General features: G+C 52.7%; 85 protein-coding genes, 2 tRNA genes and 2 pseudogenes (2 of these 89 running past the window's edge). 38 read left to right on the forward strand and 51 right to left on the reverse strand.

Annotated features, from left to right (window positions below):
• The 3 genes and pseudogenes from SCARR_RS25885 to SCARR_RS25895 all read left to right on the forward strand — a co-directional run.
• Positions 1-1501, forward strand: the 3' portion of a protein-coding gene (locus tag SCARR_RS25885; protein WP_222846472.1) for an alpha-L-fucosidase. The gene continues 8 nt to the left of window position 1, outside the view; the window shows 1501 of its 1509 coding nt (coding positions 9-1509); its start codon lies beyond the left edge, outside the window; its stop codon occupies positions 1499-1501.
• Positions 1502-1534: 33 nt separating this feature from the next.
• Positions 1535-2695, forward strand: coding sequence for an endo-1,4-beta-xylanase (locus SCARR_RS25890; RefSeq protein ID WP_136065288.1), 1161 nt, complete (start codon positions 1535-1537; stop codon positions 2693-2695).
• A 48-nt stretch (positions 2696-2743) separates the two neighbouring features.
• Positions 2744-2977: pseudogene (locus SCARR_RS25895) on the forward strand (MFS transporter); the annotation flags it as partial.
• A gap of 988 nt (positions 2978-3965) precedes the next feature.
• Here the strand turns inward: SCARR_RS25895 and SCARR_RS28435 are convergent.
• The 3 genes from SCARR_RS28435 to tnpB (SCARR_RS25905) all read right to left on the reverse strand — a co-directional run bounded on the left by SCARR_RS28435 (position 3966) and on the right by tnpB (SCARR_RS25905) (position 4844).
• Positions 3966-4124 carry a hypothetical protein gene (locus tag SCARR_RS28435; RefSeq protein ID WP_168433624.1) on the reverse strand — a complete coding sequence of 53 codons (159 nt, stop codon included), beginning with the start codon at positions 4122-4124 and terminating at the stop codon, positions 3966-3968.
• Positions 4125-4236: 112 nt separating this feature from the next.
• Positions 4237-4527 carry a hypothetical protein gene (locus SCARR_RS25900; RefSeq protein WP_136065290.1) on the reverse strand — a complete coding sequence of 97 codons (291 nt, stop codon included), beginning with the start codon at positions 4525-4527 and terminating at the stop codon, positions 4237-4239.
• A 17-nt stretch (positions 4528-4544) separates the two neighbouring features.
• A complete protein-coding gene (tnpB, locus tag SCARR_RS25905) occupies positions 4545-4844 on the reverse strand; it encodes an IS66 family insertion sequence element accessory protein TnpB (protein WP_168433625.1) in 300 nt (99 codons plus the stop codon).
• 93 nt (positions 4845-4937) lie between these two features.
• On the opposite strand from tnpB (SCARR_RS25905), the gene SCARR_RS29170 reads away from it, so the two are divergent.
• Both SCARR_RS29170 and SCARR_RS25915 read left to right on the forward strand, forming a co-directional pair.
• Complete coding sequence (locus SCARR_RS29170; protein ID WP_168433626.1) at positions 4938-5234, forward strand: IS66 family transposase; 297 nt, start codon at positions 4938-4940, stop codon at positions 5232-5234.
• 326 nt (positions 5235-5560) lie between these two features.
• Positions 5561-7216, forward strand: a complete 1656-nt coding sequence (locus SCARR_RS25915; RefSeq protein WP_222846255.1) for an IS1634 family transposase — start codon at positions 5561-5563, stop codon at positions 7214-7216.
• A 58-nt stretch (positions 7217-7274) separates the two neighbouring features.
• Here the strand turns inward: SCARR_RS25915 and SCARR_RS25920 are convergent, their stop codons facing one another.
• Both SCARR_RS25920 and SCARR_RS25925 read right to left on the reverse strand, forming a co-directional pair.
• Entirely contained in the window at positions 7275-7865 is a 591-nt protein-coding gene (locus tag SCARR_RS25920) for a hypothetical protein (protein WP_136065296.1), read from the reverse strand.
• A gap of 77 nt (positions 7866-7942) precedes the next feature.
• Positions 7943-11119, reverse strand: coding sequence for a hypothetical protein (locus SCARR_RS25925; protein WP_136065298.1), 3177 nt, complete (start codon positions 11117-11119; stop codon positions 7943-7945).
• Positions 11120-11279: 160 nt separating this feature from the next.
• Between SCARR_RS25925 and SCARR_RS25930 the strand changes: the two genes are divergently transcribed.
• Positions 11280-11903, forward strand: coding sequence for an RNA polymerase sigma factor (locus tag SCARR_RS25930; protein WP_222846474.1), 624 nt, complete (start codon positions 11280-11282; stop codon positions 11901-11903).
• 60 nt (positions 11904-11963) lie between these two features.
• Here the strand turns inward: SCARR_RS25930 and SCARR_RS25935 are convergent, their stop codons facing one another.
• The 4 genes from SCARR_RS25935 to SCARR_RS25950 all read right to left on the reverse strand — a co-directional run bounded on the left by SCARR_RS25935 (position 11964) and on the right by SCARR_RS25950 (position 23861).
• Positions 11964-14030, reverse strand: a complete 2067-nt coding sequence (locus SCARR_RS25935) for a serine/threonine protein kinase (RefSeq protein ID WP_136065300.1) — start codon at positions 14028-14030, stop codon at positions 11964-11966.
• Positions 14031-14088: 58 nt separating this feature from the next.
• Entirely contained in the window at positions 14089-15420 is a 1332-nt protein-coding gene (locus SCARR_RS25940) for an outer membrane protein assembly factor BamB family protein (protein WP_168433627.1), read from the reverse strand.
• 129 nt (positions 15421-15549) lie between these two features.
• Complete coding sequence (locus SCARR_RS25945; protein ID WP_136065304.1) at positions 15550-20256, reverse strand: CBM96 family carbohydrate-binding protein; 4707 nt, start codon at positions 20254-20256, stop codon at positions 15550-15552.
• A gap of 14 nt (positions 20257-20270) precedes the next feature.
• On the reverse strand, positions 20271-23861 hold the full coding sequence (locus SCARR_RS25950; protein WP_136065306.1) for a CBM96 family carbohydrate-binding protein: 3591 nt from the start codon (positions 23859-23861) through the stop codon (positions 20271-20273).
• Between the two features lie 163 nt (positions 23862-24024).
• Between SCARR_RS25950 and SCARR_RS25955 the strand changes: the two genes are divergently transcribed.
• The 17 genes from SCARR_RS25955 to SCARR_RS28440 all read left to right on the forward strand — a co-directional run bounded on the left by SCARR_RS25955 (position 24025) and on the right by SCARR_RS28440 (position 40383).
• Positions 24025-25617, forward strand: coding sequence for a sulfatase family protein (locus SCARR_RS25955; protein WP_136065308.1), 1593 nt, complete (start codon positions 24025-24027; stop codon positions 25615-25617).
• Between the two features lie 311 nt (positions 25618-25928).
• A complete protein-coding gene (locus tag SCARR_RS25960; RefSeq protein ID WP_168433628.1) occupies positions 25929-28070 on the forward strand; it encodes a right-handed parallel beta-helix repeat-containing protein in 2142 nt (713 codons plus the stop codon).
• Between the two features lie 137 nt (positions 28071-28207).
• Entirely contained in the window at positions 28208-29710 is a 1503-nt protein-coding gene (locus SCARR_RS25965) for an alpha-L-fucosidase (protein ID WP_136065312.1), read from the forward strand.
• Positions 29711-29796: 86 nt separating this feature from the next.
• Positions 29797-31263, forward strand: a complete 1467-nt coding sequence (locus SCARR_RS25970; protein ID WP_136065314.1) for a sulfatase-like hydrolase/transferase — start codon at positions 29797-29799, stop codon at positions 31261-31263.
• A 397-nt stretch (positions 31264-31660) separates the two neighbouring features.
• A complete protein-coding gene (locus tag SCARR_RS25975) occupies positions 31661-31852 on the forward strand; it encodes a hypothetical protein (protein ID WP_136065316.1) in 192 nt (63 codons plus the stop codon).
• A 60-nt stretch (positions 31853-31912) separates the two neighbouring features.
• Positions 31913-32212: a helix-turn-helix domain-containing protein gene (locus tag SCARR_RS29640; RefSeq protein ID WP_136065318.1), complete on the forward strand. Its 300-nt coding sequence runs from the start codon at positions 31913-31915 to the stop codon at positions 32210-32212.
• 68 nt (positions 32213-32280) lie between these two features.
• Positions 32281-32973 (forward strand): transposase, encoded by a 693-nt coding sequence (locus SCARR_RS25985; RefSeq protein ID WP_136065320.1) that lies wholly within the window; start codon positions 32281-32283, stop codon positions 32971-32973.
• A 69-nt stretch (positions 32974-33042) separates the two neighbouring features.
• Positions 33043-34163, forward strand: a protein-coding gene (locus tag SCARR_RS25990; protein WP_407984904.1) for an IS3 family transposase whose coding sequence is annotated in 2 segments (ribosomal slippage) — positions 33043-33306 and positions 33309-34163 — 1119 coding nt in all. Because the reading frame shifts where the segments join, the coding sequence is not laid out codon by codon here.
• A 168-nt stretch (positions 34164-34331) separates the two neighbouring features.
• Entirely contained in the window at positions 34332-35201 is an 870-nt protein-coding gene (locus SCARR_RS25995) for a transposase (protein WP_136065322.1), read from the forward strand.
• 191 nt (positions 35202-35392) lie between these two features.
• Entirely contained in the window at positions 35393-36781 is a 1389-nt protein-coding gene (locus SCARR_RS26000) for a tyrosine-type recombinase/integrase (protein ID WP_136065324.1), read from the forward strand.
• Positions 36778-37356 carry a ribonuclease HepT family protein gene (locus SCARR_RS26005; RefSeq protein ID WP_136065326.1) on the forward strand — a complete coding sequence of 193 codons (579 nt, stop codon included), beginning with the start codon at positions 36778-36780 and terminating at the stop codon, positions 37354-37356. Before SCARR_RS26000 ends, SCARR_RS26005 begins: the two co-directional genes overlap by 4 nt.
• Before the next feature lie 60 nt (positions 37357-37416).
• A complete protein-coding gene (locus SCARR_RS26010) occupies positions 37417-38142 on the forward strand; it encodes a P-loop NTPase family protein (protein ID WP_136065328.1) in 726 nt (241 codons plus the stop codon).
• A 28-nt stretch (positions 38143-38170) separates the two neighbouring features.
• Positions 38171-38737: a hypothetical protein gene (locus SCARR_RS26015; protein WP_136065330.1), complete on the forward strand. Its 567-nt coding sequence runs from the start codon at positions 38171-38173 to the stop codon at positions 38735-38737.
• A 122-nt stretch (positions 38738-38859) separates the two neighbouring features.
• Positions 38860-39066: a hypothetical protein gene (locus SCARR_RS26020; RefSeq protein ID WP_136065332.1), complete on the forward strand. Its 207-nt coding sequence runs from the start codon at positions 38860-38862 to the stop codon at positions 39064-39066.
• A complete protein-coding gene (locus SCARR_RS26025) occupies positions 39063-39320 on the forward strand; it encodes a hypothetical protein (protein ID WP_136065334.1) in 258 nt (85 codons plus the stop codon). Before SCARR_RS26020 ends, SCARR_RS26025 begins: the two co-directional genes overlap by 4 nt.
• Positions 39321-39445: 125 nt before the next feature.
• Complete coding sequence (locus tag SCARR_RS26030; RefSeq protein WP_136065336.1) at positions 39446-40213, forward strand: hypothetical protein; 768 nt, start codon at positions 39446-39448, stop codon at positions 40211-40213.
• A 23-nt stretch (positions 40214-40236) separates the two neighbouring features.
• Positions 40237-40383 carry a hypothetical protein gene (locus tag SCARR_RS28440; protein WP_168433629.1) on the forward strand — a complete coding sequence of 49 codons (147 nt, stop codon included), beginning with the start codon at positions 40237-40239 and terminating at the stop codon, positions 40381-40383.
• A 316-nt stretch (positions 40384-40699) separates the two neighbouring features.
• Here SCARR_RS28440 and SCARR_RS26035 read toward each other — a convergent pair.
• Positions 40700-40776: transfer RNA gene (locus SCARR_RS26035), tRNA-Arg, on the reverse strand.
• 134 nt (positions 40777-40910) lie between these two features.
• Positions 40911-42320, reverse strand: a complete 1410-nt coding sequence (locus SCARR_RS26040) for a sulfatase family protein (RefSeq protein ID WP_136065338.1) — start codon at positions 42318-42320, stop codon at positions 40911-40913.
• Between the two features lie 336 nt (positions 42321-42656).
• Between SCARR_RS26040 and SCARR_RS26045 the strand changes: the two genes are divergently transcribed.
• Positions 42657-42968, forward strand: coding sequence for a hypothetical protein (locus SCARR_RS26045; RefSeq protein WP_136065340.1), 312 nt, complete (start codon positions 42657-42659; stop codon positions 42966-42968).
• A gap of 90 nt (positions 42969-43058) precedes the next feature.
• On the opposite strand, the gene SCARR_RS26050 is transcribed toward SCARR_RS26045, so the two are convergent.
• The 7 genes and pseudogenes from SCARR_RS26050 to SCARR_RS26080 form a co-directional block, all read right to left on the reverse strand.
• Positions 43059-44372, reverse strand: coding sequence for a D-tagatose-bisphosphate aldolase, class II, non-catalytic subunit (locus SCARR_RS26050; RefSeq protein WP_136065342.1), 1314 nt, complete (start codon positions 44370-44372; stop codon positions 43059-43061).
• 66 nt (positions 44373-44438) lie between these two features.
• Positions 44439-45473, reverse strand: coding sequence for a galactitol-1-phosphate 5-dehydrogenase (locus SCARR_RS26055; RefSeq protein ID WP_136065344.1), 1035 nt, complete (start codon positions 45471-45473; stop codon positions 44439-44441).
• A 6-nt stretch (positions 45474-45479) separates the two neighbouring features.
• Positions 45480-47003, reverse strand: a complete 1524-nt coding sequence (locus SCARR_RS26060; RefSeq protein ID WP_136065346.1) for a xylulokinase — start codon at positions 47001-47003, stop codon at positions 45480-45482.
• Between the two features lie 101 nt (positions 47004-47104).
• Positions 47105-47725 (reverse strand): histidine phosphatase family protein, encoded by a 621-nt coding sequence (locus tag SCARR_RS26065; protein ID WP_136065348.1) that lies wholly within the window; start codon positions 47723-47725, stop codon positions 47105-47107.
• An 85-nt stretch (positions 47726-47810) separates the two neighbouring features.
• Positions 47811-48245 carry an L-fucose mutarotase gene (gene fucU, locus SCARR_RS26070; protein WP_136065350.1) on the reverse strand — a complete coding sequence of 145 codons (435 nt, stop codon included), beginning with the start codon at positions 48243-48245 and terminating at the stop codon, positions 47811-47813.
• A 1509-nt stretch (positions 48246-49754) separates the two neighbouring features.
• Positions 49755-50270 (reverse strand): annotated as a pseudogene (locus tag SCARR_RS29425) (MFS transporter); the annotation flags it as partial.
• A 118-nt stretch (positions 50271-50388) separates the two neighbouring features.
• Positions 50389-51438 carry an aldo/keto reductase family protein gene (locus SCARR_RS26080; protein WP_222846477.1) on the reverse strand — a complete coding sequence of 350 codons (1050 nt, stop codon included), beginning with the start codon at positions 51436-51438 and terminating at the stop codon, positions 50389-50391.
• 201 nt (positions 51439-51639) lie between these two features.
• Between SCARR_RS26080 and SCARR_RS26085 the strand changes: the two genes are divergently transcribed.
• The gene (locus SCARR_RS26085; protein ID WP_136065352.1) at positions 51640-52512 is read left to right on the forward strand and encodes an AraC family transcriptional regulator; all 873 of its coding nucleotides are present in this window, start codon (positions 51640-51642) and stop codon (positions 52510-52512) included.
• Positions 52513-52517: 5 nt separating this feature from the next.
• Here SCARR_RS26085 and SCARR_RS26090 read toward each other — a convergent pair whose 3' ends face one another.
• Positions 52518-53756 carry a glucose-1-phosphate adenylyltransferase gene (locus SCARR_RS26090; RefSeq protein ID WP_136065354.1) on the reverse strand — a complete coding sequence of 413 codons (1239 nt, stop codon included), beginning with the start codon at positions 53754-53756 and terminating at the stop codon, positions 52518-52520.
• A gap of 177 nt (positions 53757-53933) precedes the next feature.
• On the opposite strand from SCARR_RS26090, the gene SCARR_RS26095 reads away from it, so the two are divergent.
• Both SCARR_RS26095 and SCARR_RS26100 read left to right on the forward strand, forming a co-directional pair.
• Positions 53934-54009 (forward strand) — tRNA-Lys (locus SCARR_RS26095).
• A 189-nt stretch (positions 54010-54198) separates the two neighbouring features.
• A complete protein-coding gene (locus SCARR_RS26100) occupies positions 54199-54918 on the forward strand; it encodes a hypothetical protein (protein ID WP_136065356.1) in 720 nt (239 codons plus the stop codon).
• Between the two features lie 9 nt (positions 54919-54927).
• On the opposite strand, the gene SCARR_RS29645 is transcribed toward SCARR_RS26100, so the two are convergent.
• Together SCARR_RS29645 and SCARR_RS26110 are read right to left on the reverse strand one after the other, a co-directional pair.
• Positions 54928-55128 (reverse strand): DUF2905 family protein, encoded by a 201-nt coding sequence (locus SCARR_RS29645; protein WP_136065358.1) that lies wholly within the window; start codon positions 55126-55128, stop codon positions 54928-54930.
• A 231-nt stretch (positions 55129-55359) separates the two neighbouring features.
• Positions 55360-56085 carry a VWA domain-containing protein gene (locus SCARR_RS26110; protein WP_136065360.1) on the reverse strand — a complete coding sequence of 242 codons (726 nt, stop codon included), beginning with the start codon at positions 56083-56085 and terminating at the stop codon, positions 55360-55362.
• A 418-nt stretch (positions 56086-56503) separates the two neighbouring features.
• Between SCARR_RS26110 and SCARR_RS28445 the strand changes: the two genes are divergently transcribed.
• Positions 56504-56659: a hypothetical protein gene (locus SCARR_RS28445; protein WP_168433630.1), complete on the forward strand. Its 156-nt coding sequence runs from the start codon at positions 56504-56506 to the stop codon at positions 56657-56659.
• An 817-nt stretch (positions 56660-57476) separates the two neighbouring features.
• On the opposite strand, the gene SCARR_RS26115 is transcribed toward SCARR_RS28445, so the two are convergent.
• The 6 genes from SCARR_RS26115 to SCARR_RS26140 all read right to left on the reverse strand — a co-directional run bounded on the left by SCARR_RS26115 (position 57477) and on the right by SCARR_RS26140 (position 63294).
• Positions 57477-58931: a rhamnulokinase gene (locus tag SCARR_RS26115; RefSeq protein WP_136065362.1), complete on the reverse strand. Its 1455-nt coding sequence runs from the start codon at positions 58929-58931 to the stop codon at positions 57477-57479.
• 4 nt (positions 58932-58935) lie between these two features.
• Positions 58936-59988: a class II aldolase/adducin family protein gene (locus SCARR_RS26120; protein WP_136065364.1), complete on the reverse strand. Its 1053-nt coding sequence runs from the start codon at positions 59986-59988 to the stop codon at positions 58936-58938.
• 58 nt (positions 59989-60046) lie between these two features.
• The gene (gene rhaM / locus SCARR_RS26125) at positions 60047-60361 is read right to left on the reverse strand and encodes an L-rhamnose mutarotase (protein ID WP_136065366.1); all 315 of its coding nucleotides are present in this window, start codon (positions 60359-60361) and stop codon (positions 60047-60049) included.
• Positions 60358-60540 carry a hypothetical protein gene (locus SCARR_RS26130; RefSeq protein ID WP_136065368.1) on the reverse strand — a complete coding sequence of 61 codons (183 nt, stop codon included), beginning with the start codon at positions 60538-60540 and terminating at the stop codon, positions 60358-60360. The genes rhaM and SCARR_RS26130 overlap by 4 nt, the downstream gene beginning before the upstream one ends.
• Entirely contained in the window at positions 60540-61946 is a 1407-nt protein-coding gene (locus tag SCARR_RS26135; protein ID WP_136065370.1) for a purine-cytosine permease family protein, read from the reverse strand. Before SCARR_RS26135 ends, SCARR_RS26130 begins: the two co-directional genes overlap by 1 nt.
• 88 nt (positions 61947-62034) lie before the next feature.
• Positions 62035-63294 carry an L-rhamnose isomerase gene (locus SCARR_RS26140; protein WP_136065372.1) on the reverse strand — a complete coding sequence of 420 codons (1260 nt, stop codon included), beginning with the start codon at positions 63292-63294 and terminating at the stop codon, positions 62035-62037.
• 112 nt (positions 63295-63406) lie between these two features.
• On the opposite strand from SCARR_RS26140, the gene SCARR_RS26145 reads away from it, so the two are divergent.
• From SCARR_RS26145 to SCARR_RS26175, 7 genes are all read left to right on the forward strand, one after another.
• Entirely contained in the window at positions 63407-64357 is a 951-nt protein-coding gene (locus tag SCARR_RS26145) for a helix-turn-helix domain-containing protein (protein WP_168433631.1), read from the forward strand.
• 437 nt (positions 64358-64794) lie between these two features.
• Positions 64795-67860 carry a glycosyl hydrolase gene (locus tag SCARR_RS26150; RefSeq protein ID WP_136065376.1) on the forward strand — a complete coding sequence of 1022 codons (3066 nt, stop codon included), beginning with the start codon at positions 64795-64797 and terminating at the stop codon, positions 67858-67860.
• A 172-nt stretch (positions 67861-68032) separates the two neighbouring features.
• A complete protein-coding gene (locus tag SCARR_RS26155) occupies positions 68033-70771 on the forward strand; it encodes a family 78 glycoside hydrolase catalytic domain (protein ID WP_168433632.1) in 2739 nt (912 codons plus the stop codon).
• A gap of 77 nt (positions 70772-70848) precedes the next feature.
• Complete coding sequence (locus SCARR_RS26160) at positions 70849-71298, forward strand: hypothetical protein (protein WP_136065380.1); 450 nt, start codon at positions 70849-70851, stop codon at positions 71296-71298.
• 166 nt (positions 71299-71464) lie between these two features.
• Entirely contained in the window at positions 71465-72709 is a 1245-nt protein-coding gene (locus SCARR_RS26165; RefSeq protein ID WP_222846478.1) for a glucuronyl esterase domain-containing protein, read from the forward strand.
• Between the two features lie 456 nt (positions 72710-73165).
• On the forward strand, positions 73166-73789 hold the full coding sequence (locus SCARR_RS26170) for a 3-keto-disaccharide hydrolase (protein WP_136065382.1): 624 nt from the start codon (positions 73166-73168) through the stop codon (positions 73787-73789).
• A 125-nt stretch (positions 73790-73914) separates the two neighbouring features.
• A complete protein-coding gene (locus SCARR_RS26175) occupies positions 73915-76425 on the forward strand; it encodes a glycosyl hydrolase family 28-related protein (protein ID WP_168433633.1) in 2511 nt (836 codons plus the stop codon).
• Between the two features lie 326 nt (positions 76426-76751).
• Here the strand turns inward: SCARR_RS26175 and SCARR_RS28450 are convergent, their stop codons facing one another.
• From SCARR_RS28450 to SCARR_RS26270, 20 genes are all read right to left on the reverse strand, one after another.
• Positions 76752-76913, reverse strand: a complete 162-nt coding sequence (locus SCARR_RS28450; protein ID WP_168433634.1) for a hypothetical protein — start codon at positions 76911-76913, stop codon at positions 76752-76754.
• 64 nt (positions 76914-76977) lie between these two features.
• Positions 76978-78534: a sulfatase family protein gene (locus tag SCARR_RS26180; RefSeq protein WP_136065386.1), complete on the reverse strand. Its 1557-nt coding sequence runs from the start codon at positions 78532-78534 to the stop codon at positions 76978-76980.
• A gap of 15 nt (positions 78535-78549) precedes the next feature.
• Positions 78550-78840: a hypothetical protein gene (locus tag SCARR_RS26185; protein ID WP_136065388.1), complete on the reverse strand. Its 291-nt coding sequence runs from the start codon at positions 78838-78840 to the stop codon at positions 78550-78552.
• A complete protein-coding gene (locus tag SCARR_RS26190) occupies positions 78837-80465 on the reverse strand; it encodes a sulfatase family protein (protein ID WP_136065390.1) in 1629 nt (542 codons plus the stop codon). Before SCARR_RS26190 ends, SCARR_RS26185 begins: the two co-directional genes overlap by 4 nt.
• Before the next feature lie 23 nt (positions 80466-80488).
• On the reverse strand, positions 80489-81958 hold the full coding sequence (locus SCARR_RS26195) for a sulfatase (protein ID WP_168433635.1): 1470 nt from the start codon (positions 81956-81958) through the stop codon (positions 80489-80491).
• 26 nt (positions 81959-81984) lie between these two features.
• Positions 81985-83385 carry a Gfo/Idh/MocA family protein gene (locus SCARR_RS26200; RefSeq protein ID WP_136065394.1) on the reverse strand — a complete coding sequence of 467 codons (1401 nt, stop codon included), beginning with the start codon at positions 83383-83385 and terminating at the stop codon, positions 81985-81987.
• Between the two features lie 207 nt (positions 83386-83592).
• Positions 83593-83766, reverse strand: a complete 174-nt coding sequence (locus SCARR_RS29430) for a LuxR C-terminal-related transcriptional regulator (protein ID WP_136065791.1) — start codon at positions 83764-83766, stop codon at positions 83593-83595.
• Between the two features lie 48 nt (positions 83767-83814).
• Positions 83815-86139, reverse strand: coding sequence for a GH92 family glycosyl hydrolase (locus SCARR_RS26210; RefSeq protein WP_136065396.1), 2325 nt, complete (start codon positions 86137-86139; stop codon positions 83815-83817).
• Positions 86140-86256: 117 nt separating this feature from the next.
• Entirely contained in the window at positions 86257-87387 is a 1131-nt protein-coding gene (locus tag SCARR_RS26215) for an ROK family protein (RefSeq protein WP_136065398.1), read from the reverse strand.
• 32 nt (positions 87388-87419) lie between these two features.
• Entirely contained in the window at positions 87420-88571 is a 1152-nt protein-coding gene (locus SCARR_RS26220) for an MFS transporter (protein WP_136065400.1), read from the reverse strand.
• Between the two features lie 102 nt (positions 88572-88673).
• Entirely contained in the window at positions 88674-90929 is a 2256-nt protein-coding gene (locus SCARR_RS26225) for a GH92 family glycosyl hydrolase (RefSeq protein ID WP_136065402.1), read from the reverse strand.
• A gap of 386 nt (positions 90930-91315) precedes the next feature.
• Entirely contained in the window at positions 91316-92803 is a 1488-nt protein-coding gene (locus SCARR_RS26230; protein ID WP_136065404.1) for a BNR-4 repeat-containing protein, read from the reverse strand.
• 198 nt (positions 92804-93001) lie between these two features.
• The gene (locus tag SCARR_RS26235; protein WP_136065406.1) at positions 93002-95062 is read right to left on the reverse strand and encodes a hypothetical protein; all 2061 of its coding nucleotides are present in this window, start codon (positions 95060-95062) and stop codon (positions 93002-93004) included.
• 612 nt (positions 95063-95674) lie between these two features.
• Positions 95675-96775 carry an aldose epimerase family protein gene (locus SCARR_RS26240; protein WP_136065408.1) on the reverse strand — a complete coding sequence of 367 codons (1101 nt, stop codon included), beginning with the start codon at positions 96773-96775 and terminating at the stop codon, positions 95675-95677.
• 15 nt (positions 96776-96790) lie between these two features.
• A complete protein-coding gene (locus SCARR_RS26245; RefSeq protein ID WP_136065410.1) occupies positions 96791-98284 on the reverse strand; it encodes a sulfatase in 1494 nt (497 codons plus the stop codon).
• 149 nt (positions 98285-98433) lie between these two features.
• Positions 98434-99078 (reverse strand): response regulator, encoded by a 645-nt coding sequence (locus tag SCARR_RS26250; RefSeq protein WP_136065412.1) that lies wholly within the window; start codon positions 99076-99078, stop codon positions 98434-98436.
• Positions 99078-101942 (reverse strand): ligand-binding sensor domain-containing protein, encoded by a 2865-nt coding sequence (locus SCARR_RS26255; RefSeq protein WP_136065414.1) that lies wholly within the window; start codon positions 101940-101942, stop codon positions 99078-99080. Before SCARR_RS26255 ends, SCARR_RS26250 begins: the two co-directional genes overlap by 1 nt.
• A gap of 93 nt (positions 101943-102035) precedes the next feature.
• On the reverse strand, positions 102036-102215 hold the full coding sequence (locus SCARR_RS26260) for a hypothetical protein (protein ID WP_136065416.1): 180 nt from the start codon (positions 102213-102215) through the stop codon (positions 102036-102038).
• Positions 102216-102303: 88 nt separating this feature from the next.
• On the reverse strand, positions 102304-103671 hold the full coding sequence (locus SCARR_RS26265) for a sulfatase family protein (RefSeq protein ID WP_136065418.1): 1368 nt from the start codon (positions 103669-103671) through the stop codon (positions 102304-102306).
• A 3-nt stretch (positions 103672-103674) separates the two neighbouring features.
• Positions 103675-105069, reverse strand: a complete 1395-nt coding sequence (locus SCARR_RS26270; protein WP_136065420.1) for a sulfatase family protein — start codon at positions 105067-105069, stop codon at positions 103675-103677.
• Positions 105070-105510: 441 nt separating this feature from the next.
• Between SCARR_RS26270 and SCARR_RS26275 the strand changes: the two genes are divergently transcribed.
• Positions 105511-108996 (forward strand): BNR-4 repeat-containing protein, encoded by a 3486-nt coding sequence (locus tag SCARR_RS26275; protein WP_136065422.1) that lies wholly within the window; start codon positions 105511-105513, stop codon positions 108994-108996.
• Between the two features lie 239 nt (positions 108997-109235).
• On the forward strand, positions 109236-109454 hold the full coding sequence (locus tag SCARR_RS29435; protein ID WP_136065424.1) for a transposase: 219 nt from the start codon (positions 109236-109238) through the stop codon (positions 109452-109454).
• Positions 109455-109460: 6 nt separating this feature from the next.
• On the opposite strand, the gene tnpC is transcribed toward SCARR_RS29435, so the two are convergent.
• From tnpC to tnpA, 3 genes are all read right to left on the reverse strand, one after another.
• Positions 109461-110984 carry an IS66 family transposase gene (gene tnpC / locus SCARR_RS26285; RefSeq protein WP_168432867.1) on the reverse strand — a complete coding sequence of 508 codons (1524 nt, stop codon included), beginning with the start codon at positions 110982-110984 and terminating at the stop codon, positions 109461-109463.
• 64 nt (positions 110985-111048) lie between these two features.
• Complete coding sequence (gene tnpB, locus SCARR_RS26290) at positions 111049-111396, reverse strand: IS66 family insertion sequence element accessory protein TnpB (RefSeq protein ID WP_136059629.1); 348 nt, start codon at positions 111394-111396, stop codon at positions 111049-111051.
• Positions 111384-111713 (reverse strand): IS66 family insertion sequence element accessory protein TnpA, encoded by a 330-nt coding sequence (tnpA, locus tag SCARR_RS26295; RefSeq protein WP_136059628.1) that lies wholly within the window; start codon positions 111711-111713, stop codon positions 111384-111386. The genes tnpB (SCARR_RS26290) and tnpA overlap by 13 nt, the downstream gene beginning before the upstream one ends.
• A 103-nt stretch (positions 111714-111816) precedes the next feature.
• Here tnpA and SCARR_RS26300 point away from each other — a divergent pair, with 103 nt between their 5' ends.
• A complete protein-coding gene (locus SCARR_RS26300; RefSeq protein ID WP_136065426.1) occupies positions 111817-112623 on the forward strand; it encodes a hypothetical protein in 807 nt (268 codons plus the stop codon).
• Positions 112624-112632: 9 nt separating this feature from the next.
• On the opposite strand, the gene SCARR_RS26305 is transcribed toward SCARR_RS26300, so the two are convergent.
• A protein-coding gene (locus SCARR_RS26305) for a sulfatase-like hydrolase/transferase (RefSeq protein WP_168433636.1) crosses the window boundary here: on the reverse strand, positions 112633-115343 show its 3' portion. It continues 82 nt past the right edge of the window; 2711 of the gene's 2793 nt are visible here — the last part of the coding sequence; its start codon lies beyond the right edge, outside the window; the stop codon is at positions 112633-112635.

Genomic DNA, 115343 nt, shown 5'->3' on the forward strand with positions numbered 1-115343 from the left:
GATATTAAAGTGTGTTGGGTTTGTTTTACTGACCGTCATGACGGCCGGAACGACGCAGGCGGCGGCAGAGAGATATGAGCCGACCGAAAAATCGCTGGAGCGGCACAACGCGGTGCCGGAGTGGCTGAAGGATGCCAAGCTGGGAATCTATTTCCACTGGGGCGTCTATTCGGTGCCAGCCTTTCATGATGAATGGTATCCGCGCAACATGCATCTGGAGTCCAAAAAAGATTACAAACATCATCGGGAAACCTACGGCGATCCAGCGGATTTCGGCTATCACAACTTTGTTCCGTTTTTTAAAGCCGAGCATTTTGATCCGGAGGAGTGGGCCGACCTTTTCCAGAAGGCCGGCGCGCGGTTTGCCGGCCCGGTGGCGGAGCATCATGACGGCTTCTCCATGTGGGCGAGCAAGGTGACCCCATGGAATGCAATGGATAAGGGGCCGAAGCGCGACATTCTCGGCGAGCTTTTCCAGTCGTTGGAAAAACGGAATATGAAGACGATTGCCACCTTCCATCATTCCCGCAATCTGCAGCGGTATGCCAAGACGGCGGAAAAGGAGTTCGAAAAGAAACATCCGTTTGCCAACAGTCATTTCCCGTACAAGAAGGGGTGGCCGACCGCTTCGGATGACAAAGAACTGAAGTATATGTATGGCAACATGCCGGAAGCGCAGTGGAACGAAGAAGTCTGGCTGGGAAAACTCAAGGAAGTGATTGATAACTATAAGCCGGATATCATCTGGTTCGATACCTGGCTGGATAGTGTTCCGCTAGACTACCGCTATAAGTTTTCCGCCTACTACCTAAATGCGGCAGCATCCTGGAACAAGGATGTCGCCATCCTCAGAAAACAGGAAGATCTTCCGCTCAGCTTTTCACTTAACGACCGTGAAAAATCGCGTGAACCCAAAGCGCTTCCGCAGCTTTGGATGACGGACGATACGATCAGTACCGGAAGCTGGTGCTATACCGAAGATCTGGAGATCAAGCCGCTCTATAAAGTGGTTCACGCCCTCATTGATACCGTCAGTAAAAACGGGGTGATGCTGTTAAATGTTTCGCCGAAGGCTGATGGCACCATTCCGGATGTACAGCGTAATTCGTTGCTGTCTTTGGGAGCATGGCTGGAAGAAAACGGTGAGGCGATCTACAGTACTCGTCCCTGGATTGAAGCGGCAGAAGGTCCTACGGCCGAGCCGGGCGGCGGGTACAAAGATCATAAAAAATTCCTGGCCTTGGAATATTCCGCCAAGGATATCCGCTATACGGCTTCCAAGGATGGAAAAACCGTGTATGCATTCACTATGGGCATCCCGAAAAAAGGCGACTCAACGGTGTTGAAAACCTTTGCCGAAAAGAAGGTGGCCGTTAAGACCGTCACGTTGTTGAACGGCGGGCAGGTGCATTGGAACATGAGGGCGGAGGGGCTGAAAATCGAGCTGCCGAAGGCTTTGGAAGAGGCGATGGCCGTGATCTTTAAGATCACGTTGAAATAGCCTCCTGAATACAAAAAGAGTACGGACAGAAAAATGAGACATCCATGGAATAAAATTCGACCCTGCATCATTACAATCGCGATCGTGCTGTCGCTATCGACGAGCATGGCCGCTTCTCTCCAGGATATGGGGATGGCTGAACTGGCGGAGCTGTCGCGTCCGGGGTTTATGATTGGCGCGCATCTGAAGGAAAACCAGATCAGCGGCAAAGCCTCTGAAGTTATCTTGAAGAACTACAATCAGGTGTCCGTGGGGATCTACCAGAAAAGAACCCAGTCTGAATCACGCGAGGGGTGGGACTTTTCGCGGGCGGACCCGGTCATTGAATTTGCCGAACGGAATAATCTGACGGTCTATGCGCATCCCATGTTCGGGTCGGACGGCTATCTCTCTGAATGGTTGCGGGAGGGCCGTTTCAGCGATGAGGAGCTGCTGGAAATCATCGAGGAGCGCATCAAAATCATTCTGACCCGCTATCGCGGAAAGATCGATATCCTGGATGTCTACAACGAGGGTTTGCATCGGGACCGGCCCGGGTGGCGCGAGGAGGAAAATATGTTCCTCCGTTTGGGCTGGCGTGAGAATGAGATTGGCAGGTGGCCCATTATGCTGGAAAAGATGCTGATCTGGTGCCGCCAGTATGGCGGAGAAGAACTCAAGCTCATCTACAACGACAATCGCAATGCCCTGCCGGACATGCCGCAGACCGAGGAGTGCATCACCCTTTACCGGGCCTTGAAGCAGGCCGGTATCCCGATCGACGGCATCGGTATCCAGTGTCATACCAAGATTACGACGGATGGAATCCACCGACCCAACGGCCACGAAAAGGACAAGGGATCGCGCTTCGACGGCGAAGCGTTTGCCCGGAATCTGCGGGCGTTCGGTGACGCGGGAATCGAGGTCTATATTTCGGAGAGCGATGTCCATCTGTACGGAAAGATTGATAAGAAAAAGCTGAACCTACAGGCCGAGGCCTATCGTGCGATGCTGAAGGCCTGCATCGAAGAGCCGGCCTGCAAGGCTTTCAAGACCTGGGGCTTCACCGATGCCAGCTGCTGGAAGCCCATGAGCAAACAAAATCCATCCTACAAATATGAGCCTTGTCCGCTGGTGTTTGATCATAACCTGAAGCCTAAGCCAGCCTACGAGGCGATGAAGTCGCTGCTGATTGAACGGATTGGGGAGAAGTAAGGTCGCGCGGAAACAATTTTTAACCAGTAGAAAAATGAGAGGCAAAAGATGAGCAAAGATACGACGAATATGGGGTTTGTGATTTTGATCAGTGTGGTCGCCACAATTGGCGGCTTCCTGTTCGGGTTCGATAGCGGGGTGATCAATGGCACGGTCGATGGATTGCAGACCGCGTTCAACTCCGACAGTATGGGTACCGGCTTTAACGTGGCCTCCATGTTGCTCGGGTGTGCCGTCGGCGCATTTTTTGCCGGGACGCTGGCGGACAAGCTGGGTCGCCGCACGTGGTCGGTACGAAAACTAATCTGCGGCGGAAGCGACTGTAAACATTGACCGAAATGGAAGAAAATGGGTGAAAAGATATCCGAGCAGAGTGAGTGAAGGTTTAGAAACAGCCGATGAGTACCCGAAAAACAGCCGAATTTATGCAGTCAGGGCGTGACGAAACATCCGTTCAATGCGAACGAGGGTGTGTGCTCTGATGGTACTGGCGGAGGTACAGCTACGCAGCTTTGCGGTAGTAAACGCGATGACTCCGTCGAGGCGTTCTTCGCGTTTGAAGAACAAATGCAGGTGAGAGCAAACTTCGAACCACTTTAGATGCTGGATCATTGGAGTGCCATGCCATGGAAGATGTTGTAATATATGTGTATGTGGTCGTTCATGAGCAGTTTAGGATCATGCTAAGTCGTGCGTTAGGGTTCGGCAGGGAAGCAACCAATCATCCGCATCCTCCGACCTGTCTCTGGGCGAAGTGCTGCTCAAGGCAGCGTCGCTTCAGCAGATTGTTGCTGCTGCTGGAAAACCTCCTATAACCAGCTCGAGAACTGCTTCTGCACACTTTGCACGGCTACGGAGCTTATCCATAGGAAACCTATTTATTTCCAAATATGTGAGGTATAAAAAGTAAGTTTCTTATGGCGCGGTATTACAACCGTGCAACGTGTGCACAGCCCGGAAATCTAAGGGGATAAAATGAGTGTTTCTATATGCCCGGTGTTAACTGTTGACCCTGAATCACCTGGAGATAAACTAATGCTATAAGGTTTGGGTATGTACGACCGGACACATTGGTTCCGCTCTCTAACTCGTCGTTGGAATGGGAGCATGTGCGCCGAGGTATCTGGGTATTGGCGGCTCCTCCGCGATATTTGATAGATCAGGGGGAGTCGCTCTTTTTTCCGCCCGCATATAGCATAGGTAAAAATAATCAATACCGCCCCGGCGGTTATGCCAGAGCGGGTTGAAGAACCTAGATGAACATCATTCACTACTTATATCCCTTCCCGCAGCAGAAGATGCAGACGATGTTGGTGCCGGCGTGGAAGCCGGTGCCTTTGCAGTGCGTGCAGCGCATCTTGAACATCGTGCCAGCACTGCAAGCGAGTGTGGCGATCAGCAGCAGTCGGGTGATGGTTTTTCGATTCATGGTTATTCTCCTTATGGGTTTTAAAAACAGTTTCTATTCGCAGATCTTTTGAGCAAAGCTGGATATGGGGGGAGCGAAGCGCTCCATACCAACCCGGCACGAGGCCGGGCGGTCAGTTACTGAGCTGGCGGGATATGCCGATCAACTCGGAGATGCTCTTTTCGCGCATCTGCTTCTCTATCTTTCGCCGAAGTATTTCCTCCACGGTTGCCTTGGTGGCCACCCCGGAGCCGGCCACCACCGCCACTACTCCGGCGGTGGTCAGCGCGAATCCAGCTAGGGCTATCCCGGCGCCGGCGACGAGCGTCAATAGTCCGGCAGAGATCCACTTCTCTGCCTCGGACTTCTCGACGTACACCACGGACAACATACCTGTAGCGATCAGTATTCCGCCGATGGCCATCACCCCCTGACCTAACGTCACCAGCCCCGGGCCGAGCATAATGCCGCCGACTCCGGCTTCAGCGACATCTTGCTTTTCGCCACAGCCTTCGGCCAACTAAACGTTCCCTGCTCCAGCCGCTTCACCGATACCCAGCACCCTGTCCCGTCGAAACAGAGCACCTTGATCCGGTTGCGCGAGCGATTCGAAAAAACAAACAGCGCCCCGTCCTCCGGGATGTCGCCGAGTTCGTTGCGCGCAACCGCATACAAGCCGTTGAAGCTCTTGCGCAAATCCACCGGCTCAACCGCCAGCACCACCTTCAGATTTTGATTCATATGAAACATCATCGACTCCTTGGTTAATTGAAGTCGCCGATATTATCTCATAGCGGAATTTTGGATAGGGGGACGAATCTCGGTCGCTTACGATTGATCCCCGGTGCCCGCGAATACAACGAGATTTTCACCTTTATTGATTTCGGCGGCCCGCCAACCAACAACCATGCCGAACGCGCACTGCGCCCCCTGGTCATATTCAGGAAGACTTCCATGGGAACGCGCAGCGCGGCCGGGTCCGAAAACATCGGCGTCTTCGCCAGCCTGGCCCAAACCGCCAAGCTTCAGGACGCGTCCGTCATAGAGCTGTTCAGCGCACTGCTCACCGGCACGCCCAACCAAACGCAGACTGTTCTTTTCGATGGTTCAGGCGAAACGCAAATCAGCTAAACTGTCACCTTTTATTAACTTTTTAATGGAGGGAAGCATGGAAAACAAGAAGAAATTCAAGCCGGATCCAGATCTTAAGCCGAACTTCTGAGGAAATACGGCTCCTTCTGCGATGCAATCCTCTCGCACTCAATGAGTTAAACAAAAAGAATGTCCAAGTTTTTCAAAATCTGTACCCATGTAAACATAAACTTAGTGCTTGCATGTTTCGCTATGTCGCATATTGTGCGGCCATGTATATAGAACGAGTGCCCAATCGAAACTCTCCGCCCGCCGTCCTCTTGCGGGAGTCGTGGCGGGAAAATGGAAAAGTCCGAAAAAAAACAGTGGCTAATCTGAGCGGATTGCCCGATGAACTCGTCGAGGCGCTTCGGGCGGCCCTCAAGGGCGAATCGATCCCGGCATCGGAAGGGATTGCATCTCTTGAAAAAGCCATATCCATTCATGACGCCCGCCAGCACGGCCATGTTGCAGCCATCCATTCTGTGCTGAAAAAGTCGGGGCTGCTGGGCATGATCGACTCAAAACGTTCCCGTGAAAGGGATGTGGTTGCGGCGATGATTATTGATCGCATTATCAGCGGGGATTCCAAGCTCGCAACGGTTCGCCATTGCGACCCCCAGACCGCTTCAACCTCTCTGGGCGAGCTACTCTCCCTTGAGGATTTGCATGAAAACGAGTGCTATGCGGCAATGGATTGGCTGCTGGAACGACAGGATAAAATCCAAAAGAAACTTGCGAAAAAGCATCTTGCCGACGGCGCCCCCGTACTGTTCGATCTTTCATCCTCCTATTTCGAGGGGCAATGCTGCGAGCTGGCCCAATTCGGGTATTCCCGCGATCATCGGGGGGATCGCAAGCAAGTGAACTACGGAATCTACTGCAACACCGCTGGTACGCCCGTCGGCGTCGAAGTCCTGGCCGGGAACGAAAGCGACCGCATTGCCTTTCCCATAGCGGTGGAACGGGTGCGAAAGGATTTCAACCACAAGAATGTCATCTTCATTGGCGACCGCGGAATGATCAGCGGAAAAGCCATCGACGAATACCTTCGCGACGAAGAAGGCGCGGACTGGATCACGGCGCTCAATGCCGCCTCCATTGCAAAGCTTGAACGGTGCGGGAGCATCCAGCTCACGTTCTTCGACGAATGCGACCTCGCGAGCATAACCCACCCCGACTACCCGGACGAACGCCTCGTCGTCTGCCGCAACCCCGACCTCGCCAAACGCCGCTCAAAAAGGCGCGAAGCCCTTTTGCAAGCCACCGAAAAACTTCTCGCCGAAATCATCAAAAAGGTCGAACGCAAAAACAAACCCCTGCGCGGCAAGGATGCGATCGGGGTGGAGGTCGGCAAAATCATCAACAAGAAAAAGATGGCGAAACACTTCAACCTCACCATCGAGGACGACACCTTCGCCTTTGACCGCAACGAAGAAAAGATCCGTTCCGAATCCGCCACCGACGGCCTCTATGTCATCCGCAGCAGCGTCGACAAAACCCGTATGACCGACCAGGAACTCGTGGCCAACTATAAAAACCTCGAAATGGTCGAACGCGCCTTCCGCTCCCTCAAATCCATCGACCTAAACGTCCGCCCCATCTATCACCGCCTTGACAACCGAGTCCGCGCGCACATCTTCATCTGCATGCTCGCCTACCACATCGAGCACCAAATGCGCAGCCAGCTAGCGCCCCTGCTTTTCGCCGACGAACAAAAAGAAACCGCGGCCGAACGCGATAGCGTCGTCGACCCCGTCAAACGCTCCGACTCCGCCAAGAAAAAAGACCAAACCCGCCGCACCCCGGACGGGCAGCATCCCATATCGAGCTTTCGCGACATTCTCAACACCCTATCCGCCATCACCCGCTCGCGGGTCAAAGTGGAAGGCCATAAAAAAGGAGACTTCAAAACCACCTCAACCCCGACTCCCTACCAGCAAAAAATACTAGAATGGCTTGGAGCAACGCGAGGAATGTAGCCAGCAGCAAGAAAAGCGTATTTGTGCAACCGACTCACAGTCGGTTAGATACGCATATTCATGCCGAGAAGTTCGGGTTAAACGTAATCTTTCCAACAATGAATTGCACTACGTCTTTCCCTGTCAATGCGAGGGAAGTCCCTACAATCCGGTTACCGGTATCATCCCAGACTGCAGCCTGCAAGTTGGCATCATCGCTGTTCACGAATCCAAAACCGGCGTTTCCGTCAAGCGTGACGTCCGGTATGCTGCCATCTTCGGCCAACGGGCTTCCCGCAATCGCAAAGCCCTCATTCTGCCCCGGACGTAGCAACACGCTGAACCAGAGTTCGGGCGTGGCATCCAGATCGGCAGTCAGCGTGCGGGCCAGATATTCTGTTCCACCCGTACTGACTCGATCCAGACGATTACCGGAAACCTCCAGGGCTCCCCAGCTGTCGCCGCCTTCCAAAATCTGGAAGTTGGAATCCCCGTCGACCGGTTGACTGCTCGTCCAAGCATCACTGAACCCCGTTCCACCGTTCAGTCCACCGACCTGACCGATCCCAGTCGAGGCTGCGTAGTCAAACCCCTCGTAAGCCAGCAATGCAGCCTGCGTGGTCCCGCATACAACCGCGACCGTTGCCGCAGCTATAAATTTTTTATTCATTTTTCTCCTTTTGCTGTTTTTACTTATGCACCGGGAACCGAAATTCCCGATGCACTACATCTTTATTTAAACAACCGTCAGTCTTTTTGCACCTGCAGGCGGATAAACTCGGCCGATACCTCCGTATCTGTACGATTAGTGACCGACTTGTAGCTATCGACCGTTTCGGAGTCGCCTACGAAACTAATTCCGGCGACATTCCAGTTCGTGTAGACGAGGTTATCGCCCGCTTCGACCGTATAGGTCAAGGTGTCGTCATCCGTGCGCTCGGTATGCACATAGTAGAGCCAGTTGCTTCCACCATCCACGTCTGTGAACGAGTCAGGAAGGATCGAGGTATCAGGATCCGTCGGATCGCCGTTGAGAGCATATTCGATCAGGTTGTTGACGCCATCGCTATCGGGATCGGATTCCAGGGCGGTGTCGAAGAAGCCAGTGAACCCGGCAGCCCATCCATCGTATCCGGTCAGCACGGCATCACCGGTGCGAACCAGCTCGACATTATCGACGATCATGTCGGGTCCTTCGCGATGGTGGAACAGGATCACGACGTCCTGATCATCCAACACCTGCATATCGGTCAACGAAACCGCTTCACCGGACACGTTGTTTGAATAGTCCACCTTGCCGAGCAGGGCAAACGCTGCAGAGCCGTCGGCGACCAAGTAGGGATTGTCACCGGGCGTATGCTTGATGCGCACCTGGTTAACATCGCCGGTCAGATCCTGAGAAAGGGCATAGACCTCAACACTGGCCACCGATGTATTGGTTTGGAACGTATCCACAACGTCCAGGTCCAGCGTTAGGCTGTAAACACCGGAGGTCAGCGCGATGGTATCCTGCACCCCCACGTCATCATATCCGGACTCACCGCGGCGAAGAACAAGCAAGGAAGCTTTGATTGTTCCCGCGCCGGTGATGGTTCTGAACTTCTGGTTTTCCCAGATAACATTCGAACCGCGCCAGGTGTTGGCGATTGAAACCCCATTGCTGTCCGTTCCCGCGTTTGTGTCGGTCTGATCCCACAGGATGATGGCATTTGTTGCGCCCGCATCGTTGAAGTCGGCCGCCAGCACGGCATTGGGCGAATTGGGGGTGTCCGTGTTGGGATCGAATTCGCCGACGCGCGTCAGGGTCAACTCATAGATATAGGGTTCGGCATTGCCGCCCGATTGAATCAGGAATACGGCGTCCTCCCCGTCCTGGATGTTCAGGTAGACGGAGCCGGTGGTGCGCGCAATGAGATTGGAGCCGATCAGCTTCCCATTCGGATGAACCCGGTAGTATGCCGAACCAACGTTTTCCGGCTCAACGTATACCGGATTGTCAGTACCCAGATCGAATTCAACATAGTTCACCATGCTGTTGGTATCGTAGGCATCTTGCCCAATCAATGCATAGGCCCCGAAGCCCCACATGTTTTCTGTATTGGGTGTTCGCGTCATTTCGAAATCGAAATCATAACGATACAGGCCGTTGCTCAGCACCATGGTGTCCTGCGGGCCGAAATTATCCATACCCCGCGTTCCGCCCTGAATCAGATTAACCGTGCTCCGGTTGTTTCCGCCGGATTTCACCCACAGATACCCATCATTGATGCTGTGGGCAACATTCGCTCCGTACCACTGATTGGTGGCCAGTTCAAAATTATTCAACTGCAGTTTACCCCCATTATCGGTATTGATATTGGAAGGATTGGAGAATACCTGCTGAATCACACCATCCGGCAGGTTGGCATAGGAAACCGATACAGCCGTTGTGACCGTATAGTTGGTCGTTCCTCCGGCTTCCTGCCAGGTGATCTGAATATCTGCCGTTGCACTGTCCTTATTCTCCAACTGGCCACCGCTGTTATCAAATGTGACCTGAATCACGGAGTTGGACGGTTCTGCATCCGGAATCGTAAACGGAGCAGTCAGCACACTGAATCCGTTGGTAGAGGCGTTGACCACGTTGATGGCCGTGATCTGCACATTGGTATGTCCGGGTCGACCAGCCACGTAGGAAACCGATATATCGTTGGTTACCGCCGTTGCCGGATATGCAAGCCCCAAGGCCAAGGTGTTGTCATAATTGAATCTTGTAAGCGGATTGTTGAAATCCCCGATCAACTCAACGGCATTAGTGTTAGAGACTCCACTTCCCACTTTTGTCCACACAATATCCACAGAACCCGTGGCATTGAATCCTTCGCTCGCTCCTGTGATATTGGTGACCGCAGTGGCATCAAACGCAAATTCCAGCAACGCATTCGAAGGAATCGGATCTGTCATGGTGAACGGCGTTGCAGTCAAAACGCTGAATGCATTGGTGTCGGAGAGATTCAGCGCCGTGATTTCCACGCCGGATACATGGTTGTCATATTCCACCTGAATACTGTTTGTTGCCGTAACGGCAGGAAAATCCGCACTAATGACCTGCTGATCTTCCGGCAACAGGTTAAAAATGAATTCCGCGGAAGCCGCCACAACGTCGGCATAGGCAGTTCCGATGCGCAGCTCATCCATTCCCGGATTACGATTGGTATTCTTAGCGACCGTATCCAGTAGAGATTCATCACCATCCACTTCAAGCGTTGCAATAAGTGTTGCATTCGCTAACTCCAAATCCACGCCTACGGAATAGAGTTTAAAAACATCAGCGCCACCAGTGCCCGTATTAAACGAAATATGACCCACAAGGAAAACGGTATCGCCGCGCACCAGCCCAATATCACCTGACGCATTGTACGTTGGAGTCCCGCTATTATCCCATACGCCCACCGAAATACCCTTGTCTGTATCAGGATAGTTATAATCTTTGTTAAAAAAGCCGAAACCAGGCCCAGAAGAGAGGTTGAAAGAGGTGTCGTTAGCAAACGGGCCACCACCAATGGCAAAATGGGCGTTGTCTCCACCCTTCCAAAGCAAGCCAAACCACAAATCAGTTGCTCCGTCCAAATCAGCGGAAACAGGACGGCTCAACTCCTCGGTGCCGCCCGTAGCTTCTCGGAAGAGTTGATTGCTGCTCACGGTCAGCGATCCCCATGTGGGACTGCCGGCGGTAATGTTCCAGTTTGCAGTTCCGGAGGTGTCGGTAACAATCCATTCACTGGCAAATCCAGTTCCGCCGTTTAATCCGGTGTTTCCGGTTCCGGACCACAATCCTGTCGAAGTCGTCGGATACTCGAATCCTTCGTAAGCCAACAGAACGGCCTCGGCCGATCCCGCAATGGCCAAAACAGCCGCTAGTGCCAGATAATGCTTAATTCTCATGATTTTCCTCCTACTTGCTTTTCTGAACCTCAGATACACCTGCGGAACGCATGCATCCCGCCCACATAGTTGGTAATGCCGTCATCTACCTTGGTTTTGACGTTTTTACGAAAAAAATGTCTTTTCGTATAAAAAACCTGCAATGTGGCGTTTCATTGATATGATCGATGACATGATAAAAGGCTCGAACGACCAATATGCCACCCGCAAGACGCTGATTGCCCGCGTGCAGGATCAGCAGAACGAACGGGCGTGGGAAGAGTTTATTGAGATCTACAAGCGGTACATCTATGCCGTGATCCGCAACATGAATATATCCGAGGCCGATGCGGCCGATATCCACCAGAAAATCATGATCAAGCTCTGGAAGCACCTGCCACAGCTCGACATCAACAAGATCACCCGCTTCCGCAGCTATCTGAGCACCATCACCAAGAATGAGGTGCTCCAGTTTATTCGCTCGAGCAAGCGGAGGGTTGCCCGCGAAGAAAAAGCGGCCAACGACGCCACCCTGAGTTATCTGGACAATATCCGCCTGCCGGACATCGATAAAATTGAAGAAAAAGAGTGGCGGATCCACCTGACCAACCTGGCGCTGAAAAACATTGAATCGCTCTTTTCCGACAACGCGATCCGGGTATTCCGGCTCAGCATTACCGGGCTTTCAACCGAAGAGGTATCCGAAAAAACCGGTCTTTCCATCAGTACTGTCAACACGCTCAAGTCGCGCGTGAAGAGCCGCTTCAACACCGAGCTCGAGGAACTGAAGCTCGATTTGGAATAAGATAAGGTACGTAGTCCCGCCTTTAGGCGGCCAGTCCGCAGAAGTCGCCTAAAGGCGCGACTACATGCTGTTTTCCACCCGCACAAACTCCACCTGCGGTGCATGCTTGCGCAGATATTTGTCGGGATGTTCCAGCGAATGGAACACCTTCCTCACCTTGAGCCGCTCGAAAATATAGAATTTATAAACGGGAATATCCTCCAGTCCGGCAATATTCAACTCATCAACCAGCATGCCGTTAATGCGCTCAAGATCGGTGAGCCCCGAACGGCTCAGATCCAACGAATGCAGCTTGAGCGGCCGAAGTACATTGGCCTGCCGGATCGGCACAGGGATCGGCATGATGAAAATGGAATAGGGTTCGCCCGAAAGGGATAAATGTAGCCCCTGGTCTCTTGAAGTCAGCTCCAGGCGACTCATCGACTTTTCGGTATAGGAAAGGTTGTTAAGCGTATCGAGCATCACCTCGACCACGGGGAGAAGCTCCTCCGCAGACATTCTCGGATGCTCACTGAAATAATAGTAGGCCATATAGTAGGCCACATACCGGATGTGGCGCTTGACCTCATTGAGCAACGCCACCATTTCCTCGGCATTCAACCATTCATGGTCGGATTTGTTCGCCCCATACTGCAAGGCGAGATCGCGGCAGGCTTCGTACCGCTTGCTGACCTGAATCCGGCTAAAGCACTCCCCGGCTTGACGAAAATCCTGCACCACGAAATGGAGCAACGCCAAATACTCCAGCATTACCTGCCGATTTCCCGGGTCGGTCTCTTGCTGCAAATGGCTCGTGATCGCCTTGATCTTGCCGGGTGCATTGAGAAAGTCTTCATCGTTGATAAAATCTAATGCCGTGGCGCGAATACTATCGGAAAGGGCCATCGAGACCTCGGTTTCCTGCTTATACAGCACCAGGTTCCGCTGGGCCTCGTTGCGGGCGGCCTCTGCCTCCCGCTTCTCGCCCAGCACCCTGAAAAAAGCACCAACCCCAACCAAGAGAAGAAGGAAGAAGGAAATCAGGGCCACACGGAAGGCAAATGGCCGCCTTTTGATCAGCAACCCCGCTTGAACCACCCACCCGGCATCCTGCGCCTCGGTGGCGAAGCCCATTAGGAACCGGTCAAGCTCGTCGCGGAACGCCTGCACGCTTTGGTAGCGATCCGCCGGATCGAGTGCCAGCGCTTTCATTACCACCGCTTCAAGGCCAGAAGAAACATGCCGACCGTATACCGCTTTCGACGGCGGTTTAATGTTTCCATTAAGCGTCAACTCGGCGACTTCCAACATGGACTCCCCGGATACCGGCGGGCGGTAGACCAACATGAAATATAATAGCGCTCCCAGCGAATAGATATCGCTACGCGTCGAAACCTTGCCGTGCGATACCACCTGCTCCGGAGCCATAAATCCGGGCGTACCCTTCACGAATCCTGTTTTGGTGAGATCATTGAGAATGTCGCCATTGGGCAGCTCCTCCACCGGCACGTCCACAGCATTTACATTGGCTTCATTTCGTAGCACCTTGCCCAGCCCCCAGTCGCACAGCAGCGCTTCACCATAGGGCCCCACGAAAATATTTGATGGCTTGATATCAAGGTGCAGGACGCCGCGGGAATGGGCATAGGCTACCGCATCACATATCTTCACAAACAGCTCCAGCAATCGGGGCAGCGGAAAACGGCGGATATAACTTTCATCCCCGGCTTGCAGTTTTCGAATGATCTCCTTCAACGTGTCGCCATGGACATATTCCATCGTAAAGAAAGGATTGCCGTCCGCATCAAGTCCTTCATCATGAACCGACAGGATGTTGGGGTGTTGCAGACAGGCGGTAAGCCGGCCTTCGCGAAGAAACTGTTCTTTCTGCTCCTCCGAAGCATCTTCAAGCGGCTTGGCCAATGCAACAATCCTATCCGTCCGCAGGTCGCGCACCTTGAAGATGCGCTTTTCCCCGCCTGCACTGACGAAGGTTTCATCAGTATAGTGTCCCTTTTCATTCCGCAACGAATCAAGAATAGGACGGAGATATTCATAATCCCCATCCGTGGTTGATTCGTAGAGGTTTCCAAGGTCTGGAAGCCGTTCACCCAGTTCCTGTTCAAGTTCTGAATAGTCGTCGCTCATTAGGGAGATACGTTAGCAGAAGGTTTCATTCCTTCCAAGGTGGGGACGGCTCGCCGCGCTACTGGCCGATACAGTAGATGGCTTTGTCGGTCCGCATGAGCAACTGGTTGTTCGAGACGGAAACGGAAGCATTCACCCGCGAGTCGTCGTCCTGGAACGTGTTGACCGCCAGCAGCTCGAACTCGGGCTTGGCCGCAACGACATAGGTGCCGTTGTGTTGCGACGGGGCGTAGAGCTTGCCGTCGGCCGCCAGCATCGACGAATAGATCAGGCCGGATGAAGGTTCCAACTTTTCCTTGTAGACCACTTCGCCGGTTTTCGCATCCAGACAGAGTGCCGATCCTTTTTCGTGCATAAAGTAGAGGTAGCCGTCGAGGTATACCGGGGAGGTGACATTCGAGCCCTCTCGAACGCTCCAGAGAACGTGGCTCTCGTCCACGTCGCCCCGACCGCCGGCACGCACCGCAATGGCGGTGTTCTTGCGGGCACCGATCGCATAAACAACACCGTCGTGAGAAACAGCACTGGGGCAGAGATAGCCATCCGGCGGACCGGCACAGCTCCACAGCACCTTGCCCGTTGCCGGATCAAATCCCGTTAATTTGGATTCTTTTACCTTCCCCGAACCCGGCAGGTTCAGCACGAGTTCCTGCTTGCCGTCCACATCGACCAGCATCGGGGAGCTCCAGCATTTGGAAACCCCGGTGACCGTCCAGACTTCCTTGCCGGTCTTCTTGTTCAAGGCAACCATGGATTTACTTTCAACACTGGCATTCACAATCACCAAATCCTTAAAGAGCACCGGCGAGGTTCCGCACCCCCAGCCATGCGTCTCGGAGCCGAGATCGGCCTGCCAAAGCACATTGCCGTCCAGATCAAAGGCATAGACCCCCGAGATCCCGAAGAAGACATACAACCGCTCGCCATCGGTCACCGGCGTGCTCGAAGCATACCCGTGCCAGGTATTATTTTTGCCTCCGCTATACTTCGATTCTGGCATTTTGGCTTTAAACGTCTTGTCCCACAAAACCGTTCCGGAGGTGCGGTCGACGCAGACCAGATGCCGCTTCAGCCCTTCCAGCTCGCCCGGATTTTCGATGGTCTCCCCATAACCGGAGTAGCAGGTCACAAAAACCTTGTTTCCCAGAATGACCGGACTTGAGGTTCCCGGGCCTGGAAGATTGGTTTTCCACACCACATTCTTTTTGGAATCCCACGTCGACGGCAGCCCCTTGGCCTCCGCCTTGCCCTGCCCGCCGGGCCCGCGAAAACCCATCCAGTCGCCCGCAAACACCGTCGTTGACAATGCCCAGCAAACCAGCACAGCGGCACATACCCCGCGGCGATTCAGCACAATCCTTCCCCCGCAAACATACTTTCCAGGCCTCATCACGTTCTCCTTATCATCATTAAAAGTTAGGCTGGTTGTAGCACGCATAAGAACAGCACTCAACATCCATCTTGACAGACGAAACGGCCTGAATTTTATAAATATTGGTGCGGATATGACCGGCGCATACTACTCGATTGAAATGCGCAGGCGAATAAACTGGTTGGTTTCGAACTCGGTTGAGATACGGTTGGTGACGACTTCGAATCCGGTTTCGAGCGGGCCGGAACCGGCATCGATCACACCGCCTGTGTTCCAATCATTGGAAAGCAAGCTGGTGGTGGATTCGACCGTGTAGCCGAGTCCGCGCACTGCGGCATCGGTGCGGCGGCGATAGATGTATTCCATCCAGTTCGTCCCGCCCTCTTCGACTTTTCCAAAGGTTGGTAGAATGGCCGCATCAATACTTCCATTGGTTGGAATCCCGCCCAATCCGTATTCCGCCAGATTGACGAGTCCGTCGCCATCCGGGTCGGCCAGATAGTCGGCATCAGTGCTACTCAATCCATACTCGCTGCCCCACAATTCGTAAGGCGACTCAGCCCCCGCGGCTTCGGCGGCGGTGACGCGAATCTCGTCGAAATAGACATCGTCGCCGCCTCCGTTCGCATCGCACATGAAGCGGATCTTCATGTCGGCGTGGAAGTTATAGTCGAACTCATCAATGATCACTTCCTCAAACTGGAACACACTGTTGGTGAAATCAATCTCCGTCACATATTCGCGAACCGTTTGCCATTCGCTTCCGTCATAATATTGAACGAGGAAGCCGTCGGGACCGCCCGAGTCCATGCTGATTGGCATGAACCAGAATTCCACCTTGATCTGCTGATAGTCCGGCGCATGCACATCGATTCCTTCCGTGTGAAAGAACGAGGCCGCCTCTCCGCTAACCTGAACATTGACAGCGCTGACTCCCTGATGCGCATAGTTTGTGAGCGGATCCGTCGAGGTATACAGCATGCAGTCCAAACCACCATCGGTATAACTGCCGAAACCGTCTTCGAAATCATCGTAGGTCAGTTCAACCCAGTTGAACGAGCCCGCTTCGAGCGGAGACGCGTTGACGTAGGTTGAGCCGGAGGAAAACCGTCCAAATTGATCAAGCGCCCGCACTTTGTAATAGTAGGTCACACCAAGCTGGACATCTGTATCGGTATACGACGGCGTGGTGACAACGATCGGATTCAACTGAACAAAATCATCGTCGAGATAGTCGGTCCGATAAATGTAGTAACCAACAACGAAAGGTTCTTCATTGGCATCCCACTTGAGGTTGATCTGATTTTCCCGTCCCGCTGCGACAAGGTTCTGCGGAGCAACGGGCGGATAGCCCATTTCCTCCTCGGTGATCTGATACTCGATTTCAAGCACGGGAGGATATGCGCTTTCGCGGCTGAGCACGGAACGGCGGCTGTCGCCGGGGTCGCGGATGAGGCCGAAGGAAACCAATCCGTCGGCAGTTACGCCGCCACTGACATCGAACGCCTGCCACGTCCCGCCAACGACATCCTGCCGATCGAGCAAAACACCATCGATGTCCGGTTTTGTGTTCCAGGTCATTGTCATCTCATTCCACGAGGTATCGGTCATGGTGAGGATGCCCACATTGCCCGCCGTTGCGCCATCGGTGTTGCGTATGTTCAGGGTTGCGGAAACCACCGGGTTGGTTACATCGACATCAAACCTCATATATCCGTGGCGCACATAGGTCAGGTCCACGTAGCTCGCCATGGCAATGGTTTCAGACGCTCCGAAATTCGCATCCGGAGTCTCCATGGCAACATAGGTATCGCCATCGGGAACCAGTCGCTTGTAGGCAAGGAAAACCGGTTCACCGGGAACAAAGCTCCACTCGGCTCCGGTAACCGTTCCCGTTGCCGTGACAGTATCAACCCTCCAGTAATAACGTTGATCAGCCAGCAGTTCGCCCGGATCAAAAATATTGTTCGTCTGGTTGGTCAGGAACGCAAGGCTGCCGGAATTGGTGCCGAAATGGACATTATGCGAAACAGAGTCGCGCCCCTCGAGCCACATCAGGTCAGCGTCCGGCTTAACGGTGGTGGAACCGTCGGGCGGAACCGGCGTGCTCGCCTCCGCCGACTGATAACCCGGAATCCAATAATGAGTATCGCCATATTCATACGCGCCAATGTCAGGGGCGCTGCCGAGATAGCCTTCGGTGATGTCGGCCAGAACGGTGGCCTGCGGCGGCATCGGGGTGATCAAGTCGGTCACCACAACCCCGGCGTCGATCAAGACAGAGCCCTCCTTCGGCCGGAAGTCCAGATTGGCCGGGTCGCGCAATTGTTTATCCGCCGTATCGCCGGGCGTCGTGTGCAGATAACCGTTCCAGTTTCCCGCCTCATGCCCGTTCAGGGGCACATACCCGCTGCGCGCGCCAGAAATACTTTCGGCCAGATTATTGTAAGTGTGGCTGTTGGCGTTTCGCTCCTCCAAGGGAACCGACTCGTTGTCGTCGAGCACGCGCATCGCGTTGTCGACCGGATCGTGCAACTGAAAGCTCGTGTTGTTATGCGTCTGATGATAGTCGCCCTTGATCATCAACGAACTCGGAACATTCCACGAAACCACATGATCGTTCCACCCATTATACCCATCGAACCCATCCCAGCGGAACCCGCTCTTCATGGCCTGGTGATGCCAGTTATGGTGGCGGCGCAACCCATCGCTCGGCCCGCCCCATCCGTCGCCGCCGGCGCACTGCCATGCACTGCCATCCATCTGGAAATAACCAAACCAGGAGGCCCGCGAATATTCCACATCCGCCCCCGAATGCTTCGACATCACCTTGGAGCCATTCGTGTGGAAGGTGTTGCGGCGCTGCACGCTCTCCGGGCTGGAGTTCATATTGAGTATATAGGACGCCATGCCCGTAAAACTCCAGTGGTGGAAGAGGTTGTTGTCAACCACGTTGCCATAGCCGTTGTACATATCCACAAGACCATCCGAATATTCAAAGATGCAATTTCTGAGGGTATTGTACGATCCGCCAGAGTTGCCTTGAAAAAAGGTTCCGCCCTCGCCCATCGGTTCCGGGCGGGCCGATAGCGGGGCGCCCGCCATATTATAGGTATGTTCGCTAAGCATGCGCCGAAACCAGGTCGGATACGAAAACTTACAATCGTCGATGGTGATGTATTCACTGTCCATGATGTCCACGGTGGAAGCGAAGAAATCAATATTTTCGATCGAGACATATTGACTGTCGCGCATCGTGATGCCGTAGGAGATCGTCTTGCCGAAGAGATTCAGGTTGTTGGGATCCAATCCATCCAACGGCCAGAAATAGACCAGGCCACTGTCCATGTCGTAATACCACTCGCCCGGAATATCCAGCGCATTGAGGTGCTCAATCAGGAACGGGCCGGATCCCTTGTCGTACGGGTTCACGACCGGTTCGTGAACCAGCACATTGCTTCCCGCCTCATGGGTTAGGATATTCCTCGAAAACTGCGATTCTGAATGGAAGTTCAGAACAATCGATCCGCCCGCAAAACTGACGCCCTCGCCGGCCAGGTCGTGCGCCGCCGCATTGTTGGTCAAAATCCCGGCGGCATTCCACGAGCTGTCCATATCGCCCCACGTGCCGATGTCCCACCAGGTACCTTCAACCGGCGTGCAATCGTCGTCCTGAAGCTGGATGGGATCGCACGGATGCCCAACCGTCACATTCGGCCAGCGAGCCACCACCTGCATGCGATCGTCCACAAACAGCTGCCAGATATCCTGCTCCACGGACGTCACCCAAACCGAATGGCCGTTCAGGTTAGTGGGCGTCCAGGTTCCAAGGATTGGAATCGTTCCATCAATCACCGGCTGCTCTCCGGGATAGTTCCGGATGCAGAAAGATCCCTCCTCCAACCCCACTGCAGTGTCGATGGATACCTCTTCATGATAGCGCCCGCCGCGCACATAAACCGTGCTGCCCGGGGACATCGTGTCCACGGCATGCTGAATCGACGCGAAAGGAGCTTCAAGGCTTCCGCTGGCGGAGTCGCTCCCGTTCGTCGCCACATAATAATCGCCCACTGGCAGTAACCCGGGGGTCACATCGGCATAGCTGGTTCCAATCCGGATTTCGTCGTACCCGGGGCCGCGGTTGGATTCGATGGTTAGCGTATCCAGGACCGTCTCATCCAAATCGGCTTGAACGGTTGCTCCGGGCACTCCGGGAAGAACGAGGTCGGTTCCCACCGAATAGAGCGACAGCACATCTTCTCCGGAACCGCCGCTGTTGAAGGAAATTTTACCGACAATAAACTGCGAAATATCGACGCCGGTCAGCAGCAGGGAGGTTCCGTCCAGCCTGGCTCCCGCATTATTCCATACCGCCGCCACCAGATTGATATTATCCGAATTGACGAACCCGAAGCCGGCGTTGCCGTCGACCGTATTGTCCGGCGCACTTCCGTCTTCAGCCAGAGCACTCCCGGCAATGGCAAAGCCTTCATTTTGCGACGGCCGGATGATCACACTGAACCACAACTCGGGCGCGGCATCCAAATCCCCCGAAAGCGGGCGGGCCAGATATTCCGTTCCACCGGTGCTCGTGCGTTTCAGCCGGTTGCCGGCAATGCCCAGGCCGCCCCATGAATCGCCACCCGAAACTATACTGAAGTTGGCATCTCCGGTATCGGGCTGGCTGTTAACCCATGCACTGCCGAAGCCGCTTCCGCCATTCAGTCCCTCGACCTGATCCGGCCCCGTTGTCGCGACATAATCAAACCCTTCGTAAGCAAGCAAAACCGCCTTCACCTGAACCGCGAACGGTCCTGCAAACAAAACCAAAGCAATCAGCATAGCTTTTTTCATGAATACTCCTTGCCCTACGGGATGCTTACTTCGACCCGGTAGAAGCTTTCCTGTTCAGTTGCCGGCAGCGGTAAATCGACCGTGTGTCCAGTCCCTGGAACCAGGTTGGTTGCGGTGTTCCAAACATTGGAAACCAGGTTTTCAGACATCTCAACCGCATAGTTCCGGTTGGTCGAGGTCAGGAACGACAGCGCAAATTCCACCGTATTGGTCGGACTCCCCGAAACCGCAAAGACGGAGTTCGAATTGGTTGGATCCGTGTCGGCGACATATTCTCCAAAATTGTCGACGCCGTCGAGATCGGCATCGGTGTTGTCGACGATGTGTCCAAAGTAGTCCGTTTCCCACCAGTCGGGAATATTGTTGGTGTTCAGATCGGCCGTGTCGGAAATATAGCTCACCGCGAGGTATGGGACGCTGCCCGACTCCTTGGAATACCAGTCGAGCGCATCCGTGATCGGCGAGGACATCCCCACCGTCCAAACGCCCTTGTTGGTGATCCAGCTTGTCGTGTCGAACTCGACCCACTCATCGGCAACCCTGTGTTCCACCGTATCGATGGCCGGACCGCGCACAGGGGCATTGATTCCCACGATGGTTCCTTCCGCCCAATCGTTGCTGCTCACGCTGTGCATCAGTGCATTGGTGATGTACTCCGTTGTGCGGATGAAAACGCGGGCCGAATCAAACAATGCGTCATCCAAATCGCCGGTATCGAATTTCAGGTAGCCAAAGCGGGTGGTTCCGCGAATCTTGATGATGGTTTCAGCCCCATGGTTGACCGTATCGTTGACAGGAACCTGCACCCACGAGTCGTCGGAGACCGGAATATGCACCACGGCGACCTTGGAGGATGGATCAACAACCGTATCCGTCATAAAGCTGCTCACCGTCGGTGCCCAGTTGGTGCCATGCGCATTGGCCGCCTGGCAGCGGTAGTTGTAGAGCGTGTCGCTGGAGAGGATCAAGAGATTCGTCGAGAAGCTGTTCGCTTGAATCCCCATGCCAATAATATTGGTTGCTCCGCCGTCGGCCCACCAATGAATACTCACCTCGGAATCCGACGCTCCATTCGTGATCTGTCCGCCAATCGTTGCCGAGTTAGTCGTTATGTTTTCGGCGGGGGAGTTTATGACTTCCGGCGGAATGGCCAACGAAATCGTGGTGAAGGTTTCAACCGGGGCGGCCCAGCTGGAGCCATAGCTGTTTTCCGCATAGCAGCGGTAGTTATGGAGCGTGCCGCTCGGAAGCCCGGAAAGAGGCAGGGCAAAGGTGTAGGACTGCGCGCCCATATCAACCACGTTGGTTGCTCCGCCGTCGCTCCACCAGTGGATCCAGACCCTGGAACCCGTACCGCCATCGGTGATCTGCCCGCCGAGGATCGCCGAGTTGGTTGACACATTTTCCGCCGCTGTATTGACGATGCCGGGCGCCTGCACCGTCGCGCTGGCAGGCGTGAACGACCAGACTTCGCCGGTCACGGTGCCGGTCGGAGTAACGGAATCGATGCGCCAGTAGTAGGGCTGCGCAAACAGGCCGAGCGGATCATAAATATTGTTTCCCACATTCGCCTTAAACTCCGGCGAGGCGGGTGTGGCATTCGCCACGGAATTAGAATCAGTGCCCAGATAGACCTCGCTCGAAGTGGCGTCCAGGGCAGGCTGCCAAATCAGCGAGGCGGAACCCTTGGCATCGGTCGTGCCTTCCGGGGGAATCGGCATGGAAGCCGCCGCCGCCTTGTGGCCCGCAATCCAGAAATTGGACGCCCCATATTCATAGGCGCCGATGTCCGGCGCATCACCGACATAGCCATCGGTCACGCCCGGATAAACAACACCGGCATCGACAATGTCGGCCCCGGGGATTGGACGGTAGTCAAGGTTGTCGGGATCGCGCAGCTGGGTGCGTATATCCATACCGAGGTCATATCCATCCCAATTATGATCGTAAATTCCCGGAACGGGGGATCCGTCTGTCGTTGTCCCCGCAATCTGGCGGGCAAAATTGTTGCGCGTAATCGTGTTGGTATTGGCTGGCATCGGCAGATCCCCATACGGGGCGGACTCCACCACAATCTCCGGCCGGGCCGAGCTGTAGATCCCGGAGTTGTTGATGATCTCGTTGTTCTCGTGGTTGCCGATGAAAACGGTGGAATTCATGTTCGGCCCCCAACCGACCGAATGATGAACCCGGCCGCCGATTCCGCCGGAGCCGTCGAAGCGAATGCCCAGGCGAGACCAGTCGTGTACCCAGTTCCAGCCAATGTTAGCGTCAGTTTGTTTAGCAACCAACACCTGCACCATGGCACCGTCGTGCTGCTTGTAGCCTCCGTTGTAGAAATTATTGTATTCTGTCGTTCCCACATTGCCCTGCAACAGCCCGACCGATGCTCCGAAACTATGCAGCGTATTGTGCCGGAAGGTAACGCGGTCTCCGCTAATGTTGAGTGCTGGCATCACGGACGGAAGCTCGGAGCAGCTGTAGTCGATGTGGTGGAAATAGCAGTTTTCAATCGTGCTGTCATCACCGCTCACCGAGATACCATGTCCGTCCGTATAGGCGAACGTGCAATTGTAGACCTCGGCGAAATCGCTGTTCACCTGGGTCGTCTGGGGCGTCTCAATGATGCGTAACATACGGCGGGTGCAGCTCGGATAAGTCAGTTCTCCATTTTCAACCCGTGCACGCAGGCAACCGTCCAGATTAAAGGTGCCTGCAAAAAAATCGATTCCGGAGACTAGCAGGTCATCACAATCAGTGGCGGTAAAGCAGTAGGTCGTTTTCTTGCCCTTGATTTCCAGTGCCGCCGGATTTCCGCCGCCGGGGACCCAAACATATAGGTTTGATGTGGCCGTATCGAAAAACCATTCATTTTCAGCGTCGAGCAGCTCCAGCTTGCCCACAACAAAATAATAATGCTCCTTGTCCTTATATCCCCCGGAAGAGACGGGCGCGTGCGTAAACATATTGGATCCGGGCACGTGCGAATCAACCACCCGCGTCCATGTCCTGAAGCTGCCCACATTAAGCACGGCAATCGCATTGCTAATGTTGAGTCCCGATGCGGCCAGATCAATGTCGCTATGCGGCTTGTCATAGAAAACACCATTGCTGTTGGTGGGCGCTACGGAATTTCGAGGGGCTCGCCCCTCCCCCCAATGGTCGGATTCCCACTGTTCCCAGAAATCAATGTTCGGATCGGCATTCGGCCAGCGTGCCGGAATCATCATTTCACCGTCAGCGAACAGCTGCCAAATAGCTGCAGTCAACGTGGTCTTGTAAATGTTTCCAGAATGCGGCGTCCAGTTGTTCGTAATCGCAGCGGAGCCATCAAGAATCACGGTTTCATCGTTGTAGGCAAAAAAGGTCAGGTCATCCGTATTGGAAACCGTGATCTCCTCGTGGTAGCGCCCACCTCGGATGAAGCAGCTGTCGCCTGCTCCCATTTGCGTTACAGCAAAGGAAATGGTTGCAAACGGCGCACCCATCGCCCCGCCCGAAGGATCATTCGTTCCGGTTGTCGAAACATAATAATCCGTAGCCTGTGCCGACAAAACACTGCTTCCGAGCAGAATGCTGCCCATGGTACTCATCAACTTCATCATGACCCCTCTTGTTGGCATAGAAACGTTACTGTGTAGGTGTAAATCCCAACCAAAGTCGACATTTTGACGTTTTTTAACAAACCGTTTGAAAAAAGGATCAAATTCACAACGTGTTGCGGTATTTCATTTTTTGACTGATTTAATAAAACCAAGGATCCCTTTTATGACAAACCGTAGAAACATTGCAGGCGTATTGGCCGTTTGCTCGATTTTCAGTGCAAGCTTCGCAATAGCAGAGCGCCCGAACATCCTGTTCATTGTTTCCGATGACCAGTGGCGTTCGGAATTCAATTTTTTACACGAAGGCCAGGACAAGAAGGGAAATCCGCTCAACCTGACGCCAACCATCGACCGCCTCTCTAACGAGGGCATCATCCTAGATCGTATGTATGCCACCTCAACCGTTTGCACCCCCAGCCGCTACAGCGTGCTGACTGGCGAATATCCGAGCCGCAGCACGGACAAGGGCTTCCTCAACGACATGAAGGAATACGGCAACCAGCCTAACCCGCACTTCAACGTTCATGTCACACCGGGCAAAGCGAACATGGGCAGCGTGCTCAAAGCCAATGGTTATTTCACGGGCTTTTCCGGTAAAAACCATGTACTGCACGACGAGGCAATCAAGACGCTGAGCATAAAGGAATTCCGTGATGCGGATCCATTCGATGCCAAAACGCAGGCCTTTCTTCAGGAAAAGCAGGCCCTCGAAGTACAAAGCGTGCTGAACAATGGATTTGATTATGCGGCCAGCATTTATGCCGGCAATGTACCCGGTCATATGCCTATCAAAATGGAAGCACACAACATGGACTGGATCACTAAGGGCGGACTCGACTTCCTTGATCTGGCAGCAAAACAGGACAAGCCGTTCTACCTGCACTTCTGCACGACGCTTAACCATGGCCCGGGCCCAGCCGGACATAAATATTCAGCGAATCCCAGCTTCACGCCTGCTGGCGTGCTGGAAAAGGCGCTGAACGTTCAACCGGGCAGAGACACCATTCCTAAAAGGCTCGAAGCCGCAGGCATTGATGTCATCGGGGATCACGCCGATGCGCTCTGGCTCGACGATGGCATCAATGCCATCGTTTCTAAACTTGAAGCCATGGGCGAGCTCGACAACACCATCATCTTTTTCTTCGTCGATAACGGCATGGAGGCCAAGGGAGCGCTCTACGAAGGCGGCGCGCTTGTTCCGGCATTTGTTTGGGCAAAAGATCTAAAGGGCGGCCGCCGCTCGGAGCAGCTACTCGGTAATATTGATTTTGCTCCCACCGTATACGAACTGTGCGGCATTCCATCGGCCAGTTATCCAATGATGGATGGCAAAAGTTTTATCGATATTCTAAGAGGCAAAGAAACGTCTAACCGCGAGGACATTCATCTGCAGATCGGCTCCACGCGCGCCGTGATCAAAGACGGATTTAAATATATAGCATGGCGTGTGCATCCCGAGCGCGAAGCCAACCTTGATCTTCCAACGTCTGGACCTCCCAAGTCGCTCTACCACATTGCCTCTACCCGCGGTGGCCGCGGCCTTGAAAAGAAGATCCCGAAAAACTATGCCGCCTATTGGGATGTCGACCAACTCTACGATCTCTCCAAAGATCCGAATGAGCAGAATAATCTGGCCAACCATCCGGAGTATGCTCAAAAACTGCAGCAACTGAAAAAACAGTTGGCGGAACAGCTCGCCAATCAACCCGGTACTTTTGCAGAGTTCAAATCATCGGATCAGCCGTCGGGAAAATAATCGTCCGATAACCATATAAATGAAGCTCCTCGGGGCAAGCCCGCGAGGTATCAAGTTGTTTTCTGTTTTAGTATGTACGACGCAAGCGTCGGGGAATTAGACCCACCTTTGATTAAAATCAAACTTTCGGCGAATACGGGTGTTAAATATTTATGATGAACTACATATCTCGTTTGCTTAGCATTTTTATCCTTTCATGCTCTGTATCCGCGCAGGGTGCCGAATTTTTCGTTTCACCCACTGAGGGAAACGACCGGAATAATGGAAGCCAAACAAGCCCGTTTAAAACCATTGAACAGGCTGCTCAGGCCATGACCCCCGGTGATACATGCTGGTTGCGCAACGGGCGTTATCAGTGCGAATCCGTACTTAAAGGCATCCGGGGCACAGCGGACATGCCCATGATATTCAAACCCTTCCCCGGCGAACGCGCCGTCATGGACGGCACTCGCCAGCTCCCGTCCAAATGGACACCGTGGAAAAATAACATCTATAAAATGAAGCTCAACGAACCGGTCTGGCAGCTTTTTTCGGGCAGCAGCCTTATTTATGTGGCTCGTTGGCCCAACGCCTCGTTCGAGGATGGATCGATCTGGCGCATGGAGCAGAGCATGCGCTTCACCGATCGAACGTTTAAAAAAGGGGCATATCTGGGAAAAACCACCGACGGCGTGATCTGCGACCGGAATCCGGAATCACACGATGGCGACTCGGGCGATGAGGGTGCTGTCCGACTGAATGTCCGCAGCGACATCAACCAAACCACGCTCGCCGAAACGGGTATCGATTTCACCGATGCCATCGCTGTTCTGAATATCGGCCACTGGCTGACCTGGGCCCGCCCGATCACAAAGCATAAGGCCGGCGATGACTGGTTTAAATACGATGCAGGCGGCACCCGTATGTCCAAGTATGTCGCCTACTACATTCTCGGGCTTCCCGCGCTCGACCGTCCCAATGAATGGTGGTACGACGCCAGCACCAAAACCATCTACCTCCGTGCAGCGGGCGATCAGAATCCCAACAAGCTTCCAATCTCTGGAAAGGTACGCGACTTCAGCCTGCGACTGATCGACTGTTCGCATCTCGTTTTCCAAGGAGTGGAATTTTTCGGCAGCACCTTTTCCATGAACGAGTGCGACCATGTGGTGATTGAAGATGGAAGCCTGACCTATCCCTCCACACACAAATTCATGCTCGGCGACTTCAGTTGGTTTCATGAAACCAACTCCGATATGGCAACGGACAAAAACAACCGCCGGAAATCCGGAAAGAACTTCATGACGCATATCGTAAACGAGGGTGACGGCCCCTTTGGAAACGTGCTGCGCAACTGTGAAATCGCCTTCCCGAACTCTCCTGCCATCAATCTCGACAGCCCGGGCAGCATCATTGAAAACTGCTACATCCACGACATCGAGTGGGACGTGAATTCCGGTGGAGGGAGTGGATCCGTGCCCGGAGGAAAAGGCGCCATTATCCGCCGTAACACCGTGCATTCCGGCGGAAACTCCGAAGGGATCCGACCCGGTACAGGATCGATCGTCGAATACAACCGGTTGTGGAATATGGGCAATCTCCAGCATGACGGCTCCGCCATTAATATCGGAACCGGCGCGCAGACCGGCACCACGGTTCGCTACAACTGGGTGCACGATACCAATCGCCAGGGCATCCGTTTCGACTCCACCACATCGCGCATGGGCTCCGGCGGCAGTGTTCATAACAATGTGATTTTCAACCTCGATTCCGGCGGCAGCAAGTTCAAGGGCGATCACCATCTGCTATTCAACAATACGTTCCACGACAGCTTTTTCGCCCTGCCCAATGGCTACGGCAACACACCTCCTCACAACCAAAACACCTTAGCCTGCAACACGCTCGCCGACATCATGGTGGCCTGGAACACCAAAAACCCCAACGAGGAAATCAATGCGCAGCTTGAAAACAACATCACGGGCGAAGGTGTAGTAAGCGAAAATCTGCGCGATCCCGCCAACCTCGACTTCCGCCCCAAACCCGGCTCAGAAATCATCGATGCCGGCTTCGTCTTGACCAACGCCGATAAACCCACGGAAACCATCACCGTCGAATTCCCTCCAACCCTTGGAAACGCGCCCGACATCGGCGCCTATGAATCCGGCGATTCCACCTACTGGATACCGGGTCGCAAAGAAGCTGCAGCTTCATCCCCCGTTCCTCCGGACGGCGCGACAAACGTAAAGAAGAATGCCGACCTCATGTTCCTTGGTGCGTATAAGGCCGATAAATACATCGTCAACTTCATGAACACGGCGAAGGACCATAAAGGCAAAGTAGAATTATCCAATGCAAACATCGTGCATCCGGATGCACTGCGTGCAGGCCAAACCTATACCTGGCGCGTCGATGCCGTTTTGCTGGATGGATCAGTCGTCGAAGGCGACCTTTGGAATTTTACCGTTGAAAAATGATACTTCATTGCAACACGAATTATTCAACGAACAGCTGTTTTCAAATTTTATTTCAGGGAAACGTATAAAATGACCCTGCATGCGGAGTCTTTATATATGAGGACTATGAATTTTATCCCATTAGAACAGGAGAGAGCATGAAAACTGGATTTATCAGCTTAACCGCAGCGAGTATCGGAGCCCTTCTTTGTTCCACCGCCACGGCAGAAGAAACGCCCAAGTTTGTAAATACCGTCGAATCATTGCAGCAGTACGAATGCGCGGATTGGTTCCGCGACGCCAAATTTGGCATCTATCTGCATTGGGGCGCCTATTCCGTTGCAGAGCAGGGTGAATGGTATGCACGCAAGCTGTACGACGAAACCACGCCCGAATATGCCCATCATATAAAAACCTATGGCCATCCTTCCGAATTCGGCTATGCCGACTTTATACCAATGTGGAAGGCCGAGAACTTTGATCCCGATGCCCTGCTCGCACTCTTCAAGCGCTCCGGCGCCAAATATTTCACGCCCTGCGCCGTGCACCACGATAACTTCGACCTGTGGGACTCCAAATACCAGGAATGGAACGCGGTCAACATGGGGCCGAAAAAAGACCTTATCCGCTTATGGAAGAATGCCACCCATAAAGCCGGCCTGCGCTTCGGCGTGACCACCCACCTATCGCGCTCCTACAGCTGGCTCAACACCGCGAACCAGTCCGACACCAAGGGACCGAAAAAAGGCGTCCCCTACGATGGAGCGCAAGGTAAGGCCAAAGGACTCTATCCATCCAACGACGGACAAAGCACGCATCCGCGCGCACCCTACGATGCTCCGGCGGAATGGCGCAACCTCTGGGCCAAGCGCGTCAAGCAGCTCATCGACGATTATGAACCAGACACCCTCTATTTCGACTGCGCCGTGCCCTTCCGCGGCAGCGACGCAGGAAAAACCGGCATGGATGTCATCGCCCACTTTTACAACCAGCGCCCCGAAGGCGTCATGGCCATCAAAGAACGTCCATGGCAGGGCCTCTACGCCGACGGCATCGCCACCCTCGACTACGAGCGTGGCAAAGCCGCCTCGATTCTTGATAAGCCATGGCAGACCGACGACTCGATCGGCTCCTGGGGCTACAACCCGGCCAAGCCCTACATGAAGCCCGGCCTCGTGGTCGACAAGATCATCGACATTGTCTCCAAGAACGGCAACATGCTGCTCAACATTCCGATCAAGGCCGACGGCACACTGGACAAAGAAGCCACCGACCTGTTGAACAACGTCGGCGAATGGTTCGACGTCAACGGCGAAGCCATCTACGGCACCCGCCCGTGGTATATGTTCGGCGAAGGCAAAGGAGAGATCGGCGCGCACGACCTCGAATCGGCGCTGACGTCACGCGATATCCGCTACGTAACCAAAGGCGACACCCTTTATGCTTTCGTCATGGATTGGCCCAATGCCAAGAAAAAACCGGTTGTACTCGAAAACATCACCGCCATGAACACCCGCGTCGCCGAAGTGGTTTCCGTGGAACTGCTCGGACATGACGGCAAACTCGACTGGGAAAGCAGTGGGGACGGGCTCCAGATCTGGTTCCCGAAAGAAAAACCCTGCGAGCATGCATACGCACTCAAAATTGGATTTAAAAAATAATCCTCTCCCCCATGCCATTCCGGCAGTTCCAATCTCTGGAAACATCCAGAGATTGGAGAGTTTTTCGAAACACCAAGGAGCGCCTCATGCTGAAACATCTCTTCGCAATCGCCATTTTGGGATCACTGACAACGGTTCATGCCAAATCCGATAAGCCTAACATCCTCTTTATCTTCGCGGACGACATGTCATACGAAACCATCGGGGCATACGGCCTGCTCGATATCGACACCCCACACCTCGACAAGATGGTCGAAGCCGGAACAACCTTTACCCACGCCTACAACATGGGTGCATACAACGGCGCCGTTTGCGTGGCAAGCCGAGCCATGCTCAACACCGGGCGCTTTGTCTGGAACACCTATGCCCACGACACCGGCCCTAAAATGAAAAAGGAAGTCCAAGACAGGCGCATGTGGTCGCAGCTAATGAATAAAGCCGGCTACCGCACCTATATGACCGGCAAGTGGCACGTGAAAGCCAAACCGGAAGACATCTTCGATGTTGCGGTACACGAACGCCCCGGCATGCCCAACCAGACGCCGGAAGGCTACAACCGTCCCGTTGATGAAGAAGATTACAAAAACGGATGGAAACCCTGGGAAACCAAATATGAAGGCTTCTGGAAAGGCGGCAAACATTGGAGCGAAGTCGTTGCCGACGACAGCATTGATTTCCTGAACGATGCCAAAACCCACGACGAGCCCTTCTTCATGTATCTGGCCTTTAACGCTGCCCACGACCCGCGGCAGGCCCCGAAGGAATACGTCGACCGCTATCCGCTCGACCGCGTCAAGCTGCCAGAAAACTTTGTTCCGAAATATAAATATCAGGACGAGATCGGTTGCGGTGAAGAACTGCGCGATGCACGCCTCGCCCCGTTCCCTCGCACCGAATATTCCGTGAAGGTCAACCGGCAGGAATACTTTGCCCTCATCACCCACATGGACGACCAGATTGGCCGCATCCTCAAAGCCCTCGAAGAAACCGGCCAGGCCGACAACACCTACATTGTCTTCACCGCCGACCACGGCCTGGCCATCGGTCACCACGGCTTGATCGGCAAGCAGAATATGTACGACCACAGTGTCCGGGTCCCGTTCATGGTCGTTGGCCCCAACGTCAAAAAGGGCGAAAAGAATAATGCGCCGATCTATCTGCAGGACATCATGCCCACCGCGCTCGACCTCGCCGGCGCTCCAATCCCGGACGATGTAGAATTCAAAAGCCTATTGCCCATGCTCAACGGCAAAAAGAAACACTACGACTCCATCTACGGCGCGTATAAAGGGCAGCAACGCATGATCTGCAAAGACGACTGGAAATTCATCCACTACCCCACCGCCAATGCCAACCGCCTCTACAACATGAATGCCGATCCTTTCGAACAGAACGACCTGGCCATGAACCCGGAATACGCCGCAAAGGTTAAAGAGCTGAAAACCGACCTGTTGGAACTCAGCGCCGATCTCAGCGACCCGCTTGACTACAACAATCCCGCCGAAAGCTGGAAAAAAGCCACTCCCTCCAAAAAACAGAAAACCACACATTAAATTAAGTTGGGCTCTCCATCAAAGAGGGGAGCGATGCCGATCCCTGACAGCCAAGGCGGCACTTGACCTTAAATACCGGTGCTTTGGTGGAGAGCCCGGCATTGATGCATTTCAGATGTACTTCAGGAGGTTTGACAGTTGGATCTGTTAGAAACAGAAGCTATCTATTTACAACATCGAATCAGATAACAATCCAACGATAACAGCATAAAAGGTAATGGTGCCGGAGGTGGGACTCGAACCCACACAGATTTCTCCGCGGGATTTTGAATCCCGTGCAAATACATTTTTACTCACAACAGAAACCGACCATGAAATTCAAGCTCTCCATCAAAGACGGGGGCGAGGGCGATCCCTGACTGCTATGATAGCAGTTGGGTAAACAAAGGAGATCGCAATGCCCGAAAGAAAGATAGAGCTCATTGGTCCGGAGTTCAAGATTCATTCCGTGATCGGAAACAACCCGCAAATCATCGAGGCTGAGGACGTCGGACCGGTGTGTTGTCCGGCCTGCAACGGGACGGACCTGCAGACGAAGGACCGCATTCAACGGCGGCGCCATGCCAGTATAGGACGGAACAGAACCTAGTTGCATCTGGTGCTTCGCAAATATCAATGTCTGGGATGCGGACGGTATTTCAGACCGAGGATGCCTGGCATTCTGCCTTACAGGCGCAGCACTGAACACTTTCGCCGACAGGTGTATCTCGACCACCGCGACGGCATCTCCCGGGAACAGCTGCGCCGCAACTGCAGGATCGAAACGGCCACCGTTGAACGCTGGTTCCACGACCACCTCGATCCGGGTGTCCTTACGGTGTCCCTATTTCGGGGTAGCATGGATACTCTGGTGAAAACACGTTGGTACAGATGTAAACACAGGCAGAGAAGAGAAGCAGGCCAAAGCCTTGGCAAAACAGCGTATTTGCTAGCAGTCTGTCGGACTTAGCTTGCGAATAATATTTCAATATTCATGAGACTGTGCCAGTCTATGCCTGTCTTAACCAAAAGGAAGTGATGGCCACACGACTCAAGAACCTCGACCGCGACACCCCGATGCTGCTTCCGCCAGACCTGCGCGACTGGATTCCTCAGAAGCACATTGTGCATTTCCTGATCGATGCGGTGGACCGGCTTCCCGCTGGAGACTTCCGCGTCAACCTTCGGGGAACCGGCGACGAGCAGTATCCGCCGCGCATGATGCTGACTCTGCTGATCTATTGCTACGCCACGGGCCGCTTCTCCTCGCGCGGGATCGAGGATGCGACCTGGTCGGATGTCATCGTTCGCTACATCTGCGGCGGCAGCCTGCATCCCGATCATGACACGATCTGTGCCTTTCGCCGCACGAACCGCGAGCTGTTCGAAAAGGCTTTTGTACGGGTGCTGCTCATGGCGCAGGAAACCGCCGGTCTCAAAAAGGTCGGCACCGTGAGCGTCGATGGCACCAAGATCAAAGCCAGTGCCAGCAAGCATTCCGCTGTCAGCTACAAGCATGCCGGCGAGCAGGTCGAACTGCTGCGCAAGGAAGTCGAACAACTCGCCGCCAAAGCCGAGCAGGTCGATAACGTCCCGCTTGATGACGGGCTGAGCATCCCGGACGAAATCGTCCGGCGCGAAGACCGCATCAAGAGCCTGGAGCACGCCCGGGCAGTGATCAAGGCGCGCTACGAAGAGGAGCGCAAGCAAAAGCAGGCCGAGTGCGCTTAGCCCCGATTTCAGGACCACCGGCTTAAGTGGAATCTGCGTCCTTAAAATGATAAAAAAGGACGCATGGATATGGGAAGAAAACGTAGGACATTCACGGACAAGTTCAAGGCCAAAGTGGCTGTTGAAGCGATCAAGGGCATCAAGACTCTCAACGAGCTGGCTTCGGAATATCAGGTTCATCCGAACCAGATTTCGGACTGGAAGAAACAGTTGCTTTCAAATGCTCCAGATCTTTTTGCATCGGGAAAAAAGAAGCAGGCAAAAACTGAAGAGGAGCTGACGGCTCCACTTTACGAGGAAATCGGTCGACTGAAGATGGATGTGAAGTGGCTCGAAAAAAAGCTCTGAGCCTGCCGCTTTCAACACGTCGGAGCTGGGTGGCCCCCAGCCCCGATTATTCGGTTCGACGACAGTGTCGGCTGGCAGGCGTCCCGAGGTCGGGCCTCTACTATCAACCCGCACCGGAAACAGCGGAGAATCTCCGATTAATGCGACTCATTGATGAGCGATACCTGTTGCATCCTGAATATGGTTATCCACGCATGACGGACTGGCTTCGAGAAAAGGAAAATGAGGTCAGCTACAAGCGGGTGGCCCGTTTGATGCGGACGATGGGGCTTCAAGCTATTACCCCCGGGCCGCACACGAGCAAACCCGCGTCAGGGCATAAGATATACCCGTATTTATTACGTAACGTGGAGATTGAGCGAGTGAATCAGGTGTGGAGTACGGACATCACCTATATCCCAAGGCGTAACGGATATATGTATTTGGCTGCCGTGATCGACTGGCGCAGCCGCTATGTGCTGTCCTGGGAGCTTTCAAGCACAATGGATAGCCTGTTCTGTATCGATGCTCTTGAATGCGCTCTGCGGCAAGGAACGCCTGAGATATTCAACACGGATCAGGGGGCACAATTTACATCGAGCGGCTTCACGGGCGTATTACTCGACAAAGAGATCACCATCAGTATGGATGGGCGCGGACGGGCGCTGGATAACGTTTTCATCGAACGACTCTGGTGGTCCGTGAAATATGAAAAGATTTATCCTCAATCCTATAGCGACGGACATTCATTACACCAAGGGCTAAGCAGCTATTTTGAGTATTACAATAACGAGAGAAAGCACAGTGCTCTGGACAAGCGAACGCCCGTTGAGGTATTCAAGGAAGGAGCACTCAGCACATGATCGCAAGTGATGCCGTCGCTTCGCTCCGCCCTCGGCCCTCCGGGCCGCCCCTTCGGGGACGGGCTCCGCAAAGCGACGGCATCATAAAGGGGCGGCCTTATTGGCCGCCGGAACACGGAACAGGGAACCGCAGGTTCCACCTTAAATTCGCCGATCCGTGGTCGAAGATTGGGGGTAGGCGCAGAGTACGAAGAGAAGAAAACGGCCTTCGAGGAAAAGCGTAAAAACAAGAAACCGCGGGGAAAAGAACCTAAACCTCCATCCGCAGAGCCGCCGGATAAGAAGCAATACAATTTTACCGACCCCGAAAGCCGCATCATGAAGGCCGGCAACGGCAGCCACTTCGAACAGGCCTACAACGCGCAGGCCGCCGTAGACACCGAAACCTATCTCATCGTTGGTCAGCTCGTCACCGATGCGCCCAATGACAAAGAGCAGCTCAATCCTGTTCTCGCAAGCATTCCTGAGGAAGCGGCCACCCCGGAAAGCGTATTGACCGATACCGGCTACTACAGTGAGAAGGCCGTCAAAGACGCCGAAACCGGTGGCGGGCCGACGGTGTACAGCGCCATGGCCAAAGGCTCGCACCACGTCAGCGTTGCCGACCTCGAGAAGCAACCGCTGCCGACCCCTCCGCCACCTGGCGCACCCATCAAGGAACAGATGGCCTACCGTCTCAAGACCCCCGAAGGGAAGGCGCTCTACAAGCAGCGCAAGCAAACCGTCGAACCCGTTTTCGGGGTTATCAAGGAAGTGCTCGGCTTCCGCCGCTTCTCGATGAGGGGGAAGGAGAAAGCCGAAACCGAATGGAGCCTCGTCTGCCTCAGCTACAATCTAAAGAAAATATTCAAGCTCATGGTGGCGCGTGCCCCGAAACACCCGGCGGCAACCGCAAAACAGCACGCCAATGCACTGTCGGCACATTTTCGGGCGTATTTTCAGACATTTTCTTGCTTCGCCCGGCCTTTGCCTCTTTTACTTGATAAGTTCATGCCGGGATGTCGCCAGTGCGGGGTTCTAACTCCGACAGACTGCTAGGAAAAAGAGTGGTGCCCTGAACAGGATTCGAACCTGTGACCTACGCATTAGAAGAGCGTTTCATTATTGCATTTTAGCCAATGTTTACGGTGTTTTTCTGAATTCGTCCGTGGCTTAAGGTGGATTTATCTTGTTTATTCTCACCGCCTACGGCACGCTTCGGCACAGATCAAAGCAAAGGAGCGCACGCCATGGAAACCGAAGCAAAGACCAAAAAAGCAAAGACCCGAAGCGCACGGGGAACCGGGCGGCTTTACAAGCGAACCACGGACGGCAAGGAATTCCCGCCGGACAACAAGACGCCGGGCGTTTTCTGGATCCAATACACGCTCAACGGAAAGCGGCAACGGCACGCCCTGACCGGGAAGGACGGGAAGCCCATAACCGACCTTCGCCAAGCCGAAGCCGAACGCAAGCGGCTAACCGCACCCATGAGAGCGGGGAAACGGGAAGAGCAGCTTGAAGCCCTGACCGCCGCCCTTACACAGGCCACAAGTGAAACGGCGCAAGCCGTGGAAGATGCCGCGCCGGTTCTTCGCGTTGCCGAAGGATGGCAAGCATATCTATCCAGCCAAGACCGCCCCGACACAGGGGAGCGCACGCTTACTGATTATGCGGGCATTTGGCGCGGCTTCATGGATTGGCTAGGGGAGCACACAGAAAACATCCACAGCCTGCGGGATATAACGCCGCAAATCGCCGCCGCCTATGCGGGAAGCCTGACAAAGGGAGCAGCAAGCCCTAATACGTTCAACAAGCATACGAGCTTTTTAAAGCTATTCTTCCGCGTGCTGGGCGAGGAAGCCGGACTAAAGGCCAATCCGTTCGAGAAGATCCGCCGGAAGAGCATCAAGACGAACAGCCGCCGGGAATTGACCATTGCCGAACTAAAGGAGATTTTGACCAAGGCAACCGGCGAACTGCAAACCCTGCTTGCCCTCGGGACGTTCACCGGGCTGCGGCTTGGGGATTGCTGCACGCTCAAATGGGGCGAGGTCGATTTAGACCGGGGATTGATTCGCCGGATTCCCAATAAGACCGCCAAGAGCGGCAAGCCTGTCCTTGTCGGTATTCCCGCCGCCCTGTTCGATGTTCTGGCAACAACCCCACCGAGCCGCCGCAAGGGCTACGTGCTTCCCGACTATGCAGCCGCGTATACGCACGAGAGCGCAAAGAGCAAAGCCACCCGCCGCCCGGAGATCACAAAAGAGATTCAGGCGCACTTTGAAAACTGCGGCATAAAAACCCATAAGGCCGGAACGGGCGGAGATACCAAAAAACGCGCCGTGGTGGAAGTTGGGTTTCATAGCCTACGGCACACCTATGTTTCCCTTCACGCCGAAGCCGGAACCCCGCAAGCCATGATTCAAGGCAACGTCGGACACAGCAATCCCGCCATGACCCAGCACTATTTGCACGTGAACGAGGAAACCGCTTTCAAGACCGCACAGGTTTTACAGCTCGAAGATCCCAAGCCCGCAGCCCTGACCGTTCCCGATTGGATAGCCGAAAAACTGGAAGGCATGACCGCCAAAAACTGGAAGCAGATCAAAGCTGAAATCATGGAGGCCAAGGCATGACTACGAACGAGCGAAAAACCTTTGAAGTGAACACCCGCCTTGCTGGGCTGAAAGTTGATTTCCCCGCACTTTGGAGCGACTTTGAAAAGGTAGTGGCGAACAGCGTAAACACGACCCTGAAAAACCGAATGCACGCGACCGGTTGCGCGGCTCGTTTCGGGCGTCTTGAAAAAGCAATCCAAGCCCTTACCGAAAAAGATAGAAACGACTTACTCAACTATGCAGGCCAAAAGACCCGATCAAGGGAAACGATTGACGCCGTTCATATGGCACTACAGATCATTGAAGAGGCCGCCCGTTCATTAAGCGAATCCGCCCGAAACGAAAAAGGCCGCCCCGCTGTAAATGAGTGGCCCACAGAAGCCGCGTGCTACCTATTCAGAAAACACGTGCAGGAAAAATTTAAAGTCCCGAGCACGGGCGGACTTTGTTCCGACTTCTGCCAGATGTTTTTGAAGGCACTCGGGCAACCCTCCTACATTGGTCTAAAACAGCGCCTTGAAGCCATCCGCAAGCAGTCCAAAGACGAGCGGGAATTTGCCCGCGCATTCGTTGAAGACATCCTTTCCATGTAGTCAAGTTTCCTGATGGGATTTAAATCCCCGAAAACTGCCGATTTATGTCCCGCCTGACGTGTGGGAAAGCGTGCCTTCTTTTGTTTTTGTGAAGTCGTTCGAGAGAACTTAACGACTAACAAAAGGACACGAAACCATGCAGGCACAGAGCGCGACAATCATCAAGGCGGCCATACCGATCCGGACGAATGCAATTTCCCTATGCCGTTTCTCGCTCCTCTCGACCTCTCGCAGTCGATTGATTGGAAAGCCGTGCAATGTGTCGCTCAATGGATGATCGACCGGGAAACGGGAAATGCTAAGCCGTGGGGCGTATTTCACGGCGCAACCGGACTCGGAAAAAGTCGTGCTTCGATTGTGGCCGGTTTTGGGTCGGTGAACGGATGCAGCTCGGCCCTCTTTTCAGACTTCACTCATTTTCGATTCGTTCGCGCCGTCGAGTTTGCCCGCCTTGCCAGAATGCCACATGGGAAACCGCTGGAATTTACCGCATTTAAAAATCCGGATTATAAAGACAGTGACGACCCCGAATATTATTTCGATGGCCTTATACTTGACGATCTTGATAAGGCTTCATTTTCCGCAAATGTTGTTGCCGAACTGTTCGACCTGATTGACCACGCGGAACAGACCGAGCGACTTTTGATCATAAACACTCAGGCCACCGGCGGGGACCTTGCAAAAATGATGCTTGGCTCAAACCCAGATCCACAGCGCACCGCCCGCGTGCAATCAATAATGAGGCGGCTTATTGATCACGCAAAATTCATTCATTTCCAGAAATAACAAACCAACCCCAGAAGGAACCAGTACCATGAAAGCAGCACTAGGCATCCAAAACAGCAAAATATTAATCGGCAAAATCCGCGCAATTCACATCCCGGAATTTTTCCCAGAAGAAACCTCGAAGGCCCTCACCGCCTGGAACAAGAAGCGGGCCGATTTAAGCACCGAGATTTCTGTGCTTGGGAAAAGCATTTTTGCGCTTGTCGATGAAGCGGCAAGCGGTCAATGCACCAAACCGGCGACCGTCATTTCAGATTTGCAGAAGGCTCGCGCAAAGGTCAAAAGGTATGACATCGATCTCATCAATTTGCTTTCGGGAAAAGCACCGCTTTGGCCTTTGGTGCAGGAAGCCTACAAAACCGAGTCAAAACGATGGCGGAAAGTTGAGGCCGACCGGAACAAGGAGCTCGACAACGTTGTGAAAGACATGGTTAAGGCGGTTGCCCATAACGTCCGGCTAATGGATACCGCCCGGATAGAAGCGGAGCGCAATGCGATACGAATGCGGGCCCTGACACAGAACGATCAAAACATTGTGTCCAACGAAGAGGCCCAACTCCTCACCGACCTGAAGCTCAGTTGCCAAGACCTGTAAAATTTCGGCTGGGTTGCTCCCCGGCTCCTGCCCCCCAGCTCCAGTGGGGGATTTCATAAACGGCGCTGTCGCCCGTCGTTGGAGTGAGGCGGCAACTTTCAACCACAACGAAGGAATACAGAATGAAAACAACAATGACTAAGATCGAACACGCCCGGGCAAGATCCTTGCTTGGGCGCGAGCTGGCCGCCCTTGCATTCGGTGCAGGCTGGAGCCTGAAAGACTGCGAAGCGTTGGCTTCCAAGTTGAATAAGTTGCCGCGGTTTGAGGCCCGGGTTTTGAAAGATAAATTATCCGAAGCGTTCAAGGCTATGGAGCGGGCGGTATGAAGAATAAATCAAAACCAACCATGAAGACGTTTGTTTCAACTGAAAGCCTCGAGCCGAGCGCGGAATATATCAGCCTGCAGGTGGTAGCGCCCTCCCTAAATCGAAAGAAGCCTTTGCGGTTGCAGGTAAATTGGATCCGATCCAGCCGACGCTTTGCCAATGGCAACGGCATCGCTTGGGTTCGCAAGAACCAGCCCGATGCCGAGGCGACAATCCGCGATGAAGTAGAGGCCATCGAGCGGCTTCTGCTGTGAGCACCTGAGCACCCCCCCCCGGGTTAGGTACTTCCAGCGCTTGCTCTGCTCAAGACAGCGATGACCGACATCAAGCAACAAATGACCGACTGAATATAACAAATCTTTAATATTTGAGGATCACCATGCAAATTGACGAAGCCACGACCTTTGAAATTACGTTGCTAGCGCGCGCCTTTAAAATAGTGCTTATGCTGCGAGATCCGCGCCCCCCGTATTGGATACCGCTTTGTGAAATGCTTTTCCGGTATCAGGCAGGGGCCGGATTAAGTACCGGCTTTTTCACGGGCCGCACCAATGCCGAGCGCATGAGTTTAAGCCGCCTGCTCAAAGGGCTGCAGGATGACAACCGCATTGCCTTATCCGGTAAAGCCCGCGCATTGAGCGCCCGCCTTACACTGGAGCGCGAGGCCGAAGTGCTGGGCATGGTGGGGATGCCGGCGATATGGGAAACACGAGAGGCAATGACGGCGCTATCCCGGATCAAGGGCGATGGCTTCCACCTTCTAGCGGATCACAAAGACAGCCAGCGCGACAAAGCCGAAGGCCGGAATCAAGTTGCGTGGACATATTTCCGCGTCATTACCGGGGTTTTACATGGGAGGATTGATTGGAAGCCCAGTATGCAGACCGGCTATGTGTTCGCCAGCCTGACCGACAAAGGCCGGGAGGAGCTTGCCGCCCCGATGGCGGAAACAGAATTTCCAGCCGATGACCTGGCCGGGGAAATCTTCGACAATGCAATGCAAGACGCCGGCAGGGAGTTCTCCGCTTTGGTAAATAAATCATCGCAGGAAATCGGCATAATTTGTGCCCCCCACAGTTTCGGAGAGCTGCCCAGAAAAACGCTATGCAGGATGATTCCCGACCGCTCTATCCCGTTACTTGATTAACCCCAACCCAAGGAGCACCAAAAATGACACAGCCCAAAAAACCGCAGACCACCAAGCCCGCCGCAAAGGCAATGGCCCGCAAGAATGCCGAAGCCGCAGAAGCCCAAGCATCTAGCGCGGTGCAAAAGGTATTGCGATCCTACCGAGGCGACACCATGGCCGAAGAGTAGTAACCGCCCCGGCCCCACCCCCGCCCATGCAGTTGTTTTGCATGGGCTTTTTTGCGCCCAGACCGCGCCATAGGCCACCGCCTGCCGAAATACGACCGATAAGCCGTTTGACGGCAACGGCGAATCCACAAGCCACAGCAAGCGCTTTCCGTGGCTTATTCGTGGCTTATCTGGAATCTTCGTGGCTTAAGGTGGACTTACGATGTTTATTATATAGCGGAACACGACGGAACCAAACGGAACACCAATTTAGGCGGAACAAAAAGAAAACCCCTGCAAACATTGGCTATAAACCGTTATTTACAGGGGTTTAAGGTGGTGCCCTGAACAGGATTCGAACCTGTGACCTACGCATTAGAAGTGCGTTGCTCTATCCAGCTGAGCTATCAGGGCTCTTGTGAAAGGACGGGCAATATAGGTTAGTGATCGGAATAGAGGCAAGCTGTTTTGACTCAAATGCGCGATTCTGTTCCCGGATGGCGCACCACTTTTAAAGGAGTGCTTGGCCACCCCCACCCTATTCCTGTTCAGTTCCCTTTCTTTCCCTGTTCGGTTTTAAGTGGCTTCCAAGCATCCACCGGCTTGTAGGACGGGTCGTTGTAGTCGCCCCCAGCCTGGCTGTTTTCCACACTCTGGAAAAAGGCAATCAGCTCGCGCTCCATGTCCGATGCACGCTCCGGCATGGCGGAGGACAGGTTGTTTTCTTCGGGGCGGTCTTTGGAAAGATCGTACAACTCGCGGTCGGGCAGGATGAATTTGTAGCCGTCCTTTACCAGCGAGGAGGTTCCTCCGGAATAACGGAAAGGAATGGCCCCCGAGCGCTTTGACGCCTTCCCCGTTAAAACAGGCAGCACGTTTTCGCCGTCGATCGGCCGGGCGTCAGGCATGGTATAGTCCACAATGCTTCCAATGGTTGGAAAATAGTCGAGCGTCGATAAAATGGCGTCGTTGCGGGAGTCCGGCTGAATTTTTCCGGGCCAGACGGCGAAAGCAGGCACCCGCACGCCGCCATCGTAAAGCGCGCGCTTGCGCCCGCGCAGTCCGTCGGTCGTTCCGGCGCGGCGCCCTTTCGCCTCTTTCCCCTCGGGACCGTTGTCGGAACAGAAGAAAATGAGCGTGTTGTCGGCAGTGCCGGTTTTTTCCAGCGTCTGGACGATGCGGCCAACCTGCTCATCAAGTTCTGTGATGCAGCCGTAGAAATGGGCGGCGTCTCCGTGGCCCTCGTACATTTTCAGGTAATCCGGCCCAGCCTCGATATCTTCGTGCGGCGCATGAAACCAGACGACCGCGAAGAACGGTTTGTTTTCGGACGCAGCCTTTTCAATGAACGGCACCGCGCGATCAACCACCACGCGCGCCGCGCCACCCTTCAGGCTTTCGTCGCTGCCGTCGAGTGCAATGCCGTTTTCATAGAAGGGATTGCCCTTGGCGCGCTTTCCAAGGCCGGGATTCCATGTGCAGATGGCCGATTCGGTAACAAACGAAGCGTCATAGTCGCGCTCCCACGGCGGGGCATAGTTCAGCTCGGGCTTGCGCTTCAAGCCTTTGGAGGACTCGGTTTTGCTCAGTGTGCCAAGATGCCACTTGCCGAAATGGCCCGTAGCATATCCCTGTTCCTTCAGCATTTTCGCGAGCGTGATTTCTTGTTTGGGCAAATGCCCCTTGTTGGCGGTGTAGATGCCAAAGCGGTCGTGATGCCGCCCCGTCAGGCACGTGGCGCGGGTCGGCGAACAAACTGAGTTGCCCGAATAGAAGTGCGTCAGCACCACGCCCTTTTCCGCCAGCGCGTCCAAGCTCGGCGTCTGGATAATCGTGTTGCCGTTAAAGCCTGTATCGCCGTATCCGAGATCGTCGGCCATCATCAGAATAATATTGGGCTTCTCCGCCGCCCATGCTCCAGCAACCAGCACCATCCCTGCAATCAATACGCATTTCATACAACATCCCTTTTAAATAAGTACATACCTTTTAAACGATTTGTATAACCCAAAACAGACACTAAAACACAAGAAACCGCCTCGGGAACCTTATCCGCTTGGCTGCACGCCGATCACCGAAGCAAACAAACCAAGCGCGCACTGGGGGAAAGAACCCCCCTACTCTATGCGCCAGAAACATAAAGAAAACCATGGAAGCCCCACTCGGACACCCATACAATGCTTCTAAGTTGCCGTTGTGGGTCGCGCGGTCCGGCCAAGCTTTCCAACACTGAGCTAAATCGTTATGAGCATGATTATAGATAAATGTCCCACCTCCTCGGAAGGGTAAAACATATGGACGACAAAACTGAATTTACCGTAAAGACAGAAGGTTTGGGCGACGAGATTGTGAAAGTCATTCATGCGTCAAAATCCTACGTTTCAAGCGCCTTCCTAACGTTGCTGCTTTATTACGTTGGCTTCTACATCATTGGTCTGATTTGCAACATTGTATTTCTATCCAAATCCAATGAATCAAAGCGAATTGCAGGCGCCAGCCCTTCAGGACGAGGCTGTCTGGTATTCCTCCTCTGGGTGCATATCATACTCCCCATCATTATCATCATTGTGATGTTTGGCGGAGCTTTGGCCTCAGGCGGCTTCTGATGGCGTCGCCTCAAATTCAAACACGGCAGCCCCGAAAAAAAGCCGGTTCCCAAAGGAACCGGCTTTTTCATTTTCCAATGTCTGGAAAACTCATTTGGCCATCTTGCAGGCGCGGGCGTAGATGCCGATGACGTCCTGCGTGCGGTTGATGATGATTGCTTCCACCTCATTCGCGATGGTGCCTTCGCTGACCGCGTTGTACTGGTTCGGCATGTACTGGCTGAGCAGCGACAACGAAATCGGGGTTTCCTTTAGATTGGAAACCAACTTCGCAACGGCCGCCTGAATTTTTTCATTCGGCCAGTAATAGCGCGACCGGTCGGAGAAGCTGTACTTGCGCTTGTACGCCTGCACCACGGCGTCGCCCGGATAATATTTCTTCCAGTATTTCGGCTCGGCAATCATCACTTCGTCGATCACTTCGCGAAGCTTGGAGGTCTCGATCCCTTTCGGCGCGAGCATTTCCTCTTCAATCATCGCTAGGGCAAACAGCGCTTCGCGATAGCCGAAGGTCAGCCACGGGCCGACCTTAAGGATGCAGTAGTGGTCTTCCACCAGCTTCGAAAGGCCGGTTTCGGACTGATAGTCGGTAGAGTGCGCTTCGTAGACGAAACGGTCCTGTTTCATGATTTCGTCGCTGAGGCCTTTGGCGGCTTCGCGGTCGTAGTGGAACACCTGGTCGTCGCCAAACTCAACGCCCGGCTGAACCACTACGCCATAGACGCGGTTCCAAGCATCGGAAAGGCCTTCAGCCTCAAACGCCGCTTTGGTGACTTCGATGGTTTTGATCGCGTCGACTGGCGTGGTCGGCGTTACGGTCTCTTCCTCTTCCTGGGCGCCGCCCGGAATCGGAACCTCGGTGCCGATGATGTAGACCGGCTTCGGCTGTCCCGCGCAGAACGCCGCGTGGGTTTCTTCGGCAACCTTCGCCATAGCGGCGGCGCGCGAAGCAACAATCTCGTCGGCCAATGGCTGATGCCGGTCGCCGGCATCGTCGGCGCAGAACATGGACGCGTCGAGGTGGATCTTCTGGTAGCCGGCTTTCACGTATGCCGCAATCAGCTCCAGCGCCTTCGCCATGGCCGGCTCGGCGTTTTCGGCCTGCCATGCGTTGGGGCCGAGATGGTCGCCACCCAACAGAATGTTCTCTTTGTCGTATCCCACCTTCGCGGCAATGCCGTGGACGTACGCTACAAAGTCGGCCGGCTTCATGCCGGTGTATCCGCCAAACTGATCCACCTGGTTGGAGGTGGACTCGATCAGCAGGATCGATTCGTCTTTCTTGGCCTGAAGCATGGACGCTTCCAGAACGGTGGCCTGTGCGGAACAGACGGAATAGATCCCCGTTCCCTTTCCGGCGCGGTTGTCGGCCAGAATTTGTACATATTTATCTACTGCGCTCATGTTTACTCCTTTGGAGATTTGAAATTTGAAATATCAGATTTGAAATCTTCTAAATGCGTTCCGCATTTAGAAGTTAATCATTACCTTCGCCCAGAGCTCTTTGTTGCCATAAATGACATCGTAGGCGTTCTGGATCTGCTCGACCGGGAAGGTGTGGGTTTGGAGGCCATCTACCTTGACGAGGCCGGCTTCCATCATCCACGCGGCAGTGGTCCACTCAGCACCAGGGAACGGCGCGGAATAGTTCATCCACGAACCAACCACATTGAGCTCCTTGCGGGAAATCGACTCAAACTGTGGTGCTGTGAAGGTGATCGGAGCATGCGCCGTTCCAACCAGCAGAATGGTGCCGCGTCCACGGGCAATCGCCATCGCGGAAATTTTGGCCGGAGCCGCTCCTGAAGATTCGAACACCACGTGTGCACCGTCTTCGAGCTCGCGCTCGCAAACGTCTTCGAGCGGCTCGGTGATCGGATTGCAGACAATGTTTGCACCCATCGCCTTCGCCATTTCGAGTTTTCCTTCCGCCACGTCGGACGCGACAATGTTTTTGCAGCCCATGGCCTTGAAGATCTGGATGGCCAGCAGGCCGATGGTGCCGGCGCCGGTCACGACAACGTCTTTGCCGAGCAGATTCTCGAGACGCAGGATCGGGTGCAGACAAACGGTGATTGGCTCGATGAAGGCGGCCTGGTCGTAGGACAGGTTCCCGATGGCTACGAGGTTGCTGGCCGGTACGCGCAGGAATTCGCCAAACGCGCCCTGAACACGGGAACCGATGAAGCTGTAGCTTTTGCAGAGCGAATAGTTGCCTTGGGCGCACTTGTCGCATTTCATACACGGCATGAGCGGCGCGGCGGAGGCGCGATCGCCGACCTTCCAGCCTTCGACGTTTTCGCCAACAGCGACGATTTGGCCGGCAAATTCGTGACCCAGCACAACTTCATCCCAGCGCGGGTTTTCTTCCTGGACGCGGACAATGTCCGATCCGCAAATCCCGCAGGATTTAACTGCGATGAGTACCTCGTCGGCAGTGGGAGACGGCTTGTCCATCTCAATGACTTCGACTTTCTTGATGCCTTTGCGCAATGCAGCTCTCATTGGTCTTTAATCTCCAGTTAACTTTGTCTTTTTAGAAAATTTTGCGGTGATTCCGGCGAGCTTGTCGTACTCGCCCTTGATGTTTTCGTACAGGCTGCGAAAAACACTGTACATTTCGCTGTAGTATTCGTGGTTTTCCGCGTTCGGCGTAAATTCGGCGCGCGTCGGTATTTTTTCGATGCCCTCTTCGAAGCTTTTGATGGCGCCCACGCCATACGCCGCTGCAATGGCGATGCCGAGCGGCGGAAGGTCTACCGCGCCGGGAATTTCGATTGCCTTGCCGATGACATCCGAGAAAATCTGCACCCAGGTGGCCGAGTTGGCGCTGCCTCCGGTAATCTTGACATCGATGATTTCCACACCTTCTTCCTCGGCAATGCTCAACACATGCCTCGAACCATAGGTGGTGCCTTCCATGAAGGCGCGGATCATGTCCTGACGGTTGGTGGTCGGCTTGAGCCCCATCAAAACGCCACTGGTGTTGTCGTTCCAGATCGGGCAGCGCTGCCCCACCATGTACGGCAGAAAGATCACCGAGCTTTTGCCACAGACCGAGGTGTCGCCCAGCTTGTCGATTTCAGCAAAGCTTTCCTCTTCAAGCACCTCTTCCTTAAACCACTTGAGGCCGGCCCCGCCAAAATCGACGCCGCCGGAGGTGAGCCACGTGCCTGGGACAATGTGCGGGTAGACGTGCAGGTTTTTGTTGTACTTGGGTTCGCTCAAGCAAACGTTGTTGGTGGTTACGGTTCCGCCGGAAATGAACACTTCTCCGCCCTTGGAAACGCCCGCGCCGAGTCCGGCGGCAACGTTGTCCATGGAACCGGCGATAACCGGCGTGCCTTCGAGCAAACCCGTCTTGGCGGCCGCCTCGGCCGTCACTTTGCCAACAACGTCGGTGCAGTTGTAAATCGGCGGAAGTTTTGCCCGGTCGATCCCGCAGCCATCGAGCAAAACGTCGGAATATTCAGCGGTCTTGGTATCGCAAAACTGGGACAGGCCCGCCTCGGAAACATCCATCGAATACTCTCCGGTCAGGCGGTAAACCAAGTAGCCGTTGGCATGCAGGAACATGTGGGTCTTTTCGTAGACCTCCGGCTCGTTTTCCTTAATCCACATGATCTTCGGCGCCGGATTACCGGCATCGCTGACGTTGCCGTTGATTTTCCACGTTTCATCGTTAAGGTTTTCGGTGATCCACTCGGCCTGCTTGGTGGCGCGGCGGTCCATCCAGATCAAGCCAGGACGAAGCGGGTCGCCTTCTTTGTCGACGGGGAGCACGGTGGTGGAAAATGCATCGATGCCGACGGCAATGATCTTGGCCGGGTCGATGGAGCTGGTTTCGATCATTTCCTTGGTGTTGTCCTTCAGGGCGCGCCACCATTGATAGGCCGGCTGTTCGGCCCAGCCCTGATGCGGGTAGCTTGTGTCGTACGCCTTCTTGGCGGTCGCCACCATATTGAAATCCGTATCGAACAACACCGTCTTGCAGCTCGTTGTTCCCAGATCCACACTCAAAATATATTCAGCCATACTCAATTCTCGTTATTAAACACGAAGACACAAAGTACACGAAGTGATGTACAATTCAGATTTGTGTTCCTTAGAGACCTTCGTATCTTAGTGTTAAATTATTATGCGCGGGAGACGGCGTGCTTTGCATCGCCCAGAAAAATCGATTCGACCTTGTGGGTGCTTCCAAGGCCTGTAAATTGTGTTTTCCAGATTTCGCCGTTTTTGGCGATTACGTGCGGGTATTCCGGCAGGGTTTGTTCGAGCGTGGCTTTGATCATCCGCATCGTGACGGCATGCGTCACAAACAGGATGTTGTCGCCTTCGAGGATTTCCAATGAATGGAAAAACGGCTCCAGCCTTCGGGCAATCATTTCGTAGGATTCGCCCCCGCCTTCTGGCACCCACTTCCAGCGCTTGGTGCGGTCGTGCATGTAGTCCGTCCGCGATTCCAACTCGGTGTAGCTCAATCCGGCAAAGCCGCCGAGATCCTGCTCGATGAGCCGTTCATCCGTTTCGACCTCCAGTCCGAATGCGGCGGCAATCGGCTTTGCGGTCTGTTGTGCACGAATCAGCGGCGAACAGATGACGCGATCCAGCAAAGCAATCTGCTTGAACTCAACCGCGATCGCTTCCGCGTCGGCCTTGCCCTTTTCGGTCAGCGGGAAATCCTGACGGGATGCTAGAATGTCCTGCAAATTCGCTTCGCTTTGCGCGTGGCGGATAAAGTAGATGGTTTTCATAAAACGAATATCGAATATCGAACAAGGAACTCCGAATGATGAAGTACTTCGGAATTCAACATTCCTTGTTCGACATTCTGCGGTTCTACGCCAACGGCGTTACACCTTTCTTGAGGATAATATTGCCGTATTTGGCAGTGGTTCCGGTGACGACGCAGGCGTAGGCCTTTTCAGCGCGGTCGTAGAACTCGAAGCGGCCGATGCGGGTAACACCCGGCGCGTCCGGAGCATCCTTTTTGATGGCGGCCATGTAGTCGGCTTCCACCTGCGGGTCGAGCTCATCGCCTTCGACGGCCGACATCATGATCAGCGGATCGTCGTAGCTGTCGAGTTCGAAGACCGGGATGATGCCTTCGAGCAGATCGGGGATCTGCAGGCCGTCGCCGCGCAGGACGTTCTTCGGACAGAAGGTGTGGCCTGGGAAGTGCGCGTCGGACAATACGATTTCGTCGCCGTGACCCATTTCAGACAAAATCTTCAACAGTTCCGGGCTAATGATTGGATTGATTCCTTTAAGCATTGGTTTTCTCCTATGTTGTTTTGGTCAAAGGTCTGAAGGTCGGGTCATTTGACTTGCGACCCTCAGATTTTCGCCCAGTGGCTCCGCCGCCTAGGCTTGTTCTTTCTTATGGTGGATGCTGTATGTCCGCCAGCCATAGAGCGCGATGACCATAAAGCAGATCAACGGCAGGACGAAGGACGCGCGTACGCTGGCCAGTTCACGGAAGCCCAGATCAATAGCGGGCAAATCGATAATCCGGCCTTGAAGCGGCGTCATGATGCAGCCGCCGCCAATGGCCAGAATCAAACCGGCCGAACCGAGCTTGGCATCGTCGCCCAGCCCGTCAAGAGCAATGCCATAGATCGTCGGGAACATGAGCGACATGCAGGCGGAAACACCAATTAGGCAGTAGAGACCGGCGTAGCCGTCGACAAAGATTGTGCCCGTGGTTAACAAGATCGCACCGGATGCCAAAATGGTGAGCAGTGCGCCCGAACTGATATAGTGCATCAGGAAGGTGCAGACAAAACGGCTGGAAACAAAGATGATCATAGCAAGAATATTGCAGTTCTGGGCGGTGGCTTTGGAGAGCCCCAGCTCCATGGAACCGTACTGAACAATGAACGTCCAGCACATGATCTGGGCACCGACATAGAAGGTCTGGGCAACCACGCCCTCGATGTAGGTTGGGTTCTTGAAGAGACGCTTAACCGTGCCGCCAATATCCATGCCTCCATGATCGTCTTGATGCTCGCCTTGGGTTTTGGCCGGAAGTTTCCAGGCAAACAGGATCACCACCAGAATCAGGAAGCCCCCCATCAGGGCATAGGGAAGGGAAACAATGCCAAGATCCTCCTTTTGAATCGTGGAAAGATCCGATCCTGCGCCAGCAAAATATTCTTTCAAACTCGCGGTCGGGATGGTTTCCAGCGCCGTTTTAGCGGCGTTCAGCTCCTGCTGGACTGTTGCAACCAAAGCCGAGGCTTTGGCCGCATCCAGCGATGCTTCAGGCACAAACATTAGAGAGAGTGCAGCAGCCGGTGCGACCGCTTGGTTGAAATGCTGCTCGGCAACTTTCCATTCCCCTGCTCCGGCCTTGGCCAGGAGGGGACTTTCCTTATTAAGAGCGAGTGTCAGTTCCAGTCCCCGGTCACCGACAAAGAAGTCGTTGCGCTGAGCTTCGGCCGGAGTGGGCTGCGGTTTATCTCTAATCTGAAGAACCACCGCCACCGCTTCGGCGGCGGCCTTGAACTTGTTACCCTTGGGCTGAGCCAGCAGAGCCTCCTGAACCGAATCCGCGTCCGTTGCATGGGCATTATCAAGAAGGAAGGTTCCGTCTTTCAGTGAAGCCGAAAGCTCGCCGGCTTTCTTGAATAGTTTTTTACTTTCCTGCCAGCTTTCGATGCCGGTGACTTCGGCCAGACTGTCGACCGTTGCAATCTGCCCGTTGACTTCCTGCAAGTGGACGGGTGTTCCATTTTGGTCAAGCTCCTCCATTTGGCGGCGAGCGGTCTCACTGGTTCCATCCAGACTGGCCAGAATGAACATGCTCGCAACGAACATGCCGACGATCGACCCCATCGGATTGAACGCCTGGGCAAGGTTCAGCCGGCGTGTTGCAGTGGACTCATCGCCCATGGAAAGAATGTAGGGGTTCGCGGTCGTTTCAAGGAAAGAAAGTCCGCTGGTCATGATCAGGTATGAGAGCAAGAACAACGGATAGGACATGGCCATGCCACTGGGGATGAACATCAGGCAGGCCAGCGAATAGAGCGCCAGACCAATCACCACGCCCTTCTTATACGAAAACTTCTTGATGAACAGTGCGGCGGGAATAGCCATCAGGGCATAGCCGCCATAAAACGCCGCCTGCACCATGGAGCTCTCAAAGTTAGAGAGCAGCAGGATGTTTTTAAAGGCCGCAACCATCGGGTTCGTAATGTCGTTGGCGAATCCCCATAACGGGAAAAGAATCGTCACCAAAACAAATGTTAAAAGCAGTTCCGGTGGAACCACCGGTTTTTTCTTTTCTAAATCACTCATTCGCTTCTCCTCGAGTTAACAATAGACCCCTCTATTGATTATTTGGTTGGAAGGATGGATGTCTGGAAGATTGCTCCCATTCATCCACCCTTCCTATCTTCTTCCAACCGTTGGAAACTTAGTCAGCAATAACGCCGTCTACGTCCCAGAGGTCGTCCCAGGTCTGACCGTCTTTCCACAAGAAGACCTGGCCTTTAATCAGGCGGCACTTCTTGTCGATGGTGGACAGCTCAGCCATCTCTTCGTCGGTGATGGTCATGTAGCCCGGAAGCGAGCACTTGAGATTGCTGCGGTATTCCGGTTCGAACACAGAGAACGGAATCGGAACCTGGCCGCGCTGAACCGCCCACTTGATGCAAACCACTGCCGGGTGTACCCCAAGGCGCGCAGCAATTTTCTTAATGACCGGATCTTCGATGTCGACGGTGTCGGTTTCAGTCTTGTCGCGGTCCGGACGGGTCGGGGAACCGATCGGGCAGAATGCGATGGGTTGGATTTCCTTGGACACGTAATAGTTGTAGAGCTCGGTCTGCTGGAAGTGCGGATGCAGCTCCATCTCGGTGACGGTCGGCTTGATTTTGCAGTCGCGCAGCAACAGCTCCATTTTGGCCTGGGTCATATTGGAAGTGCCGATGCTCTTGACGAGTCCCATTTCGACGAGCTCTTCGAGCTGCGCCCAGGTCTTCATGAAGTTTTCATGGATGTAGGGCTTCGCGTCCGGGCTGCGGGAATCAACGGAGCAGCCTTTGGCGTGGAAGTTCGGGAACGGCCAGTGAACGAGGTAGAGGTCGAGGTAGTCCAGCTGAAGGTCTTCGAGCGACTGCTTGCAGGAAGCAATAACCTGGCCTTCGCCGTGCATGTCGTTCCAAACCTTGGAAGTTATGTAAAGCTCTTCGCGCGGCACGCCGCCGTCCTGGATGACTTTCAGTGCAACGCCAATCTCTTTTTCGTTGCCGTAAACAGAAGCGCAGTCGAACGCACGCTGGCCGTATTCCGCAGCACCAACCACCGCATTGGCGATCTGGACATTGGTGAAGCGGTCTGAACCGAAGGTGCCCATGCCGATGCCCGGCATCTTTTCGCCATTGCTTAGGGCTTTCTTCGGAACAATGTTGGGATCGACGCCGTCTTCCGCCATTACGAAAGTGGTTTTCAATTCTTCAGACATGATGCTCTCCTTCTCTGGTTGGTTAACACATTTAAAATATAGTCATGCAGTCCTCACAACCACATTGATGAGACGAACAAGCTACCGCGTTCCCGTGCATGCGCAAATGCACCGACTTGACCACATGATGGATATATTTGACTTTACAACCAGTATTAACATCAACAGGATAATTCTCAAACAATCAAAAGATGGCCTTTTATGAAAGAAAACAGCGTTCCATTCATTTCCACACAGGTTTCTTCCGGCGAGTACTACTATCTAAATTTGACTCCAGACAAAGCTGCTGGCGAGGTTGTGGTATGCGGAGGGAGAGAGCAATGCTCTCCCAGCTATAGAATAGAACGCAACAGTTTCAGGTTTTTCTCCATCGAGTTTATTTCCTCTGGGCGCGGCAAGCTGATCATGAACGGCAAAAGCCATGCGTTGCGGCCAGGCGCCATCTACTGCTACGGCCCCCGCACCCGGCACGTGATTGAAACCGATCCCGAAAACCCAATGCTAAAACATTTTGTAGATTTTTCAGGGAGCGCACTGGTTGAACTGCTGAAGACCACCGATTTTCTGAAAGGAAGCCCGCTCTATGTTTCGCGCCCCTTCCGCATTCGCAGCATCTTCGAAAACCTGATCACCACCGGCAACACCGAAAGCCGCAACCGCGATGCGCTCTGCACCCTGCTGCTCCGGCAGCTCATCCTTTATGCCGACGACACCTCGATGGATCCCGCCGCCGCTTTTTCACCGGCCTGGCAGACCTACCTCCGGTGCCGGCAGCATATCGAACGGAATTTTCTCCAGATCCAAACCGTATCGGATGCCGCCGCCGCATGCTTTGTCGACCAAGCCTATCTCTCACGCTTGTTTAAACGCTTTGCCGACGAATCACCGCTGCAGCTGCTGACCCGCCTTAAGATGGGCAAGGCCGCCGACCTGCTCAGCAACCGCGACCTGCTCATTAAGCAGGTAGCAGAAGAGGTCGGCTTTGCCGACCCCTACCACTTCTCCCGCGTGTTCAAGCGCGTCTACGGCATACCTCCCGAAACCTTCACCCAAGCCGCACGCCGCAGAGGCTGAAGCCCCTACAGAACCGTGCCGGAGGGGATGACGGTGTTTTTGGGGATGACCATGATGCCGTCGCGGATCCAATAGAGATCGGTTTGCTCGTCGGCAGGCTTGCCTTCCGGCGAGATGACGACGTTGTCGCCAACGCGCACGTTCTTATCGATGATGGCATTCTTGACCACGCAATTCTTGCCGATGCCCATCGGGATCCCAGAGGGATGCTCGACACCCGCATGCTCGTAGTAGTCGGCGCCCATCAGGATGGACTCCTCAACCACCGACCCCTCGCCCACCAAGGCACGCAAGCCCACCACAGCATGGTCGATGCGCTCGCCGGAAATGATGCACCCGTCGGAGAGCAGACAGCGGCTGAGATCGCAATGGTTGATCTTCGAGGGGGGCAGGTAGCGCATGCGCGTGTAGATTGTGGAGCTCATTTCATAGAAGGAAAATTGAGGCAGCGGTTCGGTCAGCGCCAGGTTGGCTGCCCAGAACGAACGGATGGTTCCAATGTCTTCCCAATAGTCGTCGAAGATATAGCTGTAAACCTTGTGCGATTCGATCGCGCCGGGAATGATGTGCTTGCCAAAGTCGCTGTCTTCGTTTTCGGAGAGCAGCTTCTTCAGCACATCCGTGTTGAAGACATAGATGCCCATGCTGGCCAGATAGCGTTCTTCCTCGTAGAGAGGCGCCTTCAGCTTGTCAAGCTCGGGAGTGTCGCCGGGTTTTTCCGCAAAGTGGATAATCCGCCCCTTGTTGTCGACCTGCATGATGCCGAGCGATCCGGCCTCGTCGCGCGGAACCGGCTTGGTGCTGATGGTCAAGTCGGCCTGGTTGTCGATATGGGACTTGATTACATCGCTCAAATCCATGCGATAGAGCTGGTCGCCGGAGAGGATGACCACCAGATCGGGGCAGTCGCCCATAAAATAGCGCATGGAGCGTCGAACCGCGTCAGCCGTGCCCTGGAACCACCCCTTTGAATCGGGGGTCTGCTCGGCCGCCAGAATACGCACATGCCCGCCGCTGAACTGGTCGAACCGGTACGTGGCGCCAATATGCTGGTGCAAGGATACGCTGTTGAACTGGGTCAGCAGGAAAATCTGGCGGATATCGCTGTTGATGCAATTGCTTATGGGGATGTCAACCAACCGGTATTTCCCCGCAATCGGCACCGCCGGCTTCGATCGCTCCTGCGTTAAAGGCTGCAGTCTACTGCCTGCTCCACCACCCAAAATCAATCCAACAATGTTCATTAAGTTCCCCTTTGGTTACACTTGATTTTCAATTAAGAGAGCTTAGAGGATCGCCTTTAGGCAGAAAACAAAAGAAACGAAAATTTATCGCTTGCATCAGTTCTGCTGATTCTATAGAACATGCGCTCCTTTGAACGGGGAAAGCCTGATTCATCCTCGTGTCGAGACCCCTTTTGTGGGCCGGTAGCTCAGTCGGTAGAGCATTTGACTTTTAATCAAAGGGTCCTGGGTTCGAGCCCCAGCCGGCTCACCATTTAAAGCCCCGCTATCAGCAATGGTAGCGGGGTTTTTGTTTATTTAGCGCATCCTGTGCAGTTCATGATAGCATAGGATATTTCAGGACATTTTAAGCCTATTTGCCAAAGAAATGCCAAAGAAATGAACAGCTACCAATCCCCTTTGCCTATAATGGGACAATCTGTATTTATTTGGAGGTGGCATTATGTGGTTTGAGGACAATAGCCAGGATGGGTGGGATGGTAAGCACGCTGATATGGAAGAGTTAAAAGAGAAAAGTTCTGAGGATTTCATCAACAAAGCCCGTGAGATTGTCGATGACTTCCATTCATCGGGCGCATTTGATGAGCACGAGAAAAATAAGCGGATTGATGAACATTGCGAATACCGCACCTCCAGCGATAATCGAATCGCCGAACAAATCCTGCAATTGGAGAAGGTTCTCGAGGAATATGATCAGGCCTATTCCGATCCGTACAGAGATTTTGTAGAACTGGATGTATATGTCAGTCGCATCAAGCTGATCGTTGAGTCCCTTGATGAATACCGCTCAAAGCTGGATTACTACGAAAAGAAAGAGCGAACAATCCACGACCTCTATGATAGCGGCAAGATTTCTGGCCAGGAAATGGATGATCGTTTGACGGAAACCGGATTCAGGAAGCAGCGTGCCGGAACCAGAACCGAGATGGCCGGGCTTGGTATGACCTATGATGATCTTGGCGAGATCAGCGACCGCTTCAATCACTTAGCCATCGATTTCCAAATCGATGATAATGGCGATACCCGCCACAAGATATTCCTCTTATTGAGATCCATGGATCGCGACAAGGCCATCTATATTCTGGAGCAAGCCGTGATGGACGGAATGATCTCGCAGTCAACCGCTGACTACCTGATCGAGCATACCCTGCGCAGTCATTGAGGCAGATTCTCAAAACCGGCGGACAATTGAAGCAAGCACAGAGAGGACAATGCTCAGCAGCAGGCAGCTCACAATAGGTATTGCCACATAGAGGTTTTCTTTCCTGATCTCGATATCCCCCGGAAGGCTACCAAACCAAGGGATTAATCGTTTGCAGATGAGGAATGCAACGAAGAACACGACCCAAAATGTTATATGCCTACCACTCATTTCCTTCCTCCAATGTCAGCAGGTAAGATACCAAACCCCGACCAATACCAACGCAATACCAAGCAGAGGAGACATGATCGTCGTGGAAACCAACAATACCACCGCAAGAATACCGACCCTTCGATATTCAGGTTCGTTTTTCGCCTTTTGAATAAGCGTAGTCATTTTCGCCTTAACCTTTGACAGATATCTTTGAAAGTCCCTAATCGTCATGGTTCACCTCCCGATCATTTATGCCTTGCGCAAATAGCCGGCCTTTGCCATTTCATGAAACTCCATCAGCAGAGCATCGCGGTCGTCGATAAAGCGGTAACGCGGGCGTCCAGACTCATCGACTGACGCAATGTCCCTAAGCAAGCATTCATTAACCTGTGAAGGACTTCCTCCTATGCCGATACAATCAATAACAACACCGGCGTCCTTCAACCGTTTCCCCCAATCACGAGGGAATCCGGGGCAGTTGTGATCGCCGTCCGTCAGCAAAATAACATGCCCTTGAATGCCGCACTTCAGCTCGGAAGCATCACTCGGTGCCGTGCCCCGATCGAGACCAAGAAAGAATTCCTTTATGGCTCCCCCTTTTCGGTCAGGCACCGGACAATGATGGCTCAAAGCTTCTGCCGCACACTTCAAGCCCGCTGCAATGTTGGTGTACCCGCCGACAGTCAGTCCATTAAGAGCCGCATGCTTCAGAACCTCGAATTGAGAGCCGACAGGGAGTGGCGACTGCACAATGCTTGCTGAACCACTGAATTTAACAATACCCACATAATCATCGGGGTGGCGTTCGAGCTTTATTCCCAATAGATCAATAATCGCCGCAATCGCAGCCATAAGCCTGCTCGGAGGATAATCCGGAGCCTCCATTGACGGTGAAACATCAATAAGAATTATTGTGCAGACTTTTCTTGCCAATTTCTGCGCTGCGGTTGCGAAATTATGAAATGATCTTGTCATGATTATGCTCCTAAGGTGATATGAATTGAACTGCCCGGCGCAAATGCGCCGGACTATATACGTTAGTTAAATAGCCTCTATCTGGAGATCAGCCTCAATGCCGTCGATGCTGTCTTTGGCTCTGGCGGTACGGGATGGATGCCATAGTATCTACTGGGCACTCTCGGCATTGCCGGAGTGGCTGGTGGTGTCGGGATTGCTGGAAAGGCAACTGTTGAGGTCATCTTACGCAAGCGTATCGAAAGCCAGCTGAAAGAGAAATCCGCGTCCGAACTCATCGCCCTCACCCGCCGCCTAACCTGACGCCCGGCCTCGTGCCGGGTTGGTATGGAACGCTTCGGGGGAAACCCTATTGTCCAGCTTCGGTCAAAAGATCTGTGAATAGAAACTGTTTTTAAACCCCACAAGGAGAATACCCATGAATCGAAAAACTATCACCCGACTGCTGCTAGTCACCGCACTCGCCTGCGCCGGCTCAATGTTCAAGCTGCGTTGCACCCACTGTAAAGGCACCGGCTTCCACGCCGGCACCAACATAGTTTGCATCTTCTGCTGCGGCAAAGGGTGGAAGTAATGCATGATGTTCTTCTAGGATGTTCAACCCGCCCTGGCATAACGCCGGGGCGGTATTGATTCTTTTTTACCTATGCAATATGCGGGCGGAAAAAAAGAGCGACTCCCCCCGGTCTGCCAAATATCGCGGAGGAGCCGCCAATACCCATATACCTCGGCGCATATGCTCCCACTGCCAACTACGAGTCTATAGAGCGGAACAAATGCATCCGACCGTACATACCCAAACCTTATGACATAAGTTTATCTTCAGGTGATTCAGGGTCAACAGTTAACACGGGGGATATGAAAACACTCATTTTATCAGCTTAGGTTTCCGGGCTGTGCACACGTTGCACGGTTGTAATACCGCACCATAAGAAACCTACTTTTTATATCTCATATTTTTGAGATAAATAGGTTTCTTATGGGCGAGCTCCGTAGCCGTGCAAAGTGTGCAGTGGCAGTTCTCGAGCGGGTTACAGAAGATTTTCCAGCAACAGCAACAATCTACTGAAGCTATGATGCCTTGTGCCGCACTTAGCCTAGAGACAGGTCGGAGAATGCGGATGATTGGTTGCTTCCTGGCAGTCCCGACCGAAGCCTAACGCACGACTTAGGGTGATCCTAAACTGCTCCTAAATACGTCACTAAACGCCACCGCCACTTTCGGACTAACCAACCGCTGTGGAATTGTGTTCCACAGATTGGTGGTTCGAAATTTACTTCCTCCAGCATTTTCCATTAAAAAAAGAAACAAGGACTTGGCGGAGTCATCGCGTGTACTACTACGACGCTGCGTAGTTCCCCGTATGCCTTCATTAGTAAAATGCCCCTGTTCAGTTCCTACAGATGGCGCGCCATTTCGAGAGGGCATCTTTCCAAACTTCGGTATCCTGAGGTTCAAAGGTGCATGATTCTTCGGCGAAGGATTCGCGGATGATCGCGCGGCCTTCTTCCAATGATTGGATATCGCCCATAGCCAGCATCTGCGCAATCAGATTCCCAATCGCAGTGGCTTCCTTAGGACCTGTGATCACATTCCTGTCGATGGCATTGGCCGAGCACTGGTTAATCGTAAGGCAGCTGGATCCGCCGCCGACAATGCGCAGCGCATCGAGCTTATTACCGCTCAGCTCTTCAATGGTGTTAAAGGTATCCGCATAGAGCAAAGAAAGGTTTTCATAACAGGCCTGCACCATGGTGCCGTGATCTTCGGGGATCTTCTGCCCGGTTCTTTCGCAGTAGTCCTGCAGGCGCTTCGGCATGTCGCCGGGCGTTGAAAATACCGGATCCGTTGGATCAAAGAAAAACTGCAACGGTTCGGCCGCATCGGCAATAACATCCATGTCCTTCCACGAATAGTCATTACCCTGCTCTTTCCAGACCCTTTTGAGCTCCTGAAGAATCCAGAATCCGGAAAGGTTTTTTAGAAAGCGGATGGTATCGCATACGCCGACTTCGTTCGTAAAGTTAGCCGCTAATGAGTCCTCCGTAATCACCGGTTCATCAAGTTCAGCCCCCAGCAACGACCAGGTTCCTGAACTAAGGAAGGCGGATTGTTCATTCCCGGCAACCGGTACGGCAGCAAAAGCACTCGCGGTATCATGGCTGCCAACGGCAACTACAGGCGTGCCCTCGGCCTTGCCAATAATCGTTCCGGGATCCACCAATTCAGCAAAAAGGTCGGTACGGATACCGAGCTTTTCGAGCATACCGTAAGCCCAGTCCTTTGTAACCGGGTTGTAGAACTGGGAGGTACTGGCGAACATGCGTTCAGCCCTCATCTCACCGGTCAGCCAATAGTTGAAAAGGTCAGGAATAAACAACATCCGGTTTGCGGTTTTGTACTCAACCGAATCGGAGAGCGAAAGTGCCATCATCTGGTAAAGTGTATTCAGTTCCATGAACTGGATGCCGCTGTTTTCAAATACCTCGCTCTTTGAAACCTTCTCAAATACCTTTTCAAACATGCCGACCGTTCGCTCATCTCGATATTGCACAGGATTACCCAGCAATTTCCCGTTCACGTCGAGCAGACCGAAATCCACTCCCCAGGTATCAATGCCGATGGAGGAAATCTCCGTCCCGAACTGAACCCTTGCTTTCGCAATGCCTTCTTTAATATTCCGGAATAGGTGCACGATATCCCAATAGAGGGTTCCATCGATTTCAGTCGGCCCATTCCAGAACCGGTTCATTTCCGTCAGCGTCAGCTTTCCGTCCTCAAGGGTTCCCACCATCACTCGTCCGCTGGACGCACCCAAATCTACTGCAATGTAATGCTTAGCCATTTTATTATACCTGTTTTGAACGATACGATTCCACTTCCCAGTTTTCGATGAATTCACGCTGAGTGTCGGTCATGTAGTTAATCCCGCCAAATGCTTCGGTCAGCTGCATCACCAATGCCCCATCCTGAGCCAGCTCCAATGCAAGATCGGCATTGATTTGCGAATTTCCGATTCCGTAGATACGGTCGCCATTAACAACTACTTTTGGATCATAACCGCGCTCCGCCCGATATGCCGCGGCTGCTTCCACTGTTAATTCACTGCAGAAAGGGAAGGCTTTAGAATAGACTAGATGATCCGGTGTGATCGGCCCCGGCGAATAGGCAAATATTCCCGATGAAGCAACGAAGGCGGCATCGGTACCAAAGACAGTCTTGATGCGTTCTTCGGTCACGGGCGACTCAGGTGTTTCCACAACAGCCAAATGCTGGGAAACCCCGGCTTTTGAATATGCTACTTTGAGGGTATCCATGAAATGGGTGTACAGCGACCGGATTTCTTCCGGCGTGTTGGCCGAAATAAAGATGCCGTGGTTCTGCAGCACCAGCAACGCCGGTTCTTTTCCATTTGCAGTTTTATACTGATCGATCCGCTCACGCACTTCCATACAGAGCGTATAGCCCGGATCAATGTACTCCACCCACAGTGCATCTGGGAACATCTGCTTGCAGCCGGCCTCCCCACCCTTGGCGCAGGTCAGTCCATTCACTAATGCGGGATGGGTATGCACCACAAATTTGGCGTCGAAAACATTATGCAAAGGAGCTTCCACCGAAGGACGTCCCGCATCGTTTTCCACGGCGACGGCCATCATATTTTTCACCAGCTCTTCGCGAGCAGCCGATTCGGCGGGCGTTTCAACGGCATACAGTTCGTTAATTTTTGCACGGTTCATAGCAACGAAAGTTTCAGTGGAGAGACCTCCCAGCGTGGTGCCGGAAGGTTTAACCCACAAGGTTTCTTCGTTTTTAACGGAGGTGTTGCCGCCCCCGCCCTTTACATAATCCACACTGCCGAATTCATGCGACAGCTCAACAATTGTATCTAAATCGTTCATTTCATTCCTTTAAGGCTGAAGGCTGAAGTCAGAGGACCTTCGTCCTTTGACCCTCCGATTAATCCATGTGAAATACTTCGCGCAGCGGTTTAAAGACCGGCATGTTATTGGGATGGGTTTCCATCAAGTCGGCCATGTGATCCCACCACATCTTTACGATGTTGAGATCCTTCAACCCGTCTGCTGTATTTTCTTCTGTAAGTTTACGGAAGGCAAAGAGGGTCAACGTCTCCTCATCAAAATAGATGGAGTAGTCGAAGATTCCTGCAGACGAGTGCGCCATTGCCAACTCCGGCCAGATTTCGTCGTGGCGCTTCTTGTATACCTCCACACAGCCCGGTTTGAGCTTCATTGTGAATGCTTCTCTAATCACGAAGCACTCTCCTTCTCCTTGCCCATCCAATAAACAGCCGAAATAAACCACACGATCGTGGCGATGAGCATCATGCTTTTATTGCGTTCGAGCGTAATGGCCGCCGAATAAAAAAGGACCGGTACCGCAACCAGCAATATGAGAGCGATATAGGAAATAATCTGAGCGATGGTTCTCATTATGCATCTCCCTTCTGGGTGAGTTTACTTAATACGATGTATAGACCCGAGGCAATAAACCAGCCGGGCAGGGAAACAAAGAAGATCTGGAACTGAGGTTTTCCGGATTTCACCAGCGCCACGCAAATGACCAAGGTGGCGATCCAGGCAATACCGGCCGCCCAGTTGATCGAGATCTTCTTGTGTTCGGCGTAATACTGCTTGAGTCCCAGTTTCGGGAAGATCCAGAAGTCGGTAAAGACGACCGCCCCCATCGGCATGAGAATCAAACCGTAGAGCGCCACAAAGCCCAGCAGCTTCATGGCAATGCCCGGGAACATACCAGCCAGGGTGGCCAGCATACCGGTGCCGATCGTTACGGCAAAACGCGACTTCTTCGGCATGATTGCCTGAAACGCGAGACCGGCACGGTAGATCGTCGGGTTGGCCGTTGTCCAACCGGCAATAATCACACAGACCAGTCCGGCGACTCCCGCAGCGCGGTAGGCCAGCGGCCCCGGCAATACGTCTGTGTTGGACGGATCAAGGTGCAGCTGAAGCGAATAAAGAATTGCCGCAGCGATCCAGGCCATAAAGTGGCCGACATACATGCCCGAAGCCGAAGCCACGCCGTGCCACGACTTCTTCGCAAAGCGCAGTACCGAGAGGTCGGACATGCCTACATGCATCGCCATATTGGCGAACCAGGCAAAGAAGGTGACGTGCCAGAAGGTAAACTTGACCTGCCCCGGAAGCGGATCGCCCCCTTTGAAAATGGACTCCTTGCAGAGCGCCCACATGCTGGAGAGAGAATTGACTTCTGCACCGGTCACTTCGATAAACTGGCGCATACCGATGATCCCGAATGCCAGAAAAACAAGCACCATCCAGGGTGCCGCAATATTGGCCACCTTGGACACCATATCGTAGCCCCAGGCCGCAACCAAGGTGATGAGTGCACCAACGCCCAGTACCGCAAGGACCCATCCAACGCTGTTTGGATATATATCCGTCAGCCCCGGCATGGGGAAATTAAACCAGACTCCCAGCGCCGTCGCTGACACCGTAATCATCGAGCCGGCCAGAAAACAGAACATCACCCCGTTGGCGAGATTGTACAGGGTAACGAGGTTTCGTCCGCAGATTTTTTCCAACTGATAGTAAAGCGTCATGCGAGCGCGCACGGCAATCGGCGCGCAGAGGAACATCCAGCTCAGCACCGCCAGCAGGTTTCCGATCAACAAGCCAAAAACCACATCAAACGCACTCACCCCCGCCGCCACAAACAGCGGGCCGATCATCAGCTCCGTACCGGCACAATGCTCACCGGCATACATCCCTACAAACGCCTTCAGTCCCCGAGTTTTGGACTCCGGCACCGGCTCGCGTTCAAACTCGCCATGTTTTTCCTGCTGTTCTTCACTCATCGTTCATCCCCTGTATTAAAAAACCATGAAGAACCGGGAAGGCAGGAAAAGAGGAGGAGAACCCACACTCCCGGTCTCCATGGAAATCTTAGCTTCGAACAGCGAGCACGTCGGCTTCGTAGGCTTCCATATCGGCGAGCCAATCGGCGCCCACCGGAACATTTCCTTTTTCACAGAGTTTATCCCAAACCGCTGCGAACGGCATCGTTTTGAACTCTTCCATCAAAGCCAGACGTTGGGCATTCTTGCCTTCGGCTTCGTAGGACTGAAGCTGTCCGGTCGGATCCAGCAATGCATTGAGAATTCCCTTACGGGCGGCACGGGTGCCGGTCACGTAGGCGCCAATGCGGTTGATGGATGCATCAAAGAAATCGAGGGCAATAATCACCCGATCCCAAACATTCCCGCGCTGGATTTCCAGGAAGACATTCTTCAGGTCATCATTGAACAGCGTAACGTGGTCGGAGTCCCAGCGGATCGGGCGGCTCACGTGCAGCAGAATCTGATCCATAAACTGCAGGTGCGAAGAAATTTTACCATGAATGGTTTCCGTCGGGTGGAAATGTCCCATATCCATGCACAGACCCATGCTGCGGCTGATGGCATAGTCGGAGCAGAATTCCCCGGAGCTGACCACATACTCTTCCGAACCGATTCCAAAGAGCTTACTTTCAATGAAGTCGACGCATTTGGTTTTGTCAACGGAGTCATCGGCCATGATTTCATCGTAGGATTTCGCCATCCGGGCGCGCGGCCCAAAACGGTCAGCGGGAATGTCTTTGGATCCATCCGGCGTCCACCAGTTTACATAACAGGGCGAACCCTGGGCCTCGGCCATGGCCTCAGCAATTTTTCGGGAGGCTTTGCCGTGCCGCACCCAGAATTGCCGAATTTCTTCATCGCGGCTCGAAAGCGTGAATCCATCCTCCGCGTTGGCGTGCGAAAAGAATGACGGGTTAAAATCGAGTTTAATGCCCTGAGCTGCAGCCCAGTCGATCCACTTCTGAAAACCGGCCGGCGTCATTTCATCGCGATCCACATATTCATCGGTTTCACAATAGAGGGCGTGTACGTTGCAGCGCTGCGTTCCGGGAATCAATGACATTGCCTTGCTAATGTCCGCACGGGCTTCTTCGCCGTTACGGGCACGGCCGGGATAGTTTCCTGTCGCCATAATACCGCCACCCGCCAGCCCATCGGGCTTGGTTTCAAATCCGACTACGTCATCCGCCTGCCAACAGTGCAGGGAAATAGGCAGCTCCAGAGCTCGCTCAATCATTGCATCGGTATCGATTCCGAAGGCAGCATATCTCTCCTTCGCCAGTTCGTATGCTTTTTCTACGCTCATGTTCTCTCCTAGTTTAAAAGTGACGATTGAAGCGTTAGACGTGATTAGAACTTCCAACCTTTGGAAAATCACGACTTATGCGATACAGCTCGCGCCGCCAATAGTTCAATTGATGGAGCAGAACCTACGGTATTGCCCAGCCCTCCGCCTTGACGATCCCGACAAGTTACAGCACAATCCGGCCATGACAAATTATCCCCTAGGATTCGGAAACAGACTGAAGAAAAACGACTTCTTTGAAGACCCAACCCTTTCCCTACAGGTCTATATCCGCGATCCGCAGCCTGAATTCCCTCTGCACAGCCACAATTTTGATGAATTGGTAATCATTCTAAAAGGCACGGCCATGCACGTGATCGATAAGCAGGAGTTTCCGGTCAAAGCGGGCGATGTCTTCGTGATTGCCCAGAATCACGAGCATCAATATCTGGAAATGCACGGACTCGCCCTGGCCAACATTCTATTCGATCCCGAGGCTCTACTGATGCATCAGTGGGATATTCGCACCTTGCCCGGCTTCCATGCCCTGTTCTCTCTTGAACCGGCCTTCCGCACACTCCACAATTTTAAAAGCCGTCTGCAACTTTCCGAACCACAGCTCAACCAGATCAATGAAAACATTCATGACTTAACGAGAGAAACGGAACAGCGCAATCCGGGCTACCGCGTCATGGCCAAAGGCCTGTTCATGCAACTGGCCGTAACCTTGTCGCGCACCTATTCTTCGACGCCCTCGGAAGAATCCCTCGACCTGCTTCGCATCGGGGATGCCATCGCCCATATCGAAATGCACTACACAGAAAAGATCACTCTGGATGAATTGGCCAAAAAATCACACCTGTCCCAACGCCACTTTACTCGCGTATTTCAGGAATGCATCGGGCGTTCACCTATTGATCACCTCATGCATGTGCGATGTCAGAAAGCAGCCGAATTATTAAAAGGGACCGACCGGACCATTACTGACATCGCCTTTGCCTGCGGCTTTTCGGACAGCAACTATTTCACGCGCTGCTTTCGCAAGGTCATGGAGCAAACCCCCAAGCAATACCGCAATGCTTAAGCCGCAAGCAGCTCACGCAGGCGAAAGCCGACCAGGCAGACATCATCGTCGAAGGTTTGGTGTTACCGCGCCGCCGCAGAGCATCATCCCCATGCCCACATCACCAAAACTCCCTGCCCCGTTCATGCTGATCGGAAGTTCGGCCGCATTCTGACGACGCAACTTCGGCTATTTGTAATTAGTTTTTCGCCCTCATCCACCTTTTTTTACCGCCTCCTTCAGATTTCTTTTCGTCGACTATCTTCCATTCTAGTGAAATTTACCGGAATTTTTGACATGGATAAGTTTTCGGAGAGCACAGTGCGAGGCGTCATCGATTTAGGTGACATGACATAGACGCCGTCCTCTATTATGCTATTTTTCAGGATGCGCCACAATCAACTCATCAACAAGCAGTCGGGCAAAGCCCAGCACACAACAATAGGATCGAAGCTGTTATGACAATGCCCAATTTTAAGGAAATGATACGTAGAACCAAAACAAGTACTCGGTCGCTGATCTACATACTTTTGTCCGTGATATTAAGTGCTTTTACACCCTCTTCATTGGGCGCTTCGGATTCGCTGGACGAGATGTTTATCAACCCACCTCAGATTGCCAAACCACAGGTATGGTGGCACTGGATGTATGGAAATGTGACTAAAGAAGGGATCACAAAGGACCTAGAGCAGATGCAGGATCTTGGCATCGGTGGCGTAACTCAATTCCATAATGCGTGGACCGAAGGCGGGAAGGGAACACGTGAAACTCCGCGCGGTCCGGTCCGTTTTATGAGTCCGGAATACCGGGAATTGGTAAGCTATGCGCTCAAAGAATGCGAGCGCCTGGATATGACCATGGGGCTTCAAATCTGTGATGGATTCAGCCAGACCGGAGGTCCATGGATCACCCCGAATACGGGCATGAGGGAGCTTCGATGCAAGAAACTTCCTGTAAAAGGTGGAAAGACACTAAGCTATACAGTACCCGATAATACGGTGTTGATTCTTGCTTATCCGGGAACGATTGAAACTCCCCAAGGTGAAGAAGCGGTTAACAGTCCCATGATCAAGCCCAGAAATCCGTACCTCAAGAACAAAAAAGGAGAGGCTGGGACGGGGATTGAAAGCAATAAGTTCATCAATCTGATGGCTCAGCTGCAAGCAGACGGGACCTTGACATGGGATACACAAAAAGGGGATTGGGTGGTATTGGTTTTCCATCATGTGCTTAACCCGGCAGTCAATCACCCCGCTTCACCAGAGGGGCGTGGGTTGGAGTGTAGCAAGCTGAATAGCGATGCCGTCGATCTGGTTTATGACAAAGTTGTCGGGCCGTTGATTGAAGATGCCGGTGATTTGGCAGGGAAGACCCTGCAACATGTTCTGATCGACAGTTGGGAATGTAAGTATCAATCGTGGTCAAAGGAGTTTGCAGAAGAATTTAAAAAGCGCAGGGGCTATGATCCGGCTCCTTATCTACCTGCATTGGCTAAAATTCCGGTGAACAGTGTGGAGGAATCGAACCGTTTCCTTTGCGATTTCCGGATGACTCTGGATGACCTGCTGGCAGAAGAATATTATGGTCATGTTCGTGATCGTTTGCATGAAAAAGGTATGCAATTGCATGCGGAAGTTCTCTACGGTTGGGACCAGATGTTCGGAAACTCGATTCGCCAATACGGCATATGCGACGTGCCCATGAATGAGATCTGGATGAGGCGAAATATTTTGCGCGAACGCGCATTTACTGGCTATGCCGCAACTGCCGGACACGTGTATGGAAAACCCATTATCAAAGACGAGTCCTTCACCGTGGGGGGAGCAATGGGAGACTTTTCCTATGTGCCGGCAGATTTAAAAAGCACAGCTGATTTTCTTCTGTGCAGAGGAACAACTAAATTTGTGCTTCATACCTCGACGCATCAACCCTATGACGAGAAGCCAGGATGGACCCATGGGTGGAACGGCGTAAACTTTCATCGCGGCAATACCTGGTGGCCTTATGCCGACGGATTTGTAAATTATCTTGGCCGGACTTCCTATATGCTTCAGCAGGGCTTATTTGTGGCCGATGTCTGCCGCTATGTGGGACACGAAGATACATTCAGCAAAATGTTCGGAGAAATGTCCCTTGAAAACCTGCCGGAAGGCTACCGGGCCGACCATTGCGATAATACCGTGCTGTTGGAGCGGATGGATGTAAAGGATGGTCGGATTGTGTTGCCGGATGGAATGTCCTATGCCGTTCTACTGTTGGCCGACAAAAAGACCATGTCTCCGGAAGTTCTTCAAAAGTTAACCCGGTTGGTAGAGAAAGGGGCGACCGTAATCGGGCCCAAACCGGAAACCGCGCCAGGGTTAACGGACTATCCGCAATGTGATGAGACGGTGCGTAAGTTGGCGGACAGGCTTTGGGGCCCATGTGATGGCAAGACGATTACGGAATCCAGGTTCGGCAAGGGCCGCGTTGTCTGGGGCAAGCCACTTCCTGAGTTATTAAAAGAAATGAAGCTGCAAGCGGATTTTTCCTACACGACAAAGTCAAATAAGAGGATCAACTTTATTCATCGCACACTACCGGATGCAGAGATCTACTTTATTGCGACAGCCGGCAAGGGCTGCATGGTGGATTGTTCATTTCGCGTAACGGGAAAACAGCCGGAATTATTTGACCCACTGACCGGAGAGGTCAGCGACATTGCCGTATATGACGACCAGGACGGACGCATTCGCATCCCGATTCAGCTTGAAGCCCAGGGTTCCAAAATAATTGTCTTCAGGAAAAACGCCAAGGACTCTGTCGTAGAGATCAAGCATGACGGTGTCATCGTGTTTGCGCCAGACAAACGGTTAAGTAAAGACTTTGCTTCCCTGCCGGCCACATTCAAGTTTACATCCGACGGCTCCAACGCCGTAATTCAACAGTCTGACTGCGGTGCGTTGGAATGGAAAACGGCAGCCGGCAGGAAAGGGAAACTCCCGCAGGCGCGCCTTCCGAAAGCGCTAACTCTTTCCGGACCATGGAACGTTCGGTTTGAAGAAGGGCGTGGTGCACCAGCTGAAATAACATTGGAGAAACTGGCATCGTGGTCCGAGCATACGGATAGCGGCGTCAGGTATTTCAGTGGCGAGGGAACTTACAGAAAGACCTTCACCTTGCATAATGATTCTCTAAAGAACACACGCATCTCACTTGATCTCGGAGACGTTAAGGGCTTGGCCGAGGTGCTGGTAAATGGGGAATCTGCCGGAACGCTCTGGCGCTCGCCTTTTGTCATCGATATCACAACGCTTGTTCAGGCAGGAAAGAACGATCTCTCCATCAAAGTAGTCAATACATGGGTCAACCGACTGATAGGCGACAAAAACGTTCCGAAAGACGAACGGATCGGCCAAGTAGTTCCTACCGACCCAACGTGGTACAAGGCAACGTCCCCACTGCATCCATCAGGGCTGCTGGGGCCGGTTTACATACGTGCTTCTCAGGAATATATCCTGCCTCAGAAGTTGAGAAACCAGTAAGATCCTAATCGTTCGCCGTCATGATAGAACCCGAAGTGATTGCAGAACAAACCAAGAAAGGAAAACGAAATGATTTTGAGAAGCCTAGTTGTATGTGCGGCGGTAAACCGCGCGCGTGACCACTGACGTTCGGCATTGAAGGAAGACTATGACATTTAGGGTTACCAGAAGTATGAGACAACTCCACAACAGCTCTCGAAAAAGCGGCCAGATCGGCATCTCTACAGGTGTTCTTATGGCGTTCATGCTCTCGCTTGTAATAACATTCCCCGCGATGGCAGTGGATCTCACTGATTTGGGCGGTTTCGCTGTCTCAGACCTTCGCTGCGAGGACCTCGTAGATCCGATAGGAATTGATATCCTTAAGCCGCGACTCTCATGGCGGATGCTGTCCGGAGAGAACGGCGCAACGCAGTCAGCGTACCATGTGCTTGTTGCGACTTCCCCCGGGCTTCTCAAGGAGGGTTCTGCAGATCTCTGGGATTCGGGAAAAGTGAACACCAACCAGAGCCAACACATCATGTATGCCGGCAAAAACCGTTCACGCGGAATTCCGCATTACTGGACGGTGCGCATATGGAACGAAAAGGGAGATGTTTCTTCATGGGGCAGCTCCGCCGTCTGGACACTCTTCAATATGACATCCAATAAGGATTGGCAGGCTAAGTGGATCACTGATGGAAGTAGTTCTCCCTGGTTGCGTCATTCGGCAGAACTTACGGTCCCTCCGGAGAGGGCGTATATCTATGTCAATGCCCTCGGGTACTTCCAACTTTTCATCAATGGCAAAAGAGTGGGAAATGATGAGTTTGCGCCGCATGTGGGCCAATATAACAAGCGCACTTTTTGCATTACTTATGACGTGACAAAATATCTAAAGCAGGGCAGCAACGCCATCGGTTTCTGGATGGGGAGCGGCTGGAACCAGGGTGGTGCGGGCCTGAAAACAGCCCCTTCTGTACGGGCGCAGCTTGAGATGGTAGATGCGAACAGGGAAATAACGACACTCATTACCGATGATACCTGGCGAGCAAAAGCCAGCTCCCTGGCCTATCGGGGCAAGTGGAAAACGAATAATTACGGCGGCGAAGTACATACCGCCTCCCAGGACCAACCCGACTGGGCTAATTCCGATTTTGATGATAGCGCCTGGCCCAGGGCCAAACTGGCCAAGGTTGCTGATACCCCGGTTTCCTCGGAGATGCTCCAGCGCAATCGTGTTATTGAAACGATCACTCCCGTGAAGGTGACAAATCTGACAAACACAACGTGGCTTGTCGATATGGGCAAAGCTATGACCGGCACTTTTGAGATCACCTTTCCCAAGGCTGCCAAGGGGCACAAGGTGTCGATGCAGTTTGGCGATTCATACACCCCGGACAAGAATGGAGGTATCTCCAGGCTCAATAGTTTCAGACAGGCAAGCGAGTACATCTGCAGAGGCAACGGTGTCGAAATGCTTAAGAACCGTTTCAACTATGCCAGTTGTCGATACATCCTGATCCGAAACGCCCCCGAGGGAAGACTCACTACTGAGGACATTAAAGGATACTTCATTACAACGGATTTACCTAAGGCAAGCACCTTCAACTGTTCCGATGAGACTCTCAATGGGATCTATACGATGGTGGATCATACCCTGCGATGTCTTATGCTTGGTGGCTATCAGGTGGATTGCCACTCCCGTGAACGTAATGGCTACGGTGGCGATGGTCAGTCTTCTTTGGACACTACCCTCTGTTTTCTTCGATCTGATGCATTTTACCGTAAGTGGACCAGAGACTGGCTTGATGGCCAACGCAACGACGGCGGGTTCACCTATACATCGCCTGCTTCAGGACATGGTGGCGGACCCTTCTGGTGCGGGTTCCTCACGGCAGCGACCCTGAAGCACTACCATCACTACGGTGACATTTCTCTGGTAAGACGCAATTATCCAGCGATCAAAAAATGGTTCGAACTGGCACAGAGCAAAACGGTCAATGACCTGCAACAAAAGTTCTGCGGCGGCTGGTATCTTGGCGACTGGGCCTCGCCAAAGGGAGTCGATGACAAAGGAAACGCCGAGGTCTTCATCCATGCCTATATGTCCTACGCCCTGGAGCAGGCGGCCAAGTTGGCTAATGCCCTGGGAGAGATCGCTGATGCCAGGATGTTTCGAGAGAGGGCCGCTGCCCGGAATGTTGCGACACACAGCAAGTTTTTTGATCCAAAGGGCAGGAAATACGGCAGTGGTGATCAGGTGACCTATGTCATACCCCTGATGGCGGGAGTTGTTCCAGATGAGTTGCACGATGAAGTTTTTGACGGTTTTGAAGAAACCCTGATCGAGAAGAATAAAGGGCATCTCTCCACTGGACTTTCGGGTACTTACATGATGATTCAGTATCTGCAGAGCATAGACCGGGATGATCTTATCTATAGTTTTGCCTCAAAAAGAACCTACCCGTCCTGGGGCTATATGATCGAAAATGGTGCGACTGCAACCTGGGAGTATTGGGATGGTAAATTATCCCGGATTCACAACTGTTACAATAACATTGGATCCTGGTTTATCGAAGGGCTCGCAGGCATCCGTCCCGACCCCAAAAAGCCAGGATTTCAAAACGCCGTCATCAAGCCTGCTTTCATTAAAGAACTCAGATATGTCAATGGCAGTCACGACTCGGTCTATGGTCGGATTGAGAGCAACTGGAAGCGCCAGGGCGATGCCATTATCATGACGGTGAAGATTCCCGCCAACTCCACCGCGACCGTCTATGTGCCTGCCGCAGTGCCCGGCGATGTCACCGTGAACGGGCTGGCTATCAAGAAAGCTGAACATGTGACATTCAGGAGAATGGAAAGAAATAGAGCCATTATACATGTTGGCGCAGGTAGCTATGAGTTTTTGTGCAGACAACATCAATAAAATTGCACAACAAGGCAATCGAGGGTATTTGCACTAACGCGCAAAACCCTCATTGCAAGCGTTGGGTAGGAGGAAATATGAAACTCATAATGATGTACCTTGTTGTTTTATCCTCAGTCGTGATCACAGGTTGCGGAAGAGAAGATTTCGTAGAAATTTCTTACAATCCAGATTTCGTAAGATTGGTAGAAAACGGCAGGGTGAATACTGTTGAGCACACTCACGATGGAGCAGGAGTTAGATGGATACGGGGTAAAGTAATAGCCGGAGAGGGGCAAGGCATACCCGAAAAATTTAAAGTCCGAATTACCAGCCGCCAACTTCAAGAAGCATCCACATTGTTTAAAGAGAATAATGTCGTATTTAAAGTAGTTCCTCCGAAGCCCATGGCAGGGGCTTATGTAACGCCGATGATACTTCCATTGCTGATTGCTCTGATCTGGATTGCTATTATCTTCTTTGTTCTAAAGCTAGCGTTACGCTTAGTGAGGGCAGTTGAACGAATTGCAGAGAATATGGATAAATAACCCAACCAACGGGTTGAGCATACCCGGTACAACGCCCGTTGATTAGGTTGAAGTTTAATTCCCGGGTCTGCTCACCCGGGACGTTCATATGGCTGAAATACTGGCAACAGGGCAAACGACCGAGGCGGAACCAACTTCAGCCATAAGGTCTAGCCAGGAGAAGTAAATGATGCACTACTTGAAATTTACTGTTGTAACGACAGCGATTCTGTTGGTGGTGGCCTCTACGATTGCTGCGGCCGAGCCAGCGGATACCAACTATGATGAAAAGAAGGTTCCACCGTACGAACTCCCCAAACTCCTGATTGACAAAGCGAGTCAGTCAGTCGGACGAAGCGAATGGGATTCGCATCGACGAACGGAGATACTTCATCTCTTTGAGGAATCGGTATATGGAAAGACGCCCAAGCGACAACTGAGCGTACGGTACGAAGTGATTGATTCGGACGCCAATGCCTTCAATGGCCGCGCAACACGTAAACAGATTGCTGCATTCTTTGGTGAAAAACAGTATCGAATCGACATTCTGTTATACATACCCAACAAGTCAAAGGGCCCAGTTCCCGCCTTCCTCGGCATGAATTTCTACGGCAACCATACGGTCCATTCCGACCCAAAGATAATCCAGCGAGAGAAGAAAAAGGCCCGAGGTTCGTTTTCAAAACGCTGGCAGGCCGAGTTGATTATCGATCACGGATACGCACTTGCGACTATCCATAGGGATCAGGTCGCGCCCGACAACTATCGAAATGGTTTTACTGACGGCATTCATCCTCTATTCTATACCAACGGTCAAAAGAAACCCAAACCGGATGAGTGGGGTTCAATCGGAGCTTGGGCATGGAGCTTGTCACGCGTTCTCGACTACTTGGAAACAAACAAACAGATTAATGCATCACACGTGGCGGTGATCGGACATTCACGACTCGGAAAAACGGCGCTTTGGGCTGGAGCGCAGGACACCCGATTCGCCATGGTGATCAGCAACAATTCAGGCTGTGGCGGAGCGGCTCTCTACCGGCGTTGTTACGGTGAACGAATTCATCACATTATGAAAAAGGTTAGCTATTGGTTTTGTACCAATCATCGACAGTACCAAAAAAGAGAACACGAACTGCCGGTGGATCAGCACATGCTGTTGGCACTTATTGCGCCTCGGCCACTTTACGTTGCCAGTGCTACGGCTGATCGTTGGGCGGATCCCAAGGGCGAGTTTCTTGCAGCGAAACATGCTAGTCCGGTCTATGATCTTTTTGATACGTCTAGCCTGTCAGGGCACGAGATGCCCAAGCCCGACCAACCGATTCACAGCACGATTGGCTATCACCTCAGAACTGGAAAGCACGACATGACCGCCGATGACTGGCGCCAATACATAAAGTTTGCAAACCGCTTTCTGAAACAAGAATGACATGCTCCTACCCCACTAAAACAAAAGATCCTGGGGTGCGCGGCGTCATGGATTTAGGTGACATGACATAGACGTCGTCCTCTATTATGCTATTTTTCAAATGCGCTACAAGCAACGCATCAACAAGCAGTCGGGCAAAGCCCGGCACACAACAATAGGATCGAGGCGATTTGACAACGCCCAATTTTAAGGCGAAATAATTTGCAAAAAGCCTCATCCAGACCGATCGACTTAAGGATAAAACAAGTATGACTGATTTTGCGCAACTACATAGAGATGTGGTATTCAACAGGTCTGGTGGTCAGATCATCTGGCAACCACGATAACCATCTCTACGAAGACTACAGTCCGCTGAAACGTATGCGCAGATGAACGATGCAACGGTCCAATGGAAGGACGAAATAAACTTTTTTATCCAAATAAATTTATTGGGGTCATACCAACCGGAGAATAATTATGAAATGTGTACTAGGAATACTGTTGCTGAGCACTTCACTAACATATGCCGGAGACTGGAATCCCCTTTTTGACGGTTCATCCCTGAACGGTTGGAAAGCTAGCGAAACTCCGGGGTGCTTCAGCATCGTCGATGGCAATACCCTGCAGGTTAAAGGCGGTCGCTCCCACCTTTTCTGGATAGGAACCGATTCCATCCCCGGCGAATTCACCGATTTCGAGTTCAGTGCGAAGGTCAAAACCACGCCCGGCGCCAATGGAGGCGTATTCTTCCATACGGAATACCAGGAAACAGGCTGGCCAACCCACGGCTATGAAGCCCAGGTGAATTCAACCCACAAGGACAAGCGCAAGACCGGCAGCATCTATGCGGTCCAAGACGTCCTGAACGATGCGCCGTCCAAAGACGGCGAATGGTTCGATTTTCTAATCCGCGTTAAGGGCAAATCCATTACCATTTCAGTTGATGGAAAAGTCGTTAACGAATTCACTGAACCGGCCGACGTCCAACCCTTGGAAAAATTTAAAGATCGCAGACTCAGCTCCGGCACCTTTGCGCTTCAGGGCCACGACCCGAAAAGTATTACCTACTACCAGGACATCAAGGTCCGCACCCTGAAATAGATATGAATACTCCAGAGAAACCGAAACAATTAGTGCCCGCAAAGCCGCAAAGAAACAAAGGTTATAGATCCAAATTACTTCGCGCCTTCGCGTCGTCGCGGTCATTTTACCTTAAGCTCAGTTGCATGGCCATTGCACTGTTATCATTATCCACTACGCTACACGCTGCCTCTTCAGAGCCGGAGTGGCAGATCATAAAAACCAAGTATCCGACCAAGGATGTGGTTATTGCCGGATACAATGTGGAGGATTTCGGCGCGAAAGGTGACGGGAATGAAGACTGCACCAAGGCCTTCCAGAATGCGCTGAATGCGATGAAGGAAGCCGGCGGCGGAACGGTCTTTGTGCCGGAAGGAAAATATACGTTTAAAGGGAGCCTGGAAATTCCCCCGTCGGTCACGCTTCGCGGGGATTGGAAAGAGCCGACCAAAGAGGAGCCCGGTGTACGCGGAACGCTTCTGATGCCGCTGGGCGGAAAAGGCGATCCCGACGGTACGCCCTTCATCTCTGTGGACTACTGCGGGGGTATTATGGATCTGAACATCTGGTACCCGGCACAATCTCCGCTGAAGCCGGATCCTTACCCGTGGACGCTGGTTCAGAAAGGCGGAAACAACGCCACCTTCGAAAACCTGACGCTGGTGAATCCCTATCAGGGCATCCGCATCGGTCCCGGCGCCAACGAGCTTCATCTCATTCGCAATGTCTACGGCACCCCGCTTAAAACCGGCATCCAATACGATTCCACCACGGATATCGGCCGGCTGGAAAAAATCAATTTTTCGCCGCGTTGGTGGTGCCAGAGCAAACTTCCCAAAGCACCGCGTAAAATCGACTGGATCAAAAAGAATGGTACGGCCATCCATATGCTCCGCTCCGACTGGGAATATGTCGCCCATGTTGAAATCGACGGTTACAGTCGCGGCTATTTTATCTCGGAAGGCGTACGTGGTGCGGCCAACGCCCAGGTTTATAATCTGAGCATTCGAAACTGCGGGACGGCCCTGGAAGTGGAAAAAACCAACCCCTTCGGCATGGTGTTCACGGAGTGCTCTTTTGACGGAATCGATCACGGCGTCCTGCTGGATGAAAAATTTAAATCCGCCGTCATGTTCTCTTCCTGTATTTTCAGTGGCATAGACGCGATCTTATGTAATGGAGACGGCAGTGTCCTGCTGGACCAGTGCCGTATACTGCGCGGAAACATTCAACTGAAAAATGGGGCTCATTCCATTTTGGGTTCGGCACTGGAAAATCGAAGCAGTCAGATTCAGATTGAAAAACAAGTAATCGGTGTGATTCTCGCGGGCAACACCTATCCCAGCTCCCTACCCGCTATCCGAAACAATGCGAAAGATTCTGTCCTTCAAAATTCAGACGAAAAACTACCGCTCAACCCGATCCCTGATTACCCCGTCGATTTTGTGCAACCCTTTGTCCCTCCACGGGTGGATATGGTGGTGGTTCCAACCTCTGGAAGTGACGACACTCAGACCATCCAAACCGCAATCAATGAACAAGCCCGAAAAGGCGGGGGCATCGTCTTTCTTCCCGGCGGTGACTATCGGATTAAAGGTCACCTGAACATAGCAGGTTGCGTTGAACTGCGTGGCATTCATGATGTTCCCCATCACACCATGGGTGCGGGTAGTGTGCTGCACATCTATCCCAAGGATGACGTTCCCACAATCACTATGGAATCGGCCAGTTGCATGCGTGGACTCTCCTTTAACTATCCGGAGCAGAGCATTGATGATGTAAAGGAATACCCCTTTCTGATTCAAGGGCGTGGCAGCGATATCTGCATCATTAACGTCAATGCGTCCAACCCCTTTAAATTTATCGATTTCATGACGCACCGCTGCGATAACCATTTTATCGACTATCCCTCCGGCGCACCTTTCATGATCGGCGTTGCCGTTGGCGGCGGCAGCCGAAACGGCGTGGTGCAAAACATGCAGTTCAACCCGCACTACTGGTCCCGGGCCCCGAATCGCAACCCGCTCTATGCCAACAAGACGGAAGCTGGCGTCAAAAGCGGAACCGGCGGCCTGTTTTGGACGTATCAGAAAGAAAATATGGACGCACTTGTGGTTGGCGATACCGTAAACCAGTTCCTCTACCAGAACTTTGTATTCGGCTCGCTCTACGGCATCCATTTTGTCGAGCAGGGCGGTAAAGGCGCGATCAACTGTATTAGCCACGGCCACGGAACCGACGGCTCTAAAATCGGTTGCTATTTTGAATATGGTCACGGCGAAATTTATATGATCAATTCCGAACTCGTCGCCATGTCCTCACAGAACAAAACCGCCATCAAACTCGGAGCAGGTTTTAACTCCGAAGCCACGCTGATCAACAGCATGGTATGGGGCCGCACCGACCTGCTGGCCGAAATCGAAAACGGCACGCTCACCCTGCAAAACATGCGCGCCTATCGGCATGGGAAAGGCATCCTGCTCAAGGGCGGAAACGTGTATGCCGCCAACCTCACCTTCAACAAGCAAGGCAACCACGTCCACACCTTGGACGGCAAGGCCGAACTGACCGGTGTCATTACCGTGGGACCGTTCGAGACATCGGGCGCTCTACTGGAACCTAACCATGTAATCGAACGGCCGGCGCGCAGAAAATAGGGGCCTATTGCCAATACCTGCTGGATTCTCCATTCCTCGCAGCGTGCTCCCGCAGACGGGAAGCACGCACACTACGGGGAGGGATCATAGTAGATCCCGGATCTTCGAACGCCTGCCAGCCTACACTGCCGCCGAACCGAATAATCGGCACCGGGCTCCACCCAGCTCCGGCGGGTTGAAAGCGGCCGGCTCATCGCTTTTTTTTCGAGCCACTTAACGTCCATCTTCAGTCGCCCGACTTTGGGCACAACCGAAACCCAGGGCAATGAGCAGCAGCTTCAGTATTGTTCGTTGCTTCATACTTCTCCTGACAACCCTGCATTTCCTTACTGTTTTTTCTTCCTCGGAAGCGATGCATCCCACTGCTTCAATTGCCGCAGGTAGTCTTCCGCGACTTCCGGATGCCGATTCGCCACGTCGTTCGATTCCGACGGATCCTTGGTCAGATCATACAACCGAAACTCGCCCTTTTCAGATGCGCCTTCCACTGCTTATCTCGCATGACCGACCAACGCGGACGGGCATGCGAAACGAGATGAAATTCTTTCTTCATCACTTTTTTGTAAACTCCCCGAACGGACGGTCCTCAAACTGCTTCAATGCTTTTGAAAGTTCCTTCATCATGCGCTGGGCCACTTCCGGATTCTGTTCGTAGATGTTGTCGTTTTCTTCCGGATCGGTCTTGAGGTTGTAGAGCTGGTCGGGGTCGAAATAGTGCGGATTGTGGCTCGAGGCATAGTGACCGAGGTGCCCGTTACGCGTCAGGTAGGGACGATCCAGCTTAGCGCCTTCGAAGCCCTTGAACTTTACGCCGCGGTCGATTTTTTTCTGGAGTTCTTCCGGATAGCGCACGGCGATATATTTCCAGTCCTTGGTTTTCACGCCGCGCGAATGCCCCATTTCGCCGAAAAGGACATTGCGCACCGGCTTCTGGCTGCCGAACAGGACGGGCTTGATGCTGACACCGTCCATCTGATAGTCGGCCGGCGGCTTGATGCCGCAGAGATCCAGAATCGTCGGGGTAAAGTCGATGTTGCCGACGATGCCGTCGTATTTTGTATTGGACTTAATCTTCCCTTTCCATTGAAGCACCATCGGGACGCGCATGCCATAGTCGTGCAGCGTGGCTTTGCCGTGGCGATAGGAACCGTGGTCGGACACGAAGATAATCAGCGTATCCTCTTCGAGGCCGAGCTTCTTGATCTTGTCGATGATGGCGCCAACACCGTCGTCGAGCCAGAGGGCATAGGCCTGTTTATCCTTAAAGCCCGCCTCGCGATTACGCTTGAGCACGTCGGCGCGAGAAGGCAGCACATCGAAACCCTCCTCCACGAAGCCTTCGCCGGTTATGCGCGGATCGGCTTCGAGGGAAAACTTGTTCTTCCAGGGCGCGGGTCCGTGGTGCAGCGTGGTGGAGAAATAGAGAAAGAACGGTTCGTCCTTGCTCTCCTCCATGAATTGGAATGCCTTGCTTACGCTCCAGTCGAGATTGTGCACGTTCAGCGCGTCGTTTCGCAACTCCTTTAGGTTGGCGCAATAGTACCCATCGACATAATCGAAGCCGTAGGGCTTCATGGCCTCGCACCACTTTTGATGGTTGCGCTGCATTTTTCCATTCACATCAGGATCACTCGGATCGGCATCCTGCGGATACGGTTCGAGCCCGTTCTTCTCCCAGTTGCCGTTGATCCACTCATGGTTGATCAAATGGCTTTTGCCGACAAAGCCAGTTTTGTATCCACTCTTTTGCAACACCTTCGGCAGGTTCCAGCGATCCGGCTCCAACTCGCCAATGTTTTCCACTTGCGTCTGGTCGCCCAACGGATGCTCGTGCATAAAGCGTTCGCCCGTGCAGCGCCCGGCATAGCGACCGGTCAGGAAGCTATAGCGCGAGGGCGAACAGACGGTGGAGGTGACGTTGAAGTCGGAGAGGAAGAGTCCGTCCTTGGCCATCTGGTCGAGGCGCGGCGTATGCACCTTGCCGCCCATGAAGCCAATCGAGTCCCAGCTCTGATCGTCGGTCAGAATGAAGACAACGTTGGGCTTCTTCGCGGCAACCGCGAAAGAAACCAACCCAATGCATGTCCACGTAAGCAGTCGTTTTTTCATATTCGTACTCCTGGTTTAGGGCAAGAATTCGATCGTGATGATCTTCTTTTTGGTGATGTCTAGATTCACCGCACCGTTGGCATCCAGCGCAAGCTCTTCGGTTTCGAGTTCTTCGAGATCGACAAGGCGCGCCTTGCTCCAGGTTTTCCCGGTATCGGCGGGCAGCGCAAAGTTGGCGGCCGGTCGCGGGCAAGCAGCTGGAGCACCTGCATCTGGAGGGCAGAGAGCTCGCCGACCGCCTTTTCCGGATGGGCGCAGAATTTCTGCATTACCGATGGCTGTCCTGCCGAGACCGCGACGGGTCATTCCCCCGAGGTGTCCTCAGGCACTTCGTAAACCTCACGCAATCTCTGCAGTTCCTTTTTCAGCTCGGCGATCTTGGCGGTATATTCCGGGTTTCCATAGACATTGTTCATTTCCTCCGGATCTTTTTCGATGTCGAACAGCTCCCACTCCTCGCCATTGGGAACACCCTTTCCGTAGAACCGGATGAGTTTGAAGCGGCCGTTAAACACGCCTTCATGGCGTCGTACGTTATGTATGGCCGGATATTCGTAGTAGTGATAGTAGAGCGATTCCCGCCAGTCCTTAGGCGTCTTTCCCGCAAGCAAGGGAACTAGGCTCCTTCCTTGCATGTCGTCCGGAACGGGCGCACCGGCCAGATCAAGGAAGGTTTCGGCAAAGTCGATGTTCTGCACCAGATCGGTGTTCACCGAACCCGGTTTGATATGCCCCGGCCAATAGGCGATCAGCGGCGTGCGGAACGATTCCTCGTACATAAAGCGCTTGTCGAACCAGCCGTGTTCGCCCATATAGAATCCCTGATCCGATGAATACATCACGATCGTGTTTTTATCCAAACCGGATTCGGCGAGATAGTCGAGAACACGCCCGATGTTTTCATCAAGGCTTGCGATGCAACCGAGGTAGTCTTTCATATAGCGCTGATAGCGCCATTTCACTCCTTCGGGGGTTTTCAGCCAGGCCTCTCCCTTCGCAAGGATTTTCTGGTTGCTCGCCTCGCGGGCATCATCCCAAACTTTGCGCTGTTCGGGGGTCATGCGGAAATAGGCCCCGAATTCCCAGCCGCCGGCCGGAGGGAAGGGTTTTCCCGCAGCAATCATCTTTTTCTTTTCCGCTTCGTATTTTTCCCACGACTTCGGCGTGTAGAGCTTGAGGTCTGATTCCAATCTCATTTCATCGCGGATCGTCATGGTCGCGCTGTGGGCCGCGACGCCGCGGGTGGCATAGTCGTCGAACAGGCTATCCGGCTCGGGGATGAAGAGATTCTCGTACATGCCCACATGACGCAACGCAGGCATCCAACTGCGGTGCGCGGCTTTGTGGTGTATCATCACCATGAACGGCTTATCCTTGTCCCGCCCGCTATCCAGCCACTTGAGCGCCTTATCGGTGATGATGTCGGTTACGTAGCCCTCTTCCGTATACATGCCCTTGCCACTGATGAAGTTAGGCTGGTAATAATCGCCCTGCCCTGGCAGCACCTCCCAATGGTCGAAGCCCTGCATCTTTCCGTTCAGATGGATCTTTCCGATCATCGCCGTCTGGTAGCCGTTTTTCTGCAGGATTTTCTGAAACTGCTGCTGGTTGTGGTTGAAGCCTCCTTGATTATCGATCTTGCCGTGGAGATGGCTGTGCTTCCCGGTCAACAGCGTGGCGCGACTCGGCGCGCAGATGGAATTCCCGACATAGCAACGGTCGAACCGCATGCCTTCCTTTGCAATGCGATCCAGATTCGGCGTCGGGTTCAATTTCTGTAATCGGCCGCCGTAAGAGCCGATGGTTTGAATGGAGTGATCGTCCGAAAAGATCCATAGAATGTTCGGACGGTTTTCAGGTGCAGCTTGAAGCGCCATCGCGGCACCTGCTCCCCACAATACGATTGTTCTCAAAATGACCTTTTTTAACATGATGTACTCCTTTGTTTTTTTTATTAGTTCTTTGCCGACTCTTTTCGCTCTACCAGGCGCTGATGGAGCCGCTCCCTGGTTTCGGCATGTTCCGGGTTGGCGGCCAGATTACGGATTTGTTTCGGATCCTTATCCATATCAAAGAGCATGAAACCTTCCTCGTATTTCTTCGTGGCAGGATACCACATGTATGCCCACTTGCCGCTCCGCAGACCATAGCCGCCCTCGACCTGAATGAACGCGTCCTGTCGCCCGGAAACCGCTTGAGGCGTATTCAGCAATTCCGCGAGGCTCAAACCCTGCGTGCCCGTATCGGCAGGCAGCCCCGCCAGCTCTACAACCGTAGGATACAGATCAACCAGTTCCACAAAGTGGTCGCATTCAACGGCGGAGGCCGATTGCCCCGGGGCTGAGATGATTAAGGGCACACGCGTCGATTCCTCCCACAACTTACTCTTTGCCCACGCGTTATGTTCACCGAGGAGATATCCATGGTCGGATACAAAAACAATGATCGTATTTTCCCGTAGCCCCAATCGATCCAGTTCGTCCAACACACGGCCGAGCATACGATCCATGTAGCTAACAGATCCGTAATAACCGCGTCGAATCTTTCGGCGCTTGGTTCGATCCGGCTGCATGTCTTTGCCCTTCGCTTGCGCGGGGATATCCGCCGTGGCGTACTCAGCAACGCTTGGCGCTTTCATCTCGCGATAGTCATACTGCGCGAAATCCTTCGCTGGAGCGACATAAGGCGTGTGAGGCCGGAGGAAACCAACACCTAGAAAGAATGGTTTTTTATCCACGGCGCGTTCGCGCAGGAGTTCGATTGCCCGATCGGCACTCATGCCATCGGCGAGCAAGCAGTTGTCGTCGGCGGTTTCCACAACGACTTGGTCACTCCCTTGGTGGTTGCCGGGGATCATCAACTTTTTTACGCCGGGCTTGCGCCGCTTCCACTCCTCGCGTAGCTCGGGGTATTTGGAGGTCGAGTCCTCCCCCGTCAAATCCTCCGCCTTCCCCGGGGTAAGCGATTCCATGGCATGCAGGTTGTACACATAATCCCAGGACGGCGCATGATCCGAGGCCGACAAGCCGCCCATCACTTCACCAGGGACGCCCAGATGGTAGATCTTGCCGACACGGCCTACCCAATATCCATTGTCCCGAAACAGCCGTGGTAAGGTTATTCGATCCTTCTTCACCTTGCCGCCGTTATCCAATACACCGTTTTTCTCGGGATATTGCCCAGTCATGATCGACGCACGCGATGGACCGCAAATCGGATACTGGCAATAGGCGCGGGTGAATGAAACACCGGTCTTCGCCAATTTATCTAGATTCGGGGTCTTGCACTGCGGATGCCCATATCCGCTCAACGCGGTGTTAAGGTCATCGGCCATGATGAACAACACGTTGGGTTTTGCTGCAACCGCGATGGTTTCAATAGCCAGCGTCGCCAGCATCATGGCCGACAGGACAGTACCTAACATAGCTCGTTTCATATCATAGACCTTATCTAGACAACGCTTTCCAATGGTCCCCAGCCCTCGCGCGGTTCACGCCAGGCGAGTTCATTGATCTTCGGGTCATTGACGATCTCGCCGGCTTCGTTGAGAACGAGCTTTTTCCCGGCGCGAGCGCAGAGGTTGCCCAGCTGGATATTGGCGGTCATGGGGCCGGAATAGGAAAAGTTGGACTGGCTGAACTCGCGCGGTTTTTCGCCGCGGCAGGCCATCAAGAACTCCGCGTGGTGGCCCGGCGAACGTTCTAGCAGCTGCTCGGGACGCCCGAACGCGCGACGTTTCGCTTCCGGAATGACGCGCGGGCTCTCCCAGTAGTCGCCCTGCACCAGCATCTTGCCCTCGGTACCGACAATCAGGTTGCCGGTCTGTGGAAGCTTCGCGCCATCCACCTTCAGTTCCTCAGGAGTCTCGGGCATGTAGGGGTTCCCCTTTTTATCCTTACCCTCGTACCAATAGGTCGCGAAGCCGGGGCGGCCGTTGGAAGCCCGGTAGGTGCTTTTTACCACCATGCCGGCGGGATACTGATCGGTTACGGGACCGGTCATTTCGAGCGGCTCGGCGGACGCGGCGTAGCCTGGATTCATGATGCTATAGATGCCGTCGGTGGTATGGCAGGCCATGTCTCCCAGCGCGCCGGAACCGAAGTCCACGAATCCACGCCACGTACCCGGATGGTACGTCCCGCGCAGTTTCCCATTTTTCTTTGGTTTAGCTTCTGCGTTTGGCCCCGCGAAGGGGCGCATCGCGGCGGGGCCGATCCACGCGTCCCAGTTCAAATAATCCGGCACCGCATCCGTATAGTTCGGTTTGTCGCCGCCCTGCGGCCAGATGGGTCGGTTGGTCCAGGTGTGGAATTCCTTCACGTCGCCGATGGCGCCGCCCTTGATCAGCTCATACGCGACACGCCAGCCCTGCATCGAATGGCCCTGGTTACCCATCTGGGTCACCACATTCTTCTGTTTTTCATAGGCCGCGGTCAACAATTGCGCCTCGCGCACCGACCAGGTTAGCGGCTTTTCCGTATAGCAATGGATGCCCATCGAGACGGCGGTCATGCTGGGCGCGAAATGGGAATGGTCCGGCGTAGACACAAACACAACGTCGATCGCCTTGCCGTGCCGCGTGAACATCTCCCGCCAGTCCGTGTAGCCCGACGCGCCTTGCCAGCCCTCTTTGCCCAAAACACCGTCCCACGTCTGTTTATCCACATCGGCGAACGCTACGCACTGCAGCCCCGCCTCATGGCATTCCTGAGTATGAATTTTGGCTTTTCCGCCAACCGCCACGAACGCGACCTGTAGTTTTTCATTCAGCCCTTGAGCGCGGACAATCGACGGGAAGCCAACGGTTGCCGCGGCCCCCGCTTTGATAAAATGGTGTCGATCGAGTTTCATGTAATGCTCCTTGTTTGATTTCGATTCTAAATTTCCTTATAAGAAGACATATTCCCACGGTAGAAAAACAGAATGCCAGAGAACGATGGTCGTGTCATGTCACCGAAATCCATGACACCGCGCACCCATAAGTAATTTCGGCTTTTTGGCCGAATGAGCCTACTCAATGCCGGTATATTTGGCGACGGCCTCGGCGCGGGAGTGAACCTAGAGTTTTTCATAGATACGGCGAAGGTAGGTGTTTACCGTGTTCACTGAAATATCCAGTTCATCGGCGATTTCTTTACATAAACGGCCGCGCGCAAGACCCGCAAGATCCTGAATTTTAAAACCGCAGAAGAGATGTTCATTCAGGAGCTGGCGGCATGAAGCACTCGCAATCGAGAAAAGTTGGGCATTTTAATTTACAGTCTACCGCCTCCAAATCACTCAGTTTGACAGCGATGGAGGCTTGTTTTGCGGATCGCTGCCCCATTTCTTATTAGGTTTGGGCCCCATCTTATATTCAATGGTTCCACCAGCAACAATCTCCTGATGCGTGATCCAAGCTCGCTCTAATGGCTTACCGTTTAGTTTGGCTGACTGTATATAAATATTTTCCGGCGAGTTGTTTTCTGCGACCACCGTGAATTTACCGCCCTTATAATAATCAGGATCCAATGTTATTGTCACTTTGTCAAAGACGGGACTTGTCAGCAGGTAAACATTATCGCCGGGACAGACCGGATGGAAACCCATCGCAGACAAAACATACCAAGCCGACATCTGACCAACATCTTCATTGCCCCGCAGCCCAAGAGGTCCGAGCCCATAAGCATTTTCGCATATCTCTCGAGTCCATTTTTGAGTCTGCCACGGAAGGCCAACATAATTGAACATATACGGAACATGATGCACCGGCTCATTTGAGTGATTGTAATAGGAGTTCCAGAAAAAGTCATCTGGAGACTTATTGAAGAATGTTTTAAGTTCCTGAACGAAATAATCTTCACCCATCAATTCAGCAAAGCCGGCAACGTCATGAGGGACAAACCAGCCCTGCTGGTATGGATTGCTCTCAGTTGTCCCCTGTTCAAAACCGGTTCTTCCGTCCCACTTTCTCCATTTGCCGTTACTATTTTTCGTACGCATCCATTTCACACCAGGGTCCCAAATATTCTTATACGCCATAGAGCGTTGGTAATATTCTTTTGAATCCTGATCTTTTCCCAGTGATTCAGCAAAGCGGCCAACGCACCAGTCGGTATAAGCATACTCAAGCGTTTTTGACATACTACCCGGTGTAAACCCATGCTCTTGGTTTCCAAACTTATCGACTGAGTTTTTACATTGTTTATAAGCCTCGGCAATATCATAGTTTCTTATGCCTTTTTCATAGGCATCAACGATCACTGATACCGCTGGGTTTCCTACCATGCAACCCGAATAAGAGTTCAGCATTTCCCAGCGGGGCAAATAATCATTCCCACTCTTTTTTGACATATCAAGCAGTGAACTGATCTCATCATTTACAATATCCGGCCTGACAATCGTCAGAAATGGAAAGTGACTGCGAAAAGCGTCCCAGCCGCTAAACACTGTACGGTATGAAAAATCATTAGCTTTGTGTTTTTTCTTATCGGCACCGACATACCAGCCATCAACATCAGAAGCTACTCTCGGGTCTATAAAGCAATGGTAAAGGGAAGTTGCCAGAATAGTTTTTTGTTTTTCACTACCGCCCTGAAAATCAATAGTTTTAAACGCATCTGACCACAGCGATTTTGATTTATCTCGTACTCCGTCAAAGTCCCAGCCAGCAATGTCATGTCTTAAATTCGCCTTCGCCCCTTCAATGCTCACAAAGGATATCCCGACTTTTAGCATGACCTGCTCATCCTTAGCCGTTTCATATTCAGCAAAAAAACCTGTATTGGTACCGGTGTAATTCTTTTTGTCTTCCATTACCTGGTCTTTATCCCATACGCCAAATGCTTTAAAGGGCTTGCTGAACTTCGCGTAATAATGCAACGTGTAATTTACATCTCCCTTGCCATGCCCCCATCCTCCGTCCTCGCTTGAGCACTTCATATAGCCTTGAATAGTCTGGTCGTCCAGAACTTCGACATTCTGGGTGCTGTGTTCATGCCAACGCTGAGTCTGCCCGATTCGCCTTGCCAGATCAATCTGCAGCCTGCTTGTTTTATTTTCAGGAAACGTAAATCGTATAATCCCTGCCTTCGGTGCAGCTGTCACTTCTGTCTTAATATCATATCTCAGCAAGTCTACACTGTAGTAGCCGATACTCGCATGTTCCTGATCATGGGAATACTCAGAGGCTGCATTTTCCATCGCATCAGGAAAATCTTCAAAGAGATCAGTCCCCTTGATCCTTTTGGTAACGATATACCTGCGATTAAATAGTCGCTTGCCGGTAGTTGGCATTACCTGAAAATTACCGAGATCGCCATACCAGCCCACTCCACTCATGTGCGTAAAACTGAAACCCTCGATGACATCGTGATTGTAACTGTAACCTGAAGTATGATCCCCGGAGCCTGTGATCGTATCCGGGCTTAGCTGAACAAGGCCAAACGGAGTAGCTGCGCCAGGAAATGTCCTTCCAAAATACTTGCAGTGCTCACCATTAGCGCCGAGTGTGACCGCACCGATCATCGGGTCAACATAATCGACCATTTCCTTAGCGTATAAAAGCCCGGATAAGGCAAAAAATACGGAAACGGCTATTAAGATCCTTACTGGTTTATTATTCATTTATATCCTTGCTCCTGGTTGAAGAAAATTTTGATGAAATACGAAAACGGTTGTTAGCACACAAAGAACTGCATTTACAGGTGCCCGGTTCTTATCTTATAGAACCAACTCCGACGTCTATTCAACCACGGCGGCTTCCGCTTTATCAATTTCATGCAGGGCGAAGGCATAGGCGCCGATAGATACGGCCCGACTGGTTCCCAGCACGGAGGTGCCTATTCCGATCCGCTTCAGCGGATCATATGAAATAGTCCGGGAGCTCTCTGGCACCGGAATCTCTTTCGGTTCACCGGAGAGGAACTGTTTGATTTCCGAATCGGACTCGAGATTGAATACCTTCTGAACGATTCGATCAAATTCGTCGTCGTTATAGCCCTTAATTATTCCGTTCATTTCACGGATCAATTCCGGCATGAAAAGACGATGTCCTTTAGAGACGCCACCGCCCATCACAACCAGACCATCCATGAGGGTCATCGCATTTGAGAGCGCATCGCCCAACACTTCACCCAACTGCCGGTAGGCCTCAACCGCCGCGGCCTGATCCCCTTCTGAAATTCCCAAAGCAATATCTTCAATCTCTTTTGTTCCGGGCGCGGTAGCCTCATCCAGTGGAATACCCGTCAATTCTGCATAGCGGAAAATCACGGCACGAGCACAGGCACCAATCTCGGCAATACAGTCCGGTTTCACTTTGTTGCGCATCAGCCAGATTTCCGTGGCATTGGAGTTGTCGCCGATAAACAGCTCGCCCTTGTGAACCAGGCCTCCACCAAAACCGGTTCCAAGCGTAACGCCAAAGAGCGTCTGGTAGCGTTTTGGGCTGCCGGCCGCTTCCAGCATTTTATTAACGCGCGGCAACAGGCCTCCAATGGCTTCGCCATATACGAACAAGTCGCCATCGTTATTAATGAATACAGGCAGGTCGAACTGAGCTTCGAGATAGGGGCCAAGCGCCACACCACCCGCGAAAGCCGGAAGGTTGCCCACATTATCGATGATCCCGTTGGGATAGTCGGCTGGCCCCGGAAAAGCAAAGCTGATTGCAGATGGCTTTCCATCAATCAAATCCATCACCTGGCGAAATCCATCAACGATGACTTTGAGGCTCTTGCCCAAATCCTTCACTTCTGCTGGAAGCGATACGGGTTCGCAAATTTTCTGATTTCCCTGAATGGCCTCAAACACAAAGTTTGTGCCTCCGGCATCCAAAGTGAGAACGATTCGATTATCGTTTGAATATTTCATGTAGTATCCTTACGCAGTAGTTAAATTATTGCCTAAGCAGCTTGCTTGGCGCCCCCTTTGAGGGAGAGTACGAATAGATAGGCGAAACAGGCGCACGGAACCACGAAAGCCATAGCCTTCAGGCCGCCATCGACCAACCCGCCCATCAGTAGCGGAACAATGGCACCGCCGGATATAGCCATGCACATCAACCCGCTGAGTTCACCGGCGCGTTCCGGCTTTTCTTCCACCGTAATGGAGAAGAGCAGCGGCCAAATATTGGCAAACCCGAGGCCGCCCAGGACAACACCGGCAATCGCCAAGGATTGGTTTCCGGTCATAAGAAGTCCTGCGCCAATGGCTCCCATAAGCGCTGAAATACGGAAGGCAGGGCGCGGTTGTATTTTTGACAGCGCAATCCCGCCGACGATGCGACCAACAGTTAATAAGCCAAAGAATAACGTCGGCCCATATTTAATGGCGGTGATTTCATCCAACCCGATTTCTTTCAGATTCGGCAGGAGAAAACGAGCCATGCAGACTTCTGCGCCCACATAGAGAAATATACCCAGAACGGCCAACGCAATAACCGGCTCTTTCAATAATTCAAGACTGGATGCGAGACTCGGGGGCACTTCCGGTTTGCCTTCCTCGATCTTCAACATAGCAACAGAAATAAAGGCCAATGCCATCAGAACAAAGAAAACCGGAAAGATTCCGCGCCAGCCCATTTGCGAAAACAGGGCGATGGAAGCAATGGCTCCAACGAGGTACGTGGCCGCCGTGCTGCCCAAGCCTTTAATACCCTGAGCAAAGCTGAGGTTGCGGCTGTACGCCCCCTCTCCACTCACGTCGCGCATGATCGGATTGCCCGCAACCTGCAGAAAGGTGGTGCCGATACCCAGAACGAAAATACAACCCAGCAACAATGCAAAGCCCGGCACCATCAGACTTGGGATCAGCATGGCAACCGCGTTCAAACCCAGTCCCAGCAGCAAGAGCTTCTTCATCCCGATACGGGAAGCGAGCAACCCTCCGGGAACACTGAATGCCGCAAACGCGATAAATACGAAGAACGACAGCATGGTAGCCATCACATTGCTCAACTCATACTGCTCCCGAACCGCGTCAGACATCGGCCCCATGGCATCAGCCACGCCCATCACCAAAAAGGCCATAAAGATTGGCATTGTTTTTAATTTCATTCCCTTAATCCTTTTTTACTGTTACCCAAGCCCCGAACCCAACGGGCATTCACAACCAATAGCTAAATAAAGTTAATCGATTTCGAGTGTCTTAATGTCTTTTCAATCAATCCCCCAACTGCGATTCGGCTTGTCACCCAGATCCAGTGTCAGTATCCCGCCTGCCATGATTTGATCGTGCGTGATGAACGGCATATTGAGCGGTTTTCCATTCAGCTCTGCCTTCTGGATATATTTGTTGACCTTGCTTGATGCTGGTGCGAGCACTTTGAATTGCCCACCGGGCACATCTATGGCGACTTCCGTAAACACAGGACTTGTGAGGGTATAAACGGGTTCACCCGCCGTGACCGGATAAAAGCCCATGGCCGTGAAAACCACCCAGGCGGACATGCCGCCGCCATCTTCGTCGCCGGGAATGCCAAATAGGTTGTCTTTGAACCAAACATCGAGCAGGAAGCGGGTGCGCTGCTGGGTTCGCCAGGGAGCACCGCAGTAGTTATACAAGTAAGGGATATGGAAAGAGGGCTCATTGCCCATGGAAAACTGACCTACCATACCGGTTGAATTGGCACCGTTCACGTGGAATGCCATGCGTGGCATGCCCAGTGGTTCACGGAAGAGCTGGTCGAGCCGTTTACGGGCCTGCTCTTTTCCGCCCAGCAATTCGATGAGTCCGTCAATCGCGTGAGGGACGTGCCAGGCATAGGTCCAGCCGTTGTTCTCGTCGTAATAGTCGCGGTAGCCCTTGCCGCCCGCGGACTTGGGATTGATGTCGATCCATTCGCCCTTATCGTCCTTGGGCATGAACATTTTATGCTTCTCGCTCCAGAGGCGTTTGTACTGGTCAGAAATGGCCGCAAACCTGACGTAATCTTCTTTTTTGCCCAATTCTTTGGCCCATTCAGACAGCACCCAGGTATCAAAACTGCGCCCCAGCGAAATAGCAACTGATTGCCGGCGTTCAAATCCATCCACCAGTGGCTCAGTTTCTTCTTCCCCCGGATGCAGGCCTGGCATAAAACCGAGGTCTTTCATGCGCTGGTCGAGGGCCGTGGCTTTGGATCCCTGACGCCAGGGAATCCAGCTGCCCTGGGTGACATTTTTGCGCACGCCTTCGTAGGCGGCTTCTATATCAAAGTCGGTGAGTCCTTTTCGGTAGGCATCCAGGAAAAGAACGGACGAGTGATAACTGTTCATGCAGGCATGGTTTCTGAATACCTGGGGGAAGGTCGGCATCCACCCGCTTTGTTTGTACATTTCCACATAGGAATGCAACATGTCCTGGGCCTGTTGGGGGGCCAGGATGGTGCGCAGGGGATGCTGAGCCCGGTAGGTGTCCCATACCCAGTCGTCTACGTAGAAGGGACGGGTTGTTTTGTGGATCGACTGGTCGTAACCGCTGTAGTATTGACCGTCTTCGGTAATGTCGATCATGCGTTCGTGTGTGCGGTAAAGGGCTGTATAAAAGGAGCGTTTCTGCGCATCCGTTCCACCTTTAACCCTGATTTTGTTGAGTTCACCATCCCAGGCTGCTTTGCCGCTGACACTGAGTTCTTCAAAGTTCTGGTGAGATAGTTCTGCGTCAAAGTTTTTCCTAGCCTGCTGCTGACTGACATACGAAATTGCATATTTCAGCAAGACGGTTTTCGGGGCCTTTTTACCACATTCGATGCGCAGCGTATTCTTATCAATGATGATGTTCATGCCTTGGGCAGGCCGACCTTGCCCATCGGTCACTTCGGCATAACACCAGACTGACATCGTTACCGGGGCCAATTCCGGATTGCGGCTTTTTTTCGTAATGCGTTCCGTGATGTTCACGGCATGTGGTTCGACCAGCTTGGCGGTCATTTTGCCCGTTCCCTCAATCAATATATGACTTTGCGTTGCTCTGGGGAAGTTATAACGATAGATGGCCGTTTTCTTGCCGGGTGCAAAACCGAGGGTGATGTCATCTTCAATTAAATAAGTCTCGAAACGCCAGGGATGGACGACTTCCAGATCGTGATCATAGGCCATTTTCCGGTTCCAACTGGCCGCTGTGACCGGGCCGCGTGCTACACGCATCTTCAAAATGCCTTTGCCGCGATGCCACATAACCTGAAGTGGAAAATACTGCACTTGATCAAAGGTATAGTCTTTGCGAATGGGATACATGCGGAGCATCTGATTGGGCTGCTGATAGGTCGGGTAGGTCGGTACCAGGAAGGGGGCAATGTTGCCGATACGCGGATCGACATAACTGGCGGGATCTGCGTGGGCTGTCTGGTACATGCCGGTATGAATCAAGACTCCAGTCATGACCGTCAACAGAATGGAAATTACATCCTTGCGTGTTTGATTTAACTTGTTCATGTGCTGCCTTTTGCTAATTGTTCATTATCATATATGGGCTTGGTGATGTTTTAGACTTTGGGGCGGCTCGTTCGTGTTTTCCATTCATACATACTCCCCACTCATCTGTTTTCGTCATGAGAAGACATGTTCCCACTGCAGAGAAAACAGAATGCCAGAGAACGATGGTCGTGTCATGTCACCGAAATCCATTACACCGCGCACCCATAAATAATTTCGGTTTTTTGGCCGAATGACCCAACGCAATGCCGGTATATTTGGCGACGGCCTCGGCGCGGGAATTTTCTATCCATCCCCCTGCCTAGACCATGCGCTCCAATGATCCCCTGCCCTCGCGCGGTTCACGCCAGGCGAGTTCATTGATCTTTGGTCCGTTTTTAACCCGATTATTCACGCGGTGTTGTTCTGCCCCTTCTTCCCTTGGGTTGATCATCGAGTTTGCCTTCCTCTTTAAGCTTTTGGAGTTCCTTGAGACGATCGCCAAGGTTGCTGGCTTGCTTTTCAGGTCTTGTGACGGGGCCATTATCGCCGAGTAAAATCATCTTGCGATACTGGTGCTCCTGACCGTATATGTGTTCGCTCAATAGCAACAGGGCCTCAGGATTGGCGTTGTGCATCAGGGAGCTGACGTATTTAAAGTTAGCTTCTTTCGAGGTTATCAGGGGCTTATCCTTCTTCCATGTCAACCCGCCATCGGTCGTTCGCCAATAACCGACCGTACCTGCACCGGCAACTTTATAACTCAGTAACAAGCGGACATTCAACGGTGAGTCGATCAGGATGTCTCCGTCTTGAAGTTTACTGCCGGGAATAATCCTAACCGGTTTTTGCCAGGAATCGCCAAGCCACCTGGTGTAACGAACGTGACCGACATCGTACCTGAAGAAAAGGTGAGGATACCCATTTTCATCTACGCGGCATGCGCCACGGTTAGTCCTCTCCTCATTGGTATCGACGATCATTGTATTTTTATCAGCGACCTCCTTTGTTACTGGAATATCCAGTTTCTGGCCCTTGACATTCTGCCATGAACCATCGTCCGTATTCATCATCATGTAATAACAATTGTAACGGGCATTTGTATGACGGCCCGCACCCGACTTGTCACACAAGTGATAAACATAAGAGGCCGTTATCGTATTGCCTTTACCCGGAGCGAACCATGCATACCATGCATCATACGGGCCCGGATAGCCGGTGTGGGGTTTTGATTTTAGAATCGATTTTGAAGTGGTGAATGTCCGGCCTGCATCCGTAGACTTCTGATATACCCAGTCGCTTTGGTGTGAACCGTGACGGTAAAATAAATACAAATCGCCATTAGGCATTTTTACCCATTGGCTGTAGGTACCAAGCGGCGAAATATTATCAAGTTCCTCCCACTCGGTAATATCGCCGGGACGCTTAGAGACCACGTGGGTCTGCTTACCTCTGCCTTGAGCACCCTGTGAATTTTCACCTAAAGTAGAAACGCCTCCATGACCGCCAAAAGCAAGATGGATATAGCCCTTTGCATCAATAATCATCGATGGCCTGCCGTGATTGTCTACTTTCCCAGAGCGGTCAATCGAATCATATTCCTGCCCCATGAGGCTTACACCGGCCTTGTACGGCCCTGCCCATTTCTTCGCTGAATGGTCATAGGAACACACATAAGGGTCCTCGTGAGGACCCTGGTAGGCTACATAAGTAGTTCCCTCAAAATATTCACCGCTGGGGTGCTGCATTGTATCCGTTGGATTGCCATAGCCGTTATCCGTGAAGTACTCCACGTCAGATTCTGCAGCCAGACTAAAACCGGGCTGTGTGATAAATATGCCTACTGCAATTACTGAAAAAATATTTAAAAGTACAAATCTCTGTTTCCTGACCATATTTATAACCCCATGTATCTAATAAAAAAAATAACAGCAATGATTTTCGGTATTTTGCCGTTGGTGCTATCGCGCCATCATTATAAAAAAAGGGCTCCAAGAGGACCCCCTTTCAACTTTTCATGCCTATCGCGTATTCGTGTGTTAAGGGAGAAGCGCCTCTTGAGGGAGGCGCCTCTTCGGCTCAATCAGGCCGATCTACTCCCCAACAACTTCAACCGGCAATGACACAGCATAGAAGACCTGATCGCCTGCCGGGACGTCCGCGGCAGGAATGGTCATAACTCCAGACCCATCAACCACGTACGAGCCAATTTCGTCCCAGGGATCCAAGCTAGTCAAATCCGTTGTTGCGATAACCGCATACGACGCGTCAACCACGCCCGAGCCGCTACTGAGCGTCAACAGATTGTCACCGGAGCCATCGACCGCGAGATCCGCTACGGCGAAAGTATATCCGTCGACGTTACTCGTGACGCCCAGCACCAGATTGGTGATCGTGTAACTGCCCGAAGACACTGGTTGGAATGGCGAGTCCCCGGCTGCGATCGAAATACCGAAGCCATTCAAGCTCGTGAATCCTCCCGCAGGCGTAGTCGCATCTTTAAACTGCATGACGCCCTTTGAGGTCGCGTTAAAACCCCAATCCTCGCGGAGTGTATATGAAGCCTGCCCCGCGTTCGTTACGCTGTCTCCCCATGCGATATCCATAAAGAGCTTATTCGTCTCGATTCTGCTGATGCTTCCCGATACATGGACGACAACAGTGCTATCCGAGATGCCAACAAAGTCAGGATCATTGTCGCCTTTCAAGCCAGCCCAGAGGGATGCGGCCATACCTGAATCCGTGTTACCAGGAATAGTTCTACCAAAGAAGTCGCCCGAGGCGATGTAGTTAGTATATATGTTTCCCATGCTGAGATAATCCGTGGCGACGACATTGGCGTTGGAGTAATCTCCATTACCGCTCATTACGGGGCCGATCCTAACTTGAAAATTCTTGTCTGGACCGGCAGGTCCCCAGGTAAGCCGAGTGTTGATACAGTAGTTGCTGTTGGTATCGTAGATGTAAACATGGAAAGAGCTGTTATCTTGCACGGTGACGTCATCCACAATCACATCAAAATCATAACTGAACGACTGCCCAATCTGAGAGATGTCTCTATCGTCGAACCCTTGCAGAACAATGGGATGGCGCGCGGCCTCGTTGGTGGGGATGTCTGGGAGGAACGCGGTGTACCCCGATTCTGACTGGTTCGAGAGGACAGCTGTCACATTAGTAGATGGGTTGATCAACGTCCAGGTGTCGGTCAACAACTGTATGCCGGACGCGACGGAGGTCAGCATCGGAGGACGAGGGTTGGCGGAGAAGGTCTCGATCTTCAAGTTATCGAAGCCAGCGCCCAATGTGGTGGCACCGCGGGTGCCGAAGGCGACGTAGTTCTCGTTGTTTACCAACGTGTAAGTGCCAGAGATTTCAGGTGCATACGATCCCTCGATGTAAAAGAAGTAGGTGACCACTGTACCGGCATCGACGGCACCATCGAAGAAAAAGTCAACCGTCACCGAGGATTCGCCATTGACCATTCCACCCCAGTCAGCAGTAGTTCTGACTTGGTTGATAAAGGCGTTGACCTTGGGAAATAGCCTGCCTGTCGTGAACTCCGGGTTAAGGTCGAAGAACATTGCCCCGATAGCACCCCTGTTGTTTCTAGCATTATTGAGATAGCCATCACGCAGTCCCTTGTCTGCATAAGCAGGGCCAGTTAAGCCCCAGTTCAGCATTTCCGTGATCGATTGATATGAATACCCAATACCGACGCCGATAGCTCGATCCCAGGGATCGGTAATAGCGCCGGTCGTATAATAAGCCGAGTCGAATGAAACCCGCATGTGGTATTGCCCCACGAATTCGCCGGAAGCAACCGTCTCAAGATCGCTCTCGGTAAAGTCATAGTTGAGCCCCACGGCCGCGAAGCCTAACTCGCAGGCGAAGGTGTTGTTGGTGGTGATCACCGGTAAGCCCCCCGTAGACGACTCTATGTAGGTGTTCGAGCCTAGTGTAGAGTAGAGATCGAGCGTACCTAACATGCCGTCGCCCGATTCATCCAGACTAAACGCGCCGCTACCGTTGCCGGTGCCGTTGGCTGCGCGATCGAATGTGTCGTGCCACAATACCGTGGCCTGCCCGGCAAGCGGGAAGGTGATGACCGTCAACATGGCCAAACCCTGTTTGATGATTTTTGTCATTTTACTCATTCTGTACTCCTCCTGTTATGGTTTACTATGCGTGCTTCATGGGAATCCTTTCCCCACGTTCTGAAGAGACAGTAACCGAGGACGCCGTTTATGTCATGTCACCTAAACACATTACACCGCGCGCCCATAAGTAATTTCGGCCTTTTCGCCGAATAACCGGCTCTTCTCGGATGTGCGTTTTTTGAGTAGATACATACAGCGACAGAAAACACCTTATGTCCTGTTCCGCTCCCCTTTATTTCCCGCCGTACGGAACGCGGATCGGAATATACAGAGGCCACTCCACCGAAACACGGCCTTCACTTCATGAAGAACCGTGTTCTACAACGCACAGAGGCCAGCCGACGCGGAAGCTCTATACACAATGTCTGAGTCTCGGATTTGCTTCAAAATGCTGTAGAACGTGCCTCTCCGTGACGCGAAGCGAGTCTGATCGCCAGACAACCGGTGGGTGCGTGTCCTGCCGAAGAGAACTCGCAAAGGTTTGTCATCCCAAAAAACGCACATCCGTGAAGAGCCCGAAAAACCAAGCAGGATAAAGCCTGAAGTAGCCCGTGGCACACAAAGAGCGGTATATCTGGCACACCGCAATATGCGAAAAGCGACGTTACATCACTTTGCGCTGAACCTGTAAATAGTCATGGTTTTGTATTCTTCGCCTGGATTCAGAATGGTGCTTGGGAAGTTTTTCTGATTGGGGCTGTCGGGATAGTGCTGGGTTTCGAGGCAGAAGCCGCCGCGATTCACATAGGTTCTACCCGCCTTGCCCTTCAGATTGCCCGCAAGGAAGTTTCCGCAATAGAATTGTATGCCCGGCTCTTGGGTAAAGACTTCCATAAAGCGGCCGGTGGTTGGTTCGTAGACGGTTGCGGCCAAGGTCATCTTTCCATCCTTATCGCCTTTATCCAGCACCCAGTTATGGTCGTAGCCCAAGCCGAACTCCAGTTGCTGATCTTTTTTCCCAATATCGCGACCTATGGCCTTGGCCGTAGTGAAGTCGAATGGAGTTCCAGCCACGGGAATAATTTTACCGGTCGGGATCAGGCCGCTGTCGACCGGGGTGGTTGCCTTCGCGTTGATCAGCAGCTCATGGCCAAGAATATCGCCCTCTCCTTCGCCCTTGAGGTTAAAGTAGGTGTGGTTGGTCAGGTTCACCGGCGTCTTTTTATCGGTCGTTGCTACATAGTCGAGCTTCAGCTCGTTGTCTTCGGTCAGCGTGTAAGTGACCGCGATCTGAAGGTTTCCAGGATACCCTTCTTCCCCGTCTTTCGCCAGATAAGAAAGTCTGAGCGCATGGGCTCCGATCACTTCCGCATCCCACACCACCTTATCAAAACCGATGACCCCGCCGTGCAGGTGATTGGCGTTATTGTTGGTGGCCAGTTCGTACTCTTCGCCATCGATGCTGAATCTACCCAGCGCGATGCGGTTGCCATAGCGGCCGACAATGGATCCAAAGTAGGGCTTGTCCACGGCGTTCATATAACCGGAGACATCATTGTAACCCAAGGCGATGTCGGCCATTTGCCCCTCGCGGTCGGTCGTGACGATGGAAGTCACTGTTGCGCCATAGTTCGTGATTTTGACCATGGTACCTGTTTTGTTCTTGAGGGTGTAGAGTTTGATGTCATCAAAGTCGGCCGTCTTGACCGAGGCGCATCCTGCCAGGATTCCGACCAACCCGAGCATTCCAACCAATAGATTTTTCTTCATTTCATTTTCTCCTGTTTATTTTTTCTTCGACTTCTTTTTCTTTCCATTGCCCGAAGCCTTGGCTTCCGGGTGTGTTGCCAGAATGGCCTTCATGTCAAAAAGTACTTCAGGGCTTGATTGCGCGATATTTTTCTTTTCAAGCGTATCCGTTTTATAATCATACAGTTCATACTCGGCCTCGCTTTCCGGAGCGCCGGGGCGCTTCCATTCCACCATGCGGTAGCGATCGGTGCGGATGGCGCGGCCGATACGCGACCCGCGATTGAAGGCATGATAGGCATGATTCCTCACCGAAGCATTCGGATTCTTAAGCACAGGCACCAAACTTTTTCCATCAAGCTTCTGTGAAACCTTTGGCGCAGGCAGTCCGGCCAGCTCCGCCAGCGTCGGATAGATATCCACCGTTTCCGCATAAGCCATGGTGCTTGATCCCGGCGTCGCAACCCCAGGGGCCACGAAGATCAGTGGGATACGATTGTCCTGCTCATAGTTTGTATGCTTGGTCCACGTCCCATGATCTCCAAAGTGCCAACCATGATCGCCCCACAGCATGACAATGGTATCGTCTTTCATGTCCAGACGATCCAACTCTGCAAGTACTCGTCCAAGCTGCGCATCCATATAGCTGAGCGAGGCAAAGTAGCCATGGATCAGCGTACGCTGCACGTCGTCCGGAATATGTTCCCCATCCTTCGGCACCGGCTTATAGGCGGTCATCTCATGCACCTTCGGTTTTCCCGCATACGAGGGCGCTCCATCCGGAGGCGTATCGCGTTCGGTCAGGGAAAACTGCTCGCTTTGGTAAAGATTCCAATATTTCGTCGGCGCGCAAAACGGAAGATGCGGTTTGGTGAAGCCCAGCGCCAAGAAGAACGGCTCTCCGCTTTCCTTGAATTTTTTCAACCGCCTGATGCCTTCCAGAGCAATGCGTCCGTCGGCATAGGCATCGTCCTTCACATCCGCCTTTTCCCAGGCGGCTCCGCGCGGAAGATTGTTAATGTTATCCAGCTCCTTGTTTGCAAAAAAGGCCTCTTCGCGGGTCAGTTGGCCTCCGGTACTTTCCTCCAGCACATAATCAACAACTTTATCGGGATGGAAGGGACTGCTCCACGATGCGTCATCGCCATAATTACCGTGGCCAATGTGATAAATCTTGCCCACTCCCTCAGCGGTGTATCCGTTCTGCATGAAATATTGCGTCAGCGTGACGGCATCCGGCACCACTTTGCGGAAGCCCTGACTGAGGCCATACAGGCCGGTTGAGGTCGACCGTAGTCCGACCATCAGGTTATTGCGCGATGGCGCACAAACAGCCTGGTTGCAATAGGCCCGATCAAACCGCATACCCCTGGAAGCCAACCGATCCAAGTTTGGGGAATGTACAAAATCTGCTCCATAGGTGCCAAATTCCGGCTTCAGATCGTCTACCAGAATCATGAGCACATTTTTTTTTGCCTGAACTCCCGCCGCCAATACGACGATTGCCAAGGCTAAAATCAGTTTTTTCATTTTGATGCTCCTTCTTGAGAATGAAATGCGTATATCACCCAGGTCCTTAGTAAATGAATAAGATAACAGTCGGATTTCTTTTTGTCATGCCACCTAAATCCATTACACCGCGCACCCATAAGTAATTTCGGCTTTTTGGCCGAATGAGCCTACTCAATGCCGGTATATTTGGCGACGGCCTCGGCGCGGGAGTGAACCTGGAGTTTTTCATAGATACGGCGAAGGTAGGTGTTTACCGTGTTCACTGAAATATCCAGTTCATCGGCGATTTCTTTACATAAACGACCGCGCGCCAGACGTGTCAGAACTTCCATTTCCCGATCAGACAGCGTGCTGAACTCATCGCTTTGGGAGGTTTCATTTCCACCGCATTGGAAGGACTGCACCACTTTCCGAGCGATGTCACTATCCATCGGGGAGCCCCCAGCGGCAACTTTTTCCAGGGATGGAATGAGCTCAGAGATAATCGATCGTTTGAGCAGATAGCCCACCGCACCGGAGGATAGCGCCTTAAAGATGTAGTCGGTCTGGTCGAATGCGGTCAGAATCACAAAATCGGTATCCGGCATGATCGGTTTAAGCTCCCGCACGCATTCGATCCCGTTCCTTCCGGGCAAGTTGATATCCATCAGCACTATGGAAGGCTTGAGGTTCGGCAGTCCCTTGATGGCAGCATCGAAATCGGGAAATAAACCAACACATTCAAACCGCGACTCATCACGGATCAGGTCGGCGATCAGTTCCCGCGTGCTTTTATGGTCGTCCACAATGGCAATCGTTACAGCTTCATTCATCACTCAACATCCTCTCGTATGGGTACTATAAACTCCGCGGTGGCCCCGCCCTCTTCATTGTTGTGTATATTAAACGTTCCGCCGATAAGCTTCATACGTCGACGCATACTGCGCAGCCCGCGATGGAACCGCTCGGCCTCCTGGACCTGGACCCCTTTTCCGTTATCATGAAGGGCTAGTTTAAGCACCTGACCCTCAGCGAAAACAGTAAAGCTGATCTGGGTTGCCTCGGCATGTTTGACCGCATTGTTGAGCGCTTCTTTGATGGCAAGAAACAGGTTGTGGCGAACCGGGCTCAGCACCGGCAGGTTGGGCAGATTCAGCGGCACATTGAGATCGCATGAAATGTTTGTTGCACGGAGATATTGCGCCACATATTTCGACAGATAGCCCACTAGGTTATCCATATTATCGTTGCCGGGACTGACCACCCATACGGTTTCGTCGAATGCCTGGACGAGTTTATCGGTGACGTGATTAATCTCCACCACCGTGTCCTGCCCCGCTTCGTTTCCTGATTTATTGAATAGCATGGAGACACGGTAACACAGGAGCTGAAGGCGGGTCAGCTCGGAGCCGATTTCATCATGGATGTCCATGGAAATACGCGTGCGTTCTTCTTCCACCGCGCGACGTTGCTCCGCGCGGATGAGTTTCTTTCGGTTGACCCGATCGGCGATGGCCAGCGATATGAACGTGGCAAGTACGCCAATCAAAAGATACAGCACCGTCTTGAACCACCACGTTTCCCTGATATACGGATTCACAACCACATTCAAAACAATCGGCGAATGGTTCCAGATTCCATCCCGGTTGGCTGCGGTAAGTTCGAACCGATAGTTTCCCGGCGGAATGCGTTGATAGCTCGCAACACGACGCGTATCCAGTTCGATCCACTCCTCTCCAAGTCCCACCATACGACAGCGAAAACGCATCCGATTGGGCGAAATAAAACTGAGCGCGGAAAAGCGGATATCCAACCGATGCACGCCCGGATCAAGAATCATCGAATCCGTGTTCTGGAGATGTATGACCCTGTCATTGACCCGTACCGAGTTGATCACGAGCGGAACCGGGTTGGTCCACAACTGAATTTCCGATGGCTGAAAAACGGATAACTGCCGATCGGATGCGTACCAGAAACGCCCGTCCGGGGTACGGCAGGCGGTCGAGAGCCCCGCACTGATGTCGATGGCCGGATTCAAGCCATCTTCCTTGTTATAAAGCGCATAGGTTTCAATCGGCTGACCGGTGGAGAATGACCGTTCCACTTCACTTTTTTCTATAATCGCAATGCCGTGTTCTCCGACCACCCAAAGGCGTCCCTCGCCATCGTCCGTGATATGCGAAATCATTTCCTGAGCAAACAGCACGGGCAGAAACACCCCATCCCGGAAGAGTGCCAGGCCGCTTCCGTAGAAACCGATCCACAAGGAATCATCATCTTTATCAACACAGAGAGCCGTCACATGCGCGTTGGGCAGATCTTCAGCAAGGATCCCGCGAACCAATTGATCGTTCTTCCACGAGGCAAGGCCACCGGACTCCATGCCGACCCAGAGTGTTCCGTCAGGCCCCGAAGTCAGGCACTGTACATCGGTAATCCCTTCCCTTCGCCCCACCTTCAGATTCCAACCCTTATTATCGGGATTACTCCATATTCCTTCCCGCCCACCGGCCCAGAGCCCTCCATCAGCGGCTTGGTGCAAGGTCCATATTTTATCCACGCCGCGTCTTACCGCTTTTACCTCATGAAACTCATTTCCGTCCTTACGCAGAAGGAATCCACCATTGTTGTTGGCCCAAACGGTTCCTTCCGGTGTTTCCAGAACGGCCCTGCGAACCTCTTCGGATTTTGTTAGATTCGGAACTCTTTTCAATCCCTTTCCATCAGAGGAGTACAAAAAGCCTTTGCTTGTTCCCAGCCAGACTCCGCCTGCGAGCCTGGGAGTAATCGAACGAAATGCCCGAAAATGCCACCCTACAGAACGAAAGAGCGCTTCCGGCACCGAGGTGTAGCCCATGGCCCGGATGGATTGGAGTCCGGCTGCTGTACCGACCCACAAGGTTTGTTCGGCATCTTCGGCAAGGCAAAGCACTTCGATTGAAGCCAACCCATCATTCACGGTGATTTGGGTCACGTTGCTCGATCCGCCATGCATGATAAAAATGCCGCCGTACGTGGAGCCGGCTACCAGATCCCCATTTCTGCGCTCCAGCAGTTCAATTTCCTGCTCCTTAATCAGCCATGGCCTCGGCACTATATTTTCTTCCACCCCATCGACATTCAGTTTAATGACCCGATTATTATCCACGCGCCATCCGCTCAACGTTTTCTCGAAAGATCCCACACCTTCATTAGAGGAGAGGGGATCGGAAAGTGGGAGGAAAGTACCGTTAACGTTCTCCGCCCAGACCGAGCCATCCGGTTTTTCATGGAAATCGACCACTTCCGCGCCCAGCCAGTCCTTCGGACAAGCCAATCCAATGATTCCGGATTCAGACAGAACGGAGATATGCCCGGTCTCATGGCCCATGAATAGGTTTCCTGAAGCATCCTCGAACAACTTGGCAATCCGATTGTTCGCCAATGCGGGTGCGGAGCGGACCGAATAATGAATAAATTCGACACCGTCAAACCGGGCGGCACCGTTCAAAGTCGCCACCCAGATAAAACCGTCGCGGGTCTGCAGCACATCGCGCACCTGGTTGGACGGCAGACCTTCACCCACCTGCCAGGTGCGGATCTGGAACGTTTGATCGCCCAACGACACGATTTCCGATTCCACCGCATCAGACGTTATGGCAGCGCAGATGAACAACAGACCGATCAGGCAAAATCTACTGAAACGTAAAAAAATCATGATAGTTAGTCGTAGCAAAATAAGTTTTCATTACCCAGTTCAATACCTATTTTTGATATTCTTATTTAACGCGTGCAAACCAGATCCTAATTTTTAAAAACCGGGATCGCCGGCGTCGGCTGGCACCGATACGATCGAACAGTGGACCCAACTGTTCATCCATAGCGTCAAGCACACCCGGATAAAGTGCCCGCCGATCATCACCCCATTTTCCAGAGGTGGGAAAAACGGTGCCTGGGCATCGTCCGGCCAGAGATTGATATAGAAAGGCATTCCGGCTTCTTGCGCACGATCGATGAGATTCCCAATAACGCAACAAAACCTCCCGGCATTATTATTTTTCCAACCATTGAAATATTCCTTATTTATTTTTCTTGGAGGGTTTCTGATTTACCTTTTTTTCCATGCGTTCAAGCGCTTTCATTTCAGTCGCCTGTCCCTCATCGCCACAATGCGCCATCCACCGCTCCAGTTCCGCGCGCAGTTCGGCCATAACCGTTTTGTGTTCGGGATTGCCGGCCAAATTGTTCATTTCGAGCGGATCGTTGCCGATGTCGTACAGTTCGACCTCCGGACGGAATTTATAGGCCTGAACCAACTTCTTCGCCCGCTCATCACCTGCGTCGGCTCTGGCTTCCCAACTCCGGAACGCCTTCGATACGGTGCAGGTGTTTTTGAATTCGGCCTTTGGCGTAAAGTTCCAGATATATTTAAAGCGCTCCGACCGCACCGAGCGGATGCCAAAGTATTTGGAGCCACTAAAGATGCCACGGGTGGTCATTTCGCCATAGACATACTTCTTATGCTCCTGCTTCCCCTCGAAAACCGGAAGCAGGCTTTCGCCATCCAGCAACGGAGCAGGCTCACCGCCCGCAACTCCGATAAAGGTCGGCAGGATATCAACATATTCGATCAGGGCCGGATTCACAGAGCCGGGCTTAATCTTACCCGGCCAGCGGGCGATAAAAGCCGACTGCAACCCGTTGTCGTAGCAGGTCCATTTGGCAAACGGCATCGAACTGCCCTGCTCACTGACCACAATCAGCAGGGTGTTATTTGCGAGTCCATTCTTTTCCAATAGTTGGACCGCTTCACCCACTTGCGAATCGTAGTAGGTGACTTCGGCCAGATAGCGCGACATTCCTTCACGCGTTTCCGGCGTATCCACGAAATACGGCGGCAGCTTGATCTTCTCAGGCGGATAGCGAGAGGCATCGCCCTTATTCCAAGGAGTATGCGGCTCATTCGAACAAAGGAGCAGACAGAACGGTTCTGACTTAGATTTGCAGTCGGCCATGAATGCATCGACTTTATCGAACTCCGGATTTTTGCCACCCGGTATTTTTTCCCAGGCAAAAACGGAGTTGGGTGCCACATGGGTCTTGCCGCTCTGCGCTACCCGGTAACCTAAGTCTCTCAGATATTGGACTATGCTCGGGGTTCCGGCATCCACATGCGTGTGATTCGGATAGGCGCCGCTTTTAACGGGATACTGCCCTGTATAAATAGTATGGCGCGTCGGCGAACACATCGGCGCCGTCTGGAAGCAGTGGGTAAACCGCATACCCTCTTGTGCCAACGCATCAATATGGGGGGTGTAAGCCTGTCCCCCATAGCAACCGATGTCACGGTGCGTGCAGTCGTCGGCAATCATAAAGACCAGATTCGGCTTTTGAGCGGCTTGTGCGAGTACGGCACAAAAACCGATAATGAGTGTTAAAATCTTCATCGCTTATTTCCTTTTTTGAGTTTTTTGTTGAACCTCATGCGGAGTCGGGCCGCTCAGGGGATAAGGATCGCGCTGCATTTGTACGGTATCGCCCTGTTTCTTCATCCATTCATCCACCATACCCGCCATTTTTTCGATCTGTTTTTTATACTCCGGATTGCCCGCCAGATTCACCTGTTCATTAGGATCTTTTTCAAGATCAAAGAATTCAATAGCCGGACGCTGGTAATATTTGGCGATGATGGCCTTGGCCTTAGGATCTTTCTTTGCGGCTGCGTCCCACGAGTCCCAGTAGCCCCCCGCCCCGTCCTTACGGAGAATATCGGAATGGTTGGAGTGGTAACAATCCGCATTGATGTTGCGGATGTATTTGAACCGCTCCGTGCGCACGCTGCGGATCGGATAGATGTTCATGACCCCATCGGCGGTCGTCGTGGTGTAGATCAGATCACGATGGTGGTCCGACTTGCCCAGCAGCACATCGGCGAACGATTTGCCATCGATGCCGGCGGGTACCGTTCCGCCGACCAGATCGAAGAGCGTCGGGAAAATGTCGATCCAGCTAATCATGGCCTCCGTTCGTGCTCCCGCAGACACATGCCCCGGCCAACGAACAATCATCGGCACGTTGATTCCTGAGTCGTAGAGATTCCATTTACCGAACGGCCACTGTCCGCCATGGTCAGCCGTGTACATAAATAGATAGTCGTCGTTGCCGAAATAATTGCGCGCCAACGCATCGATCTTTGCCATTTCAGCGTCCATTCCGGCGATCTCGGTCAGGTAGCGCCCCCAATGCTCGCGCGTTTCGGGCGTATCGACAAACCAAGGCGGCAAAGTAAGTTTAGCTGGATCATAGTCCATCTGCTTCGTCCACGGAACATGTGGACGGTGATCGCCGACCATCAGGCAGAGCGGTTTCTTCGAGGTACGGTGGTCGAGATATTTCTTCACCTTTTCAGCAATCTTTTCCCGCTTGGCATCCTCCATGTGGTCGAACCCGCACACCGTACCGAATTTACCGTGGGCCACCTTCCCGAACGCCGCAACCTCGTAACCCACAGCCTGCAGTTGTTTCACCATAATCTGTGTTTCCGGGCGCGGGTGCTGGTGGTTTTCTTCCGCCCCGTTGCGCGCTGGCATAAGCCCGCTGAGCAATGCCGATCGGCTCGGGCCGCAAGCGGGCGATGCCACAAACGCGTTTTCGAACACCAAACCGTCCTTCGCCAAAGACGCCATCATCGACGTCCGAACCTCGGAATTTCCATAAACGGAAGATTCCGCCCGCCCATGATCATCCGCCAGATAAATAACGATGTTGGGCTTATCCGCTCCGAATACCGACGAGACATACACTAGTGCAAAAAGAATTTTGGTATACATACGCATGAGAGTCATCCTTCATTCCTGTTTGAATTGAAATGCCAACTAAAGAACGGAGCGTAACATACAATTTGGTGTAAATCTTGTCACATAAACTAACGACAAGCCACCACGGCTGTTCACCTGCCTGCTTGCTGCGCTGTCCGCGCATTTTGTTGGAGTACCACCCGTAGTAGCGCACGAGCTGGAAGAGATTGCGGTCTGCTGGGGCAATCATGCCGGCAAGGAGGTATGACCGCAGGGTGCACTGCTCGGGACCTCGCTGTATGCCGCCATCCTCCCCATAATCCTGGATGGACTCCACACCGTTACCCCACTAAAACAAAAGACCTTAAGGTGCGCGGCGTCGTGTATTTAGGTGACATGACTTAGGCGTCGTCCTCTGTTAGTTTTTTTAAACAAGTGAACACAGATGCTTTGGAATGAATCCAAAGCATCTAATTAAGGAAAGGTATTATGTGTAAAAAGTTTTTATTGTTTTTGTTTATGCTGGTGTTTTTTACCGGCGGCACTGTCCAGGCTGTTGATATTTCCTGGAACAATACCAGTGGAGATCAGAACTGGTTTAATCCAGCTAACTGGAGCCTTGGCGTATTTCCTACTACTAACCATACTGCTTATATCAACATGATACCAGGTCCTGTCATCACCGTAGCAGGTGCTACAGCCAAGCAGGTAATTGTTGGCTCAGACGATTCAACCGGTGCTCTGACAGTTGACGGCGGCATTCTATACACTACCGAGGACATTTCTCTGGCTGAGGGTACTACAGGTGCTGCAAATGCAACCCTTACTATTGAAAACGGTACCGTGACAGTCCAGGGATCGCTGTTTGCAGGAAACGCAGCTGGGGGCGGTACATCTACTATTAACCTCAATGGCGGAACGCTGGATATTGTCGATGGTAAGTATTACATCGGTTATCTCGCCAACAACGACGCAACGATTAATATGACCGGTGGTACTATAAATGGTAAAGCGATCTGGCTTGGCAATGCTGCTAATGGAAGCGGTAACCTCAACTTGACCGGCGGCACCATTGATTGTGGTGGTATCCTAATGAGGCAGAATGGCGCTGACGCCGATTGGTCCTACACTGGTGGTATTGCAAAGTTCCGTAATAATCATAAAGTCAAGATCCAGGATTACATTAGAGATGAATGGATCACAACCGATGCATCTAATCAACTGGTAGTGGATTTCAATGTCACAAATCCTAGCTATACAACGGTTGTTCTTACAGACATAACAGGCACATATAACTACTGGAACAATACCAGTGGAGATCAGAACTGGCATACAGATTCGAACTGGAGCCTTGGCGAAGTTCCTACTACTGCCCATACTGCTTATATCAACATGACACCAGGTCCTGTTATCACCGCAGCAGGCGCTACAGCCAAGCGGGTAATTGTTGGCTCAGGTGACTCAACAGGTGCTGTGACAGTTGTCAGCGGCACTCTATACACTACCGAGTATATTTCTCTGGCTGAGGGTACCTCAGGCGCTGCAAATGCAACCCTTACTATTGATAACGGTACTGTGACAGTTCAGGACGCGCTGTTTGCAGGAAACGCAGCTGGGGGCGGTACAGTTACTATTAACCTCAATGGCGGAACGCTGGATGTTGTTGATGTAAAGTATTACATAGGTAATCTCGCCACCAACGACGTGACATTTAACATGACAGGCGGAACGCTGACGGGTAGAGGCCTTTGGATTGGTATGACTGCTGGCGGCGATGTTGATTTCAATATGACCGGCGGTACGATCGACAGTGGCGGTATAACGATGAGACAGGGCGGCTCTACAGCTAATTGGGCGTTCCTGGACGGCACAGTAATATTCAACGGTAATATAGAAGACAAGATGCAGGGATACATTGACGATGGATGGATTACTACTGGTCTTGATGAAATGGTTTTCGTTTCGTATAGCAGAATATTACTCAAAACCATATTGGAAGTAGGACCATATGCATTTACTCCAACTCCTGCAGATGGGTCAAGTGCTGCCTATACTACCAGCCAGCTTCAATGGTCATTACCGTCTCCGCTCGAAGGTGGCGCAACAGTAACCTGTGATGTATTCTTTGGTACTGGCGCTACACCAACCACCCAGGTTGTCAACAAGCAGAGCGTTACCTCCGTATCGATATCTCCATCAGCTGATACAGATTACAATTGGTACATCAAGGTTTACGACAGCAGTATTAGCACAACAGTTCCGTATATCACGTCTGACGTATTCTCATTCTATGTACAAGACGTCGGAGATGATTATTTTGACACGTCTGGTTTTAACAGGCCGCTGACATTAACTCCTCAGCATCCGTCGGCCCACTATTTCAATGGTAAGACCTATATTGTTTACCAGGGCATGAATAGTATGGATCCGGTTATCTGCAGTTACAACCATTCTACAAAACAGTGGAAAGGCCCCGTAAAGGTCGGTACAAATCCGCTGTCTGACAATGACAACCATGGCAGACCTGTACTGGTCGTTAGTGACGACGGTCATATCCATGTAATGTTTGGTGGTCATGGTGGTACATCAGCTCTTGCCGGCAGCAACAGTTATGGCGGTTACAGCTCTGGTGAGAATATCCATGTCAGATCTAATCTGTCTGAAGATATTGGTAGCAGCAGTGATTGGACACGGGTGAACCCGGCACCAGGCGGTGACAATACAGGTGATATTTCTGTATATGGCACCTATTCGCAGCCTGTCAAAGTTGCTAATGGTGACATCTACTTCTTTAACAGGCACGGTTCGCATGTAAGTGACTGGACTTACCAGATGTCTACCAATAACGGTGTTACATGGGACTCGGAAGTTAGAATTTTGGCTCATACGAGTGTCGAAACATGGTATGCCTACTTTGCAAAGAGAAGACACAGCGATACTATCATTGACTGTCAGTACAACTACCATCCAGGCGGATCCGGTGGCGACAAGCAGAATCTTTACTATATGTCTTTCGATACCGCTGATGGCCAATGGAGAAATGCTGCAGGCGTTAATTTGAACTCGATGATGCCGTTGAATAAAGCAGATTCAGACGCTTATACATTGGTCTTTGACTCTAACCCGGATGATCTTGATGAAAGTGACCCTAATTACACTCAGGTCAGTGTGGGCATTGTCAGGACTTCCCCAGCGGGTAATCCGCATATGGTAGCCCAGTTCGGCAACAAATCACAGTGTTGGAGCTGGACTGGTTCAAGCTGGACAGACCAGTGGTTTTTCACCGGTGGCTGGAATGGCGGTGAGAATGAGATGGACTTTATTTGCCTGTCAGATACCAGATTCAAGGCCGTAGTCAGCGGAAGATACGGTGCGGAAGTTGCTATATGGGACATTGACACAGTTGCAGGCACTCAGATTAAGACCGATATCTTAGGGTATAACGCGGAATACGAGTACTTTAACGGCTCGATCCCGACAGATTATCACGATGACGCCTGGGTGCTTTTCTATGAAAATACTGATCCCGTTGGAAGCGATCAGCAAACGCGTAAGATGTTCCTATGGGGCGATCACGGATTTATCGTAAGGCCGGTGCTCGACTACGGGTTTGCTGCCTGGTCCTACAGCCATGTTTTAGCTGAAGGGGCGTTGGGCGACGACGATAAAGACGGGCTCTCGAACCTTTATGAATACGGCATGGGAGGCGACCCAACGAACGGATTCGTCGACGGAAACCTTCCCGTATTTGGATTCGTCGGGTCTGGACTTGTGTATAGTTATGCACAGCGCACAGACGACTCCAATCTGGTTTACTATATCGAAACCAAAGAAGATCTGGTCGACGGGCCGGGCTGGACCAACGCAGGCTACGCGGTCGTGTCTACCAACGTCACCGGGAGCGTATTCGATGTTGTCACAAATTCCATTCCGACCACCGCGACACAACAGTTCATTCGGCTGATCATTGAGTAGATCCGAGGCGCTGGCGGTACCAGTTCTAAATTTTACCAATTATTGGAAACGAAAAGGGATCGCCAAGGCGATCCCTTTTTTCATGCGGCGATCTAATCACACGCTATTGCACTTTAGATTTTTGACTACCCACTCCATCCACGCCGACTTCGACGATATCCCCTATAAAAAGGTGTCAGTGAGCACATCCGTACATTTTTTGGTGACAAGAACGTGTTGATGGTGTTTTGATCTTGTTCATGGGAAGGAAACCGCGAATTGAATATGCCGGAACGACATACCATGTGATGTGCCGGGGGAACCGCCGGGAGGATATTTTTGAGAACGACGGCGACAGGAAAATCTTTCTGAAGACTCTTGGGGAGGTATGCGAGCGGACGGGCTGGAAGGTATGCGCGTACGTTTTGATGCCCAACCATATTCATATGGTGTATGCGTCTGTTCGTTCACCCACTTGACAGCATTTATGCTGACTGTGCGCGGGATGAGTTCCATTGAGCCGGAGTCCAGCTGGCAGCTTCGTTCTGTCCCATGGTTGGAAGGGCTTCGAGCACATCCCGCAAATAGTCGGCGGGGTTGATGTCGAGTTTTCGGCAGGTTTCGATGAGACTGTATATGATGGCGCTATCCTGACCGGATCGGGGGCTGCCGAAGAAGAGGAAGTTTTTCTTGCCGATGGCCGTGGGCCTGATGGCATTTTCGACAAGGTTATTGTCGATTTCCAGCTTCCCGTGCTCAAGAAACAGGTTCAGGCTGTCCCAGCGTTTGAGGGTATAGCTGATAGCTTCTCCGAGCTTGCTTTTGGGCAGTTGTTTTTTCTGTTCACGATCCAGAATGGTTTTTATTTCATTAAGCACTGGAGCAGAGTGTTCCTGCCGATAGGTTGCCCGGTCGAGCTCCGGTTGTTTGCGCAACGTGGTTTCGTTGCGATAGAGCTTCGCAATGAGTTTGATAATTTTCCGGCTGATTGAATCCCCGGCCTCATGAAATTTACGCCGGGCATGTGCCCAGCAGCAGGCATGAATAATATTTCCCTTTTCCTGTTCATGAGCCGGGTCGTTCAGCCATGACGGATAAGAACCGTATCCATCGCTTTGCAGAAGACCGGCGTAATCTGTCAGCATCGAATCAAGACATGATGCAGCACGACTCGGAAACCATTCAAAGAGCACTCCAACGCCTGGACTGTGATAGGCCCATAGGTATCCATTGGGACAATGGTCCTTTTTCGGGTCTTGGTATTTGATAAAAGTTTCGTCGGCCTGAATATACTCACTTTGCCGGATTTCATTTCTCAGTGCTTCGTAGATCAACGTTAACCAGTCGGCGATAAGATACATCCAGTTGCCCATGGTTTTGCGGCTGATTTCGATGCCGTGGCGGTATTTTAAAACCTGTTCCTGACGGTAGAGCGGAAGATGGTCGCAATATTTGCTCAGAATGATCTGTAGGAGCAGACCGGCAGAAGCATAGCTGTTTGGAATCAGTCTTGCCGGAGCTGGTGCGATCAGCGGCGGCACTTCACGGTTATCAATCTCAATAAACTTTTCTCGAATGATTTCACGGATAAAATACCGGGTCGGAACAACGTCGAGCTCCCGTACTTTTTCCTCCCCGATTTTTTTATAGCGACCAGGATTTCCCTGAACCTCATCGGGAATGATGATCACCTGCTCAACCGGCAGGTCTTCCGGGACCCGTTCCTTGAGCGGCTTGCGCTTTCCTCGACGGGACTCAACCGGCTCTGAATCATCCTGTTCGGCCTCTTCCGCTATTTCCAGAGCCTCTTGGGCTTCCTGCAGTTCATCGAGCAGTAGTTCCATCTGATCCGGGCTTAACTTTTCGGAACTGCGCCCGAACAGTTTTTTCAGCAGATACTGAACTTTCTCATTAAGCAGTTTAACTTCGGTTTTGAGCTGAGTGTTTTCGGCATTCAGAGACGTCCGCTCCTTTACCATCAGATCAAAATTTTCCCGGTTAAAATTCATGCCGTACATTATACCAAAACACGTTGAAAATGCGGCACCAACCTGATGGAAAATGCAAAAAAAATCAGCGCTGATACCAAGGTTTGAGCGAGCCTTGTTTTAGATCAACTCCATCGAGCAGCAGGGCCAGCGCTTCCGGAGCAAGACTAAGCTTTTCATCTGCGCCAACGCCTTGAGGCCAACTGAAACAGCCCTTTTCAAGCCGCTTGATAGCAACCCACATGCCGGTACCATCCCAGTACAGCGTCTTGATCCGGTTTTTCCGTCGGTTCGTAAACACAAACAATGTGCCCGAACACGGATCTTCATTTAACCTATCCTGCACTACACAGTGCAATCCGTTGAAGCTCTTACGCAGATCCACCGGCTCAACCGCCAGAAATACCCGGATTGAATTACTTAATCCAAACATCCGGCAGCCTCCCGCAGAACCATACCGAGTTCATTCAGTGACGGAATTGGAAGCTGAACCTCAATCCCGTTCGGCAGAAAGATCTTCAGTTCATCTATCTCAGGAGGTCCGGGCTGAACTTCCACCTCGCAAAAAGCAACCTCAGATTCCTGACGTTCAATTCGCAGCCAACGGGCCAGCGTTTTCGGGTTGATGCTCCATTCCCGGCAAAACGCCGCCTGGGTCAGCCCCGCTGAATTAAACTCCTCGATCAGTTCCCGGCGTTCTTCCTCCGTATAGGAAGCCCGCCCCGACACATTGTTTTCATTCGTATCCATGCCTGACAAATTATCAGGCTTTGCCGGAGCTGACTACGGGGTGAAAGAAGAGGCGTTTACCATATGGTGCTGGAGACGCCGGAAGCAAACCTGGTTGGCGGGGATGAAATGGTTTCAGGGTACGTACACGAAGCGGTACAACGCGCAAAATAAGAAGTGGGGCCATTTATTTCAAGGTCGCTACAAATCGGTTGTGATTGATCCTGAAGAGGCCGGGTATTTTCGCATCGCCTGCGATTATGTGCATTTGAATCCGCCCCGGGCGCATTTAACGGGCGGGGCCGGCTGGCCAGGTTTGAAGGATTTCAAATGGTCGAGCAGCTGGTATCTGGGACGGCCTGCTCGCGGCGATCCACCCTGGTTGAAACTCGGAAGGATTGTGGAGGAGCAGACGCGGCGGATGCATGGCCATTCGGCTCGGAAGGAATATTTGAGGTCTCTGGAGGAGCGTGTAGCCGAGGAAGGCGATCCGGTTGACGGAGCGGCCCGCGCGGAACGGTATAGACATTTGCAGCGGGGCTGGTGTTTCGGAACCGATGAGTTTAAAACGGAACTGCGCGATGAACTGGATGCGAGTCTTGAAAAACTGAACCGGGAATCGATGACCGGCGAGCCGCGACGAATGCATGATGAAAGCGAAGCCGTTCGGTTGCTCCGGCAGGCTAGTGCGGTTGTTGGGCTGGATCTCGGGGAAAAAGAGCGGTTGAAAAAGAAGGATCCGCGCAAGGAGGTTGTTGCGTGGTTCCTGCGGAAAAAGACCCCAATGGGACTTGAATGGATTGCAGGGGAGCTTGAAATGGGCAGTCGCGCGAATGTCAGCCGTGCGTTTCGAAACGTTGAAGACACGAAAGACGTCACGGTAAGGAAGTGGAAACGCGAGCTTCAGAAAATGTACGGATGTGCTCACTGACACCTTTTTTTAATCAAGTACTCTTCTTTTTACACGAAAGAAGGCTTTGTCCGTGGAAGTAGGGAGATTAATTTCGGCATCGAAGCCGTCATCCGTGTAGACAATCTGGTCGGCCACCCATGCCCCGGATATCAGGTTCGTGGTTTTCTCCACGATGAAGGATTCCCCCGGCACACCAAACCAGGACAGCCGCAGCGTGCCGTTGGTGGGATGCAGATCGCGATCAATGGTGATGGATTCCGGCATAAGCGGATCGGTGCCGTTCGCCTGCTCCTCAGCGTTGGTAAAACCGTCCTGATCTGTGTCTGCAGTACCATCCAGTGCAAAGGTCAGCAACTCGCTTGCTTCCCACTCATCGGGGAGGCCGTCGTTGTCGACGTCAGCGTCTTGAACGCCGTCGCTGCCCGGCCAATTGTTGGCATCGGGAAATGCATAGAGGGCGTTGTTGGCTTTCATATAGTCGCGCAACCGGAGCCACAGCTCCCACTTCCTGCCAACCTCGATGGCAGAAATATCGTTATCCTCCTCGATGCGGTCTTCCAGGTTGTAGAGCTCGATGGCACCGGTCTCGAACTGGACGACCAGCTTGTAGTCGCCGTCGTGGATCACGGCGCGCGGACGCTGGTCCTTAGGATCCGTATTCACAACATAGTGCGGCGCATAAATAACCATTTCCCCTGGGCGCTCAATCATTGGCAATGGCTGATTCCCAGCGTTTATCCGGTTGATGGTTTCCACCCAGCTTGCGCCGTCGATATTGGCCGGAAGGCCTGCAACGGAACCGGTCGCCCACTCCCAGATGGTGGGCAGAATATCGATTCCCATCACCGGAACATCGCACTGGGATTCCGTCGGAATTCCGGGACCGCGTACGAAGGAGGGCACGCGTGTGCCCCCTTCCCATTGCTCCGGTTTATGGCCGCGCAAAGGTGTATTGTCGGAAAGCTTCGCAGGCGCACCGTTGTCGGCTTGGTAGATCACATAGGTGCTGTTGCGGATGCCCAGTTCGTCGATCTTTTCGAGCACCAGCCCGATACCATTGTCCATATCGGTGACCATAGCCGCATAGGTACGTGAACTGTGGCGTGTGCCAAGTGGAATTCCTTCATAGACATCGTAGGCCGCTTGCGAGAACTGGATGTCGCTATGCACCGCGTAGTGCGACACCTGCAGGTGGAACGGGACCCGGTCTCCAACCGTGCTTTCCATCCAGGCCGTGCTTTGACGGGCCATGCTGTAGATCAACTTTGGATCTTCCACCGCCACGTTGTCCGGCCCCGCGCTCCCTTCCGCGTTGCCCGTTGCGCCGTTATGGGCATCGTATCCGTGAGCGCCTGGCCCTCCGCCATTTAAATGCCATTTGCCGAAATGCGCAGCGGCATATCCAGCCCCGGAAATGGTTTTCAGCAGCTCGGCAATGGTGGTTTCCTCCGATTGGATTTCCGTGACATGTTTTCCGGGGGAAATGAGCAGATAGCCTGTATTCGGCGTCGGATCGTTGTTCCGGTTTACGATGTCCGTAAAACCGAGATGCGTGCAGGTTTTGCCGGTCTGCACCGCGTATCGCGACGGCGAGCAATTCGGGGCTGGCGAATATGCGCGCGAAAAGCGCATGCCCTCGGCCGCCAGTCTTTCGATATTTGGCGTAAGGTGATAATCGCTCTTCGAATAGAGTCGGTTGGTATCGGTCATGGTCGAAAGCGACGTCCAGCCTTGGTCATCGGTGTAGATCAGCACAAAGTTGGGATATTCGCGGACATCCACCACAACCTCCCAGGAGCTGGTTACCGAAGTACCGTCCACCGTTGTATAACGAAATCCGTCCAGACCGGAAAAATCCCCGTTCGGGGTATAGACCACGCTGTCACCTCCCACAAAGGCAGAGCCGTTGGTCGGCATCGTGATCGAGAGCAACGTTAATCCATCGCCTTCATCGTTCCGCAAGATGTCGAGCGGATTCGATGCGGAACCGACAAGCACCTGGAAATAGTCGGCACCATCAATGACCGGTCGATCATCAATGATCGGTCGATCGCCAATCGGCGAAGCGATGGATAGATTGTCGACCGCGATGCCCGAACCGTCCTGGCGGCTGCTCAAGGCTACGAAATTTTCCATGGTGCCATTCCATGAAAGTTGGGTCTGGGAAATCTCAGCGCCATCAAAATAGACCACCGCCAAAACCTCCGCACCGGAGGTGAATTCATCAAAGAAAAAATCAGTCTGGAGCAAACCTCCAGCTGGAGCGGTAACCAGGTGGGATACTCCGCCTGCTGTCCCGGATGTAAATATCTGGATGCTTCCGCCGATTGCTGGAGACCAGCCCACAAAAAAATCGGCTACGCCCGCAGTGCTTCCAGAATACTTTCCACGCGGTCCGTTGTTGCCGCTGAAATCGAGATCCAGAAGCGCCATTTCGGAGAAGGAAAGACCGATACCGAATCCACACCAACGATCAGTGTCGGTTTCGGTTCCGTTGTCGGTAATGTTCATAGAGATGCTAAAGCCGCCTTCGGCCAATATCGCAGCGTTCGTGAAATTATAGGAGGTCAGCCCTACCACGCTGGCGCTGGGGCCATCGGCTAATTTTAGTTCATTTCCAAACACACGCGTGATCGCGTCGCTCCCCGCGCTATCCGTCTCGCCATAGGTCATCGGCGCAGCCAGGCCACCCATGCCATTGACGAGCGCGTCGATATCGTTGTCGTCCGCTCGGTCGA

The organism is Pontiella sulfatireligans (genome assembly GCF_900890705.1).
Classification (GTDB): domain Bacteria; phylum Verrucomicrobiota; class Kiritimatiellia; order Kiritimatiellales; family Pontiellaceae; genus Pontiella; species Pontiella sulfatireligans.

Coding starts and splice junctions, on each gene's coding strand:
- SCARR_RS25925 (WP_136065298.1), bottom strand. CDS start 11,119: ATGAGAATTAAGCATTATCTGGCACTAGCGGCTGTTTTGGCCATTGCG.
- SCARR_RS26230 (WP_136065404.1), bottom strand. CDS start 92,803: ATGGTCAGGAAACAGAGATTTGTACTTTTAAATATTTTTTCAGTAATT.
- SCARR_RS25940 (WP_168433627.1), bottom strand. CDS start 15,420: ATGAGGCCTGGAAAGTATGTTTGCGGGGGAAGGATTGTGCTGAATCGC.
- SCARR_RS26250 (WP_136065412.1), bottom strand. CDS start 99,078: ATGAATGAAGCTGTAACGATTGCCATTGTGGACGACCATAAAAGCACG.
- SCARR_RS26015 (WP_136065330.1), top strand. CDS start 38,171: ATGAAAGCAGCACTAGGCATCCAAAACAGCAAAATATTAATCGGCAAA.
- SCARR_RS26210 (WP_136065396.1), bottom strand. CDS start 86,139: ATGAATAATAAACCAGTAAGGATCTTAATAGCCGTTTCCGTATTTTTT.
- SCARR_RS26140 (WP_136065372.1), bottom strand. CDS start 63,294: ATGAGCGTAGAAAAAGCATACGAACTGGCGAAGGAGAGATATGCTGCC.
- SCARR_RS26120 (WP_136065364.1), bottom strand. CDS start 59,988: ATGAACGATTTAGATACAATTGTTGAGCTGTCGCATGAATTCGGCAGT.
- SCARR_RS26300 (WP_136065426.1), top strand. CDS start 111,817: ATGAAATGGTTTCAGGGTACGTACACGAAGCGGTACAACGCGCAAAAT.
- SCARR_RS26090 (WP_136065354.1), bottom strand. CDS start 53,756: ATGAACATTGTTGGATTGATTTTGGGTGGTGGAGCAGGCAGTAGACTG.
- SCARR_RS25900 (WP_136065290.1), bottom strand. CDS start 4,527: ATGGCCATCGGCGGAATACTGATCGCTACAGGTATGTTGTCCGTGGTG.
- SCARR_RS26080 (WP_222846477.1), bottom strand. CDS start 51,438: ATGTCTGAAGAATTGAAAACCACTTTCGTAATGGCGGAAGACGGCGTC.
- SCARR_RS26160 (WP_136065380.1), top strand. CDS start 70,849: ATGAAACTCATAATGATGTACCTTGTTGTTTTATCCTCAGTCGTGATC.
- SCARR_RS26235 (WP_136065406.1), bottom strand. CDS start 95,062: ATGAGTAAAATGACAAAAATCATCAAACAGGGTTTGGCCATGTTGACG.
- SCARR_RS26020 (WP_136065332.1), top strand. CDS start 38,860: ATGAAAACAACAATGACTAAGATCGAACACGCCCGGGCAAGATCCTTG.
- SCARR_RS29640 (WP_136065318.1), top strand. CDS start 31,913: ATGCCTGGCATTCTGCCTTACAGGCGCAGCACTGAACACTTTCGCCGA.
- SCARR_RS25935 (WP_136065300.1), bottom strand. CDS start 14,030: ATGAGCGACGACTATTCAGAACTTGAACAGGAACTGGGTGAACGGCTT.
- SCARR_RS26175 (WP_168433633.1), top strand. CDS start 73,915: ATGGCCATTGCACTGTTATCATTATCCACTACGCTACACGCTGCCTCT.
- SCARR_RS26115 (WP_136065362.1), bottom strand. CDS start 58,931: ATGGCTAAGCATTACATTGCAGTAGATTTGGGTGCGTCCAGCGGACGA.
- SCARR_RS26135 (WP_136065370.1), bottom strand. CDS start 61,946: ATGAGTGAAGAACAGCAGGAAAAACATGGCGAGTTTGAACGCGAGCCG.
- SCARR_RS25950 (WP_136065306.1), bottom strand. CDS start 23,861: ATGATGAAGTTGATGAGTACCATGGGCAGCATTCTGCTCGGAAGCAGT.
- fucU (WP_136065350.1), bottom strand. CDS start 48,245: ATGCTTAAAGGAATCAATCCAATCATTAGCCCGGAACTGTTGAAGATT.
- SCARR_RS26200 (WP_136065394.1), bottom strand. CDS start 83,385: ATGAAACTCGATCGACACCATTTTATCAAAGCGGGGGCCGCGGCAACC.
- SCARR_RS26240 (WP_136065408.1), bottom strand. CDS start 96,775: ATGAAGAAAAATCTATTGGTTGGAATGCTCGGGTTGGTCGGAATCCTG.
- SCARR_RS26030 (WP_136065336.1), top strand. CDS start 39,446: ATGCAAATTGACGAAGCCACGACCTTTGAAATTACGTTGCTAGCGCGC.
- SCARR_RS25985 (WP_136065320.1), top strand. CDS start 32,281: ATGGCCACACGACTCAAGAACCTCGACCGCGACACCCCGATGCTGCTT.
- SCARR_RS26055 (WP_136065344.1), bottom strand. CDS start 45,473: ATGAGAGCTGCATTGCGCAAAGGCATCAAGAAAGTCGAAGTCATTGAG.
- SCARR_RS26275 (WP_136065422.1), top strand. CDS start 105,511: ATGTGTAAAAAGTTTTTATTGTTTTTGTTTATGCTGGTGTTTTTTACC.
- SCARR_RS29435 (WP_136065424.1), top strand. CDS start 109,236: ATGGGAAGGAAACCGCGAATTGAATATGCCGGAACGACATACCATGTG.
- tnpA (WP_136059628.1), bottom strand. CDS start 111,713: ATGGATACGAATGAAAACAATGTGTCGGGGCGGGCTTCCTATACGGAG.
- SCARR_RS26195 (WP_168433635.1), bottom strand. CDS start 81,958: ATGTTAGGTACTGTCCTGTCGGCCATGATGCTGGCGACGCTGGCTATT.
- SCARR_RS26270 (WP_136065420.1), bottom strand. CDS start 105,069: ATGACTCTCATGCGTATGTATACCAAAATTCTTTTTGCACTAGTGTAT.
- SCARR_RS25955 (WP_136065308.1), top strand. CDS start 24,025: ATGACAAACCGTAGAAACATTGCAGGCGTATTGGCCGTTTGCTCGATT.
- SCARR_RS28440 (WP_168433629.1), top strand. CDS start 40,237: ATGACACAGCCCAAAAAACCGCAGACCACCAAGCCCGCCGCAAAGGCA.
- SCARR_RS26185 (WP_136065388.1), bottom strand. CDS start 78,840: ATGACCCGTCGCGGTCTCGGCAGGACAGCCATCGGTAATGCAGAAATT.
- SCARR_RS26245 (WP_136065410.1), bottom strand. CDS start 98,284: ATGAAAAAACTGATTTTAGCCTTGGCAATCGTCGTATTGGCGGCGGGA.
- SCARR_RS26190 (WP_136065390.1), bottom strand. CDS start 80,465: ATGTTAAAAAAGGTCATTTTGAGAACAATCGTATTGTGGGGAGCAGGT.
- tnpB (WP_168433625.1), bottom strand. CDS start 4,844: ATGAATCAAAATCTGAAGGTGGTGCTGGCGGTTGAGCCGGTGGATTTG.
- SCARR_RS25920 (WP_136065296.1), bottom strand. CDS start 7,865: ATGAATAAAAAATTTATAGCTGCGGCAACGGTCGCGGTTGTATGCGGG.
- tnpC (WP_168432867.1), bottom strand. CDS start 110,984: ATGAATTTTAACCGGGAAAATTTTGATCTGATGGTAAAGGAGCGGACG.
- SCARR_RS25975 (WP_136065316.1), top strand. CDS start 31,661: ATGCCCGAAAGAAAGATAGAGCTCATTGGTCCGGAGTTCAAGATTCAT.
- SCARR_RS25960 (WP_168433628.1), top strand. CDS start 25,929: ATGACCCCCGGTGATACATGCTGGTTGCGCAACGGGCGTTATCAGTGC.
- SCARR_RS26145 (WP_168433631.1), top strand. CDS start 63,407: ATGGAGCAGAACCTACGGTATTGCCCAGCCCTCCGCCTTGACGATCCC.
- SCARR_RS26165 (WP_222846478.1), top strand. CDS start 71,465: ATGATGCACTACTTGAAATTTACTGTTGTAACGACAGCGATTCTGTTG.
- SCARR_RS26170 (WP_136065382.1), top strand. CDS start 73,166: ATGAAATGTGTACTAGGAATACTGTTGCTGAGCACTTCACTAACATAT.
- SCARR_RS26260 (WP_136065416.1), bottom strand. CDS start 102,215: ATGCCTTTCTATATCAATCTCTGGCCGGACGATGCCCAGGCACCGTTT.
- SCARR_RS26150 (WP_136065376.1), top strand. CDS start 64,795: ATGACAATGCCCAATTTTAAGGAAATGATACGTAGAACCAAAACAAGT.
- SCARR_RS26000 (WP_136065324.1), top strand. CDS start 35,393: ATGGAAACCGAAGCAAAGACCAAAAAAGCAAAGACCCGAAGCGCACGG.
- SCARR_RS26045 (WP_136065340.1), top strand. CDS start 42,657: ATGGACGACAAAACTGAATTTACCGTAAAGACAGAAGGTTTGGGCGAC.
- SCARR_RS26065 (WP_136065348.1), bottom strand. CDS start 47,725: ATGAAAACCATCTACTTTATCCGCCACGCGCAAAGCGAAGCGAATTTG.
- SCARR_RS26110 (WP_136065360.1), bottom strand. CDS start 56,085: ATGACAAGATCATTTCATAATTTCGCAACCGCAGCGCAGAAATTGGCA.
- SCARR_RS28445 (WP_168433630.1), top strand. CDS start 56,504: ATGAATCGAAAAACTATCACCCGACTGCTGCTAGTCACCGCACTCGCC.
- SCARR_RS26025 (WP_136065334.1), top strand. CDS start 39,063: ATGAAGAATAAATCAAAACCAACCATGAAGACGTTTGTTTCAACTGAA.
- SCARR_RS25945 (WP_136065304.1), bottom strand. CDS start 20,256: ATGAAAAAAGCTATGCTGATTGCTTTGGTTTTGTTTGCAGGACCGTTC.
- SCARR_RS26005 (WP_136065326.1), top strand. CDS start 36,778: ATGACTACGAACGAGCGAAAAACCTTTGAAGTGAACACCCGCCTTGCT.
- SCARR_RS25970 (WP_136065314.1), top strand. CDS start 29,797: ATGCTGAAACATCTCTTCGCAATCGCCATTTTGGGATCACTGACAACG.
- SCARR_RS26050 (WP_136065342.1), bottom strand. CDS start 44,372: ATGAGCGCAGTAGATAAATATGTACAAATTCTGGCCGACAACCGCGCC.
- SCARR_RS26100 (WP_136065356.1), top strand. CDS start 54,199: ATGTGGTTTGAGGACAATAGCCAGGATGGGTGGGATGGTAAGCACGCT.
- SCARR_RS26220 (WP_136065400.1), bottom strand. CDS start 88,571: ATGAAATTAAAAACAATGCCAATCTTTATGGCCTTTTTGGTGATGGGC.
- SCARR_RS25930 (WP_222846474.1), top strand. CDS start 11,280: ATGATCGATGACATGATAAAAGGCTCGAACGACCAATATGCCACCCGC.
- SCARR_RS26040 (WP_136065338.1), bottom strand. CDS start 42,320: ATGAAATGCGTATTGATTGCAGGGATGGTGCTGGTTGCTGGAGCATGG.
- SCARR_RS26060 (WP_136065346.1), bottom strand. CDS start 47,003: ATGGCTGAATATATTTTGAGTGTGGATCTGGGAACAACGAGCTGCAAG.
- SCARR_RS26085 (WP_136065352.1), top strand. CDS start 51,640: ATGAAAGAAAACAGCGTTCCATTCATTTCCACACAGGTTTCTTCCGGC.
- SCARR_RS26215 (WP_136065398.1), bottom strand. CDS start 87,387: ATGAAATATTCAAACGATAATCGAATCGTTCTCACTTTGGATGCCGGA.
- SCARR_RS25965 (WP_136065312.1), top strand. CDS start 28,208: ATGAAAACTGGATTTATCAGCTTAACCGCAGCGAGTATCGGAGCCCTT.
- SCARR_RS26225 (WP_136065402.1), bottom strand. CDS start 90,929: ATGAACAAGTTAAATCAAACACGCAAGGATGTAATTTCCATTCTGTTG.
- tnpB (WP_136059629.1), bottom strand. CDS start 111,396: ATGTTTGGATTAAGTAATTCAATCCGGGTATTTCTGGCGGTTGAGCCG.
- SCARR_RS26155 (WP_168433632.1), top strand. CDS start 68,033: ATGAGACAACTCCACAACAGCTCTCGAAAAAGCGGCCAGATCGGCATC.
- SCARR_RS25890 (WP_136065288.1), top strand. CDS start 1,535: ATGAGACATCCATGGAATAAAATTCGACCCTGCATCATTACAATCGCG.
- SCARR_RS29645 (WP_136065358.1), bottom strand. CDS start 55,128: ATGAGTGGTAGGCATATAACATTTTGGGTCGTGTTCTTCGTTGCATTC.
- SCARR_RS26130 (WP_136065368.1), bottom strand. CDS start 60,540: ATGAGAACCATCGCTCAGATTATTTCCTATATCGCTCTCATATTGCTG.
- SCARR_RS26255 (WP_136065414.1), bottom strand. CDS start 101,942: ATGATTTTTTTACGTTTCAGTAGATTTTGCCTGATCGGTCTGTTGTTC.
- SCARR_RS26265 (WP_136065418.1), bottom strand. CDS start 103,671: ATGAAGATTTTAACACTCATTATCGGTTTTTGTGCCGTACTCGCACAA.
- SCARR_RS28435 (WP_168433624.1), bottom strand. CDS start 4,124: ATGAATCGAAAAACCATCACCCGACTGCTGCTGATCGCCACACTCGCT.
- SCARR_RS26180 (WP_136065386.1), bottom strand. CDS start 78,534: ATGAAAAAACGACTGCTTACGTGGACATGCATTGGGTTGGTTTCTTTC.